The sequence below is a fragment of the Burkholderia sp. BCC1638 genome, from assembly GCF_902833195.1.
In the GTDB taxonomy this organism is placed as follows: Bacteria; Pseudomonadota; Gammaproteobacteria; order Burkholderiales; family Burkholderiaceae; genus Burkholderia; species Burkholderia diffusa.
Genome location: NZ_CADFEC010000006.1, coordinates 1 through 113,875, shown reverse-complemented (window position 1 = coordinate 113,875; position 113,875 = coordinate 1). Strand labels below are relative to the sequence as shown.

Sequence of the window (113,875 nt, the reverse complement as noted above, 5' to 3'; positions counted from 1 at the left end):
CGTGCGCGGCGACCCGATCGAGCGCGCGGCCGACTTCGTCCATCGAGTCGACTTCGGCCATCACGTGCACGCAACCCGACGGCACGGCCATCTCGAACAGCGCGAGGCTGTGATGGCGCGCGTTGCGGCAGTGCATGAAGTGAATGCGCTTCTCGGGTTCGGCGGGGTCCGGCGTGAACTTCACGCGGTAGATGTCGGACAGTTCGAAGCCGAGCACGCCGCGCACGAATGCGTCGGTCGCGTCGAACTGCGGCGCGGGCAGCACCGCGTGGCCGAGCCCCATGTCGCCGGTGACGAAGCGCGCGACGCCGAGCGGCGACACGAAGCGGCGGAAGTCGCAGCGCGCGCCCCAGTACAGCTCGTGACGATTGCCGGACGGGTCGGTGCACCACGCCATGGCCTGCACGCGGCGCAGCGCGGCTTCGTCACGCGTGGCGCGCACGGCTTCGACGCCCGCCCGTTGCAATGCCGCGAGCGCGGCGTCGAACGCGGCGCCGTCGGGCAGTTCCCAGCCCGACGCGAAATAGCGGTCGGTCGCGCCGGGGACGATCACGTAGCGGAAATCGCGCTCGTCCATCTTCAGGTACAGCGCGCCGTCGGGTGCGTCGAGCGCCTGCATGCCCAGCACGTCTTCCGCGTAGCGGCGCCACGCATCGACGCAGGTCGCCTCGACGACGACGTAGCCGAGCGCACGGACATCGATCATGTCGGCCTCCTCCAGGTTCAGATTCCGTTGTTCGTGAAAGGATTCTGGCCGGTCGGGGATGGCGTCACATCGTCTGTTGGGACGAGAGCCGGCGGGGAGCGGGAGCGCTGCGCGGCGGGTACGCGCAGCGAAACGATGCCGCGTTGCTGCGGCGCCGCAAACGACGTCGGTAACGCGTGGCCGCAACGACGCGCGGGCATCGGCGACCACGCCGACAACATGCGTGCGGCTCAGCCGGAATAACCGGTCCGACGGATTATCTTTCTTACGGTCGAAACGTCAGGAATGCCTGAAAAAATCGGCCGGAATGCTTATTTCTTCTGCGTAGAAATCAATCATTTACTCACTCGCGGGGAATCGTCGTCGATAACCCGGCGTCATGGCGTCTGCCCTGTCTGGACAAGCGCCGCGGCCTTCCGCCGGTTTTCTGGAAACGCGTCGCGAAGCGCCGAGACAAACTTCGACACGCGCATCATGGACTTCGATCCTTGTAACGGGTATGTTACGCAGGCGGCGTTTAATGTCTTTCATAAATATCAATAACGGCCTACGAGGATGACAAATTGAAAACCACAAAAAACCCGCTTTCGCTGTCCGACCTGTACGAGGCGTCGGCGGCGATGAACCGGCGCGACTTCATTCGCCTCGGCGCGTATGCAGCCGTATCGATGCTGGCCGCATGCGGCGGCGGCGGATCCGACGCACCGCCGCCGGACCCGCACCCTGACGGCGTCTCGCTGACGCTCGCCGTGCAGCAGCCCGCCTCCGGCACCGCCGCGCTCGATGCCCACTTCGCGAGCCTCAGCTTCGAGAAAGCCGACATCAACAACAACTACTTCCGCGCCGACAACACGAACCTGATCGGGCTGCTCAACGCGCTCGGCGGCGGCGTGCTGCGCATCGGCGGGAACAGCGTCGACCGCATGACGTGGGCGCCCAACGGGCCGGGCCAGATCCGCGGGCAGGTGTCGCGTGTCGACGTGGCGCGATTCGCCGCGTGCCTCAAGCAATGTCCCGCATGGAAAGTGATCTACGGGATCAATTTCGCCGGCGCGCGCGGCTCGGTGGCATCGCCGGCGCAAGCGGCCGACGAAGCGCTGTATGTGTCGCAGCAGCTCGGCGGGCAGTTGCTCGCGTTCGAGATCGGCAACGAACCCGATCAATACGGCGACAGCAGGACGCCGAACCTGGCCGGGATCACCTACGGCATCTTCCTGAACGGCGGCACGGTCGCCCAAGGCGCGATCGCGGGATGGAACCAGTTCGCGCAGGCGATCGCGGGCGCCGTCAGCGGCGCCGTGTTCAGCGGGCCGGCCGCCGCCAGCGACACGCCGGGCTGGGCGGAGTCGTTCGCGGCGAGCCAGGGCAGGAACATCGCACTGCTGACCGAGCACTACTACATCAGCAACTACAACCAAAACGCGCCCTCGATCGCCGGCATGCTCGCCTACCCCGATGCGAATCTCGTGACGGCCCTGCAAAACATGCGGTCCGCCGCGCAGAAGGCCGGCGTGCCGTTCCGGATGGACGAGACCAATTCGTATTTCAACAGCACGAAGCCGGCCGGTGTCAGCAACGTGTTCGCGAGCGCGCTGTGGGCGATCGATTTCATCTTCACGCATGCGCAGTACGGCGCGAGCGGCCTGAATTTCCACAACAACGGATCGGTCGCGAGCTATACCGCGATCGCCGATTCGCAAGGCGAAGTCACGGCCGTGCAGCCGCTCTATTACGCGCTGCTGTTCTTTTCGCAAATCTTCGCGGGCGGCGGCGCCGGTGAACTCCTGAATACGACGCTCAGCGCGAGCACGGCGGCCGTGAGCGCATTCGCGGTCGCGACCAGTCAGGGCGCGACCTACGTCATCATCAACAACAAGGATACGGTCAGCACCGCAAACGTTACCGTCACGCTCGGTTCGCAGGCGTCGCGCGCGACAGTGATGACGCTCGCTTCGTCAGGTGACGCAACGGGCGCCCAGCTCGCCAATCCGGGCATTTACAACGGCGGGACACCGATCACGTTCGGCGGGCAGGCGGTCGCGCTGAATGGCGCATGGAACGGCACGCCGCAGCAGACGCTTGCCGTGGCGAATCGGCAGGTGACCGTGAAGGTGGCACCGGTGAGCGCCGCGCTGATTCGCATCCAGTAGCACGTCCGGCTCAGAACCGGTACGAGATCCCGATCTGCAGCACCGGATACCAGCGATACCGCGACATCATCCGGTTCAGTTCGTCGAGGCCGCTGGAGGCCAGGACCTGGCTCTTCTGCGGTCCGGCCGCGGCGGCGAGTTCCGGCGACAGCGTGTACGAGCAGCGCGGGATTCCGTATGCGACGCCGATGTCGGCGACGAAGCCGAGCCCTTTCGACGCCGGCCGATGCCCGTAACCGATCCCGACATACGGCATCACCGTCGGATAGCGCGCCTCCGCGACCGCGTACATCCCGGGCAGCGCCGGGTATCGCTTGCCGGCGAACACGTAGGTGCCGTTGGTCGGCACCGACACGCCGCGGATTTCGTCGTCGTTGAAGCGCAGTCCGATCGTCGCGCGAAAGCCGCTGCCGCGCCACGGAAAGATGTCCGCATACAGGCCGCCTTGCCGCAGCTTGATGTCGTCCTGATAGCGATTGCCGGCCACGGTGAAGTCATGCGTCAGATTGATCGCATTGAAATCCGCGTGTGCGCCCAGCACCGAGTTGAAGCTCACGGCCGCGCCGATGCCGACGCCTTGCGTGCCGCCCTGCAGGTAGATTTCCTGCGCGTGCGCGCCAGCCGCGAACACCATCGCCAGCGCTGCCCATTGGTTCACTGTCGTTTTCACGGGCGTCTCCCCGACATGTGCCGGGCGCGCCGACCCACCGCGTGCAGCGCATGCCGCCACGCGCAGCGGGTCCCCCGGCACGACATCTTGCAAGCAAGCTTGCTGTTTGACGGATCGCACGTGCGGTGTCCGTTCGTGTCGCCGATACGACGCATCGCGCGTCCGACACGACCGGCCGCCATCCCGCGGCGCGATCCGATCCCCGATATTTCGATGTCGTTGCGTGCCGCTCCCGCGATTCGTGGTTGCCATCGATCGCGGTTGTGTCGAGCAGCCCCGGCCTAACCGCAAGGGGTGTGCCATGTGGCGCGGACCGGCGCGGGACAAGCGTCGCGGCCTGACGTGCGGGATTACGCGGGAGGGAATCGACGGAAATGTTTCAGGAACGCATCTGTTTTCAGGGCGTCAGCGTCGTGCCCGATGCCGGGAAGCAGCGCATCGGGCAGAGCGACGTGCGCCGTGCAAGCGTGCGCGGCTGTCGGCACACGCGAAGTCGCGACGGCCGGCAAGCGCGTGTGTCGCCACGCACCGAAGAAAATGTTTCATCGACGTGACCTCGCGCCAGCCGTGCGTGGTCTGGGATGCGAGATCGTGCAGTGCGAGTCAGGGTGAATACCGAGGACGGTGCGTGCGCAACCAGTCGCTGGTGAGATGGCCGTTCATGCGCCTCGATGCATGTAATATGGGCCGACGATCCCGTTCGCCGGCGGTGTGCAGATTCGCCGAGTTCGGCGCCGAGAACAACTGACGCGTTCGTCTGCCGAGCCCGCTCGCCCGAGCGGGCTCCGTGCATCCGCTACAACCCGTACCCACCGGACACATTCAACTGCTGCCCCGTGATGTAATTCGCGCGATCCGACGCGAGAAACACCGCCGCGCGGCCGATATCGTGCGCCTTCCCCCAGCGCTTGAGCGCGAGCATGTTCTGCGTCTCGGCGATCCACGCCTGGTCGAACTGTCCTTGTTCGAGCAGCACCGGAAACATCCCGGCCTCGATCACGCCGACCAGAATCGAATTCGCGCGGATCTCGTGACGGCCTTCCTCGCGCGCGAGTCCCTTCACGAGCGCCTCGTTCGCCGCCTTCGGCGCGACCGACAATCCATCCCGATCCGGCCAGCGCAGATGCCCGGCCGAGCCGAGCGTCACGAACGACCCGCCGCCCGACGCGCGCAAATGCGGCAACGCGGCCTTCGCCGCATTGAAGAAACCGACCGTCTCGACCTCGATCGCGCGCCGCCAGTCGTCGTGCGTCATGTCGCCGATATGGCGCTGGTTCACGAACGGGCCGGCCGCCCACACGATCGTATGCACGCGACCGTGCGCGTCGATCGCGGCCGCAAGCGCCGCATCGATCTGCGCGGGATCGGTCACGTCCACGCGATGCGTGGTGGCCGCGACACCCGTGCCGCGCAGATCGCGCGCGACACGCTCGGCCACGTCGGCCTTGCTGCGATAACCGAGCGCGACCGGCACGCCGGCGCACGCGAATTCGCGCGCGACGCCCTGCCCGATCCCGCCGCTGCCGCCGAACACGAGCACCGCGCCCTGCGGAAATCCGTTGTCGTTCATGCGTTCATCCCGTTGGTGACGTATCGCGCGCCGGCGGTCAGGCCGCCGCTTCGGTGCCCGCGCGCAGCCGGTACTTCAGCACCTTGCCGGCCGCGCTCGTCGGCAGTTGCTCGACGAACGTGAAATGCCGCGGCACCTTGTAGTTCGCCATGTTGCTGCGCGCCCAGTCGTTCAGCGCGGTGGCGTCGGTATGCGCGCCCGGACGCAGCACGACGTATGCATGCCCGACTTCGCCGAGCCGCGTATCGGGCACGCCGACCAGCGCAACCTGCGCGATCGCCGGGTGCGCGGCCAGCAGCCGCTCGATCTCGGCCGGATAGCAGTTGAAGCCGCCGACGATGAACATGTCCTTGATCCGGTCGGTGATCTTCAGGTTGCCGTTCGCGTCGACGCAGCCGAGGTCGCCGGTATGCAGCCAGCCGTCCGCGTCGACGGTTTCGCGCGTCGCGTCCGGCTGGTTGAAATAGCCGCGCATCACGTTGTAGCCGCGCACCCAGATCTCGCCGGTCTCGTCCGGCCCGAGCACCGCGCCGTCCTGGCCCGCGATGCGTAGCTCGACGCCCGGCATCGGCCGGCCCGATGTAAAGGCGACCGTCTCCGCGTCGTCGCCATGACGGCACAGCGTCGCGAACCCGCACGATTCGGTCAGCCCGTAGCCGGTCAGCACGGTCTCGAAGCCGAGCTCCGCGCGCATCCGTTCGATCAGGCTCGGCGCGATCGCGGCCGCGCCCGTCACCGCGATCCGCAGCGACGACAGGTCGCGCGTCGCGCGATCGGGCGCATCGAGCAGCGCGTAATACAGCGTCGGCGGGCCGGGCAGCACCGACACGCGTTCGTCGGCGATGCGCCGCAAGACGTCGGCCGGCTGGAACACGAGATGCGGCAGCACGGTCGCACCGCTCGACAGTGCGGCGAGCCAGCCTGCCTTGTAACCGAACGTATGGAAAAACGGATTGACGATCAGGTAGCGGTCGTCCCGGCGCACGCCGGCGATCGCGGCCCACGCCTGTGCGGCCCGCAGGTTCTGGCCGTGCGCGGTCATCACGCCCTTCGGGCGGCCGGTCGTGCCGGACGTGAACATCAGGTCCATCACGGTATCCGGTGTCACCTGCGCCTCCCGCTCGTGCACGGCGGCGAGCGGCACCGCCGCGCCGCGCGCGAGGAACGCGTTCCAGGTTTCGTCGCGCGCGCCGGACGGCGGTTCGCCGTCGAACACGACGACGCGTTCGAGCGTCGCGGGCCGGTGCGGCGCGAGCATCGCCGGATAGGATTCGCCGAGGAAGGTGCCGCAGCAGAACAGCAGCCGCGCGCCGCCGTCATGCAGGATGCCGCCCACCTCCATGCCCTTCATCCGTGTGTTGACCGGCACGAGAATCGCGCCGACTGTGTGGATCGCCAGCGCCGCGACGATCCATTGCGGCAGGTTCGGCGCCCATACGGCGATCCGGTCGCCCGCGTCGATGCCGCTCGCGAGCAGCGCGCGCGCCGCCTCGAGACGCGCCGCGTCGAGTTCCGCATACGTCAGCCGGCCGTGCTCCGACTCGATCGCCGGATGCGCGCCGTGGCGCGCGGCAGCCCGCGCGATCAGCGCGGGCGTGGTGAGGATTTCATTGTCCATCGTCATAGGCATCGCAACAGGATTGCCGCGCGCGCCGCCGGCGCGCCACGGCTCAATCGGGGAACACCACGCGCAGCGCGTCGCTCGCGGGCCGCGCGCAGCAGGCGAGCGTCCAGCCGGCCGCGATCTCGTCGTCGTCGAGCACATGGTTATCGTCGAGCGCCACCTCCCCGTGTTCGACGCGGCACATGCACGCGCCGCACTGCCCCATCCGGCAGGAATTCGGCGCGGGCAGGCCGGCGCGCAGCATCGCGTCGAGCAGCGTTTCGCCGGGCGCGCTGTCGAATGCGAACGCCTCGCCGTCGAGCACCGTCTCGATCGCCGCGCCATCGCCGGAGTCGGCCGCGGAAGTCGCCGCGGACGATGCCGCCGCGTCGCCCTGCGCCGGCGCATCGGGCAGCGACGCGAAGCGCTCGACATGCACGCGCGCGCGCGGCAGCCCGAGGCCGAGCATCGCGGCCAGCGCGTTCTCCATGAACATCGCCGGCCCGCAAATGAACGTTTCCTGCTGGCTGAACGGCCGCGCGAGTTCCTCGAGATGCCGCTGCTGCGGCACGCCCTGCACGCTGTCGAGCCAGTGGATCACGCGCAGGCGACCCGGATGGCGGTGCGCGAGCTGCTGCAGTTCGTCGCGGAAAATCACCGAGCGCTCGTCGCGGTTCGCGTAGATCAGCGTCAGCATCCCGCGGCCGTGCACGAGCGCCGATTTCAGGATCGACAGCACCGGCGTGATGCCGCTGCCGCCCGCGAACAGCAGCAGGTCGCCGTCGAGCGTGCGCGGCGTGAAGACGCCGGCCGGCGGCAGCACGTCGAGCGCATCGCCCGCACGGATGCGGTCGCACAGCCAGTTCGACGCACGGCCGTCGCGCACGCGCTTGACGGTGATCTTCGGTGCCGCGTCGATGCCCGGCGCGCTCGACAGCGAGTAACAGCGCGCGACGGTCGCGTCGGCGCACGGCACGTTCAGCGTCAGGAACTGGCCGGGCCGATACGCGAAAGCATCGCGCAAGGCGGCGGGCACGTCGAATACGAACGAGCATGCGTCGTCGCTTTCGGCGATGACGTCGGCAACAGTCAGCCGGTGAAAACGGGAATCGCTCATCGCCGGCTCCTCATGCCGCACCGGCCGCATCCCGGCCGGTTTCGCCCGCGCGGATCCGTGCCGGGTTCGACGCGAGCGCCGGTGCAATGCATGCGAACGCGTTCAGCACTTGGGTTGCCGCAGCGCCGATCAACTCCACAAGCGCTCGCATGATCGTTGTGTCCGCATCGTTCGCGATATTGCGGTTCAGTCTGCGTGTCATGAGTCGTCTCTTTCCGATGCGGTAAAGCGCGCGGCCGTCACGCGGCCGCGCGGTTCGCGGGCGCGCCTGGCGTCGTATATGCGCCGTCGAGATAGACGAGCGGATCGACGTCGCCGCTCATCAACACTTCGCGGATTCGCCCGATGAACACCGTATGCGTGCCGTATTCGAAACGGCCGTCCTGCTCGCACACGAGGCTCGCCTGCGAATCGTGCAGATACGGGACGCCGAGCGGCGACGTGCGCCACTCGCCCGTCGTGAAGCGCGCCTCGCCCTTCAGGCGGCCGCTGCAGTCGATCGCGATGCCTTCATGGCGTGCCGACAGCACGTTCACGCAGAACGGCGCGCCCGCGTCGAGCGGCGGATACAGCGACGCATTGCGGTTGATGCAGATCAGCAGCGACGGCGGCTCGGTCGACAGCGAATCGACCGCCGTCGCGGACATCGAGTAGCGCCGGCCGTCGTGCGCGCTGCTGATGACCGTGACGGAGCGCGCGAGGCGGCGCATCGCCAGCAGCATGTCGGTGCGCAGCGGATGGGTAGTGAGATCGCTCATCATTGGACTCCGTCAAGTTCAGTCGTGGACGGCCGGTCGGACCGGCCGCCGGCGTCGGCCGCTTGCGCGGCCAGGTGGTCGGCGGCAATGAACCCGAAGGTCATCGCCGGACCGAGCGTCGAGCCCGCGCCGGGGTAGCTCGCGCCCATCACCGATGCACTGGTGTTGCCGATCGCATACAGGCCGTCGACCGGCGCGCCGTCGGCGCGCAGCACGCGCGCGTGCGCATCGGTGACGAGCCCGCCCTTCGTGCCGATGTCGCCCGCGTCGATCCGCACCGCATAGAACGGCGCCTCGTCGACCGGCCCGAGACACGGATTCGGCTGGTTCCTCGGATCGCCGTAGTACGTGTCGAACAGGTTGTCGCCCTTGCCGAACGCTTCGTCGATACCGGTTGCCGCGTAACGCGCCATGTCGCGCAGCGTGTCGTGCAGCCCGGCCGCGTCGACGCCGATCCGAGCGGCGAGCGCATCGATCGTGTCGGCCTTCACGAGCACGTCGCGAAACGCGTCCGGAATCCGCGAATCGGGCATCATCGGCGCCGGCATGATCGGACCGCACGGATACTTGCGGCGAAAGCGCGCGTCGAACACCATCCACGCCGGCACGCACGCGCCGGTGCGCGCATGGTCGCGATACATCGCCGGCACGAATTCGGAATACGGCGCGGCTTCGTTGACGAAGCGCTTGCCGAGGCCGTTGACGATCACGCAGCCCGGCAGGTTGCGTTCGACGAACAGCGCGCGCTGCTTCTCCTCGCCCGCGACGCCGACCGTCGGCGCGCCCCATACGTGTTCCATCAGCGCGAGCGCGCCGCCGAGCCGGTGGCCTTCGGCGATCGCGTCGCCGGTGTTGGCCGGCGGCGTCGCGCTCCATCGCATCTGCGTCGGTTGCGGCAGGTAGCGTTCGCGCATCGGCTGGTTGCGCTCGAAACCGCCCGCGCCGAGGATCACGCCGCGCCGCGCGACGATCGTCACCGGCTGCCCGAAGCGCTGCGCGCGCACGCCCGTCACGCGGCCGTCGACGTCGAGCAGGTCGCGCATCGGCGTGTCGAGCCAGACGGGCACGTTGCGCTCGAGCAGCGCGCGGCGCAGCCCGCCGATCAACGCATTGCCGAGCGTCAGGCGCCGGTCGCGCCGCGTGCGGCGACGCACGCCGACATCGAGCCAGTAGCGGCCGAATTGCGCGATCGCGAGCTTCATGAAGCCCGGCCCGCGCGAGAACAGCGTGTGCGCTTCCTTCGACGTTACGGCCACGCGGCCGCCGATCAGCGTGCCGGGCGACGGCGGACGCAGCCGGTCGAGCTCGTCGCCGAGCAGCGCACCGTCGAACGGCAGCGGATCGAGCGCGCGATAGCCCGGCATCGCGCCCGGCAGCTTCTGGAAATAGTCCGCGTACTTCGGCAGCGCCTGGTAGCGCACCGGCGTCTTCGTTTCGAGGTAACGCAACATCTCGGGCGCCTGGTCGAGATACGCGTCGAGCCGCTCGCGCGACGATGCGCCGGCCGTGCACGCGTCGAGATAGCGGCGCGCGGCCTCGCGCGTATCGGTCGCGCCGAGTTCCGCGATATGGTGGTTGCACGGTATCCAGATGCCGCCGCCGGAGATCGCCGACGTGCCGCCGTACAGCGCCGTCTTCTCGATCACGACGACGGACAGCCCGCGGTCGGCCGCGCGGCATGCCGCGAGCAGCGCGCCCGCGCCCGAGCCGACGACCACGACGTCGAACACGTATTGCTGCGCTTGCGTGTCGTTCATCGCGGCCTCGTCAGATGAAGTAGTCCGTGTTCTCGCGGCCGAGCATCACGGCGCCGAGGTTCTGGCCGAAGCGGTCCACGTTGTTCGCGTAGTGCGCGCGGGCCGCGTGCAGGTCGAGGAAGCGGCGCACCAGCGGATTGCGGTGATAGATGCCGTTGCCGCCCGCGTAGCGCAGCAGCGCGTTCGCGGCCTGCGCACAGCGCTCGGCGACCTGCGCGGACTGATAGCGGAAATGCACGCGGCGCTCGATCGACACGGCCGGCCCGCCCGTCACCGACGCCATCAGTTCCGCGAAATTGCGCTTGAGCAGCACCTTCATCTCGTCGATCGCGACGGCCGCGTTGGCGCACGCGTTCTGCGCGCCCGGATCGTCGGTCGTCTTCGCGCCGCTGTTGGCCGACACGCGCGTGGCCGCATAGCCGGTGAAATCGTCGAGCGCGCCCTGCAGCGCGCCGATGCACGACGTGCACACCGCGCGCACGAAGATCTGCGCGAACGGCAGCTTGAACAGCGGCGCGTCGTTGACGGCCAGGCCCGGGCTCGTGCCCATCATCCCGTCGAGCGCCTTGTGCGTGCGATACGCGGGCACGAACGCGTCGTCGACGACGATGTCGTGGCTGCCGGTCGCGCGCAGGCCGAGCACGTCCCAGTCCTGCTGGATCCGGTAGTCGGATTTCGGCAGCAGGAACGTGCGGTATTCCGGCGGCTGGCCGGCGGCGGCTGCCGGCACCAGCGCACCGAGGAACACCCATTCGCACAGTTCGCTGCCGCTCGAGAACTTCCAGTGGCCGGACAGGCGGAAGCCGCCTTCGACCGACGTCACGCGTCCGACCGGCATGTAGGTCGACGCGATCAGCGTCGCGGGATCCTTGCCCCACACGTCCTGCTGCGCGCGTTCGTCGAACAGCGCGAGCTGCCAGTTGTGCACGCCGACGACGCCGTACACCCATGCCGTCGACATGCAGCCGCGCGCGAGCGCCATCTGGATGTCGAAGAAGGTTTGCGGATCGAGCTCGTAGCCGCCGTAGCGCTTCGGCTGCAGCACCTTGAAGAAGCCGGCGGCCTGCATGTCGGCGATCGTCTCGGCCGGGATGCGGCCCTGCGCTTCCGCCTGCGCGGCGCGGCCGGCAAGCGTCGGCGCCAGCGCCTCGGCCCGGGCGATCAGGGTGGCGGCCAGTGCGTTCGAATCGTTGTCGCGGTGCACGAATGTCTCCTGTGATATGGGGCGCGCGCGGCGGCGCTCATCCCGGTCTCTCTCTAAGTGGTTCGTCGCGGCCGGCGCCGCGAGCGAGGGCTCCTGCCGACGATGCTCGGGCTCGCGCGGCCGCGCCGCATCGTCCGAAGGGACGACGGGCGCGGCGCGCCCCGGCCCGCGTTACGCGCAGGCGCGCTCCTTCTCCTTGTTGAAGAACGGGATCACGTGCTCACCGATGTTGCGGATCGTCTCCATCTGCGCGTCGTGCGGCACCGTGCCCATCTGGCAGAGGAACAGCACTTCGTCGACGCCCGCCTCCTGCAGGCGGCCCACGTAGCCGATGCAGTCGTCCACCGTGCCGTACGCGTGGTTCGGGTTCATCATCGCGAGCGCCGGATCGGCGAAGTTCACGACGACTTCCTCCGACGCAAAGCGCGAACGGATCACCATCTCGCCGGTGTCGGCCTGCACGAGGTCGTCGCCCCACTTCGCCGGGTCCGGACGCTCGCCGCCCGTGTACCAGTACGCGAGCGATTCCATGAAGTAGCGCTGGCCGCGGATGCCGATCTTGCGGGCCTTCTGGCCGTCGGCCATCACGACCGTCGGGCACAGCGCCGCGAGGTGCTGGGTCGGGCGGAAGCCGACCTGGTCTTCCGGCTTGCGGTTCGCCCATGCCTCGCGATAGATCGCGTTCTTCTTCGCGACTTCGTCGGGGCCGCCGAAGCCGAGCACCAGCGCGCCCATCCCGCGCTGGCCGGCACGCAGCAGCGCGTCGGTGTTCGTGCAGGCGAGGTACATCGGCGGATGCGGATCCTGGAACGGCTTCGGGTGGATCGGACGCTTCGGAATCTTGATGTACGTGCCGTCGTGCTCGATCTCGTCCTGCACGAACATCTTCGGCACCAGGTACATCGACTCGTCGATCATCGGCTGCAGTTCGTTTAGGTCGTAGCCGAACGCGCCCGCTTCCTGCTGGCTGCCGCCCTTGCCGACGCCGAAATGCACGCGGCCGCCCGACAGGATGTCGAGCAGCGCGACGCGCTCGGCCACCTTGATCGGATGGTTCATCGCCGGCGGCAGGCACACGACGCCGTGACCGAGGCCGATGCGCGTCGTGCGCCCGGCCAGGTACGCAAGGAAAGTTTCCGGCGCGCTCATGTGCGCATAGTTGGTCAGCGACGTGTGCTCCACGCACCAGATCGTGTCGAAACCGACCTGCTCGGCCAGCAGCGCCTGCTCGACCGTCTCCTTGAACACCCGGTGGTCGCCCTCGCGCGATGCGTCGGTGGTCTGGGCTTCGTAGATGAGGGAAAACTTCATTGCGTGCGTCTCCATGTATGTTGGACGAGTCGGGGTCGTGCAGCCGCCCGCACGATACGGACGAATAGCGACGGTCCACGGATGGGAGTGTCGGCGCGCGGGCCCGCACGGGCATCGTCTGTTTGGAGTAACGGCATGCATGCGGGGACAGAGGGGTTTCACCGTCATCCGAACAGACTGCGTCGCGGCCGGCACCGCGCGCTAGCATCGAACGACGGCCCGGTGCGGCCGTACACATCACGACGAGGGAGAGAGGGAATGAAGGTATCGATGCTGCTGTACCCGGTCGACGACATCGACACGGCCTTGCCGCTGTTCGTCGACGGGCTCGGCCTGAACGTGAAGTTCCGCGACGGCGACCGCTATTGCGCGCTCGACGGCGGCCCGCTGACGATCGCGCTGGTGGCCGGCGACGAGCAGATCGTCGAACGCGCGGCGCTCACGCTGCGCGTGGACGAGGACGACGACCTGTACGCGGCGATGGCGCGGGTCGTGAAGGCCGGCGCGTCGGTGCGCGTGCCGGTGCAGGCGGGGCCGCACGAATACCGCGCAGTGCTGGAGGACCGCAACGGCGCGCTGCTGGTGATTTCGCAGAAACGCGCCGCGTGACGCGGCCACGTGTGGCGCGCGTGCCACGCGATCCGGCTGGCGGGAACCCGGCCGGATGCCGCGGGAACGGTCGGTGTCGGGTCATGAGCCAGACGGGATCGAGCGTCCCGCAGCGTCGTCGGCACGTTCGATGACGGTCAATGCCGTCGGGCAGCTTCCCGATGGCCACCGGAATCGGTACCATCGAACGCTTGAAGACCGGCCGTGCGCCGGCGCGAGCCTGCCGGGCCGCGTCGCCCGTCACGTCGCCTCCGCGCCGGTCGCCGCACTTCCCGTTTCGTCATGTCCCGCGAACCCTCACACTCCGCGCTGCTGTGGATCGTCGCCGCCGCGTTCTTCATGCAGTCGCTCGACACGACGATCGTCAACACCGCGCTGCCGTCGATCGCGCAAAGCCTGCATGCGTCGCCGCTCGCGATGCAGCCTGTCGTGGTCGTCTACACGCTGACGATGGCGATGCTCACGCCGGCGTCCGGCTGGCTCGCGGACCGGTTCGGCACGCGCCGCGTGTTCTCGCTCGCCATCCTGGTGTTCTCGCTCGCGTCAATCGGCTGCGCGGCGTCGCACACGCTCGGCCAGCTCGTCGTCGCGCGCGCCGTGCAGGGCATCGGCGGCTCGATGCTGCTGCCGATCGGGCGGCTCGCGGTGTTGCGCCGCGTGCCGGGCGAACGGTACGTCGCGGCGATCGCGTTCGTGTCGATCGCCGCGCAGCTCGGCCCGATCGTCGGGCCGACGCTCGGCGGCTGGCTCACGCAGGCGATTTCCTGGCACTGGGTGTTCATCGTCAACGTGCCGGTCGGCATGGTCGGCTTCCTCGCGGTGCAGCGCTTCCTGCCGCACGATCAGGCGATGCAGCCGCCGCCGTTCGATTTCGTCGGCTGCGCGCTGCTGTCGGTCGCGATGATCGCGCTGTCGCTCGCGATCGATCCGCCGATGCCCGCGCACCGCAGCGGCTGGGCCATCGGGCTCGCCGTGCTGGGCGTGGCGAGCGCGCTCGCGTACCTGCCCCATGCGCGGCGCCGTGCGCAGCCGCTGTTCCGGCTCGGATTGTTCCGCGAGCCGAACTTCGGTGCGGGGCTGCTCGGCAACCTGCTGTGCCGGATCGGCACGAGCGCCGTGCCGTTCATGCTGCCGCTGCTGATGCAGGTGCAGCTTGGCTATACGCCGCTGCGGTCGGGGATGATGATGCTACCGGCCGCGATCGCCGGCGTGATCGCGAAGCGCTGGATCGCGCCGCTCGCGAAACGCTTCGGCTATGCGACGTTCCTGGTCGTGAACACGGGGATCGTCGGCTGCGCGATCGCGGGGTTCGCGCTGGTCTCGGCACGGCCCGCGCCGGCGCTGGAGATTGCGTTGCTGATCGTGTTCGGCGCCGCGAACTCGATGCAGTTCGCCGCGATGAACGCCGTGACGCTGAAGGGCCTGTCGCACGCCGACGCCGGCAGCGGCAACAGCCTGTTCACGATGATGCAGATGCTGGCGATGGGGCTCGGCGTGTCGATCGGCGGCGGGCTCGTGAACCTGTTCGCCGCGCATTGGGGCTCGATGGCGAACGGCTTCATGCTGTCGTTCGTCTGCATGGGCTCGGTCACGCTGCTGTCGTCCGTCGTGTTCCGGCGGATCGATGCCGCCGCGCCGCCGAGGCCGGTCGCGCCGCGCCCGTCCGCGTAAGCGGCGCCGCAGGCGGGCACGGCCGGCCGTCAGTTCACCTGGCGGCGCTCGACGACCCGCTTGAGCACCCAGCGGATCGACGAACCGTCGGCCGGCGGCTGCGCGACGCGGTATTCGTCGACTTCCAGCACATATTGATAGCCGGGCTGGTACGCAAAGCCCTCGATACCGGCGTACCACAGGCTCCACGGCTCCGCCGGGCTGCTGCGCACCTGCAGGCAGTCCATCGGCGCGACGCCCGTGCAGCGCGCCGCCTGCGGCGCGACATGCACGGTCCTGCTCACGGGCCGGCTGTCGGCCGGGCGGGCCGCGCGCGCGTCCGTCGCGGCCGCATCGGTCTGGCATCCGGCGAGCAGCGTGCCGCCTGCAATCATGGCCGCGCCGAGCAGCGTTCTGGTCTTGCGAATCATCGGGGGTTCCTCGGGAAGCGTTGGCGGGCCGATTAGACGAACGGTGTTTCGGGAAAGTTCACGAATTGCTTACAACGGCGTGCCGCCACCCTCATTCGTGCGATGTCGCGCGTGCGCCGGCGCGCTACCGTATTCCGGTGCAGGCCGCTGCGCGCCGCCGCCGGCGGTCCGGATACGCCCGTGCACGCACCCGCACGCCCGGCGCACCGCGACCCGGCGGCGGCAACAGGAGACAACCCCGATGACCACGGCGCCCCCGGCCCTTCCCCCGAGCGTTGCCCGATCGAGCCTGACGCTCGAGCAGTTCGACGCGCTGCTCGCGACAATCTACGAAGGCCCGCTGGAGGACGTGCCATGGGGCGGCGCCCTCGAACGGATCCGCGCGCACCTGGACGCGAACTACGTGACGATGATCCTGCGCTGGCCCGCCAGCGGCCACACGGGGCTGATGATCAATGCGTCCGGGCACGGCGCGCCGCTGCCGGGCGTCGCCTCGTACAACAACTACTATTACGCGCTCGATCCGTTCGTGAACCTGCCGAGCGATCGCGTCGTCACCGTCGACGAGCTGCTCGGCGTCGGCGTGTGGCGCGGCAGCGCGATGTATCGAGAGTTTCTCGAGCCGTTCGACGTCGGCTACCTGATGGGCGCCGACCTGCGCACGCCCGACGGGATCGAATGCCGGTTCCGCCTGTGCCGCTCGCATCACGGCCGCGCGTTCTCGGTGACCGACAAGGCCGTCTGCAACGCGCTGCTGCCGCACCTGAAGCGCGCGGTGCGCCTGCATGCGAAGTTCGGGATGGTCGAATCGGAGCGCATGCTGTACGCGAGCACGATTGACCGCATGCTCGTCGCGACCGCGATCCTCGACGAGCGCGGCACGATCATGAAGACCAACTCCGTCGCGGACGAGATCTTCGCCGAATGCGACGGCCTGCGCGTGCGCGGCGGCACGCTCGAGGCCGCGTATCCGCTGGAGAACCGCAAGCTGCAGAAGCTGATCCGGCAGGTGCTCGCGGAGCGCGCGGGCGGCGCACCGACGGTCGCGCAGGCGATCGCCGTGCCGCGCCCGTCTGGCAAGCCGCCGCTCGGCGTGCTGATCCGCACCGTCCCGCTCAGCGAATGGTCGGAGGACAATCCGCGCCGGCCCGCGTGCGCGATCTTCATCCGCGATGGCGAACGCAAGTCGCAGGCGTCGCACGACATCGTGCGCAAGCTGTTCGACCTCACGCCGGCCGAGACCGCCCTGGCGCTCGCGCTCGCCAACGGATCGACGCTCGAGGAAGCAGCCGACGAGCTCGACATCAGCAAGAACACCGCGCGCTCGCATCTGCGCGCGATCTTTTCGAAGACGGGCGTCACGCGGCAGGCGACGCTGGTGCGGACGTTGCTGAACAGCGTGTTGTCGCTGGGGTGAGGTGGCCGTGCGCGTCCGCCACGCGCTTCGTCACCGGCCAGACAATCGCGATCGACCGCGGCTTCACCGCATGACGATCGTGTATTACCATCGGCGCTTCCTCGTACGCTTCGTCGCGCCGCGTGCGCCCGCCCGTTCATCGGCGAGCCGCGCCTCCTCTTCGCATGACTTCACCCGTTCCGTCCGGCGTCGCGCTGCGGCCGCAGCCGATCGATACGCTGACCGTGCCGGCCGCGCTCGACGGACGCGCGGGCACCAACCGCTCGACCAGCGCGCATCCGCAGATCGCCGCGACGCATGATCTCGACGCCGTGCGCGCGTGGCTCGCACGCTTCGTCGATACGCCCACCACGTTCCAGAATTACCGCAAGGAAGCCGAACGCCTGCTGCTGTGGGCCGTGATCGCGTGCGGCAAGCCGCTGTCGTCGCTCACGCACGAGGATCTCGTCGGCTACCGGCAGTTCCTGCTCGCGCCCGCGCCCGCCGAACTCTGGTGCGCGAACGGCGGCCGCAAGCATCCGCGCGGCGACCCGCGCTGGCGGCCGTTCTACGGCCCGCTGTCGGCGGCCAGCCAGCGGCAGGCGATGGTGATCCTGAACGTGATGTTCTCGTGGCTCGTGCAGGCCGGCTATCTCGCCGGCAATCCGCTCGCGCTGTCCCGGCAGCGGCAACGACGGCCCGCGCCGCGCGTCACGCGCCATCTCGGGCCGCCGCTGTGGCAGGCGGTCAAGGACGCGATCGCCGCGATGCCGCGCGACGACGCGCGCGCCGCCCTCCATGCGGATCGCGCGCGCTGGGTGTTCACGCTGCTGTATCTCGGCGGGCTGCGCATCACCGAAGCAGCCGACACCACGATGGGACACTTCTTTGCACGGCGCGATGCGAACGGGCGCGACCGCTGGTGGCTCGACGTGACCGGCAAAGGCGGCCGGCAGCGGCTCGTGCCGGCCACCGCCGAGATGATGGCCGAGCTCGCGCGCTACCGGCGCGCGCATGGCCTGCCCGCGCAGCCGGCCGACGGCGAACCCACGCCGCTCGTGCTGCCGGCCAATCGCACGCGCAAGCCGCTCACACGCGCGGCGCTGCACCGGATCGTGAAGCAGGTGTTCCGGTTCGCGGCCGATCGGTTGCGTGCGCAAGGGAATGGAGGCGAGGAACAGGCGCGCGTGCTCGAACAGGCATCCGCGCACTGGCTGCGCCACAGCGCTGGCTCGCACATGGCCGATGGCCGCGTCGACCTGCGGCTCGTGCGCGACAACCTCGGGCACGTGTCGCTGACGACGACGAGCCAGTATCTGCATGCGGACGACGACTGGCGGCACAGCGAAACCGAGGAGAAGCATCGGATCGGTTGGTGAGCGGCGCGCCGTGCGCGCGCTTCAATACACGGCCACCCAATGTCCGGGCACCCACGCCCAGTGGTTGCCGGCCCAGCGGTAATGGCCCTTCGCCCAGCGATAACCGGGCGCGGGCGGCGGCGGCGCCACCTCGACGACCGGCGCGGGCTGCGGCGGCCGCGCCGGTTCCACCACGCATGCGGACATCAGCACGGCACTCATCGTCGCCACCACGGCAAGCGATACGGATCGGATCTTCATCATCGATTCTCCCTGTTGTGTCATATGTCATCGGCTGGCGGATGCGGGCGCGCGCCTGCCGCGCGTCACGCGGTTCCGCGAACGAGGCCCGTCATCGGCCGCGTCGCGCCGCTTTGCGCGAAAAGCGTGGCCGCGGTATGGCCGGGATCGAGCCGCAGGCTTTCGGCGGCCGCGCCCGCGATCAGCGCATCGAGCGACGCGGTCGGCTTCAGGTCGCGCCCTTCGTACAGGTCGCCCGGCCGCAAGCCGGGCCAGTCGGCGATCACGCGCCCGCCCGCGACCGCCCCGCCCGCCAGCATCGCGACCGACGCCTGCCCGTGATCGGTGCCGCCCGTGCCGTTCGCGGCGGCGGTGCGACCGAACTCGGTCGCGACGAGCACCGTGGTCTGCTGCCACACGGGCCCGAGTCCGTCGCGCAACGCGGCGAGCATCGTGTCGAGTGCCTTCAGCTGATTCGCGAGCCGCGCGTTCTGCGCGCTGTGTGTGTCCCAGCCGCCCGTCTCGATCATCGCGATCCGCGGGCCGTCGTCGCGCGCGAGAAACGTCGCCGCAAGCTTGCCGACGCCCGCCGGATCCTGGCGCGCATGCGCATCGCCGGCGAGGCCCCGCGCGGCCATCGCCGACTGCCACAGCGGCCCGAGCTGCGCGTCGGCCTCGTAAAGCGCCGATACGCGCGCGAGCAGGTCGTCCGGCGCGGCCGGCAGACCGGACGCCGCATACGACGCGGCCTGCACGCTGCCGCGCAACGCGAGCGGCACCGTCGGCGCGAACGCGATCGCGCGGTCGCGCGTCGCCGGCAACATCGCGGCGAGCCGGTTCAGCCAGCCGTCCCTCACCTGGTACGGTGCGCGCCCGCCCGTCTCCAGCACGTTCTGGCCGTCGAAATGCGAGCGGTCGCGATACGGCGACGCGATCGCGTGGACGAACAGCGCCTGCTTGTCGCGAAACATCTGCGCGGTCTGCACGAGCGACGGATGGAGCGCGAACGTGCCGTCGATGCGTGTCGCCGCTGCGGCGTCGATCGCCAGTGGGCCGCGCAGCGACGCATACGCCGGTTCCGCATACGGGACGACGATGTTCAGCCCGTCGGCGGCGCCGCGCTGGATCACGAATACGAAGCGCCGGTCGGTTTCGACGTTCGCGAACACGATGCGCGGCGCGACCAGGATCGCGCCCGCACCGGCCGCGGCGACGCTCAGGAAATGTCGACGGGTCAAGGATCGGGCCATGTTCATCTCCGTTGGAAATCGGGCGACACGAGCAGCAGTGCGAGCGACGTGGTCGCGCTTTCGGCACGCGACAGCGCGGTCGCCGTCGGCGCGCTCAGCGAGCCGGCCAGCAGCGTATTGCCGAGCGTGCGCGGGTCGAGCCGGTCGCCCGTGCGTGCAGCCAGCCGCTGCGCGATCTCGACGCGGCGCACCAGCGCGTCGGGCGCGGCCCAGCTCGCGGCAACGTCGTCGTAACCGGCCGGCGACCCGGGCCGCCATACCGGCTGGCCGAGCTGCGCGAGCAGCGGCGCGGCCTTCAGGTCGCCCGTGTCCAGCCAACCGAGCCCGCGCAGCGACGACACGGCCCACTCCCACGGCGTCTTGAACTTGCGATTGACCGGCGACCAGGCGTCGGGCGCATCGACCAGCGCACGATAGACGGTCGGCAAGTCGCCGCCGCTCGTCTCGAATGCGCGGGCGAGCCGGTCGGTGAGCGCGGGCGGCGGATTGTCGGCGACGAAATGACGGGCGAGCTGGAACGCGATATGCCGGCCCGTCGCCGGCGAACGTGTCAGGTCGGCCAGGATCGCGCGTGCCTGCGCTTCGCCCTGCTGGTCATACGTGCGTCCCATCACCGTGCGGGCGCCCGGTTCGTGCAGCTTCGGGCGGAACAGGAAAGCGCCCGGCGCCGCATCGCCGGGCTGCGGCCCGCGTCCGCCCGCGATGCTCCAGCCGGTCAGCGCGCGCGCGAATTCCGTCACGTCCGTTTGGGTGTAGCCGGTCCGTACGCCGAGGGTATGCAGTTCCATGATTTCGCGCGCGAGGTTCTCGTTGAGGCCGCGTCGCGCCGCCGGATTGCGGGCTTCCATACGCAGCGCCGCCGGGCTGTCGGGGCCGACCGAGCGCGCCTGGTCGAGGAACAACTGCATCGCGGGATGCTGCTCGACGGCGACGAGCATGTCCTCGAAGCGGCCGAGCACGTGCGGGCGGATCGCATCGCGCTCGAATGCGCCCGCATATGCGGCCACCTGCCCCTTGTCGACCGACACCGCGAAATGGTTCGCCCAGAAATGCACCAGACGCTCGACGAACGGCGCAGGCGTGACGAGCGCGCCGTTCAGTCGTGCGGCGACCGCGCTGCGATATGCGTCGTACCCGTCGCGGCGGATCGACTGCTCGGTCGCACGCTTGGCCGCGGCGTCGTCGCTCGTCATCGCGTTGCGGGTCGTCGCGAAGCGCGTGGCGAGCGTGACCGCGTCGGGTTCACCCGCCCATGCGGCCGGCTTCGGGTCGTAGCGGTCGAACTGGGCGATCAGCGCGGCCTTCGGGTCGACAGGCGGCGCTTCGTCAGGCCGCGCGCCGAGACCGAAACGGTTCAGCGCGATGGCGACCGGTGAGATGTCGTTCGGATGGTCCATGACGGGGGCTCTCGCGATGCGTACCCGTGTTTAACGGTGGCTGGCGGGAAATCCGTCGCGGGATGAGCGAAATATTTGGCTCTTCGTGGATTTGCGTGGTGGTCGACTGTCGATCCGGAGCGGACAGCCGCCTTTCTACAAAGCAGCCATTCGCTTCAGATCGGCCAGACGCCTGGTCCCATGGAACAGTCCAGACCGGACTGCGATCGATCGTCACTACGCGGAGACATTTGGAAGATCAATCACATGCATCTTCCTCCAGCGACCCGACGAGTTCTCGAGCAGAACGACAGCGCTACAGCACGTTCGAATCGCTTCCCGCGCAGACAGACGATGTTCGAGCTCGACGGCAGCCAAATTTGCTGTCGCAGCTTCGCCGTGTGCGACAGTCAGATGTGGGACGAGGCCATCGTGTGCACCACCATAGGGGCGAAATATGGGGAAGCGTTCAACCAGAGCAGCCGTCAAGGCGACGAACGGTTCTGGCGGATCGGGAGCAAGATAAGTGGTGACCGCAAACCGCTCGACCTTCCTCAACGAAAATTCGAACGGCTGCACGTTACTCAGCGCGCTTTGCGCCTGATGAAGGACATCGGGCGTAATTTCGTCAGGCTGCATGAAGGGAAACAGAACTGTGATATGCGCCGGCACGCCCAAGCCAGAAGTAGCATCAAACCGGCTCCGAAGGTCCGCTACTGTTGACTCGGCTGCGGGAACCTCAACGACGAACGCTGTTGTGAGCATTCGGGAATCCTCTCGCGTGGACTGACCATTTATGGTCGACTTCCGTCGGTAACACGCCCCCTTGACTGCCTGCGGCATCTCTAAACGATGATGGTCACACGAGGCCAGCGGTCCTTGTATCTTTTCTGCTGGATTCGCTGAAGATAGGTATCAATGCTGACACGCGCCGGATTGCGTCGTACCACCATGGAAAAGAGGTCGTCGAGCCCGTATGGCGCGCAGACATCAATTGTCCCGTCACCAAGCAAAGTCAGCCCTACCGCCGTCGTGTACTCCGGCCACGAAGCAATGGCTTGGGCCAGTGAACTGAAGGGGGACACCGGATGCCCAAAGGCACTCTCGAACCAGAGATGAACAGCGGCCTGATTTGTGACCTCCCACGGAATTTCGGGACACTGCGCCGTGAGGCTGCGCTGGATTTCGGCATCGCGATTCGACGACAAATCGGACGGGTCGAAGTAGGCTAAATCGACGTCGGCTAGGCGTGTCGGAGTCACATATCCGTGGAGCGAGTCCCAGACCAAATTTCGAATGGCCCCTGCGCCAATGCACCAGGATTTCAGGCCTATTGCACGTGCCGCCGACAGCGCCGACATACACCAGAATGACTGTCGGGCTATCTCGACTAATCTTTCGTTGAGATTCATCGCGGATCTACATTGCCTAAACGAGCAGGATCGCTGAGATTGTCACCAAATCCGGCCACCTCGTCGACCGATCGATTCTGGCCGCCGACGGACTGGTCTGATCGATCGAAGTTGGTCTCGTCGATCACCTTGGCAAAGGCGAGCCAGCTCCAGGTCACCCCCTTTCGCTGATTTGCGCGTTGGGCAGATTCGGTTTTGATATTCAGCACTGTTCTGAAGTGATGACTCCTTGCCAATCGAATGGTCTCCGTCGCTGAAACAGCAAACATCCGGCGCCCCTCGGGGACAGGGCCGTGGCGCAGAGACATTACTATCACGCCGTCGTCCCGTAGCAAGGAACTGATAGTCGACATCGCCTCACAACGTTCGCGTTCGTCCAGATGCATCCAAACGGCGGAAAGCATGATCAAGCCGAATGTTCTCTGCCGGGAACGGACATGCGTGAGATGCGGCAAACTGTCGTCCACCCATTCGATCCGTGAAGAAGAGTGCAACCCCATTCCTGCACGGCGCAACGCGTCCGCGGGCTCTACTGCCACAACTGTATGTCCCATCGCTGCCAACGCAGCTGCGTCGGTTCCGATGCCAGCGCCCACGTCGAGCACGTCGGTCGGTCGGAGGGGTAGGAGTTGCATAAGCGATTTGTGTTTTATTTCGAATGAGACGTCCTGCCATCGCTCGATGAGCGACTGAGCGTCTTTGTTGTAGCCTTCCGTTCCGCTTACGTTGATGGACATCACCGCCTCCACATGGAGCGATCCCACGCGAATTGCTGGATTGTCGCCAATCTAGCCACAGACGTCCAACCTCCGCTCGTGGCCGGTAGACTCACGTGGAGGCCCGCTTCCGACCCTGAACCGCCGGTCGCTGGATCATGATTTTGGCGTCGGGTAATGAATTACACCGGTCATTCGACCGCAGGGCCGAAACCTAAAAAATCACAGAACGCGATGTCATGATGGCCGCGCCCTGATCAAACGACGCGTCAAACGAGGCCATGTGTCGGAAGAAACCATGGCTGCTTTCGTCCGACCAGTCGACGAGCCATGCGAGTGGCTCAAGCCGGCAGGTCCAAATTCAAAAGAGCTAACTTCAGTGCCTAGCGCCGTGCGATCGAGGCGACGTTGGCGTTGCCGTCTAATCGACGATTGCACTGTAGCGTCTGCTCGCCTGCGTAACGACTGCCACGTTCGCATTGCGGTACTGCTGCGGCTGAACATGGTTTTAGGTATGAGATAGTGTAAACCCTAACTCGATATTCCCACTGAATGGGAATCGCATTTTTGTCCAGCGGGAGCGACGTGGCATTCTGCGTCATCGGAATCGCATCTCTTCGGGCAAGACTCAAGGTGAATCAGGAATCCAGCGTCATCGGCGCCGAGCGCCTGCTGCTCGTACTTACTGCGCTCGCGAGTCACGGTAAAGCCATGTCCGTGAAGGACATGCTCGGCGTGACCGGCCTCGCACAAAGCACGCTCTATCGCCAAATCACGCTGCTGAAGCGCTGGGGTTTCGTGACGGAGGACGCGGGCTGCTATGCCCCCGGTCCCGTGAGCCTGCAGCTCGCACTCGGCTTCGACATCAATTCGATGCTGGTCGAAGCGAGCCGCGACGGCATGGCGGAGCTCTCGCGCGCGACGCAGGAGAGCGTCGGGCTCATCATCGCCGTGAACGATCAGGTGATCTGCCTCGAGATGGTCGAGAGCACGCACTCGCTGCGTTGCTCGTTCGAAAAAGGCCGCGCGGTGCCGTTGCGCGCGGGCGCGTCCGCCAAATCGCTGCTCGCCTTCATGGCGGAGAAAACGCGCAACGAAGCGCTGGAGCGCCAGTTCGCCGGCGACGACGCGGCGCGCGCCGCTCTTGAAACGGAGCTCCAGCGCATTCGCGCGCGCGGTTACGCCGTGAGCGACAGCGAAGTCGATCCCGGCGTCTGGGGCGTGAGTGCGCCCGTGTTCCGGCGCATGTCGCGCGGCACGGGCGCGAGCGCATCGATCACGCTGATGGCCCCGTCCTCGCGCGCGGCGGGCCGCGAACAACAACTCGCCGACTGGACCGTGCGAACGGCCAACAGCATTTCCACCCGACTGCAATCTGCCTGAGCCTCACTCAACCACGACCACGCACTCTGGAGCCCGCACCATGAAACTGAAAACCCTTCTCTCCGCTGCAAGCCTCGGCATGGCGCTGCTGACGGCGATCGCGCCCGGCACGGCATCCGCGCAGGATTCGAACGTGCTCAACGTTGCAACCGATGCGACCTTCCCGCCGATGGAATTCGTCGACAAGGGCCAGCGCACCGGCTTCGACATCGACATCATGAACGCGCTGGCCAAGGCGATGGGTAAGCAGGTCCAGTGGACGGACATCGACTTCAAGGGGCTCATTCCGGGTCTTGTGGCGCGGCGGTTCGACGCGGCGATCTCGGGCATCTACATCACGCCTGAGCGCGCGCAGGTTGTCGACTTCACGCAGCCCTACTTTGCGGGCGGTCTCTCCGCGCTGGTCAAGGCGGACTCGCCGATCAAGACTCTCGCCGATCTCAACGGCAAGAAAGTGACCGTGCAGGTCGGCACGAAGTCGGTAAATTTCCTGCGCGACAACTATCCGCAGGTGCAGCGCGTGGAAGTTGAAAAGAACCAGGAGATGTTCGATCTCGTCGGTATCGGCCGTGCCGACGCCGCCGTCACCGGCAAGCCCGCCGCGTACCAGTTCGTGCGCACGCGTCCCGGTTTCCGCGTGCTGGACAAGGAGCTGACGACTGAAGCGTACGGCATCGCGGTGCGCAAGGACGAACCGCAACTACGCGACAAGATGAACGCCGCGCTCGCGAAGATCAAGGCGGACGGCACCTACGACGCCATCGTGAAGAAGTGGTTCAGCACGGGCGCCAGCACCTCGGCAAACGCGAAGTAACCCGGCGGACCTGACTCATGATACTCGACTTCACGCCGGCATTCGCCGGTTGGGCCGACATCGCGCACGGCGCGCTGGTCACAGTTGAAGTGACCGCCGCCGCGCTTGTGCTCTCGTGCCTGCTCGGCCTCCTGATTGGCATCGGCCGGCTCTATCCACAACGGCGGCTCGTCTACGGCTTTTGCACCGGCTACCTGATCTTCTTCCGCGGCACACCGCTGCTCGTGCAGCTGTTCCTGCTGTTCTTCGGCCTGCCGCAGTTCGACATCCTGCTGCCCGCGTTCGTCTGCGGCATGCTCGGGCTCGGGTTGTATTCGGCGGCCTACGTGTCGGAAATCGTGCGCGGCGCGATCCAGTCCGTGGATCGCGGACAGATGGAAGCGGCGCGCTCCATCGGCATGTCGTCGGGACAGGCCATGCGCGCGATCATTCTGCCGCAGGCCATCGTGCGCATGATTCCCCCGCTCGGCAACGAGTTCATCGCGCTGATCAAGAACTCGGCCCTGGTGTCGCTGCTGACAATTCACGATCTCATGCACGAAGGCCAGAAGATTATCAGCGTGTCCTACCGGTCGCTCGAAGTGTATATCGTGATCGCGCTCGTGTATCTCGTGCTCACGCAAACGACCAACTTCATTCTTCATCGCGCTGAACGTCGGTTACGCGCAGGAGGCATGGTGCAATGAGCAACGCTCAACCTATCGTCAGCATTCGCGAACTCACGAAGTCGTTCGGCGCGCATCGCGTATTGAACGGCATCGACTTCGACATCCAGCCGAGCCAGGTCGTGGTCGTGATCGGACCGAGTGGTTCCGGCAAGAGTACGTTTCTGCGCTGCTGCAACGGGCTGGAGCAGCCCGAGCGCGGCACGATCGATATCTGCGGCCAACGGCTCGTCGATCACGGCACGATGCTCAAGGACCGCCCACTCAACGCGCTGCGCACCGAAGTGGGCATGGTGTTCCAGTCGTTCAACCTGTTCCCGCATCTCTCGGTGCTGCACAACATCACGGTGGGTCCGCGCATGCTGCGCGGCGCCGCGAAAGCCGACGCCGAAGCCGCTGCGCTTGCCCTGCTCAAGAAGGTGGGTCTCGAGCACAAGGCGGATGCGATGCCTGCGAGCCTCTCGGGCGGCCAGAAGCAGCGCGTCGCCATCGCGCGGGCTTTGGCGATGCAGCCGCGCGTCATGCTCTTCGACGAACCGACTTCCGCGCTCGACCCCGAACTCGTGGGCGAAGTGCTGCAGGTGATGAAGCTGCTCGCCTCCGAAGGCATGACCATGCTCGTTGTTACGCACGAGATGGGCTTCGCGAAGGAAGTGGCCGATGTCGTGGTCGTGATGGATGGCGGCGAGATCGTTGAAGCTGGGCCACCCGCGCAGATTTTCTCGACGCCCACGCAACCCCGCACCCGCTCGTTCCTGCAGGCCGTGCTGTCGCGCGCGTGAACTCGACCTTGATACGCGGCGCCGCGCTCGTGGCGTCGCCGTGGAAAAACGGCGGCGGCATCACGCGCGAAGTCGCGTCCTGTGCGCACGCGTGGCGCGTGAGCATTGCCGATATCGATCGCGACGGGCCGTTCTCGCGTTTCGACGGCATCGACCGCCTGTTGATGGTTCTCGACGGCGCAGGGATGACACTCGGTGGCGCAGGCGTCCTGGGTGCGTTTGACGTTGCGCACTTCACCGGCGAAGCGCCGGTGACGGCGCACCTCGCAAACGGCACGGTGCGGGTGTTCAACCTGATGACGTACCGCGGCGCGGCGCGCGCCTCGGTCGACATCGTGCGCGCGCCGGGGCGCCGGACATTCGCCGCGGACACGGCGTTGCTGCTTTGCGCGCAGGGATCGGTCGAGGTGCGGGCCGGGCCGGCGTGCATCGCGCTGACGCCACTCGACACGCTGCGCATCGACCGGGCGAATCCCGTCGAGATCGCCATAGAAGGAGATGGCGTGCTGGTGTGCACGTCGCTGAATACGGAAGCCGACTCTTGAATTTATCCCCGAAATCGCTCTTCGCAGCCCATGCGCTGCTGCCTGACGGCTGGCGCACCAACGTTCTGATCGAGTGGAACGACGCGGGTACGCTCGTCGCCGTTACGCCCGACACAACCACCGCGCCGGCGGATGCCGGGGTCGCAGCGGGGCCGGTCATTCCGGGCATGCCGAACCTGCATTCGCACGCGTTTCAGCGCGGCATGGCCGGCCTCACGGAATACCGCGCCAATCCCACGGACAGCTTCTGGAGCTGGCGCGACCTGATGTACCGCTTCGCCGCACGCATCACGCCCGAGATGCTCGGTGCGATAGCGCGCTGGCTGTATGTCGAGATGCTCAAGGCGGGCTATACGTCCGTCTGTGAGTTCCACTACGTGCACCACGCGCAGGACGGCGGCCGTCACTCGCATCCGGCCGAACTCGCGCAGCGCGTCGTGGATGCCGCGAGCGAGACCGGCATCGGCATGACGATGCTGCCGGTGCTCTATCAGTACAGCGGCTTCGGCGCACAACCGCCGCGCGCCGACCAGCGCCGCTTCATCAACGCGACCGACGCCTTTCTGGAGCTTCTCGGCGCGCTGCGCGCCGCTCGTCCGGAACACGGCGCGCTGCGTTACGGAATCGCGCCGCACTCGCTGCGCGCTGTATCGGAGGATTCATTGCGCGCCGCGCTCGACGGACTCGACGCGATGTCGCCCGGCGCACCGGTGCATATCCACATTGCGGAGCAGACCGCGGAAGTGGATGCCTGCGTCGCGGCGCTCGGCGCACGGCCCGTGCAATGGCTGCTCGAGCGTTTCGACGTCGACGCGCGTTGGTGCCTCGTGCATGCGACGCACGTCGACGAACGCGAAACGCTTGCACTCGCGAAGAGCGGCGCGATAGCGGGCCTGTGCCTCACGACCGAAGCGAATCTCGGCGACGGCCTGTTCCCCGCAAGCGACTACCTCGATGCAGGAGGCGCATTCGGCGTCGGCTCGGATAGCCATATCGGCGTGGACTGGCGCGCGGAACTGCGCCTGCTCGAATATGGCCAGCGGCTCGCGCGGCGTCAGCGCAACGTGCTGGCCTCGCCGCAGGCATCGCATGTCGCCGACCGCCTGTTCCAGGGCGCGCTTGCGGGCGGCGCACGTGCGACCGGCCGCGCGGCCGGCGCCCTCAAGCAGGGCGCGCGAGCGGACTGGATCGTGCTCGATCCTGACCATCCCGATCTCGCGGAGCAGACCGGCGCGACGTGGCTGTCGTCCGCCGTCTTTTGCGAGCACGGCGAAACACCGGTGCGCGACGTCTTCGTCAGCGGCGAGCGCGTGATCCACGAGCGCCGTCATCGCGACGAAGTCAGGCTTTACGCGGACTATCGCCGGGCGTTGGCGCAGCTTCTCGCCGACGCCTGAGCGCAACCGTCAACCGATCCCAGGCACCATGAACGATCTCTTCTCACTCGACCGCGGCGATGCGCCGCTGATGATTTCCATTCCCCATCTGGGCACGCACATCCCGGTTGCGCTGCGCGACCGGTACACCGATATCGCGCTGACCGTCGCTGACACTGACTGGCATCTGGACCGCCTCTACGGATTCGCCCGCGCGCTCGGCGCAACGATTCTAGGTGCGCGTGTGTCACGTTACGTGATCGACCTGAACCGGCCGTCGAACGACGAAAGCCTATATCCGGGGCAGACCACCACGTCGCTGTGCCCGACCGAGACCTTTCGCGGCGAGCCGCTGTATCGCGACGGTTGCGCGCCGGACGCGGCCGAACGCAATCGCCGCGTGGCCACTTACTGGCAGCCGTATCACGACGCCCTGCATGAAGAACTGACGCGCCTGCGCCGCCAGCATCGCAACGTGCTACTGTGGGAAGCGCACTCGATCGCGAGCGTGCTGCCACGGTTATTCGAAGGCAAGCTGCCGGACCTGAACATCGGCACCCAGGATGGCCGCACCGCCGCGCCTTCCGTGCAGGAAGCGGTGCAGCGCGTCGCCGCGGCGAGTCCGTTCACGTGGATTGCGAACGGCCGCTTCAAGGGCGGCTTTATCACACGGCACGCCGGCGCGCCGCATGACGGCGTGCATGCGGTGCAACTGGAGATGTGCCAGTCCACCTACATGAGCGAGAACGCGCCGTTCGACTATCTGCCCGAGGTCGCGAAGAAAGTGGAGCCGGTGGTACGCGGCATGGTGAATGGTGCGCTCGACGCAATCGTCAAGCTGACTCCGAACGCCTCGCGGGCGAAATGAGCGCGATACTTCTTTGCCGCGGGACCTCTTAGAAATACATTCTGAACACCACGAGCGCCCATCCAGCCGAGCAGGCACTCTCTGTCCAATACACGCTCGCAGAACTTCGCCAGCACTCGGAGCAGGCGGGCGTGTTTCGAATGCAGAAGTGAAAGTCCCGCAGCGTCGGAGAGAGTGAAGCGCATTGAAAAGTGCTGCGGCCCCATGACTACGTCGGCTAAGGTCGACAGCTCAGGTCGGCGCTCTGTGCTGAAAGACCGCTTGTTGGCTTGACGAGCCCCCCTGAATGTCTCGCGCCTCAATCGAGTCAGGGTCCCTTTTTGGCCGAACGCCGACGTTCCTCGCCAGCGTCCCCCCGGAAATCCACGAAGAACCAAATATTTCGGCTTCGGCTCGTAGACGCCGAATCTGCCGCGTCTTGCTCCGCAACCACAAACTGCCGAACGGCAGCCGGCTCAAGAACCTCCCAGAACTGGCGTCACGTCGGCGAACGCGTGGGCGCATCCGGCTCCCGGCCCGGTCCGGTCATGCCCGCGACGGTCACCCCAGCTCGAAAGACGTCACCCCGAACACGCGGTCGATCGCAATCGCAGGCGCCTCCTTCGTATACATCCGCGCGGTCTCGAACACGCTCGACATGCCGTGACGTTCTGCCAGCGCGACGGCCGCGGGGTTCGTTTCCGGCACGTCGAGCACGATCACCTCGCCGGGCATGCGCGACGCCAGCGCACGAAACAGCCCCGTCGCGACGTCGGCGTCATCGGCAAAGAGCGGGCCGATCTTGCAGCCCGCATGGCAGCGGCGCACGACCCCGTAACCGACAACACGTCCCGCGTCGATCGTTGCGAGCGCAACGGCATCCGGCTGCGCGATCCAGACGGAGACGAAACGCTCGCGCGCCGCCGGAAAACACTGACGATCGTAGGCGAGCAGCTGCTCGAACGGCACATCGGCCGCTGCCGCCACATGCGCGCACCCGATGCCGCCCACGCGCCCCTGATAGCGGATGTTGCGATACGCGAGCCGGAATCCCGACTTCCGGTAATTCGCCTGCTGGGCAACGACACCGTCCAGGCCGATGTTTCGTTCTCCAAGGTAACGCATGCCGTGCTGCCAGATGCGCATGCCGAAGCCTTTGCCGCGAAACGCCGGTTTCACGATGTAGAGACCGATGAAGCCGAAGTGTTCGTCATAAGCAACCGCCGAAAGGCAAGCGACCGGCTCGCCGCGCCAGATGCCGACGAAGAAACCGGCCGGGTCCGCTTCCCTGAAACAATGCGCGTCGTGCCGGCCGGGATTCCACCCTTCCGCGCCCGCCCATTCGACGGACATGGCCACGTCACCGGCCGACATGGTGCGCACGATAAAGTCTTCGCTTCGATCCATGATTCGTCCTTGCCGCGGCGCTCGAGATTGCCGCCTCGCGTTGCGGTGAGTTCATCGGGAAGGTGCTGCCGATCGGGCCATCATAATCCCGGGACGAGCATCGGCGTAAACGGTCATTCCGTGCCGTCGCCGGACGACGAGCGGCTTACTCGCTTCCCGCCGCCCCCTGCTGCTTCTGCAATCTCGCCGGCAAGCGCCAGTTCCCGCTACGCCGCAACCCGTCGACGAACTTCGCGCGCTCGTCCGGCGTCAGCGTCGCCGCGAAATCGACGACACTGCGCTCGACTTGCCCTCGCAACGCGCTATCGGCCGCTCGCGTCCGTTCGAGCGCCGCATCGATCGCCGGTCGATCAAGCTGCGGCGCGGCCAGCAGATCGAGCACCGTGATCCGCCCGTCACGCCCTTCCCGCGCGAAATCCCGAGCGTCCTTGCGTGCCGCCTTCAGCGCCGCCGCGAACGCCCGCTGACGCGCATCGGACAATCCGTCCGCGGCGAACCGCAACGCCGTGCGCTGTCCGGGCATTCCCGTTCCATGCAGGTCAGGATGCGTCGAGAACCACTGATACGCGCCACCGCCAATCGCGCCGAGCATGAACACGTTCAGCACGACCGACCCGACGAGCACGAATTTCCAGCCGCGTTCGCTCATTCGTCGCCTCCGTCGATGCTCGGGCCGCCGAACGTCGTCGTCAGGTAGCCCGGTTCGTGTTGCGCGATCGGCGCGCTGCCGAGCATCAGCATCGACACGGCCACCGCGCCCGCCAGCGCGCCGGCCAGCCCGACACCCGCGAACGCCGCGCCCGACCACCACACCCGGCCCCGACGCCGCGCACGTCGAGGCGCCGGCGCCGACGCGACGATGCGTTCGACGAGTGCCGGCGCCTGCGGCGCGACCGTGTCCTGCATGAGCCAGGCATCGAGCTCGGCGGCATCGTCGAGCGCCTCCAGCGCGTCACGCGGATGCGCTTGCGCCCACGCTTCGGCCGCCGCGCGTTCGTCTTGCGGCCAGCGCCGCGCATCCGAGCCGTACGCGGCGACGATGGTACTGAATCGTTCGGGTGTCATCGCTTGTCCTCGCTAGGTGGGTCGCCGGCCAGTTGCGCGCGCAGGTTGCGCCTTGCGCGCGCGAGCAGGCTTTCCAGCGCATCGACGGTGATGCCCATCAGGTTGGCCGCTTCAACGTTCGACATGTCCTGATAGTACTGGAGCACGAGCGCTTCCCGCTGCCTCGGCGGCAACGCGGCGAGCGCCTCGCGCACGCGCGCGTCGCGCGAGCGCAACTCCGCGTGCGCGGCCGGCTCGGGTTGCGGGTCGGGCACGTCGGGCACCGCGTCGACCGGCTCCTCGCGCCGCCCGCGCAAACGGTCGTAGCACAGGTTCAGCACGACGCGATGCAGCCACGTGTCGAAGCGCGCTTCGCCATCCCGCCAGCGCGGCGCATGATTCCAGATCCGCAGGAAGGTTTCCTGCGCAACGTCTTCGGCTTCGGTCCGGTCGCCGAGCATGCGCGTCGCGAGCGCGAGCAAGCGCGGCAGTTTGCGTGCGACGAGCACACGCACGGCCGACGCGTCGCGCGCGCCCACCCGCGCGACGAGTTCCGCGTCGGGATCGGCGTCGCTCAACGCAGGCCGCTCCGCGATGCGCGGTGCGAACGCCGCATGCTGCCGGCGGTTGCGCCCGTTGTCCGGCTGAAGCTCATCGTCGTGCTCTCCTTGCAGGCATCGGACCGGCGCATCGGCGACTCGTGATGCGCCACGCCGGGAATCGGCCCGGTCGATTTCATCGAGATCCGGTTCGAACGGCATATCGATCCTGTCGATCGCCCGCCGGCCGGCGCGATCAATATACGACGACCGGCGCGGGCCGGTAATACACCGGACGCGCCGGCACCACGACGCAGCCGGCCAGCACGATGGCCGCGGCTGTCAGGATAAGTATGGTTCGAAAAAGCATGGCTCAGCCGATGAGGTTGTGTGGAAATCCCGCCGCACGGGCAGGCGCTGCGCGCCGCGCGGCGCCCTGCGCGTTACGCCCAGTGGCCCGGCACCCAGCGCCAGTTGGGGCCGCGCGCGGCCCAGTGTCCGGGCACCCAGTGATAGCCGGCACGTACCACTTGCCAGTGCCCCGGAATCCACACGTAGCGGCCCTGCCGCCAGTGCCAGTGGCCTTGATCCCATACGTAGCCCGCGCGCGGCGCCGGCATCACTTCGACACGCGGCGGCGGCGGTGCCACCGGTGCGACGATGACGGCCTGCGCGAATGTGGCGGACGTCGCCAGCGCGGCCACGCATCCCGCGGCAAACCGTAATGAAATGGAAAGTTTCATGCAAGACTCCGAAGCATCGTTTCCCGGCCGGAGGTGGCCGTTCGTTCGTTAAACGACGCATGCGAAAAAAATCCGTCGCGGCACACGCAAATAAATTTCTGCCGCGCCGGCGACGCCGCGCGCGCCATCGACGCATCGGGCTCGCACATCGATTACCGTCTGTCACAACCCGGCAAAACTGCCCTTCGACAATGCGTATCACCGGGATCCCGCTCGTTTCCGGCCCACGCCCCCGACGCGCTCGCGCACGGCCGGGCAGTTCCGCATCTCGCGTGTCATTCAACGAAAATACGATCATGTCGAACCAGGAAAACCTCCCCGCCGAGTCGAACGAGCCGGCCGCTTCCGTATCGCGTCGCGGCTTCCTGAAACTCGCCGGCGTCTCCGGCCTCGCCACCGCCGCGGGCGGGCTCGCGGCCGCCCGCGCCGCCGCGTCGAATCCGGACGGCACACCCGAGCAGGTGCACCTGACGTGGGGCAGCGACCCGACATCGGAAGTCGCGATCTCGTGGGCGTCGCTCGCACCGGCCGTCAATCCGCGCGCGCGGATCGTCGCCGACGGCGAACCGGCACGCACGGTGCACGGCGTACAGCGCCTTTACACCGACGGCCTGAACGGCGAAACCGTGTTCACGTACCACGCACGCGTTCACGGCCTGAAGCCGAACACGGGCTACCGCTACGAACTGACGAGCGACAACGACAGCAACGCCGCGCAGCCGTTTGCCGCGACCTTCACGACCGCGCCGCGCGGGCGCGCGCCGTTCCGCTTCACGAGCTATGGCGACCTCGCGACGCCGAATGGCGCGTGGGTGCTGTCGTCGCCGCAAAGCCGTTTCGCGGTGCAGGCCGTCGAGCAGTTCCAGCCGCTGTTCCACCTGCTGAACGGCGACCTCTGCTACGCGAACCTGAACCCCGCGCATCAGCCGGAGGTGTGGCGCGACTTCGGCAACAACAACCAGACGTCGGCCGCGAACCGCCCGTGGATGCCATGCCCCGGCAATCACGAGATCGAATTCAACAACGGCCCGCAGGGGCTCGACTCGTATCTCGCGCGCTACACGCTCCCGGAGAACGGCACGCGCTTTCCGGGCCGCTGGTACAGCTTCCGCGTGAGCTCGGTGCTGTTCATCTCGCTCGACGCCGACGACGTCGTCTACCAGGATGCGGCCGCATTCGTCGGCGGCCCGAATCCGCTCGTGCCGGCCGCGAGCACCGGCCGCGCGCCGATCGAACCGGGCACGTCGTTCTACGTACGCGGCTACAGCAACGGCGAGCAGACGCGCTGGCTCGAGCACACGCTGCGTCACGCGTCGCACGACGACGACATCGACTGGATCGTCGTGCAGATGCACCAGGACGCGCTGAGCTCGTCGAAGACGGGCAACGGCTCGGACAAGGGCATTCGCGAGGCATGGCTGCCGCTGTTCGACCGCTATGGCGTCGACCTCGTGCTGTGCGGTCACGATCACGACTACGAGCGCAGCTACCCGGTGCGCGGCTGCAATCACCGCGCGGGCGTCGATGCCTCGACCGGCGAAGTCGTCGAGACGCTGCAGCCGCGTCCGGTCGGGTCGACCGATCCGAACAGCACGACGTTCGACACGAGCCATGGCACGATCCACCTGATTCTCGGTGGCGGCGGCACCAGTGCGCCGCTCGACGTGTACGGCGAAAACCCGGCGACCGGCTTTGCACAGGCCAAGGTCTTCACGAAGCCGAACCGGCCGGTGCCGGGCACCGCACCGAACACGTTCGTGCGCAAGCCGGCCGATGCGGTCGAGGATGCGATCTGGTCCGCACGCCGCGATACGGGCACGGGCTACGGGATCGCCGTGTTCGACCACGATCCGGGCCAGCCGGGCGGCCACACGACGATCACGATGCGCTATTACCACGCGCCGGGCGCGGATCAGCACCCGACCGCGCAGTACGAGCTGTTCGAGACGATCGAGCTGAGCAAGAAACGCCGCGAGCGCTGATGCGGCGGCCGCCCGCGGCGCGCGATCGCGCGGCGGGCGGTCGAGGTTGGGGGCGGCTCGTGCGGGACATCGCGCGCAACGCGCGCCGTCCGCTTACCGATACGGCGAATGCGCGGCGGCCTGCTTCACGCGGATCGACTGCATCCGTTCGCCATCCGAAGGTTGCGTGCGCATCGGTACGTCGATTGCGTCCGCAAGCCGTTCAACCGGTTAGCCGCGTGATTCCAGCGCGATACGCACGGCCAGTCCGGCCAGCACGGTCCCCATCAACCAGCGCTGCACGCGCGCCCAGACCGGCCGACCGGCAAGAAACGCCGCGATCGCACCGGCCATGCTCGCGATCAGCGCGTTGACGCTGACGCTGACCGCGATCTGCACGCAGCCCAGTGCCAGCGATTGCGCGAGCACGCTGCCGTGCCCCGGCGAAATGAACTGCGGCAGCAGCGACAGATACATCATCGCGATCTTCGGGTTCGCGAGGTTGGTGACGAAGCCCATCGTGAAGAGCCGCGCGCCGCTGTCGTGCGGCAATTGCCGGACCTGAAACGCCGAGCGCCCGCCCGGCTTGAGCGCCTGCCACGCGAGATATGACAGGTACAGCGCACCGGAGAAACGCAGCGCGTCATACGCATACGGCACGGTCAGCACCAGCGCGGTGATGCCGAATGCCGCGCAGAACATGTAGAACACGAACCCCAGCGCGACGCCGCCGAGCGACACGAGCCCCGCACGGCGGCCCTGGCAGATCGAGCGCGAGATCAGGTAGATCATGTTGGGGCCGGGCGTCAGGACCATGCCGAGCGACACGAGTCCGAAAGCGATCAGGGTGGGCAAGGCCGGCACGGCGGTCTCCTTCGAGGCAATGAAGTCAGGGCGAGTGACCCACAATGTATTGCATGTCGACAGCTGCCAGCATGAATAAACTGCAAGTCGCCCATGAGCGCGCTTCATCGCGTCATCGCGCCGCCTATGCGCTACTTTCCCTTTTTCGTTCGCGCCTGAATCGCCTTTCCCACCTTCGCGCGCTGGGCATCGACCAGCTTCACGAAGGCGTCTGCGACCGCATTGCCGGTCGCGTTCCACGACAGCCGCACGGAACGGTGAAGCCTGGGCGACAGCGCCAGCACCTGGCCGCCGAACCGGGTGTAGGTGAGCGTGATGCGCGGGACGATCGACACGCCCATTCCCGCCTCCGCCATCGACAGGATGGTCCGCATCTCGACCACGTTGAACGCGGCGCGAAGCGACGCACCGTTGCGCGCGAAGTAGTCCGCGATGAGCGGCCCGCATCCCGCCTTCGAGAAAATGAATGGCATCGTGGACAACCGTTTCGCGGATACGCTCTTGCGGCCGTCGAACATGCCGTCCGCCGCCACCGCGACGAAATCCTCGTCGAGCAACGGCAGATTGTTCGCGAAGGTCTTCGTGCCGGCGACCACGCCGACGTCGGCGGTGCCGTCGTCGAGCCATCCTTCGACCTCCGCGTCCGTGCCTTCGAGCAGTACCGCCGTCACGCCCTCATGCGCCGCCTTCAACGCCTCGAGCGCGGGGACGACGAATGCGAGCGAAACACTCGGCAGCGACGCGACCACCAGCCGCCCTTCGAGCTTGCCGCGCGACAAGCCGAACTGCTGGCGCAGCGTCTGTGCCTCGCGAACCACGTTCTGCACGTACGGCCACAGGCGTTCGCCGGCGGCAGTCAGGACGACCGGCTGGCGGTCGCGCAACAGCAGCTTGACCTCGGTGATGTCCTCCAGTTCGGTCAACGCATGACTGATCGCGGGTTGACTGCGACTGAGCCGCTCGGCCGCGGCCGTCAGCGAACCGAGTTCGACCACGGCCGCCAGGGCCTGCAACTGCGCAAGCGTCATCTCGCCTCCTTGTTTCGGTCCATGTATTTTTCACATGATAGGGCCGTGCATCATGAATTGTATTGAATCGCCTCAACGACCTTCGACGAGCGCGCGCCCTCGACCACGTTCGATGCCCCGCGCCGCGCTCGGGTAAGATTCAGCCTCGAAACGTGTCGAATGCCGACGGCGGACGATGCAACGGGGCGACCGGTTCGACCCGAAACCATACAACGGCGTGCGCGATCGCACGCACCGGCAACGGGTGTCGTCGACCGCCCCGCCGCCGCTCATGTCCCGACCTGCTCCCGATGACTCATCTCGATCTGACTCAAGGTGTATTGGTGTCCAGCCTGCACGGGCTCGCGCTGCTCGACCTGATCGGCATCGCCATCGCACTGCTGCTCGGCGGGATGGTCAAAGGAATCACGGGCATCGGCGTTCCGCTGGTGGCGATGCCGATCCTGAGCCAGTTCCTGCCGATCCGGCACGCGGTGCTGCTGCTGTCGATGCCGATCATCCTCGGCAACATTCCGCAGGCGCTGGAAGGCGGCGAGGTGCTGGCGACCACGCGCAAGATCGCCGCACCGATCGCGGGCACCGTGCTCGGCAACGTCGTCGGCGTCGCGATTCTCCTGTCGCTGAACGCGGGCCACGCACAGGCCGCGTCGGGCGCGCTGCTGATCGTCGCCGCGGCGCTGATGCTGAGCGCGCCGAAGCTGAACCTGCCAGAGGCATGGCAAAAGCCGGTCGGGTTCGCGCTCGGGTTCGGCGCGGCGCTGATGGAAAGCATCGCGTCGGTGCCGGGGCCGCTGCTCGCCACCTACCTGATTTCATCCGGCGCGACCGGCCGCGCGTTCACGAAGCAGATCGCGATCATCCTCGTGGTGTCGATCGTCACGCTGATCACGACGTTCAGCGGCGCCGCCCACGCAAGCACGGCCGACCTCGCGATTTCCGCCGCGGCGAGCCTGCCCGCCATCGCCGGCATGTGGCTCGTTCGCCCGCTGCGGGACAAGATGTCGCCGCGCGTATTCCGGATGGTCGTCCTGCTGTTCGTGCTCGTGGCCGCGTCCCAGATGATCTGGAAGTCGGGCGTCTTCCGGCACGCGGCCTCGCCCGTCGCACCGGTCGACAGCCCGCACGCGAACGCGAAATGACGTCGGCCGCCCGCCGGCCCGGTCACGGTCCGCGCCCCCTTCGGCCCCGATCCCCAAGACGCGTTAGACTGTCCCGATGGAACAATGCCGTTATTGCCAGAGAATCCGCGATGAATGGGATTGCCACGGGGACGAATGCCGCCGGGCAATCGCGAAGGCCCTGCGCCGGCAGCGCGCGGGCCTGCCGATGGTGCCCGATCGCATCCGCAACGAGCTGCCGTCCGGCGCGCCGACCCAGCAGGTGATCGCCGTCCTGTCGCGTCAGCGCCTGCGGGCCCGCCGCGGCAACGAGGAACGCCGCGAGCGCAAGGAAATCGACGACGCCGACGGCGTCTGATCGCGCAAGACCCCCGATCCCGCCCCGCTGGCCGCGCGCCGCCTCGTGTCTCCCGCCCGCCATCGGTTTGCCATTCCCGCAATGCCGGACGGGGACGGATCGAATTTCCACGGCGATTATTACCTCGGTCGCAACGATCTTTCGTCGGAATCCACGTTTACCCTGAATCGACTGACGCCTACGATGTAATCAATCGCTTACGACATGGTGTCGCCGGCGAACTCAATAGAACATCGGAGGTCATCATGAAATCGCTCGTTTCCGCAGTCGTTGCCGCTGTTGCCCTGTCCGCTTCGTTCGGCGCATTCGCCCAAAGCACCGTGACCCGCGCACAAGTGCGCAACGAACTCGTCCAGCTCGAAAACGCCGGCTACAAGCCGAGCCAGTCGAGCCCGTACTACCCGGCCGACATCCAGGCCGCGCAAGCGCGCGTGCACGCCGCCGACGCCAGCGGCTACGGCGCGCAACCGGCCCCGGTCGTCCAGGGCGGCGCACCGGCAGTCAAGGTGCAGAACGCGCGCGACTCGGTCTACTTCGGCCACTAAGCCCGCCGCTGCGCGCATCGCGCAGTTCGCCCGGTTCCGACGAGCCCGTCCCGTGACGAGCTCGTCGCGTTTCCACGGCACACTGAGCCGGCCCGCCGTCAGCGGCTGCCGCCCGCCGCCACGCGGGCGCCCGCATCCGCGCCGATGCCGCCGCCCAGCAATTCCTGGTAACGCACGTACGCGCATTGCGCGGACGCCTTCGCCGCATACATCGCCGCGTCGGCCTTGACCAGCAGCTCCTCGGCCGACGCGCCATCGGCCGGATATTCGCTGACGCCGATGCTCGCGCCCACGGCCAGGTGACGTTCGCCGAACTCCAGCTCCTCGGCCATCACGATCTGGATACGCGACGCGATATCGCCGATCACCTCGGGCGATCGCACGTCCGAAATCAGCACGATGAATTCGTCGCCGCCGAGCCGCGCTGCCATGTCGCCGCTACGCAGCACGAGGCTCAGCCGTTTCGCGACCGCGACGAGCGTGCGATCGCCGGCCGCGTGCCCGTGCTGGTCGTTGATCTGCTTGAAGCGGTCGAGATCGACGAACATCACCGCCAGCCCCTCGCGCACCGCGGCCGCATGCCGGATCGCGGCCTCGAGATGCTCCATGAACAACAGGCGGTTCGGCAGCCCGGTCAACGGATCGTGACCGGCGAGGTGCGTGAGCTCCAGTTGCTTCGCGCGCAGCATCGCGACCTGCGTGCGGATCTCGACGCGCATGCTGTCGAAACAGCGCGCCAGCACGCCGATTTCGTCGGCCCGCGCAACGGGCAATCGCTCGGCGGCCGGATCGTCGAACACGTGGGTCGCCGCGCGCGCGAGCATCTGCAACGGACGCGTGATCGCACGCGCGAACAGGATCGCGAGAATCACCGCCGCCAGGCTCATCAGGAACACCATCCGGATGATCCGTTCGCCGAGCATCCCGGCCGGCGTCAGCACGTCCGTGAGCGGACGCGCCATGCCGAGCACGACGAAGCGGTTGCCCTCGTTGTTGCCGAACGGCGTGCGCACGAACGCGAGCATCTCGCCCGGTACGTCGTCGGGCTGCGCGAGACCGTTGAGCGTCACGTTCGTGCGCGTCCCGGCGAACAGCAGCCGCGTGCCGGGAAAGCGGTCCTGCATCAGCACGCGCCGGCCGCGATCGAAGCCGAAGGTCTGCGACGGATCGGGATGCACGAGGAAGTCGCCCCACTCGTTCGCGAGGAACACCGCGTAGTCCTGCGGCAGGTCGCGCTCGAGCCGATCGAACATGCGCGACAGCTCGACGTCGACGACCAGCGCGCCGACCACCACGTCGGCCTGGTCGACGACCGGCGTGCCCACGCGCAGGATCGGCAGCCCTTCGGCTGCATGCGCGCCGGTCTCGTGATTGATCACGATCGGCGACAGGTAGATATGACCGGGTGCCGTCGCGAGCGTATCGAATACATAGGAAAACTGTCCTTTCTCCTGGAATGCACTCTCCGGCAGCACGACGATGCCGCGCGCGTCGCGATCGACGCGAATCCGCTCGAGCCCGAAATCGCCGCGCGCGATCAGCCGGATCTGCAGGTACTCGGGATGGTTCTTCATGAAGCTGACATACACCTGCTCGAGCCGCGAGCGCGGCGCAGGATCGGTGCCCTCGCCGCTCGCGACGCTCGGCGCCGACGGCAATTGCGCGAGCACGAGCGCATCGTCGGCCACGTCGGACAGCGCGGTCGTGAAGCGCTGTCCGAGCAATTGCGTCGACATCAGCAGGTTGTGCTGTGCTTCCTGCACGAGCATCGTCCGGTTCGCGCGGTAGGTGGAGTAGCCGGTCGTGCCGGACGCGATCACGCCGATGCACGCGAACAGCACCGACAGCTTCGACGTGAGCCCGAGCCTGATCATTTGTCGAACCGCTCCGGCCGGTCGCCCGACACGATGCGGCTCCACAGCGACTCGCGCCGCGCGATGTCCTCGACCGGCTGGATCCATACGAGGTGCTGGTTGCCGGACTCGAGACCGGGTGGCGGCTCGAGGGTATTCGCGAGCCCCTGGCGTTCGGTCAGCAGCGCGCCGATCGCCGGTTCGAGCATGTAGTTGATCCATGCGAACGCGAGCTCGCGATGCTCCGCGCCCCGCGTGACGCCCCAGCAGTCGAGCCACGCGAGCGCGCCTTCGTCCGGAATCACGTAGCCGACGTCCGCACCGGCGCGACGCAGTTGTTCGACCTGCTGCGTGCCGTAGTTGCCGAACATCAGCGCCGCGTGATGCTGGACGAACAGCGCGGTCGCCTCTTCCGGAAGCGTGTAATACGTGAGCAGGTTGCGTCGCAGGTCGACCAGCTTGTGCGCCACGGCAAGCGTTTGCGCGGGCGACAGGTGAAAGGGGTCGGGATAGCGAAGTGCGAGTGCGGTGAACGAAAAATTATGCTGCGCGCTGTTGAAGTCGAGCACCTTGCCGCGGTAACGCGGATTCCACAGTTCCAGCATCGAGCGCGGCGCGGCGGGCACCTGCCTGCGATCGTAAATCAGTCCCATCGACGAATACGTGAACGGAATCGCATAGGTCGAGCCGTTGTGCACGAGTCCGCCGATCGTCGCGAGCTGCTGGAAATTCGGTCGTTGCCGCCGACGGTTGGGGACCTGTGACAGGTCGATCGGTATGAGCAGGCCGTCGCGCGCGTAGCGCTGGATCTCTGCCGTGTTGGCCGCGAGCACGTCGTACGGCGGCGGCGACGCGCTGTGCATTCGCGTCCACAACGCTTCGTCGGAATCGACGAACGTCACTTCGACGCGTACGTGGAATTGCGTCTCAAACGCATTGACGACATCGTTGTCCGCGTAGCCGGGCCATGCAAGGACGCGCAGGACGTTGTCGTTGACGGTCTCGGGAGAAGCCGCGCACGCAGGCAGGCCCTGCAAGCCCAGCGTCAGGACGACAAACCATCGGCATACGGCCCGGCGCGCACGCCGACACGCGCCGATTCCCCTGATCAATCGGTCCTCGCCCGCATTCCCCGTATGCATTCGACTATCCTTTTTTTGAGTCGATGCTTGAGCTTGCAACAAGACCATAAAAAATATCGCCGCGCAATTGGAACAAGCCGCACGCGCATCGTGTGCGGCCATCCGGAGCGCGTCATGCATGCTCGCGTTCGATCGCATGTCTTCGCACGCGTGCGAACCGCCCGCGCGCGCGAAGAATCCTCAGGTGAAAGGCATGACTCGACGCGTGCCGCTTCCGGTTGCAGCCACGCGGCACACGAGTGAACGCCGCAATCGCGCGCGACGGATGCGCACGCATCGGCATCGCCACGACTGCGCGACCGCCCCCGCCCGTCGCACTTTTCTTTTCGGGCCGCTCGTCGGACAATGTCCCGCCCCGCCGCGCGCGGCGCCGCACCGGCCCGCGCGCCGCGTAAGCATGCTCCACCCGCGCACATGAAACGCTACGAAACCCTCGCCCATACGATCGCCGACGAAATCCGCAACGGCAACCTCGCGGTCGGCACGCGCCTGCCGTCGCTGCGCCAGATCATCGCGCAGCATGGCGTGAGCCAGTCGACGGTGTTTCGCGCGTACTACCTGCTCGAACAGTGGGGGCTGATCCGCGCACGCGAACGCTCCGGCTATTACGTCGCGCCGGGCGCGAGCCCGGCGGCGCACCCGCCCGCGAAACGCCGCGCGAGCCGCGCCGGCGCCACGCGCAAGGTCGACATCAGCGATCTCGTGTTCTCGGTGCTCGACGCCGCGACGCAACCCGGCATCGTGCCGCTCGGCTCCGCGTTCCCCGCGCCGCAGCTGTTTCCGCTGCCGCGCCTCGCGAAATCGCTCGCGCAGGCGACGCGGCTCGTCAGCCCGTGGAGCACGGTCGTCGACCTGCCGCCGGGCAACGAGGCGCTGCGCCAGCAGATCGCGCGGCGGTATCTGGCAACCGGCGTCGCGCAACCCGTCGACGAGATCGTCGTCACGAACGGCGCGCTGGAAGCGCTGAACCTGTGCCTGATGGCCGTCACGCGGCCCGGCGACGTCGTCGCGGTCGAATCGCCCGGCTTCTATGCGGCGCTGCAGGCGATCGAGCGGCTCGACCTGCGCGCGGTCGAGATTCCCGTCGATCCGCGCACGGGCCTCGATCTCGATGCGCTCGCGAACGCGCTCGACCGGCACGACATCCGCGCGTGCTGGTTCATGACCAATTTTCAGAATCCGACCGGTGTCACGCTGTCGCTCGACAAGAAGCGCGCGCTCGTGGAGATGCTTGCCGCGCGCGAGGTGCCGCTGATCGAGGACGACGTGTACGGCGAGCTGCATTTCGGCCCCGACTATCCGCTGCCCGCGCGCGCCTTCGACCGGCACGGTCTCGTGATGCACTGCAGTTCGTTCTCGAAGACGCTCGCGCCGGGCTACCGGATCGGCTGGGCCGCCGCCGGCCGGTTCGCGGAAAAAGTGCAGCGGCTCAAGCTGATGACCACGCTGTCGGCGAGCATCCCCGCGCAAGCCGGCATCGCGAACTATCTGGAGCACGGCGGCTACGATCGTCATCTGCGCAAGCTGCGCGGCGCGCTTCAGACGCAGCTCGCCCGCATGGACGACGCGCTGCGGCGCTGGCTGCCGGACGGCGTCGAATGGGTGCGGCCGGACGGCGGTTATTTCCTGTGGCTGTCGTTTCCCGATGCGATCGACGCGATGGAACTACATCGCCAGGCGATTGCGCGCGGCATCAGCTTCGCGCCGGGGCCGCTGTTCTCGGCCGCGCACGGCTTCGAGCGCTGCGTGCGCGTGAACTTCGGCCATCCGTGGAGCCGCGACATCGAACGCGCGATCCGCGTGCTTGGCGAACTGGTCGCCGAGCCTGCGGTACGCAAGGCCGGTTAAGCCCGCACGCAGGCCGCCGACGCCGCCGCGCAGCCGACGCACGCACGGGTTACAGTGCATCTCCCTTCGCCCCCTCGACCCATCTCATGAGCGCATTGCCGTACCTCGATCACGCCGCGCTGCTGACGCTCGCCGCCGAAGCCGCCGGCGTCACGCAGCCCTGCACCTGCACGAAGACCCCGCTTGCCGGCTGGACGAGCCTGCCGCTGTCGCTGCAGGACACGCAACTCGTCGAAGTGGCGACGCTCGCGCCGCCGGACGACCCCGAACCGACCTACGACGAATTCCATCCGGGCGGCACGCGCTACTGGTCCGACCGCGCGCCGATCGCGCCGCGCCACTTTCCGTACAACCGCTGCAACGTCAGCCGCTGCGTGTCGTGCGGCCGGCTGTTCCTGCGCTACCAGGAAGGCGGCGGTTACTTCATCGACCAGCGCATCCGCGCGCTCGATCCGGCCTTGATCGTCGACGCGCAAGCGCAAGCCTGAACCCAACGCGGGCATGCGCAACGCATGCCCGACGGCCGCCGGCGCATCGCTGATCTGCTGCGCCCTTTTCGTCCCGATCTGCTGCTTGTCCCGCCGCCCCGCGTTCCCTACGCTGTCTCCGGTTGCCCGACACCCGTCGCAACGTCCCCTTCCGAGCGGCGCGCGCCCTGCACCGCCGCTCCTCTCGCGTATCACGTCATGTACCGATATACCGATTTCGACCGGGCGCTCGTGCACAGCCGCGCCGCCCAGTTCCGCGACCAGCTCGAACGCTGGCAGCACGGCACGCTGAGCGAGGACGCGTTCCGGCCGTTGCGCCTGCAGAACGGCTGGTACGTGCAGCGCCACGCGCCGATGCTGCGCGTGGCCGTGCCGTACGGCGAACTGTCGAGCGCGCAGCTTCGCGTGCTCGCCCGAATCGCACGCGACTACGACGTGCCCGACGACGCCGCCTATCGCGCCGCCCGCGACGCGCAGGCGCTGCTCGGCACGCTGCGACTGCCGATCCGAAACGCGCACTTCACGACCCGCACCAACGTGCAGTTCAACTGGATTCCGCTCGCGAAGGCGGCCGACGTGATGGACCTGCTCGCGACCGTCGACATGCACGGGATCCAGACGAGCGGTAATTGCATCCGCAACATTTCGTGCGACGAGCGCGCGGGCGTCGCGCCGGACGAGATCGCCGATCCACGTCCGTTCGCCGAAGTGATGCGCCAGTGGACGACGCTGCATCCGGAATTCGCGTTCCTGCCGCGCAAGTTCAAGATCGCGATCACCGGCGCGGCCGAGGACCGTGCGGCAACCGACTGGCACGACGTCGGGCTGAAGCTCGTGCGCAACGACGCGGGCGAGCTCGGCTTTCGCGTAAGCGCCGGCGGCGGCATGGGCCGCACGCCGCTGATCGCGACGCTGCTGCGCGCGTTCCTGCCGTGGCGGCACGTGATGAACTACATCGAGGCGATCGTCCGCGTCTACAACCGCTACGGACGGCGCGACAACAAGTACAAGGCACGCATCAAGATCCTCGTGAGGAGCGAGGGCCAGCGCTACATCGACGACGTCGAGGAAGAGTTTCGCCAGATCGTCGAGCATGACGGCGGCCCGCACACGATCCCGCAGGCCGAATTCGACCGCATCGCGGCATCGTTCGTGCCGCCGCGCATCGCACCGCGTGCGCTCGACGTGCAGGATGCCGAAGCGCGCATGGCCGCGCACGCCGGTCGCCATCCGGCCTTCGCGCGGTGGCTGGCGCGCAACGTCGCCGCGCACCGCGACCCGGCGCTGAGGATCGTCACGCTGTCGTTCAAGCGCCGCCTGCAGGCGCCCGGCGATGCGTCGCCCGAGCAGCTCGACGCGCTCGCCGAACTCGCCGACCGCTTCTCGGCCGGCGAGGCGCGCGTCACGCATGCGCAGAACGTGGTGCTGCCGTGGGTACACGTCGACGACCTGTTCCTGCTGTGGGAACACGCGCGCGCGATCGGTCTCGCCAGCGCGAACGTCGGACTCCTGACCGACATGATCGCGTGCCCGGGCGGCGATTTCTGCGCGCTCGCGAACGCACGTTCGATTCCGATCGCCGACGCGATCGCCGAACGGTTCCAGGATCTCGACATGCTGCACGACGTCGGCGACATCGACCTGCACATCAGCGGCTGCATCAACTCGTGCGGCCACCATCACAGCGGGCACATCGGCATCCTCGGCGTCGACAAGGACGGCGCCGAGTGGTACCAGGTAACGCTCGGCGGCTCGGACGGTTCGAGCGCGAGCGGCCCCGCGCGGCCGGGCAAGGTGATCGGCCCGTCGTTCTCGGCGGACGAGATCGTCGATGTGGTGGACGCGCTCGTCAACGTCTATCTCGACGCGCGGCTCGACGCCGACGGCCGCGGCGAACGATTCATCGACACGGTGCGCCGCATCGGCGTCGAGCCCTTCAAGGCTGCGGCGAACGACGCACGTCACCAGGCGGAGCACGCATGAACGCGACCGGCCCAAACACCCACGCGCGCATCCGGCTGCTGACACCGGCCGAACACGCCGACGACACGCACTCGCCCGACACCGCGACGCTCACGACCCTGACGATCGGCAACGACGAGGAACTGGCGCCGCTCGCGGAGCGGATCGCGCAGGCCGCGCGCATCGACCTGCACTTCCCGTCCTTCACCGACGGTCGCGCATACAGCCAGGCGTATTTGCTGCGCAAGCGCTTCGGCTTCGCCGGCGACCTGCGCGCGACGGGCGACGTGCTGATCGACCAGTTGCTGCTGATGGAACGCACCGGGTTTTCGAGCGCGGTGCTCGGCGCCGATGCCGATCTCGCGGCCGCGCGCCGGCAGCTCGACCGGTTTCCCGGCTTCTATCAGCGCGACGCGAGAACGGTAGCGTCGCGGCAGGACGCGGCGACGCAGACAGCGCAATGAAAACGGGCGGCCCGCAGGCCGCCCGTCCGATGAACGACAACCGCGCCCGCCGCGAAGCGGGCGCCGGCGTTCAGCGCGCCGCCACCGGCTTGCCGAACGCGCCGAGGATCTTCCTCTCGAGCGCGATGTAGTCGTGGCCGAAGTGATGGTCGCCGCCCGTCTTGATCACGTCGGCGCCGGTATTCGCGAGCGCCGGACACATCGTGTCCTTCTCTTCCGCGCCGTAGAAGCACTGCACGAGCTGCGGCGGCACCTTCGCGATTTCCGGCGCGACCTTCATCGCCTTGTCGCTCGCCGGCATGCCGAGCCAGCCCGTCACGCGGATCTGGAAGTCCGCCGCCGGCGCGAAGCCGAGCAGCGACATCACCGCGACCTTGTCGCGCAGGTCGGCCGGCAGCCGGTTGTATGCGAACGGCATCACGTCCGCGCCGAACGAGTAGCCGACCAGCGCCACGCGGTTCGCATGCCAGCGCGCCATGTACGTGCGCATCACGCGCGCCAGGTCGCGGCTCACCTGCGCGGGCGGCTTCTCGCTCCAGAAATAGCGCAGGCTGTCGATGCCGACGACCGACACGCCGTCGCGCTGCAGCGCCTCGGCGATCGTCTTGTCGAGATCGCGCCAGCCGCCGTCGCCCGAGATCACGATCGCGAGGCGGTCGCTACCGCCCTTGGCCGGCAGCTCGACGAGCGGCAGGTCCGACACGTCGAGCTCGTCGCTGCTGCTGGTGTCGTGCAGGTGCGACGTGACGAGCGACACGAGCTTCGCGGTGTCGCCGGCCGCAGCCGTTTCGACGAAGCCCGGCATCGCGCGGCGCACGATCGTCGGATCGGGCGGGCACGGCTTGAAGCGCGCATCGAGCTTCGCCGCCGGCGCGACCGACACGACGCCGGCGATGGTGTTTTCCGGCGCCATCGACAGGATCTGCTTCGCGATCGCGCCGCCCTGGCCTACGCCCGCGACGATCGGCGTGTAATAGCGCGCCGATTGCGCGAGGCGTTCGAGCTGATGGCTGACCGCCTCGGCGTCGCCGTCGAGGTGGTGACAGGTTTCCTGCTTGGCGGCGAGGTTCGCCGCATAGCGCTCCGAATCCACGCCGACCGTCATCGCGCCCGCTTTCGCGAGCGCATCGGCTGCCTGCTGGTCGGCTTCGCCCCAGCCCCGCTCACGCGAGAACAGCACGACGAAGCCGCGCAGCGGGCCGCCCGGCTTCGTCACGGTCACGGGGCCGTAGCGGCCGCCCGACACGGTTTCCGGTTTCGCCGCCGCCGGCTGCGCCGCGAGCGCGGCGCCGGCCAACATCATTCCCGCACAGGCGAGCGCCGCCTGCGCGATACCCTTCTTCAACATCATGAACGCCGACCTCCAGCCAGCAGGGACAGATCCGCGAGCGTGACGAACACGCCGACCGAGCCCGAGGCCGCGAGATAGCGCGGCTCCCAGTGCGGTTCGAACTTGCTCTTGAATGCACGCAAGCCACGGAAGTTGTAGAAGCGGCCGCCGAAGCGCCAGACCATCAGCCCGAACCGGTGCCACGGCGACGGCATCTTCGCCGCCCCCATCCCCGAGAACGGCGCGATGCCCAGGCTCAGCTTGCGGAATCCCGCTTCCTTCAGATGCAGCGCGAGCTGCGTAAACAGATACTCCATCGCATACGGCGACGCGTCCGGCAGATGACGCATCACGCCGACCGTCGCCTCGGTGTTGAGGTCGGTCGTCATGAACGTGACGAAGGCGATCGGCTTGTCGGCCTGGCGCACGAGCATCACCGATTGCGTCGCGAGATAGCCGTCGTGGAATGCGGCCACCGAGAAACTCTTCTCGCGCGCGTCGCGGCTGTCGAGCCAGCCGTCGGAGATGTCGCGCAGCGACGGCAGCGCGGCCGGCACGTCGCACGGCGCGATCACCTCGACCGTCAGCGCGTCCTTGTCGCCGCGGCGCAGCGCATAGCGCAAGTGCGACCGGTTCGAACCCTTCAGGTCGAACCGGTCGAGCGCGATGTGGGCTTCCTCGCCGAGCTTCATCAGCGTGAGCCCGGCGTCGAGATACAGCGGCAGCGCATTCGCGCGCACCTGGTAGAACGCCGCGCGGCCGCTGTGCGCGTGCGCCAGCGCGATGAACTTGCTGATCAGCGCCGGCCATTCCTCGCGCGGCCCGACCGGGTCGTGCAGCGCGGCCCACGTGCGGCCGTTTTTCGCGTACATCAGGAACGCGCGGCGCGATTCGGAAAACAGGAACGACTTGTCGCCCATCAGCGCGAGGCCCGCATCGCTGCATTCCTGCGCGCGGATGATCTGCTCCGCGTCGACCAGGTCCTGCTCGGCGGGCTTCACGAAACGTCCGGGCGCCGGCCGCAGCAGCTGCCACAACGCGAACATCGCGACGAACACGCCGGCCGCGAGCGTCGCGCGCAATGCGCGCGGCGCGCGTGCGTCGAACGAGAAATGCGACCACAGATCGCGCGTGTAAGGCACGTCGCGGAACGCGAAGCACAGCACCCACACCGCCAGGATCAGCACCATCGTCACCGACACGAACCAGCTCACCGTGAAGCGCTCGGCGAGCAGCGACGAATGCCGGTTGAAGCGGCGGCGGCTGACGAGCAGCAGCACCAGCAGCGTGCCGAGCACGCCGGCCTCGACGAACGCGAGGCCCTTCGCCAGCGACAGCGCGAGGCTCGCGAGCGTCAGCGCGAAGGTCATCCACCATGCGCCGTCGAGCCGGCGCAGCAGCCCGCGCGCGACGAACAGCAGCGCGACGCCCAGCACGCTGCAGATCACCTGCGAGCCTTCGAGCACCCACAACGGGACGATGTTGCGCAGGATCGCGATCCGGTACCAGAACGCAGGCGTCGCGCTCGAAATCACCAGCATGCTGCCGACCGCGAAGGTCACCAGGCTCAGGAACAGCGGTGCCAGCTGCGACACGCGCGCGGCCTGCCGCGACACGAGCCGGCGGCGCAGCGCGCGGCCCTCGAAACCGGCCAGCAGGCCGGCCGACAACACGAGCGGCACGCCGAAGTAGATCGCGCGATAGGCGATCAGCGCGGCGACCATCGCATGCGCGGGCACTTCGCGGCCCAGCGTGAAGACCATCGCCGCTTCGAACACGCCGATCCCGCCCGGCGTATGGCCGATCATCCCGAGCAGCAGCGCGGCCGCGTATACGGTGATGAAGGTCGGGAGACCGACCGGCGCGGCCGGCAGCAGCACCCACAGCGTCAGGCCGGCGGCCACGACGTCGAGCACCGCATAGACGACCTGCGCGACGAGGTCGCGCCGCGCCGGCACATCGAACGAGAGCCACTTGAAGCGCGTGACGACCGGGCGCGCGGTGTTGCCGCACATCATCGTCATCACGGCCAGCACGACGAGCAGCGCGGCGCCGCTCCACGTGAGGACGCCGGGCGCGACATGCAGCATCGCGGCGAGCGTCTGCGGCACGCAGACCATGCCGACCGCCGTCATCAGCACCAGCGCGAGCGCGAGCGTGCCGCTCGTGAATACCGTCATGCGGCCGATCTGCGCGGGCGTGACGCCCGACACGCCGTACACGCGCGCGCGCACGGCGCCGCCCGTCAGTGCGCCGAAGCCGGTCGCGTTACCGAGCGCGGACCCGGCGATCGCGCCGATCCACAACGCGACGCGCGGCACCTTCGCGGCGACATAGCGCAGGCCGACCGCGTCGCGGGCGACAAGCGCGAGATAGCTGACGGCCGTCGCGGCCAGCGACGCGCCCCACTCTTCGGCGGACATGTGACGCAACTCGCGGATCACCGACCGGTAGTCGACGGATTCCGACAGGTGCTGGAAAACCACGATCAGCAGCAGCCCGATGCCGAGCGCGAGCAGCGGCGACAGCACGCGTTCGTTGCGGATCAGCGCCCGGACACGGACGATCACCGCCGCGGCGCGGCCGGGCGAACCAGGGTGGCGGGAAGACATAGGTTGTTCAGTGGTGGTGCATAGCGAGTCGCGGCGCGGGCTGGCCCGGCGGCGACATATCTGGTTGTTCTGCGTGGGCGGTCGGCCGAAGACGGAGGCAGGCGGCGCCTGGATCAGAACTTACGAGTATACGGAATTTATATTACAGAATCTTTCAAGTTCGGATTGTGCGGTTTTGTGGCACGCGAGGCGCATCAATACCGCATCAAAATCGTGGGCTCGACACACGCAAGGTGCGCATGATACCGGGAACCGACGGGGTTTTCTCATCAGATGAATGACTTGTGATGCATTTGGGAGAAATTCTCCGGCCCGGCCGGGCGAGCGAGGGCAAAACCGCGACCGGGCGCGGGTTTCAGCGAATAGGGACGGATCGCCGCGCCGCGCCCTTCGTCACTTCGCCCGCTCGTGCGCCGCGAGCCCGATCGCCTTGTAGTCGTAGGTCGGATAGAACTCCGTCCGGTACGCGCCCCAGGCCGTGTCCTCGAGCACGCGATTGACCTCCCGCACGCGCGACGCCGGCAACCGCAGCACGACGATCTGCCCGATTCCCATCGTCACCGTCCAGCTCACCACCTCGACGCCCGGCGGCGGAAACGCCTTGTAGAACCCCTGTTTCGCGAGCTGCGCGTTCAGCTCGGCGAGCGGGCGCGACTGGTCGTGCTTCAGGAAGACCGTCAAGAGCACCGCGTTGTCGGGCGTCGCGGCGGCCGTGCCGGCCGGTACCGTCGACGTCTGCCCGGCGGCTGGCGCGCCGCAGAGTGCGGCCGCGGCCAGCGATGCGACGATCGCAAGGGTTCGAAGCGGGTGATTCCGGCGTGCCGTCATGACGCGACTCCGTGGCTGCATGGATGACGCCGTCATCATGCGCCGTCCCGCGCGTCGCTGCAGCGTGCGCGCTAGTCGGTGCCGGCCCGTTCGCGCAGCACGTCGATGAACGCGCGCAGCTTGGCCGGCACGTGCTTGCGATTCACGTAATAGAGCCACATCGGCGGCAGCGTCCGGCACGCGCCCGGCAGCACCTCGACGAGCGTGCCGTCGCGCAGGTCCGCGTCGATGCGCTCGCGCATGAACGCGAACGCGATGCCGACGCCCTCGCGCGCGGCATCGATCACCGCATCCGCATCGTTCGTCACGAACACGCCTTCCGGATCGAGATCGACGTCGCGGCGGCCGTCGTGCAGCAGCCACTTGTGCAGGCGCCCGCTCTCCGAAAACCGGAAACGGATGCACGCATGCCGTTCCAGATCGGCGATCGACGCGGGCGTGCCGTGCCGCGCCAGATAGCCGGGCGATGCAACCAGCGCGCAGGTGAGCGCTGGCGCGATGCGCACGCCGATCATGCCGGGCTGGAGCCGGTCGGCAAGACGAATCCCCGCGTCGAAGCCGTCCTTCGCGATATCGACCAGTTCGTTCTCGTAGCGAATTTCGAGCCGGACCTTCGGATAGCGCGCGCGGAACGCGGCAAGAACCGGGGCAATCACGCGTGTGCGCGCCAACGGCAGCGCGGTGACGCGCAACAGCCCGCCGGGCTCGCTGCGCACCCCCTTCAGCGCGTCGCGCGCCTGCATGACCTGCCGGTATGCGGGCTCCGTCTGCTGCAGGTAGTGCTGGCCAGCCTCCGTCAGGCTCACGCCGCGCGTGCTGCGATTGAACAGTTTCACGTTCAGCTCGCCCTCGAGCTGCCCGACCGCGAGACTGACGGCGGCGGGCGTCAGGCCCAGCGCGGCGGCGGCGCGCGTGAAGTTGCCGGCCGTCGCGACACTCATGAAAACGTGCAGCCCGGCCATTGGATCGCGTCTGCTCATCATTAAAAAAACTTGAAACTCCTTCGAGCGGAATACGGATTCACCCATATACCGGAACTGCCTACACTGGCCCGGCCGTCCCTCACAGGAGCATCGAATGGATCCGCACAGCCCCGCACTGCCGCTCGCCGTCGTCCGGCAGACGATCGAATCCGCGCTCGCGCAGGCCGCGTCGCTGCAGGTCGCCGGCGTGTCGATCGCGATCGTCGACGCCGGCGCGAACCTGCTCGCGTTCGTGCGCACCGATGACTGCTTTCTCGGCGCGATCGACCTTGCCCAGCGCAAGGCGCTGACGGCGATCCGCTTCCGCGCATCGACCGCCGCGCTCGGCGCGATGTCCGGCGACGGCCCGCTGCGCGGGATCGAGCACAGCCACGGCGGGCTCGTCACGTTCGGCGGCGGCGAACCGCTCGTCGACGGCAGCGGGCGCTGCGTCGGCGCGATCGGCGTATCGGGCGGCAGCGTCGAGCAGGACGACGCGATCGCCCGGCACTGCCGCGATCGCTTTCACGCAACCTTTCCCACCTCGAGGTAAGCACATGGCACAGAAACGCATCCTCATCACCGGCGCGGGCACCGGCTTCGGCCGCGAAGTCGCGCTGCGGCTCGCGCAACACGGTCACGCGGTCACGGCCGGCGTCCGCACGACCGCCGAGATCGACGCACTGACCGACGCCGCCGCGCAGCGCGGCACCGCGTTGCGCGCGGTGAAACTCGACGTCACGTCGGCCTACGATCGCGCTCGCGCGGCCGAACTCGACATCGACGTGCTCGTGAACAACGCCGGCGTCGGCGAAGCCGGCGCGCTGATCGACCTGCCGGTCGAGATCGTGCGCGAGCTGTTCGACGTCAACGTGTTCGGGCCGCTCGAACTCACGCAGCAGATCGCGCGCGGCATGCTCGCGCGCGGGCACGGCAAGATCGTGTTCGTGTCGTCGATCGCGGGGCTGATCACGGGGCCGTTCACGGGCGCCTACTGCGCATCGAAGCACGCGGTCGAATCGGTCGCCGAGGCGATGCACGCGGAGCTGGCGCCGCACGGCATCCGCGTCGCGGTCGTGAACCCGGGCCCGTACAGCACCGGCTTCAACGACCGGATGATGGAGACGCCGCGGCGCTGGCGCGATCCGGCCGTCCACACCGTGACGCCCGAGCGGCTGACCTTCCCGCTCGAGCAGCACGACCCGGAGGAAATGATCGCGAAGATGGTCGACGTGATCGAAAGCGACGGCGGCGCGTTCCGCAACCTGCTGCCGCAGTCGTCGGAAGCATTCGTGCGCGCCGAGCAGGCGCGCGCGTGGGACCGGCAGCAGTAACGCAGGCCGGCAGCGGCACGCGAGTCACGCCCCCTCCGCCCTCGACGGCCATGCCGGCAGCCCGAACCGCCGGCGGTTTCGGCTTGCCGGCCGCCGTGTCGGGCCGGCAAGCCCGCACGGCCGCGTCAACTCGCGCCGCCTGCGCTCAATACACGTCCCGCATGTAGCGCCGCGCCTTCGAAAGCCGCGCGACGTAGTCGTTCGCGGCTTCGTCCGACATCCCGCCGTGCTCGGCAACGACCGCCTTCAGCGCGGTATCGACGTCCTTGGCCATGCGTGCGGCGTCGCCGCACACGTAGAAGTGCGCGCCCTCCTCCAGCCACTTGTACAGCTCGGCGCCCTGCTCGCGCATGCGGTCCTGCACGTAGATCTTGTCGGCCTGGTCACGCGAGAACGCGAGATCGAGCCGCGTGAGGAAACCGCTGTCGCGCATCGCGCTCAGTTCGTCGCCGTAGTAGAAGTCGGTCTGCGCATGCTGCTCGCCGAAGAACAGCCAGTTGCGGCCGCGCGCGCCGCGCGCCTGCCGCTCGTGCAGGAAGCCGCGGAACGGGGCGACGCCGGTGCCGGGCCCCACCATCACGACGGGCACGTCGCCGTTCACCGGCGGCCGGAAATGCGCGGACTTCTGCACGAACACGGGCACGCGGCCGTCGTCCGCGCGATCGGCGAGGAACGTCGACGCGACGCCTTTGCGCGCGCGCCGGCCGTTGTGATAACGCACGGCCGACACGGTCAGGTGAATCTCGCCCTGGTGCGCGCTCGGGCTCGACGCGATCGAATACAGCCTCGGCTGGAGTCGCTTAAGCATCCCGACCAGCTCCGGACCCGACAAATCTACCGGGAACTCGTGCAGCACGTCCGCGAGTTGTTGCCCCCACAACCATTGCTTCAGGTCGGCCTTGCGATCGTCGCCGAGCAGCGCCTTCAGCGCGCCGTTCGCGCTGCGCGACGCGATGAACGCAAGCGTGTCGGGATGCGGACGAGTGATGTCGAAGTGGCGCGCGAGCGCATCGCCGAGCCGCACGTCGCCGATGCCCGCGACCGACACGGGCGCATCGGCCTTCAGCGCGGTGACGGACAGCAGCTCGTCGACCAGCTCCGGGCAGTTGGTCGGCCACACGCCGAGCGCGTCGCCGGCTTCGTATTCTAGGTTCGCGCCTTCGGTCGACAGCGACACGTAGCGCGTGTCCTTCGCGGCGCCCGGCCGGTTGAGACGCAGGTTCGCGACGAGCTTCGACGGCGCCGGATGCGCCTTGGTCGGCAGCAGCCCCGACGCGCTCACTCCGGCGGACGGCACCGCGTGCAGCGCGGCATCCGCTTCCTTGATCCGGGCAACCACGCGTTCGAGCCACTGGTCCGCATCGCGCTGGAACTCGACGTCGCAATCGACGCGCGCACACAGGCGCGCCGCGCCGAGTTCCGCGAGCCGCGCGTCGAGCCGGCGGCCGTGCCCGCAGAACTGGTCGTAGTTGCGATCGCCGAATGCGAGCACCGCGAAGAGCACGCCGTCGAGACGCGCGGCGCTGCCGGCCTGCAGCGCATCCCAGAACTCGCTGCCGTTGTCGGGCGCGTCGCCGTCTCCGAACGTGCTCGTCATCAGCAGCACGTATTGCGCGCCGGCCAGCGACGCCACCGGATAGTCGGACATGCACGCGGTGCGGATCTCGAACCCGGCATTCATCAGCTGCGTCGCGTAGTCCTCTGTCAGCGACTCGATGTTGCCCGTCTGCGACGCCCACAGCAGCACGACCTTCGGACGCGTGCGCACGATCCGTACGCCGCCCGGCGCGGCGGCCTCCGACGGCAGCGCAGGCGCGGCACCGTCCGATGCGTGGGCAGGCACCGAGCGGCTGAACAGCCCCGCGAGCATGCCCTCGAGCCAGAACCGCACCGGCGGCGCGAGCGGCGCGCCGGCCGGCAGCACCGGCACGCCGCCTTCGCGCCGCCCGGCGCTCGCTTTCAGCCCGCTGACGAGGCCGGCCACGTACAGGCGCTCCGTATCGGAGAGCGGCGGCGGCGCGAGATCGGCCACGCCGAGCGCCGCCGCGAAAGTGTCGAGGTCTGCCATGTCGGATTCCTGTGAAGCCGTGATCTGCGCCGGCGCGGGCGCGGGCCGCGTGTCGGCAGCGGAGGCATCGGGTCGCGCCGTGTCGTCGTCGGCGGACGCGAACGCGTCCGTGTCGACGCGCGTCAGCGCGACCGCGCAATATTTCAGTTCGGGCTGCTGAGATTCCGGGTCGATCGCGTCGTTCGTCACCGCATTGATGCACAGATCGTCACCGTACACGTCGTTCCAGTGCATCGGCGCGAAGCAGTTGCCGCGCCGCACGCGCTCGGTCACGACGGCCGGCAGCACCGCACGGCCGCGCGCCGAGCGAATCTCGACGCTGTCCTTCGTCGCAATGCCGAGCGCGCTCGCATCGTCCGGATGCAGCTCGACGAACGGGCGCGGATTGAGCTTGTTCAGCATCGCGACCTTGCCCGTCTTCGTCATCGTGTGCCACTGATGCTGCAGCCGGCCGGTGTTCAGCACGAGCGGGAACGTGTCGTCGGGCAGTTCGGCCGGCGCGACGTGCGGCCGCGCGAGGAAGCGCGCCTTGCCCGACGCCGTCGGAAACGCAATACGCGGCGCGTCGTGCCCGTCGGCCGCCGAGCGCAGCGTCTGGCTCACGCCGTCGTTCAGGTAGCGGATCGGGTGCCGCTCGCGCGCAGTACCCGGCGCGACCGGCCATTGCACGGGGCCGTCGCGCAGCGCCGCGTGGCTCGCGCCGCGCAGGTCGTAGCCGGTCGCCGGATTCGAAAACCGCACAATCTCGTCGAACACGTCGGCCGCCGACGCATAGTCGAACGCATCGCCGAAGCCCATCGCGCGCGCCACTTCCGCGACGATGCGCCAGTCCGGCAGCGCGTCGCCGGGCGGCGCGATCGCGGCGCGCATCAGCGTCATGTTGCGCTCAGAGTTGACCATCACGCCGTCGCCCTCGGCCCACAGCGCGCCAGGCAGCAGGATGTCCGCGTAGCGGTTGGTCTCGGTGTCGAGGAACGCGTCCTGCGCGATCACGAGCTCCGCGGCTTGCAGCCCCGCGATCACGTTCTGCCGGTTCGGCACGGTCGCGACCGGATTCGTGCAGACGATCCAGCACGCCTTGATGTCGCCTGCAGCCATTTGCTCGAACAGGTCGACCGTGCCGCGGCCGGCGTCCTTGCGCAGCGTGCCGGCCGGCACGCGCCACAGGTTTTCGACGAAGCGCCGGTCGTCGTCGGACAGCACCGAGCGCTGGCCCGGCAGGCCGGGACCCATGTAGCCCATCTCGCGCCCGCCCATCGCGTTCGGCTGGCCGGTCAGCGAGAACGGCCCACTGCCCGGGCGGCAGATCGCGCCGGTCGCGAGATGCAGATTGCAGATGGCGTTGGTGTTCCACACGCCATGCGTGCTCTGGTTGAGCCCCATCGTCCAGCAGCTCATCCATTCCTGTGCGTCGCCGATCCATTGCGCGGCCGTACGGATGTCGGCTTCCGCGAGACCGGTGATTGCCGCGACGCGCTCGGGCGTGTAGTCGGCGAGGAACGCGGGCATCGCGTCCCAGCCTTCGGTGTACGTATCGATGAACGCGGCATCGGTGCGGCCGCTCGCGTGCAGCAGATGCAACAACCCGTTGGTCAGCGCCAGATCGGTGCCGGGCCGGATCTGCAGGAACAGGTCGGCCTTGTCGGCGGTGCCGGTGCGGCGCGGATCGACGACGATAAGCTTCGCGCCGGCCTTCACGCGATCCATCATGCGCAGGAACAGGATCGGGTGGCAGTCGGCCATGTTCGCGCCGATCACGAAGAACAGGTTCGCGCGATCGAAATCCTGGTACGACCCGGGCGGGCCGTCCGCACCGAGCGACTGCTTGTAGCCCGTGCTCGCGCTCGCCATGCACAGGCGCGAATTCGACTCGATGTTGTTGGTGCCGACGAAGCCCTTCGCGAGCTTGTTCACGAGGTATTGCGCCTCGATCGACATCTGCCCCGACACGTAGAACGACAACGCATCGGGCCCGTGCGCGTCGAGCACCGCGCGCAGCCGCCGCGCGGTCTCGACGATCGCATCGCGGGCCGGCAGCGGCACGAGGTCGTCCTCGCGCGCGCGCCGCACGAACGCGCGGTCGAGCCGCCCGGAACGGCGCAACGCGACGTGCGCCGACGAGCCCTTCGTGCACAGCCGCCCGAAGTTGGTCGGATGATCGGAGTCGCCGGACACCTTGACGACTTCGTCATCCTCGACGTGCAGCACCATTCCGCAGCCGACGCCGCAGTACGGGCACACGCTCTTGACGGGGGTGGCGGTCATGCGTGCTCCGTCGGCGCTCAGGCGGCGATCCACACGAAACCGTCCTCGACCCGCGACGGATACGCGTTCACCGATTTCTCGGGGGATTCAAGGCATTCGCCGGTCCGCAGGTCGAAATGCTGCTTGTACAGCGGCGACGCGACGACCACGCGCTCGCCGAGGCTGCCGATCAGGCCGCGCGACATCACGGCCGCCCGCGACACCGGATCGACGTTGTCGATCGCGAACACGCCGCCTTCCTCGGCATGCGCGACATGAAACACCGCGACCTGCTCGCCGTTGACGAGCGCGCACACGCCGGTGTTCGGCACGATGTCGTCGAGCGGGCACACGCGGGTCCAGGACAGGGGAAGACGATCGTTCATGATGGACTCCTTGAAAAAGACGCTGCTGTCGGTCACCGTCAGACGGTTGCTGGTTCGGCGACGACGGGAATCGCAACGGGCTTGCCGCCCGCGCGCTCGTCGGGCGTGGCGGGACGGATCTGGCCGCGCGTTTCGACGAACGCGATGGTCGCGTCCGGCGCGTCGCTGTTCACGAAATGGCGGAATCGCTTGCGCGTTTCCGGATCGGTGACGGCCTTCTTCCACTCGCATTCGTAGGTGTCGACCACGTGCTGCATGTCGGCCTCGAGTTCGGCCGCGATCCCGAGCTTGTCGTGCACGACGACGTCGGTCAGGTAGTCGAGCCCGCCTTCGAGGTTGTCGCGCCACACGCTGGTGCGCTGCAGCCGGTCGGCGGTGCGCACGTAGAACATCAGGAAGCGGTCGATGTAGCGGATCAGCGTGGCGCGGTCGAGATCGGACGCGAGCAGTTCCGCATGACGCGGCTTCATCCCGCCGTTGCCGCACACGTACAGGTTCCAGCCCTTCTCGGTCGCGATGATGCCGATGTCCTTGCCCTGCGCTTCCGCGCATTCGCGCGTGCATCCCGACACGCCGAACTTGATCTTGTGCGGTGCGCGCAAACCCTTGTAGCGGTTCTCGATGTCGATCGCGAGGCCGACCGAATCGTCGACGCCGTACCGGCACCACGTCGAACCGACGCACGACTTCACGGTGCGTACCGACTTGCCGTACGCATGCCCCGATTCGAAGCCGGCCGCGATCAGCTCTTCCCAGATCGACGGCAGCTGTTCGACGCGCGCGCCGAACAGGTCGACGCGCTGGCCGCCCGTGATCTTCGTGTAGAGCCCGTACTTCTTCGCGACCTGGCCGACCGCGATCAGCCCTTCCGGCGTCACCTCGCCGCCCGGCATGCGCGGCACGACCGAGTACGTGCCGTCGCGCTGGATGTTGGCGAGGTAGTAGTCGTTCGAATCCTGCAGCCCCGCATGCTCCTTTTTCAGCACGAACTCGTTGAAGCACGACGCGAGGATGCCCGCCACGGCCGGCTTGCACACGTCGCAGCCGAGCCCGTGGCCGTGCTTCGCGAGCAATTCGTCGAACGTCGTGATGCGCTCGACGCGGATCAGGTGGAACAATTCCTGGCGCGAATGCGGGAAGTGCTCGCACAGATGGTTGTTGACCGCGAGACCCTGCTTCTTCATCTCGGCCTTCATGATCTGCGTGACGAGCGGCACGCAGCCGCCGCATGACGTGCCCGCGCCCGTGCACGACTTCAGTGCGCCGAGGCTCGTCGCGCCATCCGCCACCGCCGCGCAGATCTGCGACTTCGACACGTTGTTGCACGAGCAGATTTGCGCGCCTTCCGGCAGCGCGTCGACGCCGATCGCCGGCTTCGCCGCGCCGTCCGACGACGGCAGGATCAGGAATTCCGGCGACTCGGGCAACTCGATGCGATTCAGCATCATCTGCAGCAGCGTGCCGTATTCGGCCGCATCGCCGACCATCACCGCGCCGTGCAGGAACTTGCCGCAGTCCGACACCACCAGTTTCTTGTAGACCTGGCGGCGTTCGTCCGCGTACTGGTAGGTGCGGCTTCCGGCCGTCGCGCCGTGCGCGTCGCCGATGCTCGCGACGTCGACGCCCATCAGCTTCAGCTTGGTGCTCATGTCGGCACCGGCGAACGCGGCTTCGGCCGCTTCTTCCCGGTCGCCGCCGAGCTGCTTCGCGACCACGCGCGCCATGTCGTAGCCCGGTGCGACGAGCCCGTACACCATCCCGTTCCATGCCGCGCATTCGCCGATCGCGTAGATGTCGGCATCGCTCGTGCGGCACGCGTCGTCGATCGCGACGCCGCCGCGCGGGCCGATTTCCAGACCGCACGCACGCGCCAGTTCGTCGCGTGCACGGATGCCGGCCGAGAACACGATCATGTCGGCGTCGAGATGCGAACCGTCGGCGAACGCCATCCGGTGCGTGCCTTCGTCGCCGTCGACGATCTCGAGCGTGTTCTTGCCCGTATGCACGGTCACGCCGAGCGCCTCGATCTTCGCACGCAGCATCCGGCCGCCGCCGTCGTCGACCTGCACCGCCATCAGCCGCGGCGCGAATTCGACGACGTGCGTGTCGAGCCCCATGTCGCGCAACGCCTTCGCGCATTCGAGGCCGAGCAGCCCGCCGCCGATCACCACGCCGCGCTTCGCGTGCGTGCCGCACGCCTGCATCGCTTCGAGATCCTCGATCGTTCGGTACACGAAGCAACCGGCGCGATCGCGGCCCGGCACTGGCGGCACGAACGGACGCGAGCCCGTCGCGAGCACCAGCTTGTCGTACGCGAGCGTTTCGCCGGACGCGAGCGTGACCGTGTGCGCGGCACGGTCGATCGACGCGACCCGGGCGTTCAGGCGCAGGTCGAACTGCGGATGACGCTCGAAGAAGCCGGGTTCCACGAGCGACAGATCGTCCGCCGATTTGCCCGCGAAGAATTCCGACAGGTGCACGCGGTCGTACGCCGGGCGCGGCTCCTCGCCGAGCACCGTGACTTGCAGCGTGCCCGCCGCGCCGGCTTGCGCGGCGACGCATTCGAGGAGCTTGTGGCCGACCATCCCGTGGCCGATGACGATGAGTTTCATGATGACGTGTCCTTCGTTCGATCAGTTCGCGACGCTGGCAGCGGCCAGCGCGCGATCGCGCAGCTCGGCCTCGCGTGCCTTGTGTTCTTCGCTGAAGCGCACGGCCATCGCGCACAATGCGGTCGCGGTGACGGCGAGCCCGAGCAGGCTCAGCGTGTGCTGCACGTCGCCGACGCCCTTCAGCAGGAACGCCGCGGCCACCGCGCCGACGTTGCCGCCCGCGCCGACGATCCCCGCGACGCCGCCGAGCGCCTTGCGGTCGATGAACGGCACGAGCGCATAGGTCGCGCCGCAGGCCATGTGCGTGAAAAGGCCGAAGGTCAGCATCGCGACGAGCGCCATGCCGATGCCTTGCGCATGCGAGAACCAGATCAGCCCGAGCCCTTCGCCGACGATCAGCGCGCACAGCAGCGCCGCGCGCACGTCGAGGCTGCGGCGCGCGGCGATCTTGTCCGACAGCCAGCCGCCGAGCGCGCGGGCGAACAGCGCGAGCAGCCCGAACATCCCGACCGCGAAGCCGGCGTCCTTCAGCGACAGCTTGAAGTGATCGACGTAGTACAGCGCCGCGATGTTGTGGATGAACACCTCGACGCCGAAGCACGCGCCGTACGTGACGAACAGCATCCACACGCGATAGTTGCCGCATGCGGCGAAGAAGCTCGCCCAGCCGCCCTTCTTGCCGCTGTCGACCGTCACGCCCTGCTTGCGCAGCGCGACGAAATCGCCTTGCGGGCAATCCTGCGTGAAGCGCCAGTACGCCCAGGCCATCGCGAGCATCGCGACGCCCGGCACGACGAGCGCGACGCGCCACGACGCGTCGTCGCCGAAGCCGAGCATCAGGCCGGCGGCGACGAGCAGCGGCATCATTGCCTGCGTCGCGCCCGCGCCGGCGTTGCCCCAGCCGGCCGTCGTCGCGTTCGCGGTGCCGACCACGTTCGGCGCGAACATCACCGACGTGTGGTACTGCGTGATCACGAAGCCCGCGCCGATCGCGCCGATGCCGAGCCGGCAGATCAGGAACGTCAGGTAGTCGTGCGAGAACGACACCGCGAACACGGGAATCGCGCCGAGCACGAGCAGCCCGACATACACGCGGCGCGGGCCGAAGCGGTCGCACAGCGGGCCGACCAGCAGCCGCACGGCGATCGTCGCGGCCACCGCGGCGATGTTGATGTTCGCGACCTGTGCCGCGGTGAGGTGAAATTCGCGCGCAATCAGCGGCATCAGCGGCGCACACGCGAACCACGCGAAGAAGCATACGAAGAACGCCATCCACGTCATGTGGAACGCGCGCATCGGCGCGGTGCGGAAGCTGAAGAGATCGATACGGGTAGCTTTGTCGGTCATGTCATCCGCCAAACGAAAAACGGCGTCCTGCACACCCGGTCTCGTCGAGACCCGATGTGTAGGACGCCGTTGCCCATGAAGCCCGTTTCCGGGCGCGTCGGTAATCGGTACTGCGGACGAATCGCCGTTGATCCGCCCGGACGAGCTTACGCAAACGCCATGCCATGTCGGCCCGAATCGCACCGGCGGCCCCGTCGCACAAGGCGTGCGGGCCGCCGGACGCGTGGCGGCGGTGCGCGGCGCGCGATGCGTCGCGATGCAGCCAGGCACAGATGTGGTGCGCTGCAGCACTGTCGCCGTGCGACATCGCGGTGCGCGATGACGGGGCGCGATGCACGCCGATGCGGCATCGCGTGCGCCGCGTCCCCGCGGCCGCATGTGTGCCGGCCTCCGTCGCGCGGGGCGTCGCGCCGCGCATGTCGCCACGCTCGCTCAGGTTGGCCCGGATATTGCTGAATTCCGTCCACACACCGGCAACGGCGCCGGTGGGCAGTCCCCGCAAGTCGGCCCGCCATCGCAGGCGGGCGCAGCAGATCAGGACAACGACGTCCCCCCGTGCGCGGCACGGCCGGATGCCATGGTCGCTTCGACCGCCCGCCGCCGCCGCAAGCAACAACGCGTTATCGACAGCCGCTCGCACGCACGCGGCAATGGAACACGACATGACGACTGGAAAAGTCACGCTGCTGGGCGCCGGCCCCGGCGATCCCGATCTCCTCACGCTGAAGGCCGTGAAAGCGCTGGCGGCCGCCGACGTGCTGCTACTCGACGATCTCGTCGCGCCCGGCATCGTCGAACTCGCGCCGCACGCGCGCGTGATCCGCGTCGGCAAGCGCGGCGGCTGCCGCTCCACGCCGCAGGCATTCATCGAGAAACTGATGCGCCGCCATGCGCTGCGCGGCGCGCACGTCGTGCGCGTCAAGGGCGGCGACGCGCTGCTGTTCGGCCGCGCCGGCGAGGAACTCGCGACGCTGCGCGCCGCCGGGATTCCGGTGGACATCGTCAACGGCATCTCGTCAGGCTTCGCGGCCGCCGCGAGCCTCGGCGTCTCGCTCACGCACCGCGAGCACTGCCAGGGCGTCACGTTCGTCACCGCACACCGCCAGGACCACGGCGAACCCGACTGGGCGACGCTCGCGGCGACCGGCACCACGCTCGCGATCTACATGGGCATGAGCCGCGTCGACAGCATCGCGGCGGGCCTGCTCGCCGCCTTGCCCGCGTCGACGCCGGCCGCCGCCGTGCAATGGGCCGGCACGTCGCACGAGCGCCGCTGGACCGGCACGCTCGGCGGCCTCGCGCGCGGCGTCGCGGCAGCCGGACTCGGCAGCCCGGCCGTGATGCTCGTCGGCGCGGCGATCAGCGAAGCCGCCGTGCACTGCACCGATGCCGCCGGCGAGGCAATCCTGTCTCGAGCGGCGTAGCATGGGTCATGTCACGCGGCACCGTCCGCATACCCGTTCCGCTCACCGCGGCCGCGTCCGCGGCGGCCGCCGGGGATGCATGCGCGAGGTTCCGAGCACATCGGCTTCCGTCCGCACCCCGCAACCGCCGTTCAACCGTTGCACCGACGCTCGTCCGTCCTCGTTCGCGTCATGAGTTCGTCCGTCCCGCCCGCACGCCTGCGCGTGCTGCTCGTCACCGACACCGACAAGCCGATCGGCGAACTCGGCGACGCGCTCGCGCGCCTCGGCTACGAGATGCTCAACGACGTCGCGACGCCCGCGCGCCTGCCCGCCGCCGTCGAGGAGCAGCGTCCCGACGTCGTGATCATCGATACCGATTCGCCGTCGCGCGACACGCTCGAGCAACTCGCCGTGATGCACGCGACCGCACCGCGCCCCGTGCTGATGTTCAGCCACGATGCCGACCAGGCGCTGATTCACGCGGCGGTCGGCGCCGGCGTCAGCGCGTATCTCGTCGAAGGCTTGTCGGCCGAGCGCCTCGCGCCGATCCTCGAAGTCGCGCTCGCGCGCTTCTCGCACGACGATGCATTGCGCCGCCGGCTCGCCGACGTCGAGCGCGAGCTCGCCGAACGCAAGCTGATCGATCGCGCGAAGCGCCTGCTGATGGATCAGCGCAGGCTGTCCGAGCACGATGCGTATGCGTTGCTGCGCAAGCGTGCGATGGATCAGGGCCAGCGCATCGTCGACGTCGCGCGCCAACTGCTCGATGCGACCCACCCGTCATGAATGCCATGAAACCTTCGCCTCCCGCCGCGCCGGAACGCGCGCATCTTCGTCTCGGGTTCGTCGCGCTCAGCGACGCCGCCCCGCTGATCGTCGCGCAGCACCTGAATCTCGGCGCGCGCCACGGCCTGACGCTGGAGCTGTGCCGCCAGCCCTCCTGGGCCGCCGTGCGCGACAAGCTGCTGACCGGCGAACTCGACGCCGCCCACGCGCTGTACGGGCTCGTGTGCGGGCTGCAGGTCGGCATCGGCGGCCCGCAGGCCGACATGGCCGCATTGATGGTGCTGAACCGCAACGGCCAGGCGATCACGTTCGCCCGCGGCCTCGCCGACGCGTACCGCGCAAGCGGCGACGTCCGCGCGGCGCTCGCGACGCTCGGCCGCAAGCCGCTGCTCGCGCAGACCTTCCCGACCGGTACCCATGCGATGTGGCTGAACCACTGGCTCGCGTCGCACGGCGTCGATCCGCTGCGCGACGTGCGCAGCGTCGTGATCCCGCCGCCCGAGATGGTCGCGGCGCTCGCGAGCGGCGAGCTCGACGGCTTCTGCGCGGGCGAGCCGTGGCACGCCGTGGCCGAAGCCTGCGGCGCGGGCCGGACCGTCGCCGTCACCAGCGAGATCTGGCCCGATCATCCGGAGAAAGTGCTCGCGGCCCGGCGCGATTTCGTCGCGCTGTATCCGGCCACCGCGCGTGCGCTGATCCGCACGCTCGTCGATGCGTGCGCGTGGCTCGACAACCCCGCGCACCGGCGCGACGCGGCCGACTGGCTCGCGTCTCCCGACGCGCTCGGCGTGCCGGCCCGGCTGATCGCGCCGCGCCTGCTCGGCGACTACGGCGCGGGGCCGTTCGCGCAGCCGCCGCTGCCGATCCGCTTCCACGACGGCGGCGCCGTGAACCGGCCGGATCCGCAGGAAGGCCGCTGGTTCCTGCTGCAATACCGGCGCTGGGGCATGCTCGACGGCACGCACGACGACGCGGCGATCGCTGCGGCAATCGCGCAGACGGCGTTGTATGATGCTGCGGTCGCCGAGGGCGATGCGGCGGACAGGTGATCCCGACACGGGCTGCCGGAGCCACCGCGCAGCGCCATGCCGTGCCCTGCGGAACGCCTGACGCGATGCGCCGGTCCGCCGCGCCGCATGGACACCCGCGTTCGTGCCGCCACTCCGTCCCCGTTCAGAATCGATGCCGAAACGAACGCGCACGCCGCTCGACGTGCTGCTCACCGAAATCCGCGCGTGCCGCGCCTGCGAAGCCGACCTCCCGCTCGGCCCGCGCCCCGTCGTGCGCGCCCATCGCGACGCCCGCATCCTGATCGTCGGGCAGGCGCCCGGCGCCCGCGTCCACGCGAGCGGCATCCCGTGGGACGATGCGAGCGGCAAGCGGCTGCGTGACTGGCTCGGCGTCGACCCCGACACGTTCTACGACGAGACACGCTTCGCGATCGTGCCGATGGGCTTCTGCTACCCGGGCCGCGGTGCGAGCGGCGACAACCCGCCGCGCCCCGAATGCGCGCGACTGTGGCTCGACCGGCTGCTCGCCGGATTGCCGTCGATCCGGCTGACGCTGCTGGTCGGCCAGTACGCGCAGCGGCATTTCCTGCGCGACACACGCAAGGCGACGCTGACCGACACCGTGCACGCGTGGCGCGACTACGGCCCCGGCGTGCTGCCGCTGCCGCATCCGTCGCCGCGCAATCAGGCGTGGTTCAAACATCATCCGTGGTTCGACGCCGAGATCGTGCCCGAACTGCGCCGGCGCATCGCGCCGCTGATCGCCGGCTGACACAAGCCGGCCGTGCCCCGCTTCCTACCGAAATGAATCAGAACGACATCGATTTTTCATGCACCGGCTGCGGCCGTTGCTGCCACGACCTGCGCATTCCGCTGACCGTCGCCGAGGCCACTGCCTGGCTGCGGCGCGGCGGCCACGTGGAACTGTTGTGCGACGCCATGCCCTGGCCCGTCGAACCGGCCGCCGACGACGCGTTCGCCGCGTACAAGCGCGCCCGTTCGTCGCCCGCGCTCAGCGGTACGCTGCCGGTACGCGTCACGACCCTGCTCACCGCGTCCCATGCCGGGCCATGCCCGAACCTGCTCGACGATTTGCGCTGCGGCATCTACGAAGAACGGCCGCTGGTGTGCCGGATCTACCCGGCCGAGGTCAATCCGTTCGTGCCGCTGGTGCCGGACGGCAAGCAGTGCCCGTCCGATGCGTGGCAGCACGCGCCGCTCACCCGCGGCGGCACGATCGTCGACGCGCTCACGCGCGAGAACATCGTGCGCGCGCGGGAAGCAAGCGCGGCCGAGGCGCCGCTGCGCGCGCGCCTGTGCGCAGCGCTCGGCATCGATACGGCAGCCGTCGCGAACGAAGGCTTCGCGATTCATGCGCCGCCCGCCGACCTGCTGCTGGCCGCGCTGCGCGTGCTCGACGATGCGCGCGCGACGGCCGCCGCCGAGGCTGCCCCGACGGCATGGACGCTGCTCACGAATCGCAGCGCGACGGCCGACACGCTCCGCTCGGTCGGCGCATCCAGCCGGCTTGCCGCATCCGACGAGGCCGGCGCGCGCTGCCGCTACCTGGGCTTTCATCCGGCCGCCTGATTGGCTCGTCGCCGGGCGGGTGCGCGCCGCCCGGCCGGCCGGTGCGGATCGCGCCCGCGGATTCCGGCCGCGCCCGGTTCGCTGTACCATCGCCGCTCAACCGCGTCACGAACAGCAGAATCCTTCATGCCCTCCACCGCCCCGCCGCGCCTGTACGGGATGCCCGAACGCAGCGACCGGCTCGATTTCTACATCCGCGACCAGGCGTCGCGCCAGGCGATCACCGAGCCGCATCGGCACGCGTATTTCCAGATCCAGTTCAACCTCGGCGGCGACACCGAACAGCGGATCGGCGGCGTCACGCGGCCGTTTCCGCGCGGCGCGCTCGCGTTCGTGCTGCCGCACCGCGAGCACCTGATTCCGCATCCGGAAGGTGCGCACTTCATCGTGATCAACTTCAGCCAGGCGTTCCTGCGCGCCGATCTCGACGTCGATCCGCTCGATCTCGAGGACGTGCCCGCGCACCGCTTTCCCGAGCTGACGCCGTTCCGCTTCCAGGAACATCTCGACTTCATCCTGACCGGCGACGCCTTCGACGAGGCGCGCCGCCTCGCGCTGTGCATGCTCGATGCCGACCGCGTGCGCACCTTCGGCTCGACCACGTTGCTGCGCGGCTACTTGCTGCAGCTGATCGGACTCGTCTGCACGCAGTACGCGGGGGCGCTCGACAAGCTCGCGCAGCGCGGCGCCCAGCGCGCGGGCCGGCGCGACGCGCTCGCGCGCGTGCTGCGCCACGTGCGCGCGAACCTGACCCGCGAGGACCTGACGCTCGCGGCCACCGCCGAGGCCGCCTTCCTGTCGCCGAACTACCTCGCGCACCTGGTGCGCAAGGAAACCGGCAGCACCTTCACCGATCTCGTGACCGAGCGCCGGATCGCGCTCGCGCAATCGCTGCTCGCGCATACGAGCCGGCGCATCGCCGACATCGCGCGTTCCGTCGGTTTCCGTGACGAAGGGTATTTCGCGCGGCGCTTCCGCGCGCGGGTCGGCGTGTCGCCGAAGGCGTACCGCGACGCGAACGCCGCGCTGCCGGCCGCCGACGACGCGCCAGTGGCCGGCGACGCGTAGATTTGTCCGGTTAAAGCGCAGTTGCGTCGCATCCGGGCGCGCATGCGTCGGGTATCGTTCCATGCATGCCGGCCCGTGGTGGATTGCGCGGGCGACGGCATCCGTCTTTCCATCGAACGAGGCCATCCGATGTCCGCATACGTCATCGACGCTTCCGAGCGTCCTTCCGTCGAAGTCGAACAGTCGTCCGCGCGCTTTCCGGTGCGCCGCGTGTTCTGTGTCGGCCGCAACTACGCCGACCACGCGCGCGAAATGGGCGCCGATCCCGATCGCGAACCGCCGTTCTTCTTCACGAAACCGGCCGACGCGATCGTCCCGGCCGCCGGCACCGTCCCGTATCCGCCGCTGACCGGCGACCTCCATCACGAAATCGAGCTGGTCGTCGCGATCGGCAAGGACGGCCGGTCGATCGACCCGGCCGAAGCGCTGTCGCATGTGTGGGGTTACGGCGTCGGCGTCGACCTCACGCGCCGCGACCTGCAGGCCGAGGCAAAGAAGCTGAGCCGGCCGTGGGACTGGGCGAAGGGCTTCGATGCGTCCGGCCCCGTGACCGCGCTGCGCGCGGCGACCGCGACCGGCCATCCGGCCAGCGGCCGGATTTGGCTCGCGGTCAACGGCGAAACGCGCCAGCAAGGCGATCTCGCCGACATGATCTGGGCCGTGCCGGACGTGATCGCGTACGTGTCGCGCTCGGTCGAACTGAAGGCCGGCGACCTGATCTTCACCGGCACGCCGGCCGGCGTCGGCGCGCTGCAGCCGGGCGACCGCGTGACGGGTGGCGTCGACGGCGTCGCGACGTTCGAGTTCGTGATGGGGGCGAAGCCGTAACGCAGCGTACGGGGGCATGTGACGTGGCGTTCGTCCGACGGCCGTCGCGTCGTGTCGCTCCTTGCCGATCCGGGTGGCGATTGCGTCGTGCCGGATCGGCATGCCGTTCGTGTCACATCGATCACGCGCCCCGTTCGCGTACTTCGAAGATTCGTATGCACACCGCGGCCGCCAGCGCGATCGCCGCGGACAGCAGCATCATGACCAGCGGCGCATGACCGGCGTTGCCGACGGTCAGCACAGCGCCCGTCAGCGACGATAGCGCCGCCCCGCCCGCGATCGTCATCGCCCCGGCCAGCCCCGATGCGCTACCGGCCAGTTCCGGCCGCACCGACATGGCACCCGCATGCGCGCCCGGATTCGACAGCCCGTTGCCGATGCCGATCAACACGCACGGCCCGAACCATGCGATCGCGTGCGTCGCCCCTCCGAAAAACAGCGCGATCCCGATCGCCGGTCCCATGCACGCGACCATGCGCCCACACAGAATCGTCGTGGCGAGCGGATAGCGATGCGCGTGACGCGCTGCCAGAAAACTGCCACACACGAAGCCGGCCGTGATCGCCCCCATGTAGAGGCCGATTTCCGCCGGCGGGATGCGGAACACGGCCTGCGCGGCGAGCGGCGCGCCGGCCAGGAACGCGTAGAACGCGCCGGTCGAAAACGCCATGCAAAGCGCATAGGCCCAGAAGCGGCACGCCCGGAGCAGCGCGGGATATGCGCGAAGCTGCTGGGCAAGCGTCGCGGCGCGCATCGTATGCGTCTCCGCGAGATCGAACGCGCACCAGCCGAGCAGCACGATACCGCCCGCACCGAGCAGCCAGAAGCTCGCGCGCCAGCCGACCGTCTGATCGAGCACGCCGCCGAGCGTCGGTCCGATCATCGGCGCGAACGCGGCCGCCATCGCGGCATAGCCGATCCGGCTCGCCGCGCGCGCGCCGCCGGCGGTATCGCGCAGCGTCGCCATCGACACCGGATAGACCGACGTGATCGCCGCCTGCATCAACCGGCACGCGAGGAACGCACGGATGTCGGTCGCCATCGCGCAGCCCAGCGACCCGAGCGTGAAGACGCCGAGGCTCGTCAGCATGATCGGCCGCCGCCCGAATCGGTCCGACAGCGGCCCCATCACGAACTCGAGCGAAGCGGCGACTGCTGCGTAGCCGCCGAGAGACAGTGCGACGAGTGCGTAGTCGGCGCGCAGGTCAAGCGCAATCGCGGGCAGTGACGGCAGGAACAGGCTCAACGGCAGCACCGAGAACGCGCATAGCAGGATCAGCGTTGCGGGTCGCGGAGTAGTCCGTTCGAAAGCGATCGGCGGGGGCGGTTGCAAGCGGTCAGCCTCCGGGCGCGTGCGCAGTGCAAAAGGAAGGTTCTTAGTGGATTTACATGGGTGTCGCTTGTCGACCCTGAGCGGACGATGAGTGTGTTCTACAACGGACATTCAAGGGTGGCCGGTGCCCGTGCCGCAACAATGCGCGCCGGGCGCCAGTGTTCAGGGACGCTGTTCTATCTCGCGTGTGAGCGCTTCATTTTTTCTTGCGACCCACAGGAAAAGAAGTCCAAGAGCCCCAAACCTCCTTTGACAAAACCACATTTTCTGACCAATCAGATTGATTTTAATTAAAGTAAATTAGACAATTTAATTTTTTAATTAAATTTCAAGGTATTGTGTGAGAGATAGCGAAGATCGGAATTCTCCCATTTTTTTCGGCCTTCCTGATTGGCTATATCACCTGACGGTCGCTGTCGCATTGTTGCTGACTGCGTTTGATGCGCGTGCAGATACCTGCTTCACGCTTTACGCACAATCAGGAGCCAGACCAGGAACGAAGACCTGTGAACTCGATGTGGTCAGCGGCACTCCTGGCGGAATGGCCAACTACGCATGTATCAACGATCTCGCGCGGATTCAGCAATGGTGCAACGCAATTGAATCTGATCCCGAGCCTGAAAATAATTGTCCGGTAGCCGACCCGGTGTTCCCCGGGAGTGGAGCAGTCACGCTTAGTGCGACCGACTTCGCTAGCGGTGACGATGTACCACTGCTGTTTACGCGGACCTATCGATCCAAGCCCCTAGCGAAAAATCTGAATGCGATGGGGACAGCATGGCTCCATAACTGGCAACGTCATTTGGTGGTGGCGAGTGCCAATATTGGCAATTCATCAAAGATACTAGCGTATCGCGAAAACGGCGAACCCGTCACGTTTAACTGGACGGGGGATGATTGGCGCACTAAGAGCTTTACCGGTTTAACACTAGAGAAGAGCGACTCCGGCTGGACACTTACCAATCAGATTAATGATCGGACTGAATCCTATTCAGCTGAGGGTGTTTTGTTGTCGGAAACGACGAGATCGGGTTTTGCTCGAACATTGACGTATGACAGTACTGGCCTGCTAACCACAATCACTCAGCACGCTGCAGGGACAAGCTCATACTACGATTTGTCACTTCGCTTGGACTACGATGGTCAGCGTCGTCTTTTACGCCTTAATGATCCTATGGCGGGCATGACGCAGTATGGATACGACGCGAATAGCAATCTCGTTTCCGTTACTTGGCCTGATGGTAATACTCGCAGGTACATGTACGATGACCCTCGATTCAAGAACGCTTTGACAGGTGAAATCGATGAAGCGGGAGCGCGAATCGCGACGTGGGAATATGACGCATTGGGGCGAGCTTCAACAGTTAGTCACCCGGATACAACGCGCAACGTGCGGCTGGTGTATGGCCATGGTTCTACCTCCGTCACGGATAGCCGAGGCACGACGACACTGAATTTTTCGTCAATTGGCGGAAAGCTGCGCGAAACCGGAAGTAACTCCGTCGGCGGTAGTGGGAATTTGAAATGGGATGAGTCCGGGCGGCTACTGAAGCGCAGTTACGCGAGCGGTAACGTCATCGAATACAATTATGACGATTTTGGCCGCCCCGTTCGAATGGCTGTTCGCAATACTACTGGCACGGCAGTTACCTCGATACGCTATACCGACGCAATCAGTCTGCACCCTTCGATGATCGCATCGCCACGCATGCTATTGAGTCTCGTCTACGATCGGCGTGGCAACGTAACCGGAATCAGCGAAACGCCAACGACTGATATTAGCGGTGAAAATGGATTCAACGCGTTGAAAGGCGAAGGTGTATCCCGCGCCTATGGGAGGGCGTATGATCAATTCAATCGTCTAATTTCGGCTCGCGTTTATGAAGATGGTCGCGAGACGGGGGCGTTTAATTTTGAATACCATTACGATGGCAATATTTTTTCGGTCAAACGCCTTGGCGAAAATGGTGCTGCATCGCGTCTGATAGGTAGACGCGACAACATCCATCGCATTGACAGTGGGATTAATCAGAACCGACTTTTTACCGTGGGATATGACCAGCGCGGACGTCCGAACACTCTCTCGATAATAGAAGAGGCTTCTCCCATAAATGGCGGGGTAAAGCGAAGTGTGATATTGAGGTACCAGTATTCGCCTGACGGACAGATCGTTTCGCGTACCGGAAAGCTATATTCAACGACCCTAGGTCATTCCCGGCCGTTAAGTAGCGATGAGATGGATCGATGGGTCGCCAGTCTTGAGGCCAACGATCCTTCGATTAGCCCTTCTATAGTCGATTTGCGGCGTGGTCCGGCGCCATTTGAATCCGCGCCCGATGCCATTAAGCCGATTTGTGTCGAGTGCTTCCTCAATCCTGCGCTGTCTTGGGGATGGGCGGCGGCGTCGAACCAAGACGATCCATTTGCGATCGTCGGACTGGCCGGCGCAATCCGTGGTGCGTTGCAAGGGATTGCGCAGCAGTGCAGCCCGACACAGCTGACCAATGATCAGCTGATTGCAGCGGCAACTCGACCGTATAATCACACGGGGCTTTCTGAGTTGAGCCGGGCATTTGATAAACACTTGATGGGAAACAGGGAGGCGAGCTATTATCCAAAATTGACAGGCGGCATTCCTGAAAAAAATGCTTTCACTGAAAAGTGGGCAAGAAACCTATTGGAGAATCCCGCGACAGTACGAACGCCGCTGAGTCGTGGTGGCGTCGAATTTCGGGCACCGGACGGTACTGGCATTCGATTTAACAGTGATGGAACATTTTCTGGTGTACTAGACGCAAAGAGGCCGCGATGAAGACAATAATCGTTGAAAACTATTCGATCGACTGGTCCTCCAGTCCAATCGAGTATGATTATTTAACGCTGGAAATTCGACTTGGCGTTGATCCAGTCGTTGTTGTTAATCGAGAGCGCGGGTTGGACAATCTTGAAGTCGAACTCTTTGGTCCAATTCCGGGCGGTACAATGTGCTACAAACTTCCGTTGGACCGTTTGATTGATGCTTTGATTGAGTGCCGAGCTTCAATGAAGCAGGCCAAATGGAGCGACATGCCAAGTGATGATTCCGACAATTGATATGACTGATTTATCGCGAGAATGTGGGCGCGAGTTCGGCGCGCTACTCCCCCGCTATTGGTTATTCAATCCTGCGTGCGCGCCTGTCTAAGGTATCGGCTCACGGGTTCCCTCCCACAATTCCCGATGCGCCGCTTCAAGCGGCGATTCACCTGCGTTTATTGTGCATCCGGGCAATGCCCATCGTGACGCTGCGCGCGAGGCCAACAGAACACATGGGCCAGATTGTCGCCCGCTTCTTCACGGGTGCATTGCGATTTTCTGGACGAGTCATGGAAGCCAAGCGACATGCGGTTTTCGAAGTACGGCGGACGGGTGCAGGAAAGAAGTCCGCGTGCCGAGACTTCATAACCAAGGCGCATAAAAGTGCATAAAGGAATTGGCGCGCCGACCCCCTCGCGGCCTACGCCAGGCGGCCCCTCAGCGTGGGGCGCATGAATGCACAAAACCCGTTCGTTTTTGCGGGCAGGTGGGGCGGGGTCACAACTGCGCGCGCCGGGTCTGAATCATCATCCCAATGGCAAGGTCCGGCCCCTGGGATGATGCCTCCGATGCGTCAAGCGGCCCGCCACGGCCCTGCGGCCTTAGCTAGGTGTGTACCGACGCGGCGGCCGCACAGAGGCGCCCTAATCCGCCGAGGCTATTCAACGGCCTCGAGATCGAGCCGCTGAAGGCGCGGCTGCGCGAGCTGAACGACTGGATCGGGATCGATGTTGTGCGGTTCAGGGACTTCCAGATGCCGAAGGGCTGACGCCGGACCGCAACCGGCAAAGCAAAGCCGCCGGGCACTTTGGTGCCGGCGGCTTTATTGCGTCCGTCTCCAGTGCGTACCCCGGCCGACATTGTCGACGATCGGAATGGTGACGTCGCACGACCAAATCTGGTCGGCTGTTGCCTGAAGTTGCCTACCGCGACCGACTCACAAGGACGCTGGGCCGACGCGCATGCATCGATCACTTGCAGTTCAGATGGGCGACCTAGCGCTCATACCAATCTTGCGGATAAGGAAGGATATCGTCGTCGAATTGGAATGCGTACTTTCCATAGCCGACGAATTCGCAATAAATACCCATCGCCTCCGCATGTGACGATGCCCAAAACGTCCATATCCACTCACTGCCCGGCTCATTGAGGGCACGGGCGGCATCTCCGGCTGGTCCGTGGGCGATGCATGCGGGTAGAGCGTTGCCGAATCCGTCCGGGCAGAGCCAGACCTCATGCAGGTAACCCAGTGTGTTCTTCATCCAGTACGATCCCCAATATAACCGGTTCCGACAGATGCTCCATCGTCGGATTGTCGACGATTCTGGCACCGAGTACCAGTGACCGTTCCTGGCCGCGTGCCGCCTGACGCGGTTTTGCAAACGCGGAGAGCAGTAGCGCTTGCTGCGATCGGTTGAATCCGCCACCCGGAGCGGTCGTTCGACTCAGCCCGAAGCCGACATTCAATGGCCATGAAGATACTTGGAGGCGGCGGTCGATCTTCTTCATGTCCCGATGTGCCCCCGCCTTACCAGGGTGATTTCCTCTCACTCTTCAAGTCGCCGCAATCTCTACGGTAATTTCCGGTTCTGACGGAGATGCAACATCAACGACGTGATCTAGGCAATACGCAGCCCAATGCTTGTAAGGGCCTGGGTGGTCATCGCAGGCCCATGACGCCTTGCGCATGTAGTTGAGATACTCCGAGCGAATGTATTCCCTGAAGAGTTTCCCTGACCCGTCGGAGGTCTCGGGTTCCCCCGACGCGTAGCTCTCGTTGACAACAGAGTACGCAATGTAGCTAGACCAGCGGATATCAAATATGCGACATCCAGGCAGATGCTCGATCGCGCGTGCCCCCTTAAGTATGTCGGTCAATTCAGGGGGTGAATCAAAGCCGAGCTTTGCCGAGTCGACGGCACCACCTTCGGTTGCCTCCAAGAGGACAAGTCGTAATGTCCCGTCGTCCAACTGGCCGATACCTCTGAGATAGAGATATCGGCAGTCCAAAAAAATATCTGTCAGTTTTGACATAGTGTTCGCAGGTCCCGGCGAGAATCGGGTCGATTGTTAACGATCTATGCCGTGGTGTCGACTGGCTGTTCATGGCCGGTAGCAGACTCACGTGGAGGCCCGCTTCCGATCCACTCCCGACATTGCACTAGGCACAACCTGGTCGGCAGCTGTTGTGGTGCAGCGGTCATTCTGCGCGTCGAACCAGTCGACAAGTCGCCGGTCGTGACGTTATTCGCTCTTGACCGAAATCAGCCTCCACTATCCCGTCTGCGCGACAATGGTCAGTCATCTGTATGACGCAGAGAAAACCGGCATTTTCGTTAAGTGATAGGAGATTTCATGGAGCGCTACAAAAATCTTGGCGGCGACTCGAACGTAGTTGCCTACGAAATTGAACAGGGGGCGATTACTGTCCAATTCGGGGATGGCTCGGTTTATCTCTATACAACGCAAAGCGCTGGCGCAGCAAATATTGCCGAGATGCAGCGCCTGGCAAACGTCGGCCAAGGCCTAAATAGCTTCATTAGTCGCGTTGTTAAGAAGGGCTACGCCCGAAAAATCCGCTAGATTTTCGCTCGAATATGTTAGGAGGCGGGAAAGAGCAGGACATCCGTGTTTGTGTTAAGCGTAAGCAGACATTCGCGATTGACTGCTATCAAGGCACGTGAATGGACGACGACGCGATTGACATAATCGGCGCACGAAGGTCCGGCCTCAATTCAGCAACTCGACGGAAGTCCACGGGCGCGTGGTCGGCGTACCGGCGCCAAATGCCATATGAAATCGACATCCGTGCTATCGGTGCTCAGCGCCCGATCGGCAAATCCATCCAACTCATACCAGCGTAAGCAAACATGTCTTCACGGTTAGGTCCGGTTAACGCAGCGGCCCTCCGGCCGCTGCCCGTGATGGTACCGTCCGTCTCTTCTTCAATGGCATATCCGTGACTTTGTCACCTTATGAAATGCCTCACCCACAAAATGACCGATAGGTCCATATGAAGGGTTTGGAAGATCGGAACGGCGTGGGACGGGCTGAGCAACCCGCCCCGTGCGTTACCACTGGTACGATGCGCCCATGCCAACCGTGTTGCCACCGCTGGCGAGGCCCACGCCAGCCTTCACCTTCAGGTTTTGCGTGATGCGAGCTTCACCGCCCAAGGCCATTGCCTGACCTGTCGCCACTGCCCGGTCCACAACTGCAGAGTTTGCATGGGCGACCTCACCGGTTGCAGACAATGCAATCATTCCGGCTATCAAGCTGACAACCAACTTGAGTTGATTCGGCTTTCCTCTCGACGCCGAATTTTCCGAAATAGCCACCCACGCACGAAGCGCTTCATTCCAAATACTTTTGAACGATTTATTCACAATATAAGAACCAAGTAACTTACTTTTTATTTAAGGGCCAGCACCGCCGTGCTACTTGAATGATCATCCGGCAGGCGATCACGAAATTCGCTGGAACCAGGGCGCTTGCACGATCCGGCGTCGCCGTCCGGCGATACGCCAGCGAACATTTCCGCATGACCTATTTCGCCTTCGGCGAAGATCACCGAGGCGGCAGACTGTCCCATTTTCTGCAAGCAGCTCGACTGGTCCCAGATAAAGACGGACTACCCGAGAACCGTGATTGACGAACGACAGGCTGAGCAGCACACCCGGTCCGAAATTCACGAACTCTCTGTTGTTGCGTTGAAGCAGGATCGACGCGCCGCTGCCAGCGGATCGGCATGACGATCGGAGGTCGTTTGACGTCTTCGCGAACATCAGTGAAAACGGTCAGGTCGACGCAGTCACCGAGAAAACACATGCGCACGCGGCAGACAGCGCGCCTGCCGCGGTCGGGCGCCGAAAACCGGTGCACGCCGATATCACGCTGGCTACTTCATCGATCTGAATCTGCTCCGACGTGACTGCTCCTTGGGTCAGCTACTAATTCTGACCTATCGGCATCCACTGATAAATCTGACAAGTCAGATAATTTGCTCAGTCGCATTGATTTGCATCACGGATGATGGCTTGCGCGCTTGACAAAGTGCCGATAATCAAAAGAGTTTTTGTAGTGGCTAGATGGAGATGTCCGCTTTCGCCGAGTTCCAGTCGTCGATCGGTCAGGGATCTGGAAGGCCGAGGTCAGCGGGTTGCGCAGGACGTTGGCCAGCGCGAAGCTGGATATCGAAATCCTCCGAAAGGCAACGGCGTACTTCGCGAAGGGTTGCGGTGAAGTACGCAAGGATCGAGCACACCACGACCAGTACAGCGTGAACCGCCTGTGCCGGGTGTTGGCTGTCTCGCGCAGCGGGTATTGCCAGTGGCGGATTCCCGCGCCCAGCGTCAGGGTGCAGGCCACCGAGGCGTTGGACGTCGAAGTGGCGGCGATCTATTGGGCCAGTCGCGACAGCTATGGCCGCCCCCGCGTCGTGCGGCAATTGCGCGCCCAAGGCCGTCCGGTGAGCGCTGAGCGCGTTCGTCGCAGTTTGCAGCGCCAGGGCTTGCCCCCGGTCTACAGGCGACCGTATCGCGTCACGACGGACTCGACACATAGATTGCCCGTGGCGCCGAATCTGCTGGATCGGCGCTTCGACGGCTGGCAACCGAATCAGGCGTGGGTGAGTGACATCACGTTCGTCGCCCGCAATGAAGACTCGGTGTTTCTTACAGCGATCCTCGATCTGGTAAGCCGACGTATCGTCCGCTGGTCGATGTCGGGACGAATCGCGGATCCGGTCTGCGCAAGCACTGCGCAGTGCATACTGGCAACGCAAACCCGGGCCCGGATTACTGCCGCATTCGGATAGGGACTGTCAATATGCCAGTTGGGGGTGTCGCAATCTCGCCGCCGAGTTCGGCATGACGGTCTCGATGAGCCGGCGTGCCAACGCGTGGGACAACGCACCGATGGAGAGCTTCTTTAAAGCGCTGAAGGTCGAGTGCATTTACCAAACGCGCTACGAGACCCGCGCGCAGGCGCGCGTAGACATCGTCGACTGGATCGAAGGCTATTACAATCGGCAGCGCATGCACACGTCGATCGGCTACTGCACTCCCGTGGAATACGAAATCCTACGCGCTGCTGCATGACATGCTGTACGTGAAAACGAGGCAATGTCAGAACAGGTCCAGCCGCTGTTGGCGAGCGGCAACAGCGCCGCTCATGGCGAATACGAAAATCCCGACCAGATCGAGGGCGAAGTAGGCCGCGTGCGAATTCACGCCGATGTATCTCGCTTGTCGAGCCACGCCCCGGCCGCGCATAGCATCGCTTCCAGCCCCGTACGCAGCGTCGGGGCGAGTACCGGCGCGAACTTCGGCGAATGGTTGCTGGGAATCTCATTTAGTTTTTTCTCTGCCAACGCCTTTCTAAACGTGTCCGGATCGGTTCCGCCGATGAACCAGAACACATATGGCACGCCCCATTCGCGTCCGAATACGCTGAAGTCCTCGCTCGCCGCTGCCGGGGGCGTTTCGTACGCGCGCTCTCCAAAGTGCGCTTCGAAAGCCGCCCACACACGCTCGCTTGTCTGCGCGTCGTTGATGGTCAGCGGATAGCTCGAGAGCGTCGTGAATTCCGGCTCGCGTGGTGCATTGGAAGCCATGCATTCCGCGCAACAGATGCGACGGATCGCACCCAGCATGTATTCGCGCACGTCCTCGTCGAACGTGCGCATGTTGAGCTTGAGCGTCGCGTCGTCGGGAATGATGTTCTCTTTCGTTCCCGCCTGCAGCGCACCAATCGTCAGCACCGCACTATCGCGCGGGGAGATTTCGCGCGATACGATCGTCTGCAGACGGAGCGTCGTAGAAGCCGCCATGATGACCGGATCGATCGAAGTTTGTGGCTGCGATCCGTGCGAACCGCGTCCAAACAGCCTCACCTTCAAACTGTCGCCCGCCGAAAGAATCGTGCCGCTCCGATAGCCGACCGTGCCCGCCGCGCCAACCATGACGTGCTGGCCAAGGATCACGTCCGGCTTCGGGAAGCGTTCGGCCATGCCGTCGTCAATCATGCTGCGGGCGCCGCGCGCCACTTCCTCGCCCGGCTGAAAGACCGCCATCAGCGTTCCGCGCCAGGCGTCCCGGTGCGCAGCCATCAGGTGCGCCACACCCATCAGCCAGGTCACGTGCATGTCGTGGCCGCACGAGTGCGCGACGCCCACTTCGAGGCCATCCTCGTCCTTCGCCCTCGCCGTGCTGGCATACGGCAATCCGGTCGCTTCTGCCATCGGGAGCGCATCCATGTCGGCGCGCAACATTACAGTCGGACCGTCGCCGTTGCGTAACACCGCCACGACGCCTGTCACACCGACACCCCGCGTAGCGTCATAGCCGACATTTTCGAGATAATCGGCTGCAATACGTGCGGTGCGCACTTCCTGCATCGACAGTTCGGGATGCTCGTGCAGGTCCTTGTAGATCGCTTCGAGCTCAGGCAGGAGGCTTTCGATGGCGTCCTTGGTCGCTTCCACCAATGCAGGCATGATCGCCCCTTTCAAATGGTTCGTTGCGGTGGCCGATGTCGCATCGCACGCGTCGACCGTCGTGGAAGCGTGGCAGCGCTTGCGCCCGATCTGGCGACACGACGACAGGAGCGCGGTACGCAATCCACCGACTAGTCCGATGCATGCGACAGGGGGAAACACGGAACATCCGGGCGAGCCCGCTCTACTCTGGCACTTCGTATTAAGTTTCCGTCAGTCGCCTACTGCCCGAAGCGGGGCAAAACTAGAAGAGAACCATAGTCTCGATAGCGGCAATCCGGAAGTTCCTGTCGATTCATAAGACAAAGCGGTCGCCCGCAGGTCCGGCTCGGCGAGACGGTGTATGACTCCTTCTGGCCGAACGCCGGCGTTCCCCCCACCCCCATCAACACCCCTACCGCGCCCGCACCGACACGAACTTCCGCGCATTCTCCCGCTGGATCAGCACCGCGATTACACCGCCTTTCGCTTCGAGCGACTGCACGTCGTCCGGCGTTTCGAGCAGCGTATCGTTGAGTTCGAGCACGACGTCCCCGGGCCGGATTCCCGCGTTCGCGGCCGGCCCGTGCACCGCATCCACCATCATCCCGACCGCGAGCCCGGTCGAACGCCGTTCGGCGTCGCTCAGCGGATGCATCGTCAGCCCGAGCCGATCGCCGCTGTCAGCCGGCCGCGCGGCCGCCATCGCCACGCCCGCGGCACCGCCCGCGCCGACCGTGCCCGCGCTGCCCGCATTGCCCCCGCTTCCCGTCACTCCCGCGCTGTCGATCGCATCGCCGGTCCCCACGCCGGTGACCGTCAGCATCATCGGCACGCGGTTGCGGATCACCCGTAGCGGCGCCTTCGCGCCTGACGGCAATTCGGCGGCCAGGTCGTTCAGTTCGGCCGACCGGCCAATCGGCTTGCCGCCAAACTTCACGATCACGTCGCCGGGCGTCACGCCGGCCGCGGCAGCGGGCGAGCCGGGATCGACGCCGTTGACGAGCGCGCCCGCCGGACGCGGCAGGCCGAACGCCGCAGCCAGCCCGACGCCGACGTCCTGCACGTCGACGCCCAACGCGTTGCCGGACGACGCGCGCTGCGTCTGCGCACTGGCCCGCATCTGCGCCTGCACTTGCGCACGCACCTTCACGGCGAGCGCGATCGGAATCGCAAACGTCGTGCTCGCGTAGCGATCGGCGCCCGTATAGACCTGCACCGCGATGCCGATCACGTCGCCCGCGCGGTTGAACACGGGGCCGCCCGAGTTGTCGGGATTCACCGCGATGTCGGTCTGGAAGAACGGAAAGGCGCTGCCGTCGGGCAGCGCATGCGACGTCGCGCTGACGATGCCGGCCGTGACCGTGTTGCCCGAGCCGTCCGGCGCGCCCATCGTCATCACCGGTTCGCCGGCGCGCACCCGCGACGAATCGCCGATGCGCACGACCGGCAGCTTCGTCGCGTCGACGTGCAGCACGGCGACGTCGCTTTGCGGATCGACGACCAGCACCGTCGCCTTCAGGTCGCGATGATCGGCGAGTCGCACCGTGACGTCGGTCGCATCGTCGACGACATGCGCGGACGTGAGGATCAGCCCGTCGGCGCTGACGATGAAACCCGAGCCACTGCCCGACAGCGTGCGCGGCGCGGTATCGGGCGCCGGCGCCGGTGGAACCTGTGCGGACATCGGCGGCCCGCCGCGGCGGAAGAACGCGGCGAGCGGATCGTCGGAATCGAGAATCGCGAAGGACGGCCCACCGGCCTGCTGGTCGGGCGCGGCGGTCATGATGGTCACGACCGCCGGGCCGTATCGGTCGACGATCGTCGGGAAGTCGACCGGCATCGCGTGAGGCGATGCGGCGAGCCGGTTCTTCATGACAGGCGGTGTGGCGGGCGGTGCGACGGTTCCGGCAACGGCTGGCGACGGCGACAGCAACGAGGCGAATACGCCCCCGATCAACGCGGTGCGAAGCACGGCGCGAGCAAGCGTCTGGCGAACCACGGTGCACCTCCCCCGGCAGTCGCGGCTCCGCCCCGCGCGGGCGCCCGACAAGCACCGGTACACCCCTCCATTTATAGTCCACGCAGCATGCGGAACATACGAATCGAAACCCGCATGCCGGGTCGTCGCGCGGCGTCGGAGCCGCGTCATCGTTCGTTCCGGGCAAAGTTCACGGTTCGTCAATCGGAACATTCACCCGCCATCGCGGCGATGCGCGCGACGAAGGGCGTCCCGCGCTACCAGGCCAGCAGCAGAAAGTTGCGCACCACCGCCGACGGATCGTCGCGTCGCGACGCAATCGCGAGCCGCGCGCGCAGCCCGTTGCCCGCGACCTGCCGATACACGACGCCCGCGACTTGCACCTGCGTGATCGCCTTCGGCACGATCGACACGCCGAGCCCGGCCGCGACGAGCGTCACCGCCGACGCGATTTGCGGCGCGGGCTGCGCCATGCGCGGCTGGAAGCCGGCGGCATTGCACGCCGCGACGATGTCGTCGAACAGTGCACTGCCCGCTTCGCGCGGCACCTGCACGAACGCCTCGTCGGCCAGTTCCGCCAGGTCGATCCGACGCCGCTGCGCGAGCCGATGCGCGACCGGCATCGCGACGAACATCGGCTCCTCGTCCCAATCCGCGGCCAGCAACGTGTCCGCGATGCGACGCTCCGGCCGCACGATCGCGACATCGAGCCGCCCGGCGTCCAGCGCCTCGAGCAACACGCCGGAGGTCGCCTCCTGCAACGTCAGGTCCGTATCCGGAAACGCTTCGCGAAAGCGGCGAATCAGGTCGGCCACTTTCGAATTGAAGGCCGCCGTCCCGGTGAAACCGACCCGCAGCTGCCCGATTTCCCCACGCGCGGCCCGCTTTGCCGCCCGCGCCGCGCGCTCCGCATCGTCGAGCACACGCCGTGCCTCCTCCGCGAACACCTCTCCCGCGACAGTCAGCTCGGCACCGCGCGCGGTCCGCCGGAACAGCTCCACGCCGAGTTCGTTTTCGAGCGCCTTGATCTGCTGGCTCAGCGGCGGCTGCCCCATGCCGAGCGCTTCCGCGGCCTTCGTGAAGTTCGACGTGGCCGCCACGGCCAGGAAGTATCGGAGATGTCGAAGTTCCATGTGATCTCGGGTAGATGGAAATGGCGACCAAGCCATTCTCAAAACATATCGCTACGGTTTCTTTCATATATTGGACATATATATGATCGTGCGCAAGAATTCGGGCATTCCCCAGCCCATCGGGTACATAGCATGTCGAATCCCGCGATTTCGTCCACCGCGACTCGCGCCCCGAGCGCCGCACCTGATGCGCTGCCCGCCGGCGTGTCGCCACGCTCGGCGGCCTACAAGCGCATTGCGCTGGCACTCTTCCTGGCCGGCTTTTCCACCTTCTCGCTGTTGTACTGCGTGCAGCCGTTGCTGCCCGCGTTCGCGCGCGAGTTCAACCTGGGCGCGGCGTCGAGCTCGCTATCCCTGTCGCTGTCGACGGGGATGCTGGCGGTCTCCATCCTGTGCGCCGGCGCGCTGTCCGAACGCTTCGGCCGACGCGGGCTGATGTTCGCGTCGATGACGCTCGCGGCGCTGTTCAACGTGCTCTCGGCGATCGCGCCGAACTGGAACCTGCTGCTGATCTGGCGCGCGCTCGAAGGTTTCGCGCTCGGCGGCGTCCCGGCAGTGGCGATGGCCTATCTCGCCGAGGAAATCGCCGCCGACGGGCTGGGCCTGTCGATGGGGCTCTATGTCGGCGGCACCGCGTTCGGCGGCATGATCGGGCGAATCGGGATGAGCGCGCTCGAGGAGTATTTCTCCTGGCGCACCGCGATGCTGACGATCGGCGTCGTCGACCTGGTGGCGGCGATCGCGTTCGTGATGCTGCTGCCGAAGTCGCGACGCTTCGTGAAGCGAACCGACCTGACGCTGCGTCACCACCTGCGGCTGTGGAACGCGCAGTTGCATCACGCGCGCCTGCCGTTCGTGTTCGCGATCGGTTTCCTCGTGATGGGCGCGTTCGTGACCGTGTACAACTACGCCGGGTTCCGGCTGACGGCCGCGCCGTTCAACCTGAGCGCGACCGCATGCGGGCTGATCTTCGGCGCCTATCTGTTCGGGATGGTGTCGTCGTCGAGCGCCGGTGCACTCGCCGATCGCCTCGGGCGCGCGCCCGTCCTCGTCAGCGGCATTCTCGTGTTCGCGGCCGGCCTCGCGCTCACGTTATCGCATTCGCTCGTCGCGATCATCGTCGGGATCGTGCTGATCACGATCGGCTTCTTCGTCGCGCACGCGGTCGCGAGCGGCTGGGTCGGGCATCTCGCCGGTTCCGCAAAGGGGCACGCTGCGTCGCTCTACCTGCTGGCCTATTACCTCGGGTCGAGCGTGCTGGGCTCGGTCGGCGGCACGTTCTGGCAGCACGGTGCGTGGGGCGCGGTCGCCGCGTATGTCGCGGTGCTGCTCGTGCTCGGCCTGGCGGCTGCCCGCCGGATCATGCGCGAGGAACGCGTGCGGTAAGTTCCGATTCGGAGCGACGCGACCGCGGTTCACTCTCCCGCGACCCGATGCGCGATCGTCGACAACGTCCGCAGCATCGGCGCGAACGCATCGGCCGACGTATTGCCGAACCCGAGCACGAGCCCGTTGGCCGCCGACGTCGCGTGGATCGAAAACCCCGACAGCGGAAACGGCCCGATCCCGTGCGCGCGCGCCGCCTCGACGATCGCGCGGTCGCGATAGCGTGCCGGCAACCGCAGCGCCAGATGCAGCCCGCACGGCCCGCCCTCGACCTGATGCGGCACGGCGAACGCGTCGTCCAGCGCGGCGAGCAGCAAGCGCCGCCGGTCGCGATACAGCCGGCGCATCCGCCCGAGATGCCGTCCGTACTCGCCCGTCTCGATGAAATCGGCGAGCGCGAGCTGCACGTGTCGCGTCCCGCCGCGCAGCATCTCCGGCAACGCCGGCCGCACCGCGGCCAGCAGCGCGTCGGGCAGCACGAGAAAGCCGATCCGCAACGCCGGAAACATGGTCTTGCTGAACGAGCCGAGATAGACGACCGGCGAATCGGCCGCGAGCCCGTGCAACGCGCCGATCGGCTCGCCCGTGTGACGAAACTCGCTGTCGTAGTCGTCTTCGATGATCCACGCGCGATGCCGGCGTGCGGCGTCGATCAGCGCGAGTCGGCGCGAGATCGACAGCACCGCGCCGGTCGGGAATTGGTTCGACGGCGTGGTGTAGACGAGCCGCGGCGGCCGCTCGCGCCAGTCCGCGTCTTCCGCGCGCAGCCCCTCCGCATCCACCGGCATCGGCACGACGTCGAGATCGGCCGCCTGCATCGCGGTGCGCGCGCCGCGATAGCCGGGCTCCTCGACCCAGACCGTGTCGCCCGGGTTCGTCAGCAGTTGCGCGCACAACGCGATCGCCCCCTGCGCGCCCTCGGTGATCACGATCTGCTCGGGATCGCAGCGCACGCCGCGCGTCACGGCCAGATGGCGCGCGATCGACTCGCGCAGCGCGCGCTCGCCGAGCGGGTCGCCGTACGCGAGCAGGTCGCGGCCGGCGCGGCGCAACGCGCGGTCGATCGCGTGCCGCCACGCATCGACCGGAAAATGCGACAGCGCGGGCATGCCCGGCCGGAAGCCCTCCGATTCGCCCGTGCCGATCAGGCTCGGACGGATCCGGCCAAGCCGCTGCGCAACGGCCGGCGGCGCGGCCCGCCGACGCGGTGCGGCCGGCCGCGACAGGCCGACCACGCGCGTGCCACGGCGATCGGATTGCAGGAAGCCTTCCGCGACGAGCTGTTCGTAGACGGCCGCGGTCGTGTTGCGCGACACGCCGAGCGTCTCGGCCAGCGCGCGCGTGCCGGGCAACCGCGTGCCGGCCGGCATCGCGCCGCCGAGAATCGCGTCGCGCACACGGCGCAGCAACTGCTTCTGCAAGGAAGGCGCGCCGGCCGTGCGCGCGAGCGGCGCGTCGAGTGGCAGCAGCGGCGCGGCGCCGGAAGGAATGGCAGTCGTCATCGGAATATTGCGGCGTGGAAGTCTCGGTGCATGGCGCCATCGTCGCGCGTTCGTGGCACCATAAATTTGCCATTGTCTGGCGCTTCTCATGGTACCTCGCCGGGACTACGATCGTCTGCATGCCGGCATGTCGCCGGCCGCCAACCGAAGCGAGATCGACCTTGTCCACGCTCACCAACGACTTCCAGCAACCCATCGGCCACCCCGTTCCCGACTGGTCCGCGCGCCCGCGCCCGGAGCGCATCGTGCTCGAGGGCCGTTACTGCCGCCTCGAACCGCTCGACGCCGACCGCCATGCCGCCGACCTGTACGCCGCGTATGCGCAGGCGCCCGACGGCGGCGACTGGACCTATCTCGCGCACGGGCCGTACACCGACGAGTCGAGCTACCGCGACTACGCGCGCGGCGCGGCGGCAAGCGCCGATCCGCTGCACTACACGGTGATCGACCGCGCGACGAACCGAGCGGTCGGCACGCTCGCGCTGATGCGCATCGACCCGGCCAACGGCGTGATCGAGGTCGGCTCCGTCACGTTCTCGCCGCTGCTCAAGCGCACGCCGATTTCGACGGAAGCGCAGTACCTGCTGATGAAATACGCGTTCGACACGCTGGGCTACCGGCGCTACGAATGGAAGTGCGACGATCTCAACGAGCCATCGCGCAAGGCGGCCGCGCGGCTCGGCTTCCGTTACGAAGGCACGTTCCGGCAGGCGATCATCTACAGGGGCCGCAATCGCGACACGGCGTGGTTCTCGATCGTCGACGGCGAATGGCCGGACGTGCGCGCCGCGTTCGAAGCCTGGCTCGCGCCGGAGAACTTCGACGCCAACGGTGCGCAGCGCGAGTCGCTCGTTGCGATCCGCCACGCGCGGGCTCGTGCGCGCGACGCAGCCGGCCGCGCGAACGACGCGACGCGCGTCACGGTCCGCCCGCTCGTCGCCGCCGACGAAGCCGCATGGCGCCCGCTGTGGCAGGGTTACCAGAGGTTCTACGAGACCGCGCTGAGCGACGCCGTGTTCGCGACGACGTGGGCGCGCCTGATGGATCCCGCCGAACCGATGTTCGTGCTCGGCGCCTTCGACGCGTCAGGCACGTTGGTCGGCATCGTGCACGCGATCTATCACCGCTCATGCTGGACCGAAGGGCCGTACTGCTATCTGCAGGACCTGTTCACGGCGGCCGACGCCCGCGGACAAGGCGCGGGCGGTGCGCTGATCGAAGCCGTGTACGAACGGGCCCGCGAAGCCGGCGCAAGCCGCGTGTACTGGCTCACGCACGAAACCAATACGACGGCGCGCGCGCTGTACGACAAGCTCGCGACCAACGCGGGGTTCATTCAGTACCGGAAGGATCTCAAGTAACGCGCGGGTGCGACCGGTCGCGCTCAGCCCAGGGCGTCGACCGGATCCGTCGCCGCGCCGCAGGCTGGTGCTACGTGACACGCGGCGCCGGCCGCAGGCGGCACCGACGCGGGGTGGATCATCTCGTCGCCGTTGACGGGCACCGGCCGCCGCACCGGCCGGTACACCGGTTCGCCCGGCTCGATCGCCTGCCCCGAGATCGCGCAGCGGCCCGGCTGCAACGCGACGCGCAAGCGCCAGCGTTGCTCGCCGTAATGGCAGCGCCCGCTTTCGCTCCAGCGCACCAGCAAGCCGTCGTCGCCAGCCTCCAGAATCGACACGAACAGTTGCGGCCGCAACGGTGAAACGCCAGGCGCGACAGGCTCCGGAAACAGTGCGCGATCGACGCGCTCCGACCGGGCCATCCCGACCTCTGGCAACAACGGCATCGCGTCCCGCTCGTCGGCTACCAGCATGTGGTACGACACGTACTCGCAGATCAGGCTTTCGATGAGGTTTGGCATGCTGGACGACATTCCGTGAAGATTGAAACGAGCCGCGCCGCGCACGCACGCGATCGGACATTGCCGCAGATGATACAAATTGAAGTTAACTTCAAGTAAAGGGGCGGCGCGCGCAACGGTGCGTTTCGCCGATCGGCACAATGGGTTGCCCGACGATGGCGGCAGCGTCTCGCGTTTCGTCTCAATCGGCTGAGACGAATGTCCCGGCGTCTCACCCGTCCCAAACTGTCGCAAGCGCAGCAAGTTTCACGCGCGATTCGCGCTGCACGCCCTGATGTCGACGCAAGACCGGATGCTGCACCGCACACCGCCCCTCCCGCTCCGTCGCCACGCGACCGCCGAGTCGGGCTGGCCCCGTTCCTGCATGTCGGTCGCTCGCGCAATCGCGCGACGGACGCGCCGGCCCCCTTGCCGCGCGTCCGACGACAACCTGACGGAGACAGCAACGTGAGTACACCGGCACCGAACACCGCTCCCAGCATGCAGGCCGCCGTCTGGCACGGCCGCAACGATATCCGCGTCGAGGAGGTTCCCGTTCCGGCGCATCCGCCGGCCGGCTGGGTTCAGATCCGCGTGCACTGGTGCGGGATCTGCGGCTCCGACCTGCACGAGTATGTCGCCGGGCCCGTGTTCATCCCCGTCGACGCGCCGCACCCGCTGACGGGCCTGAAGGGCCAGTGCATCCTCGGCCACGAATTCAGCGGCGAAATCGCGGCGCTCGGCGCTGGCGTGACGGGCTTCGCGGTCGGCGAGCGCGTGACGGCCGACGCGTGCCAGCATTGCGGCACCTGCTGGTATTGCCGGCACGGGCTGTACAACATCTGCGAGAACCTCGCGTTCACCGGGCTGATGAACAACGGCGCGTTCGCCGAATTCGTCAACGTGCCGGCCGAACTGCTGTACAAGCTGCCCGACGACTTCCCGACCGAAGCCGGCGCGCTGATCGAGCCGCTCGCCGTCGGGCTGCATGCGGTGAAGAAGGCCGGCAACATCGTCGGCCAGACCGTCGTCGTGGTCGGCGCCGGCACGATCGGCCTGTGCACGATCATGTGCGCGAAGGCCGCGGGCGCCGGACGCGTGATCGCGCTGGAAATGTCGGCCGCGCGCAAGCAGAAGGCGCTGGAAGTCGGCGCGACGGTCGTGATCGACCCGAAGGCGTCCGACGCGATCGCGGAAGTCAAGGCGCTGACGGGCGGCTACGGTGCCGACGTGTCGTTCGAGTGCATCGGCCACACGGCCACCGCGCAGCTCGCGATCGACGTGATCCGCAAGGCCGGCAAGTCGGTGATGGTCGGCATCTTCGAGGAGCCGACGTCGTTCAACTTCTTCGACATCGTGTCGACCGAGAAGGAAGTGATCGGCTCGCTCGCGTACAACGGCGAATTCGCGGACGTGATCCGCTTCATCGCGGACGGCCGCATCGACGTGCAGCCGCTGATCACCGGACGCATCAATCTCGGCGACATCGTCACGCACGGCTTCGAGGAACTGGTCAACCACAAGGACCGGAACGTGAAGATCATCGTCCAGCCCGCGACCGCCTGACGAACCGGGGACCGGCCGGCGACCGCCGCGTGCCGGACGGACGCGGCGTCGAACGGGGCCGGGGCAGCCCTGCCACGGCCGAAACGGCCGGCCAACCGGCACATGTTCCCGCCCGTTTTCGGTGCGCGCACAACGGCACCGGGCACGGGCGCGCGGGGTCGGACTTCGATATACTCGAAGCGACATCACCGCCCCGCGCGCCGCCCGCGCGCCCGCTTCCGTGAAACCACGAGCCGGCCTGATCCTCGAACTCGTCGTCAACCTGCTGCTGCCCTGGGTCGCATATCGGGCGGCGCATCCGTATTTCGGCGAAACCGGCGCGCTGTATGCGTCGGCGATTCCGCCCATCGTCTGGTCCATCGTCGAATTCATCCGCTCCCGCCGCATCGATGCGGTGGCCGCCATCGTGCTGCTCGGCATCGCGCTGTCGATCGCCGGCATGGCGCTCGGCGGCAGCGCGCGCACGCTGCTGATGCGTGAATCGCTCGCGTCCGGCACGATCGGCGTCGTGTTCCTGCTGTCGTTGTTCCGCGATCGTCCGCTGATTTTCTATCTCGCGCGTGCGACGGTGGCCCGCGAGATGGCCGGCGGCGCCGCGCGTTTCGAGACGGTCTGGGCCGAGCAGCCGGGGCTGCGCCAGATGCTGCGGCTGATGACCTTCGTGTGGGGCGCGTGCATGACGCTCGAGATGCTGCTGCGCCTGTGGATGGTCGTCACCTGGCCCGTCGAGCGCGTGCTCGTCGTGTCGCCGATCATGGGCTACACGGTGTTCGGCACGCTGCTGCTGTGGACCTTCTGGTACCGGCGGCGAATGCGCGAGCGCAACCGCGTCGACATCCCTGGCCGCGACGGCATCACCGAAATCGCCGGCCGCTGACCGCCCGCCCCGCGGCATGTCACGGCCGCTAGGGTATGATGCGCGGCGTTTCGTCCGACCCTGCATCGCCCCATGTCTCTCTCGCTTCTCCCGTGTGCCACGATCTGGCTCGCGCTGTTCGCGGCCGCCGCATTCGCGTGGCAGCGCCCGCTGCACGGCCTGAGCATCGCCCTTGCCGCACTCGGCTATGCCGCTGCGCTGGCGTTCGGCAAGCTGGAGCCGATCGTGCTCGCGCCGCTCGCGCTGCTCGTGGCCGCCGCCTGGGGCGTCGCGCCGGGCCGCCCGGTCGCGGTGCGCATCGGCGCGCACGTCGTGTTTGCCGCGCTCGCGATCGCGCTGAGCCTGCACCTGATCCCCGGCTTCCACAATCCGCGCGTGATCGAACCGACGCGTTTCACGCCGGATGCCGTGCCGTTCACGATGTACCTGAATTTCGACAAGCCGCTCGTCGGTCTGTGGCTGCTGTGGGCGCTGCCGTGGATCGCGCCGGACGTCCCGCCGGCTCGTGCGCTGCGCACCGGCGCCGTGGCGGCCGTCGCGACGGCGGCGGCCTGCCTGGCTGGCGCGCTCGCCTTCGGGATGGTCGGCTGGGCGCCGAAATGGCCGGCGTCGGGCTGGATGTGGCTCGTCAACAACGTGCTGCTCGTCACGCTCGCGGAGGAAGCGCTGTTCCGCGGTTACGTGCAGGGTGGGCTCACGCGCGTGCTCGGCCGGTTCGAATGGGGGCCATGGGCCGCGCTTGCGATCGGCGCGGTGCTGTTCGGCGCCGCGCACGCGGCGGGCGGCTGGCCCTGGATCGTGCTCGGCACGGTGGCCGGCATCGGCTATGGCCTCGCCTGGCGGCGCGGCGGGCTGCTCGCGTCCGCGCTCGCGCACGCGGGGCTGAACGCGATCCACTTCGGTCTGTTCACCTACCCGATGCTCGCCGCCGCGCGCTGAACGCCGTGCGCGGCGGCGCGGCGGCGGCAGTCCGCCGGTTTCGCGCGGTTGATCAGTTGAAGCCGACCACCGCGTGCGGCACGTACGGGCCTTCGAGCGCCGCGATTTCGTCGTCCGTCAGTTTCAGTTGAAGTGCCCCGAGCGCATCGTCCAGATGATGCGGCTTCGAGATGCCGACGATCGGCGCGGTGACGCCGCGCTTGTGCGCGACCCACGCGAGCGCGACCTGCGCACGCGGCACGTTGCGCGCGGCAGCGATCGCCGCGACGGCCTCGACGACCGCGCGATCGGCATCGGCCGTCGCGTCGTAGAGCCGCTGGCCGACGTCGTCGCTCTGCTGCCGGCCGGACGACTCGTCCCAGTTGCGCGTCAGCCGGCCGCGCGCGAGCGGGCTCCACGGGATCACCGCGACACCTTCGGCCTCGCACAGCGGCAGCATTTCCCGCTCCTCCTCGCGATACAGCAGGTTCAGGTGGTTCTGCATGCTGACGAAGCGGGTCCAGCCGTTCTGCTTCGACGTATACAGCGCCTTCGCGAACTGCCACGCGAACATCGACGACGCGCCGATGTAGCGCGCCTTACCGGCCTTCACGACGTCGTGCAGCGCCTCGAGCGTCTCCTCGATCGGCGTGCCGTCATCCCAGCGGTGGATCTGGTACAGGTCGACGTAGTCGGTGCCGAGCCGCTTCAGGCTCTGGTCGATGTCGGTCATGATCGCCTTGCGCGACAGCCCCGCCCCGTTCGGCCCCCGCCGCATCCGGTAGAACACCTTGGTCGCGATCACGACGTCGTCGCGCTTCGCGAAGTCGCGCAGCGCGCGGCCGACGATCTCCTCCGACGTGCCGTCGGAATACATGTTCGCGGTATCGAAGAAGTTGATGCCGGCCTCGATCGCGCGCTGGATGATCGGACGGCTTTCCGCTTCCGGCAGCGTCCACGGATGCGTGCCGCGTGACGGCTCGCCGAACGTCATGCAGCCCAGCACCAGCTTCGACACGTCCATCCCGGTCGACCCGAATTTCACGTATTCCATCGCTCGCCTCGTCATTGAAGTGGGTGGCGGCCGGATGCGCGCCGCGGTTCGCCGCGCCGGGCACGAACGCCGCGGCATGCATCCGCCGGACGTCGCATGGTATCCCGCGGCGCGCAAACGCGTATCGGTGCACTCGCGCGCTACCGGCCAAGGCCGGACGGACGAACGCGCCCCCGCAGCCCGGATGCGTCGCTCGGTCCGGGTTGCGCGTCGAATGACGAACGGAGTTACTTGATCTGGTCGGCGAGCGGCTGCAGGAATTCGGAGAAGCCGGTCAGCATGATCTGCACGCCGATGCACAGCAGCAGGAACGCCGACACGCGCTTCGCGACCTTGGTGCCTTCGGTGCCGAGATAACGCGACAGCAGCGCGGCACGGCTGTAGGTCAGCCAGATCACGACCGCGACGAGCGCGGAAACCGCGATCGACACGATGCTCGACAGCATGAATTCCGACAGCTTGTGCGTGCGGTTCGCGTTCAGCGCGATCGCGGTGGCGATCGAGCCGGGGCCGACCGTCAGCGGCACGGTCAGCGGGAAGAACGCGCGGGTCATGATCGCGTTCGCATTGATTGGCTTGATCGGCGTATCGCCGCCGCCCGCCGGGCCGTCAGGCTCGTTCAGCATCTGCCAGCCCGCGACGGCGACCGCGAAGCCGCCGCCGATCCGCAGCGCTTCCATCGAAATCCCGAAGAAATGCAGCACCGGCGTGCCGGCGAAGAACGCGACCAGCAACACGATGAACGCGTTGAACGCCACCTTCTTCGCCAGCAGGTTCCGCTCGTGCTCGGTCAGCGCCTCGGTGCGTTCGAGAAACAGGAACGCGATGCCGATCGGATTGATGATGCCGATCAGGCCGGTGAAGCCGAACAGGATCTCGGAGATAAGGCGATTGACGATCATCGGAAGCGAGGAAACGGTCGGGGCTGGGCCGGCGGCGCGCCGGGGGTCACGCATTGTAGAGCAAGCGCCCGCGCCCGCGACGCAAATCGCGCCCCGGGCCCGACGGGCCGCGCGACGCCCTTATTCGGCGACCGGCTCCCACGCCGGCGGCCGCTTCGCGAAGAACGCGGCGAACCCTTCCTTCGCTTCCGGCGTCGCCCGCACGCGGGAGATCGTCTGTGCGGTGAACGCCGCGCGTTCGTCCGACGGCGGATACTCGCCGATCGCGTCGAAAAAGCGCTTGATCTCCATCAGCGCGTTCGGGCCATTGCGGCTCAGTTCGGCGAGCGTCTTGTCGAGCGCCGCGTCGAGTGCGTCGGGCGGCACCGCCTGGTGGATCAGCCCGATCGCGACGGCCTCGCCGGCCGCGATCTGCGTCGCGGTCAGCGCGAGCCGGCGCGCCTGGCGCTGGCCGACCGCCTCGACCAGATACGGACCGATCACCGACGGCAGGATCCCGAAACGGGCCTCGCTGACCGAGAAGCGCGCGTGATCGCTCGCGATCACGATGTCGCAGGCCGCGCACAGGCCGACGCCGCCGCCGAACGCGTGGCCCTGCACGCGCGCGACCGTCGGCTTCGGGCACTGCCGGATCGCCCGCATCATTGCGGCGAACCGCTCGGCGTCGCGCAAATTCGCGGCGGCGTCGTTCGCGCTCGCGCGCTGCATCCACTGCAGGTCGGCGCCGGCGCAGAACGCGCGGCCGTCCGAGCGCAACACGATCGCGCGCACGTCGTCGCGCCCGCCGAGCGTCGTGAACGCGTCGGTCAGCTCGGCGATCATCGTCTCGTCGAACGCGTTGAGCACGTCGCCGCGCTGCAGCGCGACGGTCGCGATGCCGCGCGCATCGACGGCGACGGCCAGGGTCTTCAATCCATCCATCGAACAGGTTTCCTCGGGGTAGAACAGGGAACGGCGAAACTCAGGCGGCCTGCCGGCGGTCGATCACGCGCCGGGCCTTGCCGGTCGCGCTTGCGGGAATGCCGCCCGCGCCGAGCACCGTCACGCCCGCCGATACGCCGACCATCGTCTTGATCCGGTGCTGCAGCTCGCGCGCGATCGCCGCACGGTCGCCCTCGGTCACGCACGCGGCGGCCTCGGAGCGCAGCTCGACCGCGAGGTCGAGCCGGTCCATGTGGCCGTCGCGCGAGATCGTGATCTGGAACTGGCCCGACAGCTTCGTCTGCGCGACGACGATTTCCTCGATCTGGCTCGGAAACACGTTCACCCCGCGCACGATCAGCATGTCGTCGGAGCGGCCCGTGATCTTCGCGAGCCGGCGCATCGCGCGCGCGGTCGGCGGCAGCAGCGCGGTGAGGTCGCGCGTGCGGTAGCGGATCACCGGCATCGCTTCCTTCGTCAGCGACGTGAACACGAGCTCGCCCTCGCTGCCGTCCGGCAGCACTTCGCCGGTCACGGGATCGATGATCTCCGGATAGAAATGGTCTTCCCAGATCACCGGGCCGTCCTTCGTCTCCACGCATTCGCACGCGACGCCCGGGCCCATCACTTCCGACAGCCCGTAGATGTCGAGTGCGTCGATGCCCACGCGCGTCTCCACCTCCTCGCGCAGCGCCTGCGTCCACGGCTCCGCGCCGAAGATGCCGATCTTCAGCGACGACTCGGCCGGGTCCATGCCCTGCCGCACCATCTCGTCGATCAGGTTCAGCATGTACGACGGCGTGACGAGGATGATCTTCGGCTCGAAATCGCGAATCAGCTGCACCTGCTTCTCGGTCTGGCCGCCCGACATCGGCACGACCATGCAGCCGAGCCGCTCCGCGCCGTAGTGAATCCCGAGGCCGCCCGTGAAGAGCCCGTAGCCGAACGCGTTGTGCAGCGTGTCGCCCGGGCGGCCGCCGGCCGCGCGGATCGAGCGCGCGGTCACGTTCGCCCAGGTATCGATGTCGCGTGCGGTGTAGCCGACCACCGTCGGCTTGCCGGTCGTGCCGCTCGACGCATGCACGCGCACGACCTGCTCGCGGGGCACCGCGAACAGCCCGAACGGATAGTTGTCGCGCAGGTCGTGCTTGGTCGAGAACGGAAATTTCGCGAGGTCGGCGAGCGTCTTCAGGTCGTCCGGATGCACGCCGGCCGCATCGAACGTGCGGCGATAGTGCGGGACGTTGTCGTACGCGTGGCGCAGCGACCACCTGAGGCGCTCGAGCTGCAGCGCCTGCAGTTCGTCGCGGCTGGCGGTCTCGATCGGCTCGAGGGCGGCGGCGGGATGCGTCGGGTGAGTCATCGGGGTGCTCCTCCAATGGAGTGATGTCGTTATCGTGATCGGGGTGCGGCTGCCGGCGGCTAGCGGAACGTGCGGCCGGCCGCGTGCAGCGCGGCGATGCGCGGCGACACGCGATAGCGGTCCTCGCCGTAGCTCGCCGCGAGGTTCGACAGCACGCGATGCACGCGGCCGATGCCGATGGCATCGGCCCACGCGAGCGGGCCGCACGGGTAGTTCACGCCCTTCTCCATCGCGAGATCGAGATCGGCGGGCGAGCACACGCCCTGGTTCACCGTGTCGGCCGCCTCGTTCGCGAGCATCGCGACGGTGCGCATCGCGACCATGCCCGGCACGTCCGCGATGCCGACGACGCGAAAGCCCGCTTGCTGAAACAGGCCGACCGCATCCGCATAGGCGGCGTCGCTGCACTGGAGCGCGCGCGTCAGCGCGACGAGCCCGGCCTGCGCGTAATCGCGCGCGAGATCGACGAGCACGAGGTCGGCCACGCCCGTTTGCGCGGCGCGCACCGTCGCGGTGCGGCCGTCGGTCAGCGCGATCGACGCGCGGCCGGCCACGGCCAGCAGTTCGTCGGCATGCGCGCCGCTCGGCCGCGCGCCCGCGATGCGTTCGGCGAAGCGTGCATGCAGCGCGGCGGCCGGGCCGTCCTGCGCGAACAGCGCGACGTCGGCCGGCGCATCGCGCTGCGCTTCGAGTTCGGGCGCGGGCGGCGTCGCGCCGTCGGCATAGGAATAGAAGCCGCGGCTCGACTTGCGTCCGAGGAAGCCTGCGTTCACGAGTTCCTGCTGGATCAGCGACGGCGTGTAGCGCGGGTCATTGAAGTAAGCGCGAAACACCGACTCGGTCACCGCGAAGTTCACGTCGTGGCCGATCAGGTCCATCAGCTCGAACGGCCCCATCCGGAAGCCGCCGGCTTCGCGCATCACGGCATCGATCGAGGCCGGCGTGCCGCCCTGCTCGTTCAGCACGCGCAGCGCCTCCGCGTAATACGGCCGCGCGACGCGGTTCACGATGAAGCCCGGCGTCGACTTCGCCAGCACCGGCCGCTTGCCCCACGCGACGGCCGTGTCGTACAGCGCCCGCGCGACTTCCGGCGCGGTCGCGAGCCCGCTGACCACTTCGACGAGCGCCATCAGCGGCGCCGGATTGAAGAAATGCAGGCCGGCCACGCGCTGCGGCGCGCGCAGCCCGGCCGCGATCGACGTGATCGAGATCGACGACGTGTTGGTCGCCAGCACGCAGCGATCGTCGACATGACGCTCGAGCGTCGCGAAGATCTCGCGCTTCACGTCGAGCCGCTCGGCCGCCGCCTCGACGATCAGCGCCGCGCCGGCGAACTCGGCCAGCGCGCGCACCGCGCGAATCCGGTTGCCGGCCGCCTCCGCCTGCGCCGGCTCGAGACGGCCCTTCTCCGCGAGCCGCGCGAACTGCGCGCGGATGCCGGCCAGCGCCTTGTCGCACGCGGCTTCGTTCAGGTCGTACAGCAGCACCGCATGGCCGGCCGCCGCGGCAACCTGCGCGATGCCCGCGCCCATCGCGCCCGCGCCGATCACGCCGACGACCGCCGATTGCGCCAGCGCGCCCGAATTCACCGAATGTGCAGAAGAAACAGCCATCGCTTGCGATCCGTCATGAAGTGGAAGTGCGAGCGATTATAAACCGACCGGTCGGTAGATTTATGTCAGGGCGAGCCCGAATTTGTCGTGCAAGAGACCGTTACGGAAACTGTAAAACTCAAAAAATCGAACGATCGGGGCACTTTTTGCAAGCCGAAAGGTCAATGAAAGCATTCAAATATGAGATAGTGGCCCCCGAACGCCTGATAAAATTCGACAATTCGCCGGATTTCAGGGGGAAACCGCGTGTCACGCCGTTGCCGTCCATCGTCCGCGCCCTTTCGGGGTCGGTTCAGTCCCGCCGGCACGTCTGTCGCCACGTGCAAGCGCCCCGCCTTCGGCACTCGGTCGCATCGAACCGTTTCATCCAGCGACGGGCCTCGGCCCGCCCGCGCCCCTCGTCGCCTCACGGCGGCGAACCCGAGGCAGCACCGTTCCGTGCTGCCGTGCATCAGCTTCATCGTCCTCGTTCGGCGGATCATCCGGCCGGGCTTCGTCAACCCGTGACGGCGCGTCGCGCGCCGCCACTCGCATAGGAAACCGTCCATGCCGCTCTCGTCCAACCAGCTCCCGCGCTGGACCCTCTGGGCCCCGCTTGCCGCATGGCTGGTACTCGCGCTGTCGCGCGTCGTGCCGGCCGAAGGCCTCGTCATCGCCGTGTTCGCCGCCGCGCTCGCCGGCGCCGTGTTCGCCGCCGTCCACCATGCCGAAGTCGTCGCGCACCGCGTCGGCGAGCCGTTCGGCACGCTCGTGCTCGCGGTCGCCGTGACCGTCATCGAAGTCGCGCTGATCGTGTCGGTGATGCTCGGCGCGGGCCCCGAGAAATCGGGCCTCGCGCGCGACACCGTGTTCGCCGCCGTAATGATCATCTGCAACGGCATCGTCGGCCTCTGCCTGCTGGTCGGTGCGTGGAAGCACGGCGAACAGGATTTCCAGGGGCGCGGCGCCAGCAAGGCGCTCGCGGTGCTCGCATCGCTGTCGGTGCTGTCGCTCGTGATGCCGAACTACCTGAACGCCGCGCCGGGCCCGTTCTTTTCGAAATCGCAGCTTGCGTTCGCCGGCGTAGCGTCGCTCGTGCTGTATGGCGCATTCGTATTCGTGCAGACCGTGCGCCACCGCGACTACTTCCTCACCGAGCATGACAGCGCGAACGAATCGGTGCACGCGGCGCCGCCGAGCAGCCGTACCGCGCTGATCAGCCTCGTGCTGCTGTTCGCGAGCCTCGTCGCGGTCGTGCTGCTCGCGAAGCTGCTGTCGCCGGCCGTCGAGCATGCGGTGATGAAACTCGGCGCGCCGGAAGCGGCGGTCGGCATCGTGATCGCCGCGCTCGTGCTGCTGCCCGAAGGGCTCGCGGCCGTCACCGCCGCACGCGCGAATCGTTTGCAGACCAGCATGAACCTCGCGCTCGGCTCGGCGCTCGCGAGCATCGGGCTCACGATTCCGACCGTCGCGGCCGTGTTCATCTGGGTCGGCCAGCCGCTCACGCTCGGCATCGGCGCGATGGAAACCGTGCTGCTGTCGCTGACGCTGCTGGTCAGCACGCTGACGCTCAGCCAGGGACGCACGACGGTGCTGCACGGTGTCGTGCATTTGTCGCTGTTCGCGGCCTACCTGTTCCTGTCGATCACGCACTGATGCAAAACGGCGCGCGGCATGGCGAAAACGATTCGCCATGCCGCGCGCCGTGCTTCATCTTCCCCGCTTCACCTTCTTCGCTTCACGCCGCGCCTATCGGGCCGGAATCACGAGATGTTGGCCAGCCAGGATCAGGTTCGGGTTCGCGAGGTTGTTGCGGCGCTGGATCTCGCGATAGCGCTGGCCGCTGCCGAGCTTGCTCGCCGCGATCATGTTCAGCGTGTCACCCGCCTTCACCACGTACGTCTTTTCGCCCGACGCGGCCGCGGTCGTCATCGTCTGGTCGCTGACGAAGTACTTGCGCAGCAGGTCCAGATACTGCGGCGACTGCTTGAGCTTCGCGATCGCGGCGTTCAGGTAGATCAGCAGGTCCTGGTCGTCGGCACGCACGCCGATCTTGTACGCGATGTTCGAGCCGTCGAGCTTGGTCACCGCGAACTTCAGGTCGGTGCCCTTGATCGAGCTGACCGCGAACGGATAGTCGTAGATGAACGCGTCGACCGCATGGCCGTCGAGGCTCTTCGCGATGAACGCCGGGTCGGAATCGTCGACCTCGACGAACCGGACGTTCGGATACTGGCGCGTGACGAAGGCACGCACGTCCGGGTCGCCCTTCAGGATGCCGACCGTCTTGCCGGCCAGATCGTCGGCCGAGCGGATCGCGGAGCCTTGCCGTACGATCAGCGAATAGCCGAAATCGTCGACGTACGGCACCGAGTAGACGACGCCCGCCGGCGTGTTGTCCGGGAACGTCAGCCCGTCCATCGCGACGTCGACGACATGGTTGCCCTTCGCGTCGGTGTCGAGCAGTTGCTTCGGCACGCCCGGGTACGTGTCGACTTCGTGACGCGTATCGACGACGACCGGCTTGCCGCCGTGCGAGAACGACGGATCCGAGAACAGCAGCCGCGCGAATTCGACGTTGAAGCCGTGCGGCGCGCCCTTGTCCTCGCCGAAGAACGGCTCGCTCGGGTTCTGCACCGAGACTCGCACGACGCCGTTTTCCGCGATCGATTTCAGCGTGCTCGCCTGCGGCGTGAAGCCGGCCGGCAGCACGTTGCCCGACGTCGACGGCTGCGCGGGCTGGCCTGCGTCGCCCGCCTGCGCGGATGTCGCGCCGGGCGCCGCATCGTGCGCGGGAATCAGTGTCGACAGGCCGCCCTGGTGGACGATCCATACGCCGACGAGCACCACCAGAAACACGACTGCACCGAGAAGTTTTTTCATGGTTGCGTGCCTGCGGGAAGTTATTGTTGTTTCGACGGCAATGCAGCGGCCTGTGCCGCATCGGGGCCGGGCACGGGCGTGCCGTTCATCGCCGCCTGCTGTTGCGCCTGCTTGACCTCGGGATTGTCCAGCAGCGACGTCTCCATTTCGGAGAACGCCTTGTTCACCGAGCGCATCACCGAATCGACGGCCACGTCGGTCTTGATCTGCTCGAACGTATCGGCCGACTGCCGGCCCGCGAGCTTGTTCATGTGCTGCGCCGCCTGCGACATGTCCCACATCGCCTTCGCGCGATCGATCGCGGACGCGAAATTCTTCAGTTCCGTCTGCACCTGCTTGTAGCGGCTTTCGCGAAACGCGAGCAGCTGCTTCATCGTGTCGAGCTGCGCGCGAAAGCGTGGCGCGTCGTCCGGATACTGCTTCTCGAACAGCTCGGTCTTGTCCCCGAAGTTCTTCACTTCGGTGCGAAACGCGGTGATGCTGTCCGCGAATTTCTGCGCCGCCTGGCGCTTTTCCGCGAGCTGGTTGATGAGCGTCTCGATCGGATTCGACTGCGCTTCCTCGACGATCATCTTCACCTTCTGGTTCGCGAACTTCATCGCCACGACCGGCGCGAAATAGATCGCCCCGAGGCCGATCACGGCCGCCGTGATCAGCGCGATCATCCCCTTCAGGATGAACAGCGCGGCCGGTGCCGCGATCGCGACGCCGGCGATGATGATCGCCCATTTGATCAGCTTTGCCTTGCCACTCCCCGAACTGCCGTTTGCTTCATTCGAAAGCTGCGACATGAGTTTTTCTCCTTGAACCTCGAACTGAACTGCGTGCGTAAGCTGCGTCTTGCTCAATCGAAATGCTTCGGACTCCGGTGCCGCCGCGCGCGCGGGACGGTCGACGGCACGATGCGTGAATGCGTGGCGGCGGCGTCACGAGACGCCGGTGTAAGCGTCATGCGCGATACGGTATTCGGGCGCGACAGGCTGACGCGCGACGCGGCGGCGCCGATCGGCACCGCTCATCGTCACGGCAGGCGCGCGAACGGGAAAGTGTACCGATGCGCGGTACGAAACGGGATGACGGATACGTGACGCGACGGGCGTCGGGAAAATCGTGATTCCGGCAGGCCGGTGGCTGCGGCGCCGGGATTCCGGTACGAGTGCGTGAAGGCTCATCGTTGTTCTTGTGCGCGTCGCTGATGCAGGAACGCGCGGCCAGCGCGCCCCGCTCCAAATGCACGCACGTATCCTGCGCCGACCGGCATGCAGCGTCAAGCGGTCGGCGCGGTGCGTTGCCCGTTCGCGATCGAAAGCATGCGCGGCACGTCAGCTTTCCGAACAGTAAGGATGTTGCCGGTGCCGCGACGCGTCGCGCTCGGTCGAAATTGATGTCGATCGAAGCGCGGCCCGCGGCCGGTCGCCGGGATGTTACGTCTCGACGCCGATCGCGGCGTCCGCATCGAACCCGTACAGCACGGCCGGATTGTCGACGAGCATCGCGCGGCCGACCGCCTCGTCCGCCGCGCAGGCGTGCAACCAGCCGAGCAGGTGCGCATCGTTGGGCACCGGCGACGCGTTCGGATGCGGCCAGTTGCTACCCCACACGCAGCGCGCCGAATGCTCGCGCGCGAGCACGGTGGCAAGGCGCGCGACGTCGTCGTAACCGGGCGCACCGGATCGCGAAGTCTCGTAAGGCGCGGACAGCTTCACCCAAACGTGGCCGCGATCCAGCAGGCGCCGCAACGCGACGAACGCCGGCGCATCCGGCGTCACCGGCGTCAGGAACTTGCCCGTGTGATCGACGACGACATGCGCCGGCAACGACGTCAGCATCGACTCGACGTCGGGCAGCGTCCGGCCATCGAGCTGCAGGTCGATGTGCCAGCCGAGCGGCGCGATCCGCGTGGCCATCTGCTCGAGCTCGTCCCATCGCGCGACGCCGCCCGACAGCGTCATGAACCGCACACCGCGGATGCCACTTGCGTGCAGCCGCTCGAGTTCGGCGTCCGGCACGTCGACGGGCAACGTCGCGACGCCACGCGCCTGCGGGCCGAGCGCGGCCAGCGCATCGAGCGTGCAGCGGTTGTCGAACCCGTAACCGGTCGGCTGCACGACGACCACGCGCGCGAGGCCGAGCGCCCGCTGCACGCGGCGATATGCGTCCACCGGTGCATGCGGCGGGCGGAACGTCGCCGTCGGTGCGAGCGGATACGCATCGTCGTAAATATGAATATGGCAATCGCAGGCGGGCGACGGCTGCGCGCCGGTGCGGTCGTGCGTCATCGTGCGCCCGGTGCGGCGGATGCGTCGGCCGATCGCCAGCGTGCGAGCCGCGTCGCGTGCGCGGCGTTGACCGCGCCGTTCGGCACGCGTGCGTCGAGCAGCGCGGCGAGTTGTTCGACCGTCTCCAGTGCCTGATGCTCGACTGCCGGCCGCGTCAGTCCGCCGATATGCGGCGTGGCGATCACGCGCGGATGCGCGGCGAGTGCGGGCGTCGGCATCTGGTCCGTCGCGCGGCCGACATCGAGCGCGCAACCGGCCAGCCGACCGCTGTCGAGCGCGTCGGCCAGCGCCCGCTCGTCGACGAGCTCGCCGCGCGACGCATTGACGAAGCACGCGCCCGGCTTCATCGCGGCGAACGCGCCCGCATCGAACAGGTTCGCGGTGGCGGGCGTCGCCGGCGCGAGGCACACGACGTAATCCGCGTCGCGCAGCAAGGTCGCGCGGTCGACCTGTTCGATCGACGGCGTGTCGACCCGCACGTACGGATCGCACACGAGCACGCGCATCCCGAACGCCGTCGCGATCGGCGCGAGATGGCGCGCGATCTGTCCATAGCCGACCACGCCCAGCGTGCCGCTGCGCAATTCGCGGCCCATCCGCGGCAGCGGCGGCGTGCCGCGGTGGTACGCATCGGCGTACGCGCCGATACCGCGCGCGAGGTCGATCATCGCGCCGATCACCCACTCCGCGACGGCCGGCCCGAAACCGGGGCTCGCCTGCGTGACCAGCACGCCGAATTCGCTCGCCGCGTCGACGTCGACGGTACGAATGTCGACCGCGCAGCGCAGGAACGCGGCGAGCGCGGGCAGCCCCGCGAACAGCGCGCGCGGTGCCGGCGTCTGCCGGTACGCGATCATCGCGTCGCATCCCTGGGCGGCGGCGATCAGCTCGTCCGAGCCGAGCTCGCGGTCGAGCGGATTGCACGTGACGTCCGCGATCGCCTGCAGCGCGCGCAGCGCCTTTGCACCGAAGTAGTAATCGAGCATCCCGGACGGATGGGTCACGTAGACGCGCGTCATGCGGGGGCTCCGTCCGATTCGACCGCACGTGGCGGCGGCGCGACCGACGCGCGCTCGACGAGCGTGACGCCCGGGAACACGCACTGCCCGGGCTCCGACGGGTCGCCGTCGTGCCGCATCACACGCCGCACCATTTCCGCGGCCATGTCCGTGACGGGCAACTGCACCGTGGTCAGCGCCGGCCACGAGATCGCCGACAGGAAGTGACCATCCATCCCGACGACCGATACGTCGTCCGGCACGCGCAACCCGCCGTCGCGCAGCCCGGCCATCAGGCCCAGCGCGAACAGGTCGTTGACCGCGACGATGCCGGTCGGCCGCGCCGGATCGGCCGCGAGCGCGGCGCCGAGCGCACGCCCGACCTCGACGATCACCGCGTCGCCGTATTCGTTCGCCGGGCCGCCGTCGAGCACTTGCGCATCGGCGCCCGCGTCGCGCGCAGCCGCGAGAAAGCCGCGAATCTTGTCGCTGCGGCTCACGGTGACGCCGGCCACCGTCGCGAACGCGAGCCGCGTATGGCCCGCGGCGACGAGACAGGCGGTCGCGAGCCGCGCGGCCGCTTCGTTGTCGGCCGTCACGTGATCGACCTTCGATTGCTCGCCGGGCGTCGCGCGGCGGTCGTAGCTGACGACCGTCATCCCGCGTTCGGCCGCGCGTTCGAGGTGGCTTTCGTCGGCGAGCGACGAGATCACGATCACGCGCCGCACGCCGTGCGCGAACAGGTCGTCGAAGAACGACGCCTCCTTGCCCGCGTCGCGGTACGTGTTGCCGATCAGCACGCGATGGCCGTACTGCTCCTGCGCGCAAGCCTCGATCTCGCGCGCGATGTAGCCGTACATCGGATTCGCCATCGACGGCACCAGCAGCCCGACGAGCGGCGTCTGCCCGGTCTTGAGCTGGCGCGCGAGCGTGCTCGGCCGGTACTGCAGCGCATCCATCGACGCCTTCACGCGTTCGAGCGTCTCCGGCTTCATCTGATCGGTGCGGCCGTTGAGCACGTTCGAAACCGTGCTGACCGAAACAGCCGCATGACGGGCCACGTCCTGAATCGTACTCATGTCGTCTTGCAATGAACGGGCTACAGGCCGAAACGGGCCGGCAGCCACAACGAAAACGCCGGTGCGAAGATCAGCGCCACGAGGGCGACCGACAGCACCAGCAGGTATTTCACCATCGGCCGCGCCACGCGCGCGACCTCGGTCCCCGTGATCGCGCAGGTCGTGAACAGCCCGAGCCCGACGGGCGGCGCGAACAATCCGAGCCCCATCGCCACCACCACGACCGTGCCGAAATGCAGCGGGTTGATGCCGAGCTGCAGCGCGATCGGCGCGAGCAGCGGCCCGAAGATGATCAGCGCGGGCGCGCCTTCGAGCACGGCGCCGAACACGATCATCAGCAGCGCCGCCAGCAACAGGAACGCCGTCGAGCCGTACTGATGGGCAAACGCCGTCATTGTGCCCGAGACGAGCGCGGGAATCTGCTCGATCGACAGCGCGAACGACACGCTCGACGCCGCCGCGACGATGAACAGGATACCGCTCGCCATCGACGCCGCGCGGACGAACACGCGGCCGACCGAGCGCCAGGTCAGCTCGCGGAACGCCGCCCAGCCGACCACCAGCGCATAGACCACCGCGAACGCCGACACTTCCGTCGACGTCGCGATGCCCGACGTCACGCCCTTGCCGATCATCGCGACCATGATCAGCGCGACGAGCGCGCCGCCGGCGAGCGGCAGCCACGCGCGGCGTTCGACGAATACCGCGTCGATGTCGATCCGGCGTCCGCAGATCACGGTCACGACCGCCAGCGACGCGGCGAGCACGGCCGCCGGCACGATCCCCGCGACGAACAGGCCGGCGATCGAGATGTTCGCGACGAAGCCCATGATGATCATGTTCACGCACGGCGGAATCGTCTCGGCCATCACCGCGCTGCACGCGAGCAGCGCTGCGGTTTCGTCTGGATCCTGCCGCGCGCGGCGCACGGCCGGCATCACGACGCCGCCCACCGCCGCGATGTCGGCCAGCTTCGAACCCGACACCCCGGAAAAGCACGCCGTCGCGAAGATCACGATCAGCCCGAGCCCGCCGCGCACGCGCCCGAAGATCCGCAGCAACAATTCGACGAGCCGCGCGGACATCCCGTTCGACTCCATCAGCAAGCCGGCCAGCACGAAGAACGGCACGGCGAGCAGCACGAAGTGATCGGCGCCGGCCATCACCTGCTGCGAGTAGACGAGCAACGGCAGCGTCGGATCGGCGAGGAAGTACAGCAACGCCGAAAACGCGAGCACGAAGCCGATCGGCACGCCCAGCACGAGCCCGCCGACGAAGCCGGCGACCAGCAGCGCCCCCGGCGCGATCGCGTGTTCGGGCCGCAGCGCGTTCCAGCCGTACACGGCGCCCGCGAGCACCACGCAGCAGGCCAGCGTGCCGAGCACGCGGCGGCGCGGCGCGTTCAGCGCGTTCGCGAGCGCGAACACGCTCATGAACAGCGCGCCGAACATCATCGGATACACGTTGATCCAGCCCGGCAGGCCGCCGGTCGTCAACTGATCGTACGAGTCGCCGAGCAACTGCCACGACGACGCCAGCAGGTTCAGCGACACCGCCGCGACGATCCAGTGCCCGATCTGCACGAGCGCGCCCTGCCACCGTGCCGGCAGCCAGCCGCGGAACAGGTCGATGCCGACGTGCTGGCTGCGGCCGAGCACCGTCGCCGCGCCGAAGAACACCAGCACGATCATCAGCGCGCTCGCGACCTCCTCGGCCCAGTCGACCGGATCGTGCAGGAAATAACGGAAGACGACCGACACGAATACGACCAGCACCTCGACGGCCAGCACGGCGGCCGACATGTATTCGATCCAGCGCATCGCCGCATCCAGCGCACGAGCGGCGGCGCGCACGGGACGGCCTGAGGCAACGGCCGGCACGACGCTCGAAACGGAACCGGTATCCATCGCTCAACCCCGCGCGGCGGCGATCGCCGGAAACAGCGGCGCGGTAGCCGGATACTGCTTCGCGAATGCCATGTAGAGGCGGTCGTGCATCGCCTGCCGCAGCGCCGCGCGCTCGGCATCCGCCATCGGATGAAACGTCATCCCGTGCTGCTTCAGTGCCGCCTCCGCCTGCTCGGCCTTCTGCGCCGCGATCGCGCGCTGCTGCGCGGTCGCGTCGGCCACCGCGCGGTCGAACGCCGGGCGCAGGTTCGCCGGAATCCGCTCGAGCGCGCGCCGCCCCATCACGACGGTCATCGCCGCGAACACGTGGTGCGATTGCCAGCACGACTTGACGATCTCGTCGAAGCGGCTCGCGAGCACGGTGGCCGGATCGTGCTCGAGCCCGTCGACGACGCCCGTCTGCACGGCCATGTAGAGCTCGCCGAACGGAATCGGCGTCGGCACCGCACCCATCACCTTGAAGGTATCCATGAAGGCCGGCGTCGGCAGCACGCGCAGCTTCGTGCCCTTCACGCCCTGCAGCGCCGTCACCGGCTGCTTCGTGAACACGCAGCGCCCGCCGAAGTGCGAACCCCACGTCAGCACGGAACAGCCCGCGCGCTTTTGCAGCAGCGCGTTCAGGCTGGCGCCGACCTGGCCGTCGAGCACCTTCGCGAGGTGCGCATAGCTGTCGAACAGGTAGCCGAGATCGAGCATGCCGAGTTCCGGCGCGACCGTGGCCCAGATCGACGAGCCCGCGATCATCATGTCGATCGCGCCGATCTTCACCTGCTGCGCGACGTCGCTTTCCTTGCCGAGCTGGCTGTTCGGAAAGTAGTCGACCCGGATCGCGTCGCCGACGCTCGCCTTCAGGTTCGCCGCGAGACGCTCGTACCACACGTAGTGCGCGGCGTTCTGATCGGCCGGCATCGACGACGAGCAGCGCAGCGTCACGGTCTGCGCCGCGCGGCCGATTTCCGGCAAGCCGCCCGCGACCGCGAGCGTGGCGGCGGATGCCGTTTGCAGAAAGCGCCGCCGGGTGAAGGTAGTCATGGCCGTCTCCTTTCCAATCGCGTCTTCCGACACGACTGTATCGATTTAGTGTATCGATACAGTAATACGACGACCGATGAGTGAGAAATGAGGGTTTTCCCGTGACGGGCAGGTGGAAATTTCGGGCCGAAGTGCCATGCGGAGTTGGCGTATTTCGGTCTTTCCGGCCCGTGGCGCACGTCAGGCGTGCCGGCAGATATCGTCAGACAACTGACTTTTTCTAAACGACGACGCCGTCCGCCCCGTCCGTCAGAAACTGCCCGACCATCGCGTTGAACACCGGCAGCGCCGGATTGTCGTTGTCCGCGCGCCACGCGAGATACAGCTCGGCCGCCACGTCGACGCCCGCGAGCGGCCGGAACACCACGCCGTCCACATGCAGCTCGCGCGCCGACGCCGGCACCAGCGCGGCACCCAGCCCGGCACGCACCAGGCCGAGGATCGTATGCGTCTGCCCGACGTAATGCAGGTAATTCGGCAAGCGCCCCGCACTGGCGAACATCCCCGAGATCATGTCGTGGAAGTACTTGCCCTCGTTCGGCGAATACGCGATGAACGGCTGCCGGTCGAGCTCGTCCGGACCGATCTGCTCGTACGCGGCCAGCGGCGCGCCCTGCGCGACCGCGACGAGCATCGGCTCGCGCTGCACGAGCCGGTATTCGAGCGGATGGCGCGCCGCGCGCTGGCGCACGAAGCCCGCGTCGAGCATGCGCGACGCGAGCGCGTCGATCTGCACGGTCGACACCATTTCGCGCAGCTCGACATCGACGTCCGGCAGCGCGTGCGCCGCATGCGCGAGCAGCTCCGGAATCATCCGGTATGCGCTGACGGCCGTGAAGCCGAGCGTGATGCGGCCAGCCCCGCCGTGCGCGACGCGCTGCGCGGCCTGCTCGGCCCGTGCGGAAAACTCGAGGATGTGCCGCGCATCGCGCAAGAAGCGCTCGCCGGCCGCGGTCAGTCTGACTTGCCGGCTGCTGCGTTCGAGCAGCGCGATGCCAAGCGCATGTTCGAGCAACTGGATCTGCCGGCTGAGCGGCGGCTGCGTCATGAAGAGCCGCTTGGCCGCACGGCCGAAATGCAGTTCCTCGGCCACGGCGACGAAGCAGCGAAGCTGGTTCAGCTCAATCATTCAAATCTTGAATCAATCGATAGTCTCTTGATGGTAGACCGATATCGATATGATTCCCATACTCGGTTGCAGCCGATGCGCGGCCCGCGCCGCGCACGCCGACCGAGGCCTTCATGACCGTCGCTCGCCGGCCGCTTCGACCGGATTCGGGTCACGCCGCACGCATGACGCCCGGCGGCGGCATCACGCGCGCTGGCGCGTGCCCGGCGTCGGCGCGACCGCGAGCCGGTCGAGTTCGCGCAGGTCGTTCTCCAGCGCGGGCGTGAGCGTCGTGCGCAGATGGTCGAGGAAGGTGCGGATCTTCGCGTCGAGATAGCGGCGCGTCGCATAGACGGCATACACGCTGACCGTCTGCAGCCGGTACTCGGGCAGCACGCGAATCAGCCGCCCTTCGCGGATGTCGTCGAGCACGGTGTACAGCGCGACGCACGCGATGCCGCGCCCTGCCCGCACAGCGACGCACAACGCATCCGGCACGTTGACCTGGAACGGCGCCGGCTGCAGCTCGTACACCGTTTCCTCGTCGTCGCCGCGCTCGAGCCGCCACTCGCTGGCCGGCGATGCGGGCGTATCGAGGCGCAGGCACACGTGGTTCGGCAGATCATCGGGCGTGGTCGGCGTGCCATGCCGCGCCAGGTATTCGCGCGATGCAACCAGCACGCTGCAACTCGTGCCGCAAGTCTGCGCGACGTAGCCGGAATCGGGCAGCTGCGACGCGGTCACGATCGACACGTCGTAGCCTTCCTCGACGAGGTTCGGCATCCGCTGCGCGAGCGTCAGCTCGATCGACACGTCCGGGTTGTCTTCCTGGTAACGCACGATCGACGAGACGACATGACTCTGCCCGAGCCCCGTCATCGCATGGATGCGCATCTTGCCGCTCGGCCGCAGCAGCGCGTTGCGCGCCTCGGCGTTGGCGTAGTCGAATTCGGCGAGGATCGATTTCGCACGCTCGAAGTAGCGCTCGCCGCTTTCGGTGAGGCCGAGATGGCGCGTCGTGCGATGCAGCAGCCGCGTCTGTACGTGAGCTTCGAGATTCGACACCGCGCGCGACACCTGCGCGGTGGTCGCATCGATTTCTTTGGCGACCGCGGTGAAACTGCCGGCTTCGACAACGCGCACGAACAGGCGCATGTTTTCGAGCATGTCCATTGAATTGGCTTGGGGAGTATCGGTGGAGGAACGTCGGCGGCGCTCGCGTCAGACGGGAATCGGGGCGTGCGCGCGAACCACACGCAAGCGATCACCATGCCGGGGAACGGGCGGGAGAGCGGGCATCGCGTGCGTGGTTGTGGCATATCGGGGGATTCGGTGGCCCGAATTGTACGCCGCCGCAGGCAAATTTGCGCGATCGCCGCGCCTCCAGGCTTTCATCGGATGAAAGGTTTTTGCAAGACGAATACGTCGCACGCTCGCAACGTATTGATGCGGCGCGACAATTTGTATCACAACGCGATATAATTTGCGCCTTCCTTGCGCTGAGTCATCCGCGCCGTCCTTTTTACCGCTTATCGTCCATGTCGTCAGGCACCTCCCCGTCGCGTCGCACATTCCGCCAATGGCTGCACAGCTTCATTCCCCATCCGATGACACTCGGCTGGCGCGAGCGCATGCGCTCGTGCGCGGGTGCGCTCGTCGGCATCGCGACGGTCGGCGTCACGATGCGGCTGCTGCCCGGCGTGCCGGGCCTCGTGCCGCTGCTCGTCGCGCCGATGGGGGCGTCGGCGGTGCTGCTGTTCGCGGTGCCCGCGAGTCCGCTCGCGCAGCCGTGGTCGATCATCGGCGGCAATCTGGTGGCGGCGACCGTCGGCGTCGCCTGCGCGCAGTCGATCGCCGATCCGATCACGGCCGCCGCGGTTGCGGTCGCCCTCGCGATCGGCGGCATGTTCGTACTGCGCTGCGTGCACCCGCCGTCGGGCGCGGTCGCGCTGACGGCCGTGCTCGGCGGCCCCGCGATCCACTCGCTCGGCTTCGGCTTCGTGGTCGAGCCGATCGCGCTGCAATCGGCGATCCTGCTGTCGGCCGCGCTCGTGTACCACGCGCTGACGGGCCACCGCTATCCGCACGGCGGCGTGCGTCCCGACGCGAAGCCGCAAGGCGGCAGCGCCGCGCCGGCACGCGGCGGCTTCACGCGCGCCGATCTCGACGCCGTGCTGAAGCGCCGCGGCGAATGGCTCGACGTCGATCCGGACGACCTCGAAATGCTGCTGCGCGAAACCGAGATGCAGGCGTATGCGCGCACGTTCGGCCAGCTCACGTGCGCCGACCTGATGACGAAGAACGCGATCGAAGTCGCGCCATCGACGTCGGTCGCGGCCGCGCTGACGCTGCTCGACCGCCATCGCGTGAAGGCGCTGCCCGTCGTGGACGGCGACGATCGCCTGATCGGCATCGTCACGCGCGCCGACCTCACGCGCCAGCTGCGCCGCCCGGCCCCGCTGTGGCAACGGCTGGCCGCGCGCCTGCCGCAGTCGTTCGGCGGTCGGCCGCCCAGCGTCGCCACCGTGATGACCCGCGACGTCGCGTCCGTGCCGCAGACCCTGCCGATCACGGTGCTGGTGCCGCTGTTTACGCATTCGGGTCACCATCACATCCCGGTCGTGGACGCATCGCGACGGCTCGTCGGCATCATTACGCAGACGGATCTCGTCACGGGCCTGTACCAGCAGACGCGGATGCTCGAAGCCGCGTAACGCCGACGAACATAAAAATGTGCTCCATTTCGCTGAAAATCGTCCATTTATATCATGTTGTGATATATTTTGCGTTACCGAAACTGCTGCCCGACCGACCGCAATGACCGATACCCGACGCGCGCTGACCAAAGGCGATTTCCAGCAACTGTCCGAGTTCCGCTACCAGATGCGCCGCTTCGAGCGCTTCTCCGAACGCGCCGCGCAAAGCGAAGGCGTGACGCCGCTGCAATATCTGCTGCTGCTGCACATCAAGGGCTACCCGCATCGCGAATGGGCCACCATCGGCGAACTCGCCGAACGCCTGCAGGCGCAGCATCACGGCGTCGTCGCGCTGGTGACGCGCTGCGAGGCGCTCGGGCTCGTGAAGCGCAAGACGAGCGAAGCGGACCGCCGGCAAGTCGAGGTCCATCTCGAGGAAGCCGGCGAGACGCTGCTCGCCCGTCTCGCGGCCATGCACCGCACGGAACTGAAATCGCTCAAGGGCACGTTCCAGGTTCCGCAGATCGATTTCTGACCTAGGCTTTACCGACCTTCCCCTACTCCGATGAACGCACCACACAAACGCGATTTCTCGACCAACGAACGCCTGCCCAGGATCGCGTTGCTGGCTGCCGGGATCGGCGTGCTCAGCACGCTGGCGGCGTTCGTGCTGTTGAGCCTGATCCGCCTGTTCACGAACCTGTTCTTCTTCCAGCAGTTCTCGTTCGCCGATCGTTCGCCCGCCCACAACGCGCTCGGCGCGTGGGTAATCGTCGTGCCGGTGATCGGCGGGCTGATCGTCGGATTGATGGCGCGCTTCGGTTCGGAGAAGATCCGCGGCCACGGCATTCCCGAAGCGATCGAGGCGATCCTGTTCGGCAAGAGCCGCATGTCGCCGAAGGTTGCGATCCTCAAGCCGCTGTCGTCCGGCGTCGTGATCGGCAGCGGCGGCCCGTTCGGTGCCGAAGGCCCGATCATCATGACGGGCGGCGCGCTCGGCTCGCTGATCGCGCAATGCGTGCACGTGACCGCGGCCGAGCGCAAGACGCTGCTCGTCGCGGGCGCGGCCGCCGGCATGACCGCCGTGTTCGGCACGCCGGTCGCCGCCGTGCTGCTCGCGGTCGAACTGCTGCTGTTCGAATGGCGTCCGCGCAGTTTCCTGCCGGTCGCGCTCGCGTGCGCGGTGGCCGGTTTCGCCCGCGCCGTGTTCTTCGGCGTCGACCCGCTGTTTCCGTTGGCCACCGCATCGCCGACGCCCGTCGCGCTGCTGTCGTGCATCGTCGCGGGCCTGCTGTCGGGCATGCTCGCGTGCGGCCTGTCTGCCGCGCTGTACCGCGTCGAGGACACCTTCGCGAAGCTTCCGGTGCACTGGATGTGGTGGCCGGCGCTCGGCGCGATCGTGATCGGCGTCGGCGGCTGGCTCGAGCCGCGCGCGCTCGGCGTCGGCTACGACGTGATCGGCGACCTGCTGCACCAGCATATCGCGCTGAAGATCGCGCTCGCGCTGCTGATCGTGAAGGCCGTGATGTGGGTGATCGCGCTCGGCTCCGGCACGTCGGGCGGTGTGCTGGCCCCGCTGCTGATGCTCGGCGCCGGCCTCGGCACCGTGCTGTCGCCGGTACTGCCCGGCGGCGATCCGGCACTGTGGCCGCTCGTCTGCATGGCCGCGACGCTCGGCGCCACGCTCGGCGCGCCGCTGACCGCGATCGTGTTCGCGTTCGGCCTCACGCACGACGCGAACGCGTTGCTGCCGCTGCTCGCCGCGACGCTCGTCGCGCACGGCTTCGCGACCGTCGTGATGAAGCGTTCGATCATGACGGAAAAGATCGCGCGCCGCGGGTATCACATCTACCGCGAATACGGCGTCGATCCGCTCGAACGCCACGACGTGGCCGAAGTGATGACGCCAGCCGACGCGCTCGTCGCGATCGACGGCGCCACGACGCTCGACGCGGTCGAGTCGCAGTACTTCGGCGTGAAGCAGACGCACCGTGCATACCCGGTCGTGCAGAACGGGCGACTCCTCGGCATCGTCGATCGCGCGACGCTCGACGCGCAGCGCGCGCAAGCCGGCCCCGGCGCCGTGCTCGCGAGCGCGTTCGCCGAGCGCGTGCCGGCCGTCGCGCAGGCGCACGAAACGTGCCGCGTGGTCGCATCGCGACTCGCGCTGCTCGGCCTCGAACGCCTGCCGGTCGTCGACGATCCGCAATCGCTGCGCATCATCGGCATCGTGTCGCGCAGCGACTTGATCAAGCCCGCGCTCCAGCACTTCGACGACGAACAGAAGCGCGAACGCTTCCGTCCCGTCGTACCCGTCAACCTGCGCGACGCAGGTATACGCAAGGCCGGCTGACACGTACCGCGCGCGCCGCCGCGAGTACTTTCCAAAACCAAAAGGAGCCTGGCGGGAGCGGAGTACTTGGAGCTGGATGGTCGTTAAAGGAAGCTGCATTTTAGGGTACGGGGAGTCTCGGTTGCGAAGGGGAAGCCGTGAAGGGCGT

101 protein-coding genes and 3 pseudogenes (1 of these 104 cut by a window edge) are annotated in these 113,875 nt (G+C 67.3%); 44 read left to right on the top strand and 60 right to left on the bottom strand.

Annotation, left to right across the window (positions count from 1 at the left end):
* A protein-coding gene (locus HWX22_RS09160; protein WP_175910023.1) for a VOC family protein crosses the window boundary here: on the bottom strand, positions 1-706 show its 5' portion. The gene continues 191 nt to the left of window position 1, outside the view; only the first 706 of its 897 coding nucleotides appear in the window; it begins with the start codon at positions 704-706; its stop codon lies off the left edge, out of view.
* 563 nt (positions 707-1,269) lie between these two features.
* Here HWX22_RS09160 and HWX22_RS09155 point away from each other — a divergent pair.
* Complete coding sequence (locus HWX22_RS09155) at positions 1,270-2,856, top strand: hypothetical protein (RefSeq protein WP_175915458.1); 1,587 nt, start codon at positions 1,270-1,272, stop codon at positions 2,854-2,856.
* Positions 2,857-2,866: 10 nt separating this feature from the next.
* Here the strand turns inward: HWX22_RS09155 and HWX22_RS09150 are convergent, their stop codons facing one another.
* The 9 genes from HWX22_RS09150 to HWX22_RS09110 all read right to left on the bottom strand — a co-directional run bounded on the left by HWX22_RS09150 (position 2,867) and on the right by HWX22_RS09110 (position 12,846).
* Complete coding sequence (locus tag HWX22_RS09150) at positions 2,867-3,607, bottom strand: hypothetical protein (protein ID WP_306453918.1); 741 nt, start codon at positions 3,605-3,607, stop codon at positions 2,867-2,869.
* A gap of 715 nt (positions 3,608-4,322) precedes the next feature.
* On the bottom strand, positions 4,323-5,096 hold the full coding sequence (locus tag HWX22_RS09145; RefSeq protein WP_175915457.1) for an SDR family oxidoreductase: 774 nt from the start codon (positions 5,094-5,096) through the stop codon (positions 4,323-4,325).
* 37 nt (positions 5,097-5,133) lie between these two features.
* Positions 5,134-6,720 carry a FadD3 family acyl-CoA ligase gene (locus HWX22_RS09140; RefSeq protein ID WP_279610431.1) on the bottom strand — a complete coding sequence of 529 codons (1,587 nt, stop codon included), beginning with the start codon at positions 6,718-6,720 and terminating at the stop codon, positions 5,134-5,136.
* Positions 6,721-6,766: 46 nt separating this feature from the next.
* A complete protein-coding gene (locus tag HWX22_RS09135; RefSeq protein WP_175915456.1) occupies positions 6,767-7,816 on the bottom strand; it encodes a ferredoxin--NADP reductase in 1,050 nt (349 codons plus the stop codon).
* A gap of 10 nt (positions 7,817-7,826) precedes the next feature.
* Positions 7,827-8,018: a hypothetical protein gene (locus HWX22_RS09130; RefSeq protein WP_175910035.1), complete on the bottom strand. Its 192-nt coding sequence runs from the start codon at positions 8,016-8,018 to the stop codon at positions 7,827-7,829.
* A gap of 37 nt (positions 8,019-8,055) precedes the next feature.
* On the bottom strand, positions 8,056-8,574 hold the full coding sequence (locus HWX22_RS09125; protein ID WP_059951051.1) for a flavin reductase family protein: 519 nt from the start codon (positions 8,572-8,574) through the stop codon (positions 8,056-8,058).
* Positions 8,574-10,331 (bottom strand): FAD-dependent oxidoreductase, encoded by a 1,758-nt coding sequence (locus HWX22_RS09120; RefSeq protein ID WP_175915455.1) that lies wholly within the window; start codon positions 10,329-10,331, stop codon positions 8,574-8,576. The genes HWX22_RS09125 and HWX22_RS09120 overlap by 1 nt, the downstream gene beginning before the upstream one ends.
* Before the next feature lie 10 nt (positions 10,332-10,341).
* Entirely contained in the window at positions 10,342-11,535 is a 1,194-nt protein-coding gene (locus HWX22_RS09115; RefSeq protein ID WP_175910039.1) for an acyl-CoA dehydrogenase family protein, read from the bottom strand.
* Between the two features lie 171 nt (positions 11,536-11,706).
* Positions 11,707-12,846 (bottom strand): LLM class flavin-dependent oxidoreductase, encoded by a 1,140-nt coding sequence (locus tag HWX22_RS09110; protein WP_059537661.1) that lies wholly within the window; start codon positions 12,844-12,846, stop codon positions 11,707-11,709.
* A 258-nt stretch (positions 12,847-13,104) separates the two neighbouring features.
* Between HWX22_RS09110 and HWX22_RS09105 the strand changes: the two genes are divergently transcribed.
* Together HWX22_RS09105 and HWX22_RS09100 are read left to right on the top strand one after the other, a co-directional pair.
* Complete coding sequence (locus tag HWX22_RS09105) at positions 13,105-13,455, top strand: VOC family protein (protein ID WP_057925050.1); 351 nt, start codon at positions 13,105-13,107, stop codon at positions 13,453-13,455.
* Between the two features lie 282 nt (positions 13,456-13,737).
* Positions 13,738-15,126 carry a DHA2 family efflux MFS transporter permease subunit gene (locus HWX22_RS09100; RefSeq protein ID WP_175910041.1) on the top strand — a complete coding sequence of 463 codons (1,389 nt, stop codon included), beginning with the start codon at positions 13,738-13,740 and terminating at the stop codon, positions 15,124-15,126.
* A gap of 29 nt (positions 15,127-15,155) precedes the next feature.
* Here the strand turns inward: HWX22_RS09100 and HWX22_RS09095 are convergent, their stop codons facing one another.
* Complete coding sequence (locus HWX22_RS09095) at positions 15,156-15,536, bottom strand: DUF4377 domain-containing protein (protein ID WP_175910044.1); 381 nt, start codon at positions 15,534-15,536, stop codon at positions 15,156-15,158.
* A 241-nt stretch (positions 15,537-15,777) separates the two neighbouring features.
* Here HWX22_RS09095 and HWX22_RS09090 point away from each other — a divergent pair, with 241 nt between their 5' ends.
* Both HWX22_RS09090 and HWX22_RS09085 read left to right on the top strand, forming a co-directional pair.
* A complete protein-coding gene (locus HWX22_RS09090; protein WP_175910046.1) occupies positions 15,778-16,953 on the top strand; it encodes a LuxR C-terminal-related transcriptional regulator in 1,176 nt (391 codons plus the stop codon).
* Positions 16,954-17,117: 164 nt separating this feature from the next.
* A complete protein-coding gene (locus HWX22_RS09085) occupies positions 17,118-18,311 on the top strand; it encodes a tyrosine-type recombinase/integrase (RefSeq protein WP_059819194.1) in 1,194 nt (397 codons plus the stop codon).
* Positions 18,312-18,332: 21 nt separating this feature from the next.
* Here HWX22_RS09085 and HWX22_RS09080 read toward each other — a convergent pair whose 3' ends face one another.
* From HWX22_RS09080 to HWX22_RS09055, 6 genes are all read right to left on the bottom strand, one after another.
* The gene (locus HWX22_RS09080) at positions 18,333-18,551 is read right to left on the bottom strand and encodes a YXWGXW repeat-containing protein (RefSeq protein WP_059537645.1); all 219 of its coding nucleotides are present in this window, start codon (positions 18,549-18,551) and stop codon (positions 18,333-18,335) included.
* A 65-nt stretch (positions 18,552-18,616) separates the two neighbouring features.
* A complete protein-coding gene (locus tag HWX22_RS09075) occupies positions 18,617-19,780 on the bottom strand; it encodes a DUF1501 domain-containing protein (RefSeq protein ID WP_059691360.1) in 1,164 nt (387 codons plus the stop codon).
* 2 nt (positions 19,781-19,782) lie between these two features.
* Positions 19,783-21,177 carry a DUF1800 domain-containing protein gene (locus tag HWX22_RS09070; protein ID WP_175915454.1) on the bottom strand — a complete coding sequence of 465 codons (1,395 nt, stop codon included), beginning with the start codon at positions 21,175-21,177 and terminating at the stop codon, positions 19,783-19,785.
* A 216-nt stretch (positions 21,178-21,393) separates the two neighbouring features.
* Entirely contained in the window at positions 21,394-21,921 is a 528-nt protein-coding gene (locus tag HWX22_RS09065) for a 2'-5' RNA ligase family protein (protein ID WP_175915453.1), read from the bottom strand.
* 80 nt (positions 21,922-22,001) lie between these two features.
* A complete protein-coding gene (locus HWX22_RS09060) occupies positions 22,002-22,568 on the bottom strand; it encodes a nucleotidyltransferase family protein (protein WP_175915452.1) in 567 nt (188 codons plus the stop codon).
* On the bottom strand, positions 22,565-23,305 hold the full coding sequence (locus HWX22_RS09055; protein WP_175915451.1) for a class I SAM-dependent methyltransferase: 741 nt from the start codon (positions 23,303-23,305) through the stop codon (positions 22,565-22,567). Before HWX22_RS09055 ends, HWX22_RS09060 begins: the two co-directional genes overlap by 4 nt.
* Positions 23,306-23,917: 612 nt before the next feature.
* Here HWX22_RS09055 and HWX22_RS09050 point away from each other — a divergent pair.
* From HWX22_RS09050 to hutG, 7 genes are read left to right on the top strand one after another with little or no spacing between them, the layout of a single operon-like run.
* Positions 23,918-24,667, top strand: a complete 750-nt coding sequence (locus HWX22_RS09050; RefSeq protein ID WP_175915560.1) for an IclR family transcriptional regulator — start codon at positions 23,918-23,920, stop codon at positions 24,665-24,667.
* Between the two features lie 40 nt (positions 24,668-24,707).
* Positions 24,708-25,481, top strand: a complete 774-nt coding sequence (locus HWX22_RS09045) for a transporter substrate-binding domain-containing protein (protein WP_111021424.1) — start codon at positions 24,708-24,710, stop codon at positions 25,479-25,481.
* 17 nt (positions 25,482-25,498) lie between these two features.
* Entirely contained in the window at positions 25,499-26,167 is a 669-nt protein-coding gene (locus HWX22_RS09040; RefSeq protein ID WP_111021423.1) for an amino acid ABC transporter permease, read from the top strand.
* Positions 26,164-26,928 carry an amino acid ABC transporter ATP-binding protein gene (locus tag HWX22_RS09035; RefSeq protein WP_175910050.1) on the top strand — a complete coding sequence of 255 codons (765 nt, stop codon included), beginning with the start codon at positions 26,164-26,166 and terminating at the stop codon, positions 26,926-26,928. The genes HWX22_RS09040 and HWX22_RS09035 overlap by 4 nt, the downstream gene beginning before the upstream one ends.
* On the top strand, positions 26,925-27,473 hold the full coding sequence (locus HWX22_RS09030) for a HutD family protein (RefSeq protein WP_111021421.1): 549 nt from the start codon (positions 26,925-26,927) through the stop codon (positions 27,471-27,473). Before HWX22_RS09035 ends, HWX22_RS09030 begins: the two co-directional genes overlap by 4 nt.
* Positions 27,470-28,870, top strand: a complete 1,401-nt coding sequence (locus HWX22_RS09025) for a formimidoylglutamate deiminase (protein WP_175910052.1) — start codon at positions 27,470-27,472, stop codon at positions 28,868-28,870. Before HWX22_RS09030 ends, HWX22_RS09025 begins: the two co-directional genes overlap by 4 nt.
* Before the next feature lie 28 nt (positions 28,871-28,898).
* Positions 28,899-29,717, top strand: coding sequence for an N-formylglutamate deformylase (gene hutG / locus HWX22_RS09020; RefSeq protein ID WP_175910054.1), 819 nt, complete (start codon positions 28,899-28,901; stop codon positions 29,715-29,717).
* A 540-nt stretch (positions 29,718-30,257) separates the two neighbouring features.
* Here the strand turns inward: hutG and HWX22_RS09015 are convergent.
* From HWX22_RS09015 to HWX22_RS08995, 5 genes are all read right to left on the bottom strand, one after another.
* A complete protein-coding gene (locus HWX22_RS09015; RefSeq protein WP_175915450.1) occupies positions 30,258-31,103 on the bottom strand; it encodes a GNAT family N-acetyltransferase in 846 nt (281 codons plus the stop codon).
* A gap of 145 nt (positions 31,104-31,248) precedes the next feature.
* Positions 31,249-31,752 (bottom strand): periplasmic heavy metal sensor, encoded by a 504-nt coding sequence (locus HWX22_RS09010; RefSeq protein WP_059691241.1) that lies wholly within the window; start codon positions 31,750-31,752, stop codon positions 31,249-31,251.
* Entirely contained in the window at positions 31,749-32,168 is a 420-nt protein-coding gene (locus tag HWX22_RS09005; protein ID WP_175915449.1) for a hypothetical protein, read from the bottom strand. Before HWX22_RS09005 ends, HWX22_RS09010 begins: the two co-directional genes overlap by 4 nt.
* Positions 32,165-32,908 (bottom strand): RNA polymerase sigma factor, encoded by a 744-nt coding sequence (locus HWX22_RS09000; protein WP_175915448.1) that lies wholly within the window; start codon positions 32,906-32,908, stop codon positions 32,165-32,167. Before HWX22_RS09000 ends, HWX22_RS09005 begins: the two co-directional genes overlap by 4 nt.
* 221 nt (positions 32,909-33,129) lie before the next feature.
* A complete protein-coding gene (locus tag HWX22_RS08995; RefSeq protein WP_175915447.1) occupies positions 33,130-33,429 on the bottom strand; it encodes a YXWGXW repeat-containing protein in 300 nt (99 codons plus the stop codon).
* 296 nt (positions 33,430-33,725) lie between these two features.
* Here HWX22_RS08995 and HWX22_RS08990 point away from each other — a divergent pair, with 296 nt between their 5' ends.
* Positions 33,726-35,411 (top strand): metallophosphoesterase family protein, encoded by a 1,686-nt coding sequence (locus HWX22_RS08990; protein ID WP_175915446.1) that lies wholly within the window; start codon positions 33,726-33,728, stop codon positions 35,409-35,411.
* Between the two features lie 210 nt (positions 35,412-35,621).
* On the opposite strand, the gene HWX22_RS08985 is transcribed toward HWX22_RS08990, so the two are convergent.
* Positions 35,622-36,254, bottom strand: coding sequence for a LysE family translocator (locus tag HWX22_RS08985; protein WP_175910068.1), 633 nt, complete (start codon positions 36,252-36,254; stop codon positions 35,622-35,624).
* Between the two features lie 131 nt (positions 36,255-36,385).
* Positions 36,386-37,282 carry a LysR family transcriptional regulator gene (locus tag HWX22_RS08980; protein ID WP_175915445.1) on the bottom strand — a complete coding sequence of 299 codons (897 nt, stop codon included), beginning with the start codon at positions 37,280-37,282 and terminating at the stop codon, positions 36,386-36,388.
* A 290-nt stretch (positions 37,283-37,572) separates the two neighbouring features.
* Here HWX22_RS08980 and HWX22_RS08975 point away from each other — a divergent pair, with 290 nt between their 5' ends.
* The 3 genes from HWX22_RS08975 (at position 37,573) to HWX22_RS08965 (ending at position 39,303) form a co-directional block, all read left to right on the top strand.
* Positions 37,573-38,421 carry a sulfite exporter TauE/SafE family protein gene (locus tag HWX22_RS08975; protein WP_175915444.1) on the top strand — a complete coding sequence of 283 codons (849 nt, stop codon included), beginning with the start codon at positions 37,573-37,575 and terminating at the stop codon, positions 38,419-38,421.
* 76 nt (positions 38,422-38,497) lie between these two features.
* Positions 38,498-38,758, top strand: coding sequence for a hypothetical protein (locus tag HWX22_RS08970; RefSeq protein WP_006760082.1), 261 nt, complete (start codon positions 38,498-38,500; stop codon positions 38,756-38,758).
* Positions 38,759-39,003: 245 nt separating this feature from the next.
* Positions 39,004-39,303 carry a DUF4148 domain-containing protein gene (locus tag HWX22_RS08965; protein WP_175910074.1) on the top strand — a complete coding sequence of 100 codons (300 nt, stop codon included), beginning with the start codon at positions 39,004-39,006 and terminating at the stop codon, positions 39,301-39,303.
* 98 nt (positions 39,304-39,401) lie between these two features.
* Here HWX22_RS08965 and HWX22_RS08960 read toward each other — a convergent pair whose 3' ends face one another.
* Complete coding sequence (locus HWX22_RS08960; RefSeq protein WP_175915443.1) at positions 39,402-41,177, bottom strand: diguanylate cyclase; 1,776 nt, start codon at positions 41,175-41,177, stop codon at positions 39,402-39,404.
* Positions 41,174-42,298 (bottom strand): extracellular solute-binding protein, encoded by a 1,125-nt coding sequence (locus HWX22_RS08955; protein ID WP_175910085.1) that lies wholly within the window; start codon positions 42,296-42,298, stop codon positions 41,174-41,176. The genes HWX22_RS08960 and HWX22_RS08955 overlap by 4 nt, the downstream gene beginning before the upstream one ends.
* Positions 42,299-42,712: 414 nt before the next feature.
* Here HWX22_RS08955 and HWX22_RS08950 point away from each other — a divergent pair, with 414 nt between their 5' ends.
* The 4 genes from HWX22_RS08950 to HWX22_RS08935 all read left to right on the top strand — a co-directional run bounded on the left by HWX22_RS08950 (position 42,713) and on the right by HWX22_RS08935 (position 47,060).
* Positions 42,713-44,146, top strand: coding sequence for a PLP-dependent aminotransferase family protein (locus HWX22_RS08950; protein WP_059819673.1), 1,434 nt, complete (start codon positions 42,713-42,715; stop codon positions 44,144-44,146).
* Between the two features lie 86 nt (positions 44,147-44,232).
* Positions 44,233-44,634, top strand: coding sequence for a hypothetical protein (locus HWX22_RS08945; protein ID WP_175915442.1), 402 nt, complete (start codon positions 44,233-44,235; stop codon positions 44,632-44,634).
* 198 nt (positions 44,635-44,832) lie between these two features.
* The gene (locus HWX22_RS08940) at positions 44,833-46,617 is read left to right on the top strand and encodes a nitrite/sulfite reductase (RefSeq protein WP_175915441.1); all 1,785 of its coding nucleotides are present in this window, start codon (positions 44,833-44,835) and stop codon (positions 46,615-46,617) included.
* Positions 46,614-47,060 carry a DUF934 domain-containing protein gene (locus tag HWX22_RS08935; protein WP_175915440.1) on the top strand — a complete coding sequence of 149 codons (447 nt, stop codon included), beginning with the start codon at positions 46,614-46,616 and terminating at the stop codon, positions 47,058-47,060. Before HWX22_RS08940 ends, HWX22_RS08935 begins: the two co-directional genes overlap by 4 nt.
* Before the next feature lie 70 nt (positions 47,061-47,130).
* Here HWX22_RS08935 and HWX22_RS08930 read toward each other — a convergent pair whose 3' ends face one another.
* From HWX22_RS08930 to HWX22_RS08915, 4 genes are all read right to left on the bottom strand, one after another.
* Entirely contained in the window at positions 47,131-48,411 is a 1,281-nt protein-coding gene (locus HWX22_RS08930) for a virulence factor family protein (protein ID WP_175915439.1), read from the bottom strand.
* Positions 48,408-51,002 (bottom strand): bifunctional lysylphosphatidylglycerol flippase/synthetase MprF, encoded by a 2,595-nt coding sequence (gene mprF, locus HWX22_RS08925; RefSeq protein ID WP_175915438.1) that lies wholly within the window; start codon positions 51,000-51,002, stop codon positions 48,408-48,410. The genes HWX22_RS08930 and mprF overlap by 4 nt, the downstream gene beginning before the upstream one ends.
* Positions 51,003-51,395: 393 nt before the next feature.
* Positions 51,396-51,830, bottom strand: coding sequence for a hypothetical protein (locus HWX22_RS08920; RefSeq protein ID WP_175915437.1), 435 nt, complete (start codon positions 51,828-51,830; stop codon positions 51,396-51,398).
* A 71-nt stretch (positions 51,831-51,901) separates the two neighbouring features.
* The gene (locus tag HWX22_RS08915) at positions 51,902-52,810 is read right to left on the bottom strand and encodes a LysR family transcriptional regulator (RefSeq protein ID WP_175915559.1); all 909 of its coding nucleotides are present in this window, start codon (positions 52,808-52,810) and stop codon (positions 51,902-51,904) included.
* Between the two features lie 97 nt (positions 52,811-52,907).
* On the opposite strand from HWX22_RS08915, the gene HWX22_RS08910 reads away from it, so the two are divergent.
* Together HWX22_RS08910 and HWX22_RS08905 are read left to right on the top strand one after the other, a co-directional pair.
* Positions 52,908-53,345: a heme-binding protein gene (locus HWX22_RS08910; protein ID WP_175915436.1), complete on the top strand. Its 438-nt coding sequence runs from the start codon at positions 52,908-52,910 to the stop codon at positions 53,343-53,345.
* A 4-nt stretch (positions 53,346-53,349) separates the two neighbouring features.
* Positions 53,350-54,126 carry an SDR family oxidoreductase gene (locus tag HWX22_RS08905; RefSeq protein WP_175915435.1) on the top strand — a complete coding sequence of 259 codons (777 nt, stop codon included), beginning with the start codon at positions 53,350-53,352 and terminating at the stop codon, positions 54,124-54,126.
* A gap of 145 nt (positions 54,127-54,271) precedes the next feature.
* On the opposite strand, the gene HWX22_RS08900 is transcribed toward HWX22_RS08905, so the two are convergent.
* From HWX22_RS08900 to HWX22_RS08885, 4 genes are read right to left on the bottom strand one after another with little or no spacing between them, the layout of a single operon-like run.
* Positions 54,272-58,459, bottom strand: a complete 4,188-nt coding sequence (locus HWX22_RS08900) for a bifunctional nitrate reductase/sulfite reductase flavoprotein subunit alpha (RefSeq protein ID WP_175915434.1) — start codon at positions 58,457-58,459, stop codon at positions 54,272-54,274.
* Positions 58,460-58,476: 17 nt separating this feature from the next.
* A complete protein-coding gene (nirD, locus tag HWX22_RS08895; protein WP_175915433.1) occupies positions 58,477-58,824 on the bottom strand; it encodes a nitrite reductase small subunit NirD in 348 nt (115 codons plus the stop codon).
* 38 nt (positions 58,825-58,862) lie between these two features.
* Positions 58,863-61,436: a nitrite reductase large subunit NirB gene (gene nirB, locus HWX22_RS08890; protein WP_175915432.1), complete on the bottom strand. Its 2,574-nt coding sequence runs from the start codon at positions 61,434-61,436 to the stop codon at positions 58,863-58,865.
* Between the two features lie 21 nt (positions 61,437-61,457).
* Positions 61,458-62,783, bottom strand: a complete 1,326-nt coding sequence (locus HWX22_RS08885) for an MFS transporter (RefSeq protein WP_175915431.1) — start codon at positions 62,781-62,783, stop codon at positions 61,458-61,460.
* A gap of 662 nt (positions 62,784-63,445) precedes the next feature.
* Between HWX22_RS08885 and cobA the strand changes: the two genes are divergently transcribed.
* From cobA to HWX22_RS08850, 7 genes are all read left to right on the top strand, one after another.
* Positions 63,446-64,207 (top strand): uroporphyrinogen-III C-methyltransferase, encoded by a 762-nt coding sequence (gene cobA / locus HWX22_RS08880; RefSeq protein WP_175915430.1) that lies wholly within the window; start codon positions 63,446-63,448, stop codon positions 64,205-64,207.
* A 171-nt stretch (positions 64,208-64,378) separates the two neighbouring features.
* The gene (locus tag HWX22_RS08875) at positions 64,379-64,975 is read left to right on the top strand and encodes an ANTAR domain-containing protein (RefSeq protein WP_059537542.1); all 597 of its coding nucleotides are present in this window, start codon (positions 64,379-64,381) and stop codon (positions 64,973-64,975) included.
* Positions 64,976-64,980: 5 nt separating this feature from the next.
* Entirely contained in the window at positions 64,981-66,024 is a 1,044-nt protein-coding gene (locus tag HWX22_RS08870; protein ID WP_059819675.1) for a CmpA/NrtA family ABC transporter substrate-binding protein, read from the top strand.
* A 133-nt stretch (positions 66,025-66,157) separates the two neighbouring features.
* Positions 66,158-66,757, top strand: coding sequence for a uracil-DNA glycosylase family protein (locus tag HWX22_RS08865; protein ID WP_059697735.1), 600 nt, complete (start codon positions 66,158-66,160; stop codon positions 66,755-66,757).
* A gap of 32 nt (positions 66,758-66,789) precedes the next feature.
* Complete coding sequence (locus tag HWX22_RS08860) at positions 66,790-67,575, top strand: YkgJ family cysteine cluster protein (RefSeq protein WP_175910103.1); 786 nt, start codon at positions 66,790-66,792, stop codon at positions 67,573-67,575.
* 126 nt (positions 67,576-67,701) lie between these two features.
* Positions 67,702-68,643, top strand: a complete 942-nt coding sequence (locus tag HWX22_RS08855; RefSeq protein WP_059537533.1) for a helix-turn-helix transcriptional regulator — start codon at positions 67,702-67,704, stop codon at positions 68,641-68,643.
* 129 nt (positions 68,644-68,772) lie between these two features.
* Complete coding sequence (locus tag HWX22_RS08850; protein WP_059537530.1) at positions 68,773-69,471, top strand: fumarylacetoacetate hydrolase family protein; 699 nt, start codon at positions 68,773-68,775, stop codon at positions 69,469-69,471.
* A gap of 121 nt (positions 69,472-69,592) precedes the next feature.
* On the opposite strand, the gene HWX22_RS08845 is transcribed toward HWX22_RS08850, so the two are convergent.
* Positions 69,593-70,804: an MFS transporter gene (locus HWX22_RS08845; protein ID WP_244135202.1), complete on the bottom strand. Its 1,212-nt coding sequence runs from the start codon at positions 70,802-70,804 to the stop codon at positions 69,593-69,595.
* Between the two features lie 87 nt (positions 70,805-70,891).
* Here HWX22_RS08845 and HWX22_RS08840 point away from each other — a divergent pair, with 87 nt between their 5' ends.
* From HWX22_RS08840 to HWX22_RS08830, 3 genes are read left to right on the top strand one after another with little or no spacing between them, the layout of a single operon-like run.
* A complete protein-coding gene (locus HWX22_RS08840; RefSeq protein ID WP_175915412.1) occupies positions 70,892-71,098 on the top strand; it encodes a hypothetical protein in 207 nt (68 codons plus the stop codon).
* Positions 71,099-71,144: 46 nt separating this feature from the next.
* Entirely contained in the window at positions 71,145-73,616 is a 2,472-nt protein-coding gene (locus HWX22_RS08835; RefSeq protein WP_175915428.1) for a DUF6531 domain-containing protein, read from the top strand.
* The gene (locus HWX22_RS08830) at positions 73,613-73,897 is read left to right on the top strand and encodes a hypothetical protein (RefSeq protein ID WP_175915427.1); all 285 of its coding nucleotides are present in this window, start codon (positions 73,613-73,615) and stop codon (positions 73,895-73,897) included. Before HWX22_RS08835 ends, HWX22_RS08830 begins: the two co-directional genes overlap by 4 nt.
* 105 nt (positions 73,898-74,002) lie before the next feature.
* Here HWX22_RS08830 and HWX22_RS31955 read toward each other — a convergent pair.
* From HWX22_RS31955 to HWX22_RS08815, 3 genes and pseudogenes are all read right to left on the bottom strand, one after another.
* Positions 74,003-74,171 (bottom strand): annotated as a pseudogene (locus HWX22_RS31955) (NUDIX domain-containing protein); the annotation flags it as partial.
* Positions 74,172-74,874: 703 nt separating this feature from the next.
* The gene (locus tag HWX22_RS08820) at positions 74,875-75,141 is read right to left on the bottom strand and encodes a hypothetical protein (RefSeq protein ID WP_175915426.1); all 267 of its coding nucleotides are present in this window, start codon (positions 75,139-75,141) and stop codon (positions 74,875-74,877) included.
* Entirely contained in the window at positions 75,113-75,388 is a 276-nt protein-coding gene (locus tag HWX22_RS08815) for a hypothetical protein (RefSeq protein ID WP_175915425.1), read from the bottom strand. Before HWX22_RS08815 ends, HWX22_RS08820 begins: the two co-directional genes overlap by 29 nt.
* An 846-nt stretch (positions 75,389-76,234) precedes the next feature.
* Between HWX22_RS08815 and HWX22_RS08810 the strand changes: the two genes are divergently transcribed.
* Positions 76,235-76,462 (top strand): hypothetical protein, encoded by a 228-nt coding sequence (locus HWX22_RS08810; RefSeq protein WP_072465520.1) that lies wholly within the window; start codon positions 76,235-76,237, stop codon positions 76,460-76,462.
* Positions 76,463-76,950: 488 nt separating this feature from the next.
* Here HWX22_RS08810 and HWX22_RS32235 read toward each other — a convergent pair whose 3' ends face one another.
* Both HWX22_RS32235 and HWX22_RS08800 read right to left on the bottom strand, forming a co-directional pair.
* Positions 76,951-77,265 (bottom strand): ESPR-type extended signal peptide-containing protein, encoded by a 315-nt coding sequence (locus HWX22_RS32235; protein ID WP_175915424.1) that lies wholly within the window; start codon positions 77,263-77,265, stop codon positions 76,951-76,953.
* Positions 77,266-77,291: 26 nt separating this feature from the next.
* Positions 77,292-77,480, bottom strand: coding sequence for a hypothetical protein (locus HWX22_RS08800; protein WP_175915423.1), 189 nt, complete (start codon positions 77,478-77,480; stop codon positions 77,292-77,294).
* Positions 77,481-77,983: 503 nt separating this feature from the next.
* Here HWX22_RS08800 and HWX22_RS08795 point away from each other — a divergent pair.
* A pseudogene (locus tag HWX22_RS08795) lies at positions 77,984-78,978 on the top strand (IS3 family transposase); the annotation flags it as partial.
* Between the two features lie 30 nt (positions 78,979-79,008).
* Here the strand turns inward: HWX22_RS08795 and HWX22_RS31940 are convergent.
* The 4 genes and pseudogenes from HWX22_RS31940 to HWX22_RS08780 all read right to left on the bottom strand — a co-directional run.
* A pseudogene (locus HWX22_RS31940) lies at positions 79,009-79,110 on the bottom strand (TRIC cation channel family protein); the annotation flags it as partial.
* Positions 79,107-80,375 carry a M20 family metallopeptidase gene (locus HWX22_RS08790; protein ID WP_175915557.1) on the bottom strand — a complete coding sequence of 423 codons (1,269 nt, stop codon included), beginning with the start codon at positions 80,373-80,375 and terminating at the stop codon, positions 79,107-79,109. The gene HWX22_RS08790 and the pseudogene HWX22_RS31940, both read right to left, overlap by 4 nt.
* Positions 80,376-80,769: 394 nt before the next feature.
* Entirely contained in the window at positions 80,770-82,356 is a 1,587-nt protein-coding gene (locus tag HWX22_RS08785) for a trypsin-like peptidase domain-containing protein (RefSeq protein WP_175915422.1), read from the bottom strand.
* A 236-nt stretch (positions 82,357-82,592) separates the two neighbouring features.
* Positions 82,593-83,468 carry a LysR family transcriptional regulator gene (locus tag HWX22_RS08780; protein WP_059698445.1) on the bottom strand — a complete coding sequence of 292 codons (876 nt, stop codon included), beginning with the start codon at positions 83,466-83,468 and terminating at the stop codon, positions 82,593-82,595.
* A 132-nt stretch (positions 83,469-83,600) separates the two neighbouring features.
* Between HWX22_RS08780 and HWX22_RS08775 the strand changes: the two genes are divergently transcribed.
* Positions 83,601-84,854 (top strand): MFS transporter, encoded by a 1,254-nt coding sequence (locus HWX22_RS08775; protein WP_175912145.1) that lies wholly within the window; start codon positions 83,601-83,603, stop codon positions 84,852-84,854.
* Between the two features lie 29 nt (positions 84,855-84,883).
* On the opposite strand, the gene HWX22_RS08770 is transcribed toward HWX22_RS08775, so the two are convergent.
* Positions 84,884-86,356, bottom strand: coding sequence for a PLP-dependent aminotransferase family protein (locus HWX22_RS08770; protein WP_175915421.1), 1,473 nt, complete (start codon positions 86,354-86,356; stop codon positions 84,884-84,886).
* A 161-nt stretch (positions 86,357-86,517) separates the two neighbouring features.
* Here HWX22_RS08770 and HWX22_RS08765 point away from each other — a divergent pair, with 161 nt between their 5' ends.
* On the top strand, positions 86,518-87,717 hold the full coding sequence (locus HWX22_RS08765) for a GNAT family N-acetyltransferase (protein WP_175915420.1): 1,200 nt from the start codon (positions 86,518-86,520) through the stop codon (positions 87,715-87,717).
* Positions 87,718-87,740: 23 nt separating this feature from the next.
* On the opposite strand, the gene HWX22_RS08760 is transcribed toward HWX22_RS08765, so the two are convergent.
* Positions 87,741-88,220, bottom strand: coding sequence for a DUF3331 domain-containing protein (locus HWX22_RS08760; RefSeq protein ID WP_175915556.1), 480 nt, complete (start codon positions 88,218-88,220; stop codon positions 87,741-87,743).
* 480 nt (positions 88,221-88,700) lie between these two features.
* On the opposite strand from HWX22_RS08760, the gene HWX22_RS08755 reads away from it, so the two are divergent.
* The 3 genes from HWX22_RS08755 to HWX22_RS08745 all read left to right on the top strand — a co-directional run bounded on the left by HWX22_RS08755 (position 88,701) and on the right by HWX22_RS08745 (position 91,581).
* Entirely contained in the window at positions 88,701-89,765 is a 1,065-nt protein-coding gene (locus tag HWX22_RS08755) for a 2,3-butanediol dehydrogenase (protein WP_175915555.1), read from the top strand.
* A 220-nt stretch (positions 89,766-89,985) separates the two neighbouring features.
* Positions 89,986-90,642 carry a VC0807 family protein gene (locus tag HWX22_RS08750; protein WP_059691270.1) on the top strand — a complete coding sequence of 219 codons (657 nt, stop codon included), beginning with the start codon at positions 89,986-89,988 and terminating at the stop codon, positions 90,640-90,642.
* A 72-nt stretch (positions 90,643-90,714) separates the two neighbouring features.
* Positions 90,715-91,581, top strand: coding sequence for a CPBP family intramembrane glutamic endopeptidase (locus HWX22_RS08745; RefSeq protein ID WP_175915419.1), 867 nt, complete (start codon positions 90,715-90,717; stop codon positions 91,579-91,581).
* 52 nt (positions 91,582-91,633) lie between these two features.
* Here the strand turns inward: HWX22_RS08745 and HWX22_RS08740 are convergent, their stop codons facing one another.
* The 5 genes from HWX22_RS08740 to HWX22_RS08720 all read right to left on the bottom strand — a co-directional run bounded on the left by HWX22_RS08740 (position 91,634) and on the right by HWX22_RS08720 (position 97,413).
* The gene (locus HWX22_RS08740) at positions 91,634-92,614 is read right to left on the bottom strand and encodes an aldo/keto reductase (protein ID WP_175915418.1); all 981 of its coding nucleotides are present in this window, start codon (positions 92,612-92,614) and stop codon (positions 91,634-91,636) included.
* Positions 92,615-92,841: 227 nt separating this feature from the next.
* Entirely contained in the window at positions 92,842-93,516 is a 675-nt protein-coding gene (locus HWX22_RS08735) for a MarC family protein (protein WP_059819240.1), read from the bottom strand.
* Between the two features lie 120 nt (positions 93,517-93,636).
* Positions 93,637-94,437: an enoyl-CoA hydratase-related protein gene (locus tag HWX22_RS08730; protein ID WP_059691272.1), complete on the bottom strand. Its 801-nt coding sequence runs from the start codon at positions 94,435-94,437 to the stop codon at positions 93,637-93,639.
* A gap of 40 nt (positions 94,438-94,477) precedes the next feature.
* Positions 94,478-95,800 (bottom strand): phenylacetate--CoA ligase PaaK, encoded by a 1,323-nt coding sequence (paaK, locus tag HWX22_RS08725; protein ID WP_175915417.1) that lies wholly within the window; start codon positions 95,798-95,800, stop codon positions 94,478-94,480.
* 59 nt (positions 95,801-95,859) lie between these two features.
* Positions 95,860-97,413, bottom strand: a complete 1,554-nt coding sequence (locus HWX22_RS08720) for a 3-hydroxyacyl-CoA dehydrogenase (protein ID WP_175915416.1) — start codon at positions 97,411-97,413, stop codon at positions 95,860-95,862.
* A 546-nt stretch (positions 97,414-97,959) separates the two neighbouring features.
* Here HWX22_RS08720 and HWX22_RS08715 point away from each other — a divergent pair.
* Positions 97,960-99,048 carry an ionic transporter y4hA gene (locus HWX22_RS08715; RefSeq protein ID WP_059533841.1) on the top strand — a complete coding sequence of 363 codons (1,089 nt, stop codon included), beginning with the start codon at positions 97,960-97,962 and terminating at the stop codon, positions 99,046-99,048.
* A 93-nt stretch (positions 99,049-99,141) separates the two neighbouring features.
* Here HWX22_RS08715 and HWX22_RS08710 read toward each other — a convergent pair whose 3' ends face one another.
* Both HWX22_RS08710 and HWX22_RS08705 read right to left on the bottom strand, forming a co-directional pair.
* Entirely contained in the window at positions 99,142-100,275 is a 1,134-nt protein-coding gene (locus tag HWX22_RS08710) for a transporter substrate-binding domain-containing protein (protein ID WP_175915415.1), read from the bottom strand.
* A gap of 20 nt (positions 100,276-100,295) precedes the next feature.
* Positions 100,296-101,066 (bottom strand): hypothetical protein, encoded by a 771-nt coding sequence (locus tag HWX22_RS08705; RefSeq protein ID WP_059819245.1) that lies wholly within the window; start codon positions 101,064-101,066, stop codon positions 100,296-100,298.
* A 12-nt stretch (positions 101,067-101,078) separates the two neighbouring features.
* Here HWX22_RS08705 and HWX22_RS08700 point away from each other — a divergent pair, with 12 nt between their 5' ends.
* On the top strand, positions 101,079-101,363 hold the full coding sequence (locus HWX22_RS08700; protein WP_175912129.1) for a hypothetical protein: 285 nt from the start codon (positions 101,079-101,081) through the stop codon (positions 101,361-101,363).
* Between the two features lie 336 nt (positions 101,364-101,699).
* On the opposite strand, the gene HWX22_RS08695 is transcribed toward HWX22_RS08700, so the two are convergent.
* From HWX22_RS08695 to HWX22_RS08665, 7 genes are all read right to left on the bottom strand, one after another.
* Entirely contained in the window at positions 101,700-102,554 is an 855-nt protein-coding gene (locus HWX22_RS08695) for an amidohydrolase family protein (RefSeq protein WP_175912127.1), read from the bottom strand.
* The gene (locus tag HWX22_RS08690; RefSeq protein WP_175912125.1) at positions 102,551-103,573 is read right to left on the bottom strand and encodes an NAD(P)-dependent oxidoreductase; all 1,023 of its coding nucleotides are present in this window, start codon (positions 103,571-103,573) and stop codon (positions 102,551-102,553) included. The genes HWX22_RS08695 and HWX22_RS08690 overlap by 4 nt, the downstream gene beginning before the upstream one ends.
* Positions 103,570-104,643 carry a LacI family DNA-binding transcriptional regulator gene (locus tag HWX22_RS08685; protein WP_175912124.1) on the bottom strand — a complete coding sequence of 358 codons (1,074 nt, stop codon included), beginning with the start codon at positions 104,641-104,643 and terminating at the stop codon, positions 103,570-103,572. Before HWX22_RS08685 ends, HWX22_RS08690 begins: the two co-directional genes overlap by 4 nt.
* Positions 104,644-104,651: 8 nt before the next feature.
* Entirely contained in the window at positions 104,652-106,538 is a 1,887-nt protein-coding gene (locus HWX22_RS08680; protein WP_175915414.1) for a TRAP transporter large permease subunit, read from the bottom strand.
* 3 nt (positions 106,539-106,541) lie between these two features.
* Positions 106,542-107,570, bottom strand: a complete 1,029-nt coding sequence (locus HWX22_RS08675; RefSeq protein WP_175912120.1) for a TRAP transporter substrate-binding protein — start codon at positions 107,568-107,570, stop codon at positions 106,542-106,544.
* A gap of 220 nt (positions 107,571-107,790) precedes the next feature.
* Positions 107,791-108,699: a LysR substrate-binding domain-containing protein gene (locus HWX22_RS08670; protein ID WP_175912118.1), complete on the bottom strand. Its 909-nt coding sequence runs from the start codon at positions 108,697-108,699 to the stop codon at positions 107,791-107,793.
* Positions 108,700-108,882: 183 nt separating this feature from the next.
* Positions 108,883-109,851: a LysR family transcriptional regulator gene (locus HWX22_RS08665; protein WP_059691282.1), complete on the bottom strand. Its 969-nt coding sequence runs from the start codon at positions 109,849-109,851 to the stop codon at positions 108,883-108,885.
* 365 nt (positions 109,852-110,216) lie between these two features.
* Here HWX22_RS08665 and HWX22_RS08660 point away from each other — a divergent pair, with 365 nt between their 5' ends.
* The 3 genes from HWX22_RS08660 to HWX22_RS08650 all read left to right on the top strand — a co-directional run bounded on the left by HWX22_RS08660 (position 110,217) and on the right by HWX22_RS08650 (position 113,727).
* Positions 110,217-111,392, top strand: a complete 1,176-nt coding sequence (locus HWX22_RS08660) for an HPP family protein (RefSeq protein ID WP_175912116.1) — start codon at positions 110,217-110,219, stop codon at positions 111,390-111,392.
* Positions 111,393-111,495: 103 nt separating this feature from the next.
* Positions 111,496-111,909: a helix-turn-helix domain-containing protein gene (locus HWX22_RS08655; RefSeq protein WP_059533862.1), complete on the top strand. Its 414-nt coding sequence runs from the start codon at positions 111,496-111,498 to the stop codon at positions 111,907-111,909.
* Positions 111,910-111,939: 30 nt separating this feature from the next.
* Positions 111,940-113,727 carry a chloride channel protein gene (locus HWX22_RS08650; RefSeq protein WP_175915413.1) on the top strand — a complete coding sequence of 596 codons (1,788 nt, stop codon included), beginning with the start codon at positions 111,940-111,942 and terminating at the stop codon, positions 113,725-113,727.
* Positions 113,728-113,875 lie beyond the last annotated feature (148 nt).

What these genes read in the sequence shown, in the direction of transcription:
- HWX22_RS08720 (WP_175915416.1), bottom strand. Translation starts at nt 97,413, where the DNA reads ATGGCTGTTTCTTCTGCACATTCGGTGAATTCGGGCGCGCTGGCGCAA.
- HWX22_RS08980 (WP_175915445.1), bottom strand. Translation starts at nt 37,282, where the DNA reads ATGACGCTTGCGCAGTTGCAGGCCCTGGCGGCCGTGGTCGAACTCGGT.
- HWX22_RS08960 (WP_175915443.1), bottom strand. Translation starts at nt 41,177, where the DNA reads ATGATCAGGCTCGGGCTCACGTCGAAGCTGTCGGTGCTGTTCGCGTGC.
- HWX22_RS09135 (WP_175915456.1), bottom strand. Translation starts at nt 7,816, where the DNA reads ATGAGCGATTCCCGTTTTCACCGGCTGACTGTTGCCGACGTCATCGCC.
- HWX22_RS09145 (WP_175915457.1), bottom strand. Translation starts at nt 5,096, where the DNA reads ATGAACGACAACGGATTTCCGCAGGGCGCGGTGCTCGTGTTCGGCGGC.
- HWX22_RS08810 (WP_072465520.1), top strand. Translation starts at nt 76,235, where the DNA reads ATGGAGCGCTACAAAAATCTTGGCGGCGACTCGAACGTAGTTGCCTAC.
- HWX22_RS08695 (WP_175912127.1), bottom strand. Translation starts at nt 102,554, where the DNA reads ATGACGCACGACCGCACCGGCGCGCAGCCGTCGCCCGCCTGCGATTGC.
- HWX22_RS08680 (WP_175915414.1), bottom strand. Translation starts at nt 106,538, where the DNA reads ATGGATACCGGTTCCGTTTCGAGCGTCGTGCCGGCCGTTGCCTCAGGC.
- mprF (WP_175915438.1), bottom strand. Translation starts at nt 51,002, where the DNA reads ATGTCTTCCCGCCACCCTGGTTCGCCCGGCCGCGCCGCGGCGGTGATC.
- HWX22_RS09005 (WP_175915449.1), bottom strand. Translation starts at nt 32,168, where the DNA reads ATGACACCCGAACGATTCAGTACCATCGTCGCCGCGTACGGCTCGGAT.
- HWX22_RS08665 (WP_059691282.1), bottom strand. Translation starts at nt 109,851, where the DNA reads ATGGACATGCTCGAAAACATGCGCCTGTTCGTGCGCGTTGTCGAAGCC.
- HWX22_RS08940 (WP_175915441.1), top strand. Translation starts at nt 44,833, where the DNA reads ATGTACCGATATACCGATTTCGACCGGGCGCTCGTGCACAGCCGCGCC.
- HWX22_RS08850 (WP_059537530.1), top strand. Translation starts at nt 68,773, where the DNA reads ATGTCCGCATACGTCATCGACGCTTCCGAGCGTCCTTCCGTCGAAGTC.
- HWX22_RS09055 (WP_175915451.1), bottom strand. Translation starts at nt 23,305, where the DNA reads ATGTCCATCAACGTAAGCGGAACGGAAGGCTACAACAAAGACGCTCAG.
- HWX22_RS09105 (WP_057925050.1), top strand. Translation starts at nt 13,105, where the DNA reads ATGAAGGTATCGATGCTGCTGTACCCGGTCGACGACATCGACACGGCC.
- HWX22_RS09045 (WP_111021424.1), top strand. Translation starts at nt 24,708, where the DNA reads ATGAAACTGAAAACCCTTCTCTCCGCTGCAAGCCTCGGCATGGCGCTG.
- nirD (WP_175915433.1), bottom strand. Translation starts at nt 58,824, where the DNA reads ATGAACGATCGTCTTCCCCTGTCCTGGACCCGCGTGTGCCCGCTCGAC.
- HWX22_RS08755 (WP_175915555.1), top strand. Translation starts at nt 88,701, where the DNA reads ATGCAGGCCGCCGTCTGGCACGGCCGCAACGATATCCGCGTCGAGGAG.
- HWX22_RS08935 (WP_175915440.1), top strand. Translation starts at nt 46,614, where the DNA reads ATGAACGCGACCGGCCCAAACACCCACGCGCGCATCCGGCTGCTGACA.
- HWX22_RS08865 (WP_059697735.1), top strand. Translation starts at nt 66,158, where the DNA reads ATGCCGAAACGAACGCGCACGCCGCTCGACGTGCTGCTCACCGAAATC.
- HWX22_RS08930 (WP_175915439.1), bottom strand. Translation starts at nt 48,411, where the DNA reads ATGATGTTGAAGAAGGGTATCGCGCAGGCGGCGCTCGCCTGTGCGGGA.
- HWX22_RS08675 (WP_175912120.1), bottom strand. Translation starts at nt 107,570, where the DNA reads ATGACTACCTTCACCCGGCGGCGCTTTCTGCAAACGGCATCCGCCGCC.
- HWX22_RS09125 (WP_059951051.1), bottom strand. Translation starts at nt 8,574, where the DNA reads ATGAGCGATCTCACTACCCATCCGCTGCGCACCGACATGCTGCTGGCG.
- cobA (WP_175915430.1), top strand. Translation starts at nt 63,446, where the DNA reads ATGACGACTGGAAAAGTCACGCTGCTGGGCGCCGGCCCCGGCGATCCC.
- HWX22_RS08730 (WP_059691272.1), bottom strand. Translation starts at nt 94,437, where the DNA reads ATGGATGGATTGAAGACCCTGGCCGTCGCCGTCGATGCGCGCGGCATC.
- nirB (WP_175915432.1), bottom strand. Translation starts at nt 61,436, where the DNA reads ATGAAACTCATCGTCATCGGCCACGGGATGGTCGGCCACAAGCTCCTC.
- HWX22_RS08970 (WP_006760082.1), top strand. Translation starts at nt 38,498, where the DNA reads ATGGAACAATGCCGTTATTGCCAGAGAATCCGCGATGAATGGGATTGC.
- HWX22_RS08905 (WP_175915435.1), top strand. Translation starts at nt 53,350, where the DNA reads ATGGCACAGAAACGCATCCTCATCACCGGCGCGGGCACCGGCTTCGGC.
- HWX22_RS08815 (WP_175915425.1), bottom strand. Translation starts at nt 75,388, where the DNA reads ATGAAGAAGATCGACCGCCGCCTCCAAGTATCTTCATGGCCATTGAAT.
- HWX22_RS09060 (WP_175915452.1), bottom strand. Translation starts at nt 22,568, where the DNA reads ATGAATCTCAACGAAAGATTAGTCGAGATAGCCCGACAGTCATTCTGG.
- HWX22_RS08715 (WP_059533841.1), top strand. Translation starts at nt 97,960, where the DNA reads ATGCCGCTCTCGTCCAACCAGCTCCCGCGCTGGACCCTCTGGGCCCCG.
- HWX22_RS08855 (WP_059537533.1), top strand. Translation starts at nt 67,702, where the DNA reads ATGCCCTCCACCGCCCCGCCGCGCCTGTACGGGATGCCCGAACGCAGC.
- HWX22_RS09130 (WP_175910035.1), bottom strand. Translation starts at nt 8,018, where the DNA reads ATGACACGCAGACTGAACCGCAATATCGCGAACGATGCGGACACAACG.
- HWX22_RS08830 (WP_175915427.1), top strand. Translation starts at nt 73,613, where the DNA reads ATGAAGACAATAATCGTTGAAAACTATTCGATCGACTGGTCCTCCAGT.
- HWX22_RS08775 (WP_175912145.1), top strand. Translation starts at nt 83,601, where the DNA reads ATGTCGAATCCCGCGATTTCGTCCACCGCGACTCGCGCCCCGAGCGCC.
- HWX22_RS08740 (WP_175915418.1), bottom strand. Translation starts at nt 92,614, where the DNA reads ATGGAATACGTGAAATTCGGGTCGACCGGGATGGACGTGTCGAAGCTG.
- HWX22_RS09110 (WP_059537661.1), bottom strand. Translation starts at nt 12,846, where the DNA reads ATGAAGTTTTCCCTCATCTACGAAGCCCAGACCACCGACGCATCGCGC.
- HWX22_RS09140 (WP_279610431.1), bottom strand. Translation starts at nt 6,720, where the DNA reads ATGACGATGGACAATGAAATCCTCACCACGCCCGCGCTGATCGCGCGG.
- HWX22_RS08885 (WP_175915431.1), bottom strand. Translation starts at nt 62,783, where the DNA reads ATGACCGACAAAGCTACCCGTATCGATCTCTTCAGCTTCCGCACCGCG.
- HWX22_RS08915 (WP_175915559.1), bottom strand. Translation starts at nt 52,810, where the DNA reads ATGAGCAGACGCGATCCAATGGCCGGGCTGCACGTTTTCATGAGTGTC.
- HWX22_RS08760 (WP_175915556.1), bottom strand. Translation starts at nt 88,220, where the DNA reads ATGCCAAACCTCATCGAAAGCCTGATCTGCGAGTACGTGTCGTACCAC.
- HWX22_RS08955 (WP_175910085.1), bottom strand. Translation starts at nt 42,298, where the DNA reads ATGCATACGGGGAATGCGGGCGAGGACCGATTGATCAGGGGAATCGGC.
- HWX22_RS08790 (WP_175915557.1), bottom strand. Translation starts at nt 80,375, where the DNA reads ATGCCTGCATTGGTGGAAGCGACCAAGGACGCCATCGAAAGCCTCCTG.
- HWX22_RS08875 (WP_059537542.1), top strand. Translation starts at nt 64,379, where the DNA reads ATGAGTTCGTCCGTCCCGCCCGCACGCCTGCGCGTGCTGCTCGTCACC.
- HWX22_RS08710 (WP_175915415.1), bottom strand. Translation starts at nt 100,275, where the DNA reads ATGAAAAAACTTCTCGGTGCAGTCGTGTTTCTGGTGGTGCTCGTCGGC.
- HWX22_RS08870 (WP_059819675.1), top strand. Translation starts at nt 64,981, where the DNA reads ATGAAACCTTCGCCTCCCGCCGCGCCGGAACGCGCGCATCTTCGTCTC.
- HWX22_RS09090 (WP_175910046.1), top strand. Translation starts at nt 15,778, where the DNA reads ATGACCACGGCGCCCCCGGCCCTTCCCCCGAGCGTTGCCCGATCGAGC.
- HWX22_RS08655 (WP_059533862.1), top strand. Translation starts at nt 111,496, where the DNA reads ATGACCGATACCCGACGCGCGCTGACCAAAGGCGATTTCCAGCAACTG.
- HWX22_RS08990 (WP_175915446.1), top strand. Translation starts at nt 33,726, where the DNA reads ATGTCGAACCAGGAAAACCTCCCCGCCGAGTCGAACGAGCCGGCCGCT.
- HWX22_RS09095 (WP_175910044.1), bottom strand. Translation starts at nt 15,536, where the DNA reads ATGATTCGCAAGACCAGAACGCTGCTCGGCGCGGCCATGATTGCAGGC.
- HWX22_RS08650 (WP_175915413.1), top strand. Translation starts at nt 111,940, where the DNA reads ATGAACGCACCACACAAACGCGATTTCTCGACCAACGAACGCCTGCCC.
- HWX22_RS08735 (WP_059819240.1), bottom strand. Translation starts at nt 93,516, where the DNA reads ATGATCGTCAATCGCCTTATCTCCGAGATCCTGTTCGGCTTCACCGGC.
- HWX22_RS08670 (WP_175912118.1), bottom strand. Translation starts at nt 108,699, where the DNA reads ATGATTGAGCTGAACCAGCTTCGCTGCTTCGTCGCCGTGGCCGAGGAA.
- HWX22_RS08965 (WP_175910074.1), top strand. Translation starts at nt 39,004, where the DNA reads ATGAAATCGCTCGTTTCCGCAGTCGTTGCCGCTGTTGCCCTGTCCGCT.
- HWX22_RS08920 (WP_175915437.1), bottom strand. Translation starts at nt 51,830, where the DNA reads ATGACGGCACGCCGGAATCACCCGCTTCGAACCCTTGCGATCGTCGCA.
- HWX22_RS08900 (WP_175915434.1), bottom strand. Translation starts at nt 58,459, where the DNA reads ATGACCGCCACCCCCGTCAAGAGCGTGTGCCCGTACTGCGGCGTCGGC.
- HWX22_RS09065 (WP_175915453.1), bottom strand. Translation starts at nt 21,921, where the DNA reads ATGCTCACAACAGCGTTCGTCGTTGAGGTTCCCGCAGCCGAGTCAACA.
- HWX22_RS08660 (WP_175912116.1), top strand. Translation starts at nt 110,217, where the DNA reads ATGTCGTCAGGCACCTCCCCGTCGCGTCGCACATTCCGCCAATGGCTG.
- HWX22_RS08910 (WP_175915436.1), top strand. Translation starts at nt 52,908, where the DNA reads ATGGATCCGCACAGCCCCGCACTGCCGCTCGCCGTCGTCCGGCAGACG.
- HWX22_RS08975 (WP_175915444.1), top strand. Translation starts at nt 37,573, where the DNA reads ATGACTCATCTCGATCTGACTCAAGGTGTATTGGTGTCCAGCCTGCAC.
- HWX22_RS08995 (WP_175915447.1), bottom strand. Translation starts at nt 33,429, where the DNA reads ATGAAACTTTCCATTTCATTACGGTTTGCCGCGGGATGCGTGGCCGCG.
- HWX22_RS09080 (WP_059537645.1), bottom strand. Translation starts at nt 18,551, where the DNA reads ATGAAGATCCGATCCGTATCGCTTGCCGTGGTGGCGACGATGAGTGCC.
- HWX22_RS08770 (WP_175915421.1), bottom strand. Translation starts at nt 86,356, where the DNA reads ATGACGACTGCCATTCCTTCCGGCGCCGCGCCGCTGCTGCCACTCGAC.
- hutG (WP_175910054.1), top strand. Translation starts at nt 28,899, where the DNA reads ATGAACGATCTCTTCTCACTCGACCGCGGCGATGCGCCGCTGATGATT.
- paaK (WP_175915417.1), bottom strand. Translation starts at nt 95,800, where the DNA reads ATGACTCACCCGACGCATCCCGCCGCCGCCCTCGAGCCGATCGAGACC.
- HWX22_RS08690 (WP_175912125.1), bottom strand. Translation starts at nt 103,573, where the DNA reads ATGACGCGCGTCTACGTGACCCATCCGTCCGGGATGCTCGATTACTAC.
- HWX22_RS09075 (WP_059691360.1), bottom strand. Translation starts at nt 19,780, where the DNA reads ATGGCCCGATCCTTGACCCGTCGACATTTCCTGAGCGTCGCCGCGGCC.
- HWX22_RS08950 (WP_059819673.1), top strand. Translation starts at nt 42,713, where the DNA reads ATGAAACGCTACGAAACCCTCGCCCATACGATCGCCGACGAAATCCGC.
- HWX22_RS08840 (WP_175915412.1), top strand. Translation starts at nt 70,892, where the DNA reads ATGAGTGTGTTCTACAACGGACATTCAAGGGTGGCCGGTGCCCGTGCC.
- HWX22_RS09120 (WP_175915455.1), bottom strand. Translation starts at nt 10,331, where the DNA reads ATGAACGACACGCAAGCGCAGCAATACGTGTTCGACGTCGTGGTCGTC.
- HWX22_RS09100 (WP_175910041.1), top strand. Translation starts at nt 13,738, where the DNA reads ATGTCCCGCGAACCCTCACACTCCGCGCTGCTGTGGATCGTCGCCGCC.
- HWX22_RS09015 (WP_175915450.1), bottom strand. Translation starts at nt 31,103, where the DNA reads ATGGATCGAAGCGAAGACTTTATCGTGCGCACCATGTCGGCCGGTGAC.
- HWX22_RS08705 (WP_059819245.1), bottom strand. Translation starts at nt 101,066, where the DNA reads ATGTCGCAGCTTTCGAATGAAGCAAACGGCAGTTCGGGGAGTGGCAAG.
- HWX22_RS08820 (WP_175915426.1), bottom strand. Translation starts at nt 75,141, where the DNA reads ATGAAGAACACACTGGGTTACCTGCATGAGGTCTGGCTCTGCCCGGAC.
- HWX22_RS08745 (WP_175915419.1), top strand. Translation starts at nt 90,715, where the DNA reads ATGTCTCTCTCGCTTCTCCCGTGTGCCACGATCTGGCTCGCGCTGTTC.
- HWX22_RS09010 (WP_059691241.1), bottom strand. Translation starts at nt 31,752, where the DNA reads ATGAGCGAACGCGGCTGGAAATTCGTGCTCGTCGGGTCGGTCGTGCTG.
- HWX22_RS09040 (WP_111021423.1), top strand. Translation starts at nt 25,499, where the DNA reads ATGATACTCGACTTCACGCCGGCATTCGCCGGTTGGGCCGACATCGCG.
- HWX22_RS09085 (WP_059819194.1), top strand. Translation starts at nt 17,118, where the DNA reads ATGACTTCACCCGTTCCGTCCGGCGTCGCGCTGCGGCCGCAGCCGATC.
- HWX22_RS09035 (WP_175910050.1), top strand. Translation starts at nt 26,164, where the DNA reads ATGAGCAACGCTCAACCTATCGTCAGCATTCGCGAACTCACGAAGTCG.
- HWX22_RS08945 (WP_175915442.1), top strand. Translation starts at nt 44,233, where the DNA reads ATGAGCGCATTGCCGTACCTCGATCACGCCGCGCTGCTGACGCTCGCC.
- HWX22_RS09000 (WP_175915448.1), bottom strand. Translation starts at nt 32,908, where the DNA reads ATGCCGTTCGAACCGGATCTCGATGAAATCGACCGGGCCGATTCCCGG.
- HWX22_RS08860 (WP_175910103.1), top strand. Translation starts at nt 66,790, where the DNA reads ATGAATCAGAACGACATCGATTTTTCATGCACCGGCTGCGGCCGTTGC.
- HWX22_RS08780 (WP_059698445.1), bottom strand. Translation starts at nt 83,468, where the DNA reads ATGGAACTTCGACATCTCCGATACTTCCTGGCCGTGGCGGCCACGTCG.
- HWX22_RS09070 (WP_175915454.1), bottom strand. Translation starts at nt 21,177, where the DNA reads ATGGACCATCCGAACGACATCTCACCGGTCGCCATCGCGCTGAACCGT.